The following is a 115,343-nucleotide window of genomic DNA, read 5'->3' as shown; positions in this document are numbered from 1 at the left end:
TGCGTGCTTTCTAACCTGTATTTAATTGCATCTTCTTGAGATGAATTAAAACGCTTCATATCTTCAACCACATCATTAGCAGCAGCAGTTGCTCCTTCTTCTTTAGCTACAGAAATCATTTGTTTTAATGATGTTGTGGCTAGTTTTAAACCGCGTAAAAGATTAGCAAACGTTTCTTTTCCTACTGCTTGAATGTGCTTTAACATTGAAGGAAAACCACTTTGACTAGCATCAAACAAATCTTCTAACTCGGTATTCACCGATTGATTTGCCTCTGCAAGCCTCAGAGTTGCAGCTTCATTTTCGGTTAATTGTTTGTTTTGCTCTTTAAAAGACTCATTTAATTGAAGTACAATTTCGCTAAATCCCCCAGCATCTTCACCTGCTCCTTTAAACACATCTGCAATTAATTGTTGCTTTTGTTGTAAGTTTAAACCTAAAGCATCAGCTTCTTTTATTATTCTAAAAATTGCTTCTTTAGTAGTAATTTCTCCAGTCTTTATTCCTTTAGCTAACTCTTGTGTAAATTTTTCACCAAAGGCATTTTGTAACGCTTCTGTTTGCGTTTTTGTCATTTCCTTAAGTGCTAAATCAGCTTCTTTTAAAGTATCTACTAACTTATCACTATAAACACCTCCCTTAACTTCCTGTGTAGCAATATCAATAAAATCTTGAGCAGAAAAACCAGCGTTTTTAAACTGAACAGGATATTCTTTAAGTTTATCTAAGAAATCACCATTTATATTTGCTCCTCTTGCTAATCCTTGCGTTATTAAATCTATCGCTTCTTTGTGCGATATTTTCATTTGTTTCGCTAAAGAGTTAGAAGATTTTAAAACATCGTTGTATTCTAAATCAAAAGTTTTTGCAGTACCAGAAACTTTATCTCTTAACTCCTCTAAAGCTTCACCAGACAAACCTGTTAAAGTTCTGGTTAATTCTGTTGTTTTATATAATTCAACATTATAACCAACCCACCTTTTAGTAATTGCAGCAATACCTCCTAAAGTAGCTAATGTTGCACCTAATGGTGTAGTTATAAAAGCCCAAGCAGCTTTGGTAATTCCTTTAATGTTAGTAGTTATTCCTTGTAAGCCTTTAGAAGCCATTTCATAATTACCACTTATTAAACCTCCAAGTAAATTATCCCAATGACCACGAGCTTCATCTAACACATCATTTGTGCCATTAATGGAGTTATTTAATTCATCATAACGTTCTCTAGCTTTTTGTAACTCCTTTTGTTTTTGTTCAAACTTCGGATCGTTTTCATTTAACTTTCTTAACTCTTTTTTAAGTGTACGAATTTCATTACCAACACCATTTAATGTATTAGCTACTTCTTTACCATTTATTTTTATGGTTAAATTAAATTTAGTGTCTTTAGCCATTTTGTAACTCTATTTTATGCACTAAATTTTGTAACATGATAGAAATCGCTCTGGTTCTGGTTTTACTTAAACCATCTTCTAACATTTTTAAAGCACCAGAATTTTCGTATATATCATCAAAAAAAGATTGACTTTTTAAACTACCTAAACTTCTTTGAAAAACTTTACCTGTTTTAGAGTGTGTTTGTAAAAACCTAGTATTATCTTTTATTGAACCAAAATGATGTACAAAACCATGGCGGTTAGACATGAATTTGAAACCTAACAAACGAAAATCTCCAATTTCAGGTTTTATACGTGTAGCTTTTAGTAGTGGTTTTTGCTCTTCTTTACTTTTTTTATAAGGAGATCCTTTGCCTTTTAATTGTAAAGAACTGCTTTGGATTTTATCACGAACATAAGTAGTTGCTACTTTAGCAACTTGCCTACCTAAAAGCTTTTCTTCTTCTAAAATTTGTTTTTGGTCGCTTGCCATTTGTTGTAATTTTAATGCAAATTACTACGAGCAAACACCTTAAAATAGGACACAAAAAAACCACCCGTTTTGGGTGGTTTTTGTTATTGTTTATATACAGTTATAGTTCTGTAAACTCTAAATATGTAGCGGTAAATTTATCAGCTTCATTTTTTATGGAATTATCAGGATATCTCCACATACAAATAGGATTATCATCTACCAATAAAGTATGTTCATAAGGTCTTGTTTGATGGTTAGATACAATTAAACACCTATCTGATTTTGCAAAAGCTTCAATCCCTGATTCTAGTTCAACTTCATACCCTTTATTAATTAAATCTTTTCTTACCAAATCATCTAAAGATGGAACAAAACTATTAAGAGTATTTAGCATCTCTATTTGTTGTTCTTTTAACTCTAAAATAAAAGGAGGAATACCATGCGGATCTATCGAAATATCTGCCAGAGCTTTTCCTTGAAACTCACCAGGTAGTTTAGGTAATTTTAATTCAAAACCGTTTTGCATTATAATTTTCTCCATACTCAAATATACTGCAACATTTTGAATATCACAATTAAAGTCTGCTACTGAAGCAGTAACTTCTTGAGGGTTTTCAGGAAAAATAATTTGTTCTGTGTCGTTAACAGAATTGCTAATTACCTTGTTTAATGCGTGGGTGTTGCAGACGAAGCCTACAAACAAAAACAATACTAATAGTTTTTTCATTTTTAAAATTTTAAAGTTATACATTTTGTTTTGAGTTACTAAAGTATAAGTAGCTTGATTTTTAAAATAGGACAGCTTATAAATCACTCCATTTTTCAGCATCAACTTCGGTGGTTACTTTATTTTTTATGGTAAGTTCACAACGGTAACCGTACAGTCCTTCAGAAAATAATGGTCCTACTTTAAAAAAGTGAAAACTATTTTTATCAATTAAACCATACAGCCAGTTTTTTTGTCCGTTAATTTTTGGTAACGAAGCATCGTGTAATATTCTTTTTTGAAAATCGAAACAAATACGCTGTGTATAATCTAACACTTCATTTTGAGCATCGTAATCGTCTAAATTTCCTGTTTTGGTATTTGGTTTACCCAACACCGTAAAAGCGGTTGTATTGATATGAATTAAAGGCGTGGTGTTTTTTCCACTACTTTGTGTTTCTGGTGCATCTATAAGTGTAATTGGTAAAGCCACTCCCGAGCGTAAAGCTCCGGAAACTTCATTTACATTCCAACGAAAACTGTCTTTTACATCTACATGGTTAGCAGATAAAGCCTCTAAATAATTTACAATAGTTAAAAAGGAAATATTAGCCATAAGGTTTACTTTTTAATTGTTCTTCAAAATCACTTAAAAACGTGTATAAATTGGTGTTTTTGGTTTCGTTGTGTGTACCAAATTTTTGTCCTGAAAAATGGAGTATTAATTTTCCAAATCCGCTACTATTTGGCAGTTTGTTCTTCTTGTTTTGTTTTTTAGGTGCAGCTGGAAATATTAACGGAAACTTTCTTGTAATGTATAACTTACAACCTTGGTAACTTAACGCAATAGCTAACAAAGTGCTTTTAGGTAGTTTTGAAAAGTTTGCTGCTCTTTTATCAAGTTCTGTTTTATCAAATTCTACACGTTTGCCCAAGTCATTATTTTCTCGATACAATACAGCAGCTAAATAATGTAAGGCTTCAAAATCTTTTGTTTTATGCCATGTTAAAAATAAATCTTCAGTATGCGAAAACTCTTCAACTGTAAAATTGGTTAATCTATCAGCAGGTGCTAAATATTCTTTTTTTAGTTTAGGTATAAATGTGGTTAACTGCAAATCGTTATACAACCAACTGTAATGTTTTTTCAATTCTTCAAAATGAGCACTTTTGGTAATTTTTAAAAGTTTTCGGTATTTAAAAAACTGCCACCAACGTACATTCATTAATATTTTTAACACCTGATAATCAAACACAACTCCTGATATTCCTTTATGAAGCAATAACGCTAGTTGTTTTTGCTGACGAACGGTTAAATCGTTCCAATTGGTTGGTATGGTTATGTTTATTTTCATTTACGTTTAAATAGTGCTAAGATGGACGTTGCTCCTTTTAACCCAGGAATAAAATTTGCTAGTATGGCAACCACTTTAGTATCGAGTAACAAAAAGTAAATTAGTAGCCATAAATACCACGGCATAGTGGTTATACGTTTATATACGTAACTATTTATTTGCTCTTCTAAAGTAGTTTCGCTAGTACTTTCGTTATTGGTTACTGTTTTTTGGCTAAGTGTTTGCGCTACTAAAAAATCTGTAATTAATTGCCTAGTTTCAGTATCGTAATACTGACGATAACTATTTGAACCGCTTTTTTTAGTAGTATTTAGTTTAGATAAAATTTCATCAATTTTTTTATCTGTTTCTTCATTTCCTGTTGAAGCAACTGGAGTAATTACTTTGTCTTGAATCGCTCCGTTTTTTTCAATAACATTGGAGCTGTCTTTTTTAACTTCCTTTATTTCAGTTTGCTTTTTAATAGTTGAATTCTCAGCTATTTTTTTTGACCCTAAACAAGAAGTGAAAAGAAGAACTACTAAAACAAGTGTTATACGTTTAAACATGAGCAAGGAATTATTAGTGGTTCTGGATCTGTTAATAAACCATGCTTCCAAATACTTACATGGCAATGCGGTTTCATTTTATTAGAACCATGAAATGTTGCAACATCTTGTAAAATACCTATAACATCACCCGCTTTAACCATCTGACCGTTTTTAACGGTTGGCTGCACATACATTTGCTTAACTTTATAGGTACTATTTTTAATTTCTACCAATTTCATTTTTGTAGAATAGGTATACACATTACCAATACGTACACGCCCATCAACACAAGCAAAAACTTTTTGCCCAGGAACACCCACAAAATCGACACCTTCATGTTTTCTATTGCCACGACTAGCTCCGTACCAACCGTTGCCAGTTTCATCTTCTCCTCTTGTTATTATTGGTTGTAGTGGTGATTTCATTATGGATGTAGTTTTTTATAATTATCAAAAGACTGTTTTAAAGAGTTATATCGTTTTTGCCAATAAGCTTCTACTTCATTTAACTTAGATCTTAAAGTTTCAATTTCTTTTGCGTGCTCTTCTTTTAAATATTTTATCTCTTTACGCATTTCCTCAAACTTCTTATCATAGTCTTCTACAAACTTATCGTAGGTAGATTGCATTCCTGATAGCGCATCTGTTTTTCTTCTTTTTCGTTGCAAATAAGAATCGAACATCCCACCAACACCAAATAAATAACCTAAAATTGTAGGTAGATTTTCAGCAATGTATTGTTTCATTTTTTTATAGTTTGAGGAGTTGGTTTTGTTTTATAATTGTTAATTAACTTAACAAACTCTCTATTTTTATTATTGGAAAAAATAATTTTTAACATTATTGAATTTCTGTACAGTTATATAATTTAACTCCTATTGTTGCGAATGGGTTTCCAACACTTACACAGTTAATTAAAATTATTGTGTCATCTCCTGTGCTATTAGTGTTCTGAATAGTGTTATTCTCAAAAAGGCAACTATTTGCTTGAATACTTGTGTTTAGGTAGCCATTTGGAGGGCTTCCCTGCGCTCCTAATCCAGCATCATTATTTCTAATAATAGCGTTGTAAACAGACATATTACCACCACTAGCAGCAGTTATAGCTGAACCATTAAACTCATACAATCCTCCATAAATTGAGCAGTTAGCATATTGGTGTAAACTATCTCCATCATCATAGTTGTCGTGTGCCCAACAATCGAAACTAGAGATTGATGTAATATTTGCGTGTAACGATGAAGGCGCACTATTTGTTCCGTTAAATCCATCCCCCCCGCTACCTGCGTTATAATTTATACCTCCCGCTCTACATCTTTTAAATGTTCCTCCTACGCAACTGCCATACTGCCAGCCATAGAAGTAAGTTGAGTACATAACAGAACAATCACTAACATCAAAAAGAGTATTACTTAAATTAACAGAAGAGTATAGAAAGTTAATATTGTTAAGATATACTTTCACTCCATTTGATCCATTACCATAAATCTTATTTTGTGGAATTACTATTGGATTTTGAGTTAAATCAGAATCAGCAACTAATGTAAAATATAAAGTGCCTGCATTCCAATAAAAATAACTTCTTGAACTATCTGAACTCTCTAATTCTGCAAGACTATTTTTCCATGTACATTTTGTTGATTGCAATCTATGAGTTAGACCTCGATGGAGTGGGTGTGAATCTATTACAGCAACTGATGTTGCCTCATCATTAACATCATGTTGCCATAACCACATTGAAGATGTTAAAGTATCTGAATGAGCAACCGAATAAACCTTTGTATATCCGCTTTCTAAACTTGCGGATGTAATATGTAAACCGTCAATAATTCTGACTTTATGCCCAATTTTGGCAGTTATATTAACTCCTGTTGATAGATTAAATGTTTCATTATAATAATCACCTTCTTCAACAATTATCTCATTAATTCCGTTGCTTTCTGAAACTGCTTTTGTTATTGTTAAAAAAGCATCATTACTCGAAGCTCCACTATTAGTATCGCTTCCGTTTTTTGACACATAATATGTTTTACTTAACTCATTGTTTGATGATTTTTGAACATTTAAAGTTAAATTACTCCACTCTGTTGAGCCTCTAAAACAAATGTGAACTTCTCCGCCAACATCGACATTATTAAATTCTTCTGACATTCTTGTTAGTGCAGAGAAAATTCCATTTACAGCAGTTCTTACATAAGAAGCACCTCCAATAAATTGAATTTCCACAATAACTTCATCTCCAATATTAAAAACCTCGCTTGAAGATATACTTGCGCCTGTTACAAATGAACTACTTGCGTATTGAAGCATTGATCGTGCGCCGTTAGACCCTCTATACATCATGCCTCCCCAATAACTCCCATTCTTTAAACCTATTCCAAAATAAGTGGTATTGTTAGCTTCGCAAACACCTTTTAAAGTGATTTTTTTAACTGTGTTATCAAATACTTTACCCGTTGCAATTTGTGTATCTCCTGTTATAATTAAATCCAATCCATTATCGCCATTATTCATTAATGCATCTCCATAAACAACATTATACAAAGGATAATCATAAAACGGAAAGTCACCGCTATTAATCATGTTATCTGAACTTGAAAGGTACTTAGACATTGGATACACCTTACCACCTGATAATGGCTTATCATTATTTCGTTTGATTTCTCCATCTAAATTTATTTGTTCAGATCTTATAGTTTTTTTGTAGGCCTCATAACGAGTAGACACTGTGTTTTGTTCAAGCTGAAAAACATCTTTATTAACACTGCTATGTATAGTAATTCTTGCGAAAGAAGCCCCATTAGGTACTGTTAAAATTGTTGTTGCACTTCCGTCGTTTGCAGATATAAAAACCTTACTGCTGTCATAATAAGCAATTTGATACATTGTATGACTACTTACATAATCTATTTCTGTTACTGGAATGAAGTCAGAAACATATCTTGTCGCTGAAACAACTAACTCACCATTTGTTAAGTTAATAGCATAACCTTCTGTAACTGAATTCTTATCAAACAAGTTTTTACCGATTATTAAATCTGCTTTATTTTTTAGGTCATCATAAACAGCTTGAACACTCTCTATTTTTTTGTAAAATTTTGTCCCGTTAGGCTCTGAAGATAGCCAAATATGATACTCCTGCTCTCCATTAACTGTAACCTCTGCTACAGTATAATCAGATGGAACAGGTGTTATAGCTTGCATCTGAGATAAGTTTTCAAATTTTTTCCCTCCTTCACCTGAAGATATATTCAAAATTTTATTTTCAATATTTTCAATCTCCTGCTTCAAAAAATTATCATTCTCAATAAGCTTACGCATATTTGTACGTAAGCCATCTCCTTGTCCGTCTCCTGGGGTTGTACCTGTATTTATTGTTTCGTTAAATGTTGCCATGTTAATCTATATCACAAGTTATATCGTCTCGGTCGCAAGTAATTTTTTCTGAGTCGCATTTAAAAAAAACGACTACATTGGTAACTCCTTGTTTTACTGCACTAAAAAACCGTATCATAATTCAAATATCTTATTGTTTAACTCTTTAAAATAGGACAGCTTTTTACAAGCTTATAATCGATTTAGTTTTAGTAATATTTATATAATCTGCCTGCTCTTTTTCGGTGTATTCGGTAAATTTTGTTGGATTTTCTTTTATAACATTTAACGCCATTTTTAAATACTCTTCTCCTTCTACTTGCTTATTGTCTTTTGTTCTTAATAAAAAGTCGTTGATTTTTAAATTTACGTTGGTTATGGTTTTTTCATAAGGTAATACATCAAAACGCATGTGCATTCCTTTGGCATCTAAAACAAACATTCCATTTTCAACCGTAAGCATTACCGTAAATGCAACTATTGATTGTTGTAAAAGTTTTTTTACTTCCTTACGATTTTCATCTGTTTGATTTTCTTTTAAAGCTTCTAGTAATTCTTTTCCTACGGATGCTTTTATAAACCTGTCTTCAGTAATTTGTAAATTAGGTTTTAAGGATGTGAACGTTTGCCTAGAATTAAAGATGTAATAGTATTTATTAAAAATATCCGTCTTGTTTACCAGTAAATCTTTGTAAACGGTATGTGTATCCGAATTAAACCACTCTATAAATTTATCGGCGCTTACTTCCATAAAAGCCAGTAATTCATCAAGGGCCTCATGTGCTGACTTTAAAAAGGAACGCTGTAACTCTTTAAATTGTTTATCGCTTGCTGATTTTGCGTGTTCATTTTCTGCTACTTGAATACCACTATCAGTAATTTGAACTGCGCCTATTGGTAAATAAAGAAAGTAAGCATAATTAGCAACTACTTCTTGCGCTAGTTCTTGAGCTTCTTTTATTATCTCATCTGTAACCTCAGTATCAAAAATTGCTAATTGTTCAGAGCCAATAGCAGGTTTTAAAAATGTGCGTTCGGCTTTTCTTAAATACGGTGCAATGTTATCATGATCTACTGAACCGTTAACAGACAAGTATTTTCTTAATGTAGCTGTATCTTTAATTATCATATCTGTGCTGCTTTTTGTGTTCCAGTTGGGTTTTTATCTAAGGTGGTTAACACCGTATTTTCAAAAGCACCAATTAAATTCGGGTCCCATCCGTTATACTGCTGAATAAATTCAAAAGGCTCAAGAGTTGTTTCTCGGTCGGTATGTTTCATTGCTGAAAGAATTAACCATCCTTCTCTTTTATCTGAACCACTTCCAGCTCCAAGTTTACCTCCTGGTATTCCTGCCCCAATAATAGAAGGATCTACAGATGCAGCAGTTAACGCTGCTTGTGTTCCTGCTAAAGTATCATCTAAGTATTTGCCGTCTGTGTTTTTTTGTCCTACATCAGTTATTTTTAAACCAGGTTGTGGTGTTCCTGTATCATCTTTATAAATAATTGACATTAAAGACGCGCCTCCTTTTTCAGCTCCTCTAAGAGCTGCATCTAATTCCTCAACAAATTCACTCTGAATTTGATTTCGCTTTTCAGGAGTGAAGCCTTCCCAGTCTTCTTTGTATTTCTTTTGAAAATATTCTTCGTAAACTTCTATATGGTAATTGATGTTTGCTCGTTCTTCTAAGAAGGCCTTTTTAAACTTTGGAATAGAATTAATGATGTCTAACCACCCGCTACTTTCTATTGAGTGAAGTTCTGGATCTGGATAATAACTTTCGTTGATTAACGGATAAAATGCAGGGCGTATAAAGTTTCTAATTTTTTTCTTCTTACAATACTCACGTACTTCTTCTGCCGACCAGTAACTATCAATTAAAGGAACTTTTGAAACAAATTTAGAAGCAGCATCTACACCTTCTGCCCACTTAGTTGATAGATATCCGTTTTCAATCAACCCTGTAGATTCATTCATTATTTCATATCGGAAATCAGCAGTTTTTTGGCGCTTTACTCTGTTAATTTTTTTAAAGTCGTTGGAAAGCACATACTCTGGTACTGCCAGAGCGAAATACTCTAAATCGGTAATAATTTCTTTATGAAACCTTTTCATTTGATTTCTAATAAAGAACTCATGTATTTCTGGATACTGGCGAATACTCTTCTGGGTAATAACTCGTTTACCTTCTTCAAAAGTTTCTTCTGCTAAAACAAAACCAGAACCATAATGAGCTTTTCTGTTGGTACGTAAACCTGAACGCAAAGCTCCTGCAGGTTTGATTTTCTTTAAAAATTGCTGCGGAAAATCATTATTTGCTCCCCATGCAGCAATCTTACCGTTTTCGTGTTCAGCGGTTAACGAAACACTTGTAACAGTAGCTTCGTTTTTATTTTTTGAAAAGGCAACGGCTGCTTTTACATTACCTCCTGTAATAGCAAAATCTCCATAAAATTGAGTACTCATTTAATAAATAACTTTTAAGCCATTAACGGTTATGATTAATCGTATATGTATTGTTTTTATATCACCATTTTGTAATTCGAGATTACGTGTGCGATTTAAAAAGTGATTAGGATTTCGTTTTCTTCTTTCAGGAGATTGCGCCTGCTTTAAATAATTAGGATTATCAGATTTCACCTTACGATGCTTTTTTACTTGATTGTAAGTGTAGAGTTTGCCTCCTGTTTTAGAATTTCGTTGTAACGTACGGAAAGTAATATCAAAAGGTAATGCATTGCCTTTTACATCAACTGCATCAATAATTGCTATAGCATCATTTAAAGATATTGCTTGTTCCATATTTCAAAATTCGCTCAACTACGAGTTTTAAAATAGGACAGCATTTTTTTGAGACAAAAACTATAATTACAACTCCTTTTTTATAAAAAAACTGCTGTAAGTACCTCTAAAACTATATGATTTATATCTGTTTTTAGTTAAAAATCTCATTTTTAAAAACTTAAAAAATTGATTTACAGTCTTTTAAACATGATTTTAAGCTTTTAAAATCTATTTTTCAAACGATTTGGCTCGCCGCATCCTTTCAAAAATGACAATTGCCATTATTGAAAGTTTAGGAAATATGAAATTTTGGTTTGAAAATTATCCAAGCACGGTTGGTAAGTCGAGCGACTCAGTGTCTTTCTTTAGTTTTGATTTGAATAACGAATACACAGGTATATCAAAGGCATCAGACAAGTGTGTAGTATGTTGCTGCTTCATGGATGCGTTTCGCTCGTCCTTCTTTACCTTTTGTATTCCGTTCTTACCTTCTGCTGCTTCTGCTCGCTCTAAACTAATAGTAAGATCAGGACAGTTCTGCTCATTTATTCTTATTGGTTTAAATCGAGAAGAGCTCTCTTTTAGCATCATATTAACCAGTATATACTTGTCGTTATGTGGTGCCACAGGTTTATGCTTACTCTTATCGTATACTGTCCATCCTTTTGCTCTCAGTATTCTCACAAGCTCATCACCATACGTTTCATTGGTACCTTTTCTTATAGTATTACCATCATGCCCATAATACAAATGAACTACCCTATTATGTAGAGGCTTGTAGTATTCGTCAAAGTCATTTATTAAATCTTCATGGTCCTGTGAACTCTCCGATTGAGTCGCCCAAAACTGTTTTAAAACTCTGTATTCGTTGGGTAAGTTCTGACTGACAACTGCTGAAATAAAGGTACCCCAGTCAATAGACAATATCAAAGGGCGATTTTTAACTATATCGTTATCTTGATTACAGTTAAAACTATTAACCGTATAATCCGCAGTTATACTCTCCAGATAATCATTATTGTAATTAATATAATAATGTCGCTCTGGCTTTAACTGTAGATAAAAACCATTTTGAATTTCCTTTGGTCTTATATTTAAAATCTCAGCATTATAGATTAATTCAGAAGGTGTTTCATCCTTCATCTCTTGAAACCATTCAGGTCTAATATTTAATTTATTTATTAATGCAGAAGCCTTAATAAAAGCATATTCTTTAGGTTTACGATTTGCTACAGCTTCCATATCGGTAAACCATTTCCCTTTTTTTGTTAACGGGGTTGACGATGCATACACCTGAATACCCAACATAGAGCATTTTTTAAATTGTTCTTCAACAGCTCTATTGGTAGTTTTTACATTATTATAAAGTTTTACAGGATCTAACAAAGCAGCTTCATCAGCAACAATACCAAAAGCATTTAAACCACGTCCACTATCTGGATTATCTAGAGAAACTAATTGAAAAATAGCGCCATTACTAAAATGAATTATATTATTCCATTTATCAGGCTGGTAAATAGGTTCTTTAAAACCTAAACTTTTACCATTTTTTCCAACTACATAATCTATTCCATGGTATAATCCCAATTTTTTTAATCCCAATTTTGTAGAAGGTAAAGTTCTCGCTAATATTTGTTGGTATGTAGAACCAACCAAAGCAAATGATGCCCCTGGCATTTGCTTTACCATTTCCTTAATAAAGAAAGCTAGTATAAAAGACTTCCCTGTTCCTCGACCCCATTCAAGGTAAATCTTTGTTTTTTTAAGAACAGTTACAGCAATAACAGCAGCTAATTGAGCCGCATTTAAAAATACTTTTAAAATCTTACTCATTACCTACTTCTTCATGCGAGATATCTTCCATCTCTAAATTATTAAAATCTAAAACACCTGCTTGTAACTGTTTTGCAATTGCAAGTTCTACTGCTTTATCTACATAAAATTTAACAGGCTTATTTTCTAATTTTTCAGGATTAAATTGTGGATTATCTTCAAACGGTAACGATTCTCTCATTTCACTTAAAAACCCTTTTGCTGCTTTATAATCTCCTGCTTTTAAAGCTTTTTTGTAAGCCTCTAACGCATATTCGTAGTGAATTGCCATTCTACCAACCCTATCAGCATTAATTACATTACCGTAAAGTTTTTCAGCGTTTTGAACATCTCTAAAAGCTTGAGCTCTTGAAAGCTTTTGTTCTTTGTATGTTTCTTGAAGTATTTGAGCAACTTTGGTAGGAGATTTTTTTTTAAGACGTAGTGTCCAAGCTGCTAACCAACGTTCTTTAATTTCTTCTTGTTTTGGTGTTAGCGTATACTTATCAGGATTCAAATAATAAGCGAAAATCTTATCAAACGAAGTATCTCTTCCTTTTTGTAATTCAATACCATTCTCCATACAACTAACCCTTATTTATCAAATTATTTAACTCATTTACATTTTGATCTAATACCAAAATTTTTGCCTCTGCTTTTTCTAAAGCAACTTCTTTTTTGGTTCGTTGACTTTTGGACAAATTTTGTCCTAATTCAACCATTAACTTTTTAACTCTTGCTTTTTGTTTACTTCGAGCCTCCCGCTTACTCTTTATTCTAAGTAATAACTGTGCAGGAGTTAAGTCAGAATAGTTTTGTTCGGTTATATCTAACACCACTTTGTGGTCCACATAATGCTTTAAGATTTTTTGAATTGAATCTATCTTATCAAAAGTATTTTCAATTTCAATACATAACGATAACGCTTTAGCTTCCTCAAGCTCATGAAGTTCATTTAACTGAAGTTTTAAAGAAATAGCCTTTTGAAATAAATCTCTTTGCTCTCTTGCTTTACCATGCAACGAAGTATGCAACTCGTTTAATCTATAAAAAAATTGTGTTTTTGATTGGTGAGTAACTGTAACAACATTATTAGATTCTGGTACAATCTCAGGAATAACTGATTCCTTGTCAACTTTATCCTCGATAGCACCTTCTTCTTTATACTTAGATAATTCGTACGCTAACTTTTCCTCATTAGCTTTCGACTGCTTTTTAAAAAACAAACGAACCAAATTAGGTTTAGCACCTGGTAAGGTGCTGTATAAAATAATTCCTTGTTGGTAATCTTGTACGTTTGTAAACCACTCATTAACTTTCATAGTGTAAAAGTGGCAATTGTCAAATTTTTAGAATAGGACACAAAAAAACCACCTATTCAGGTGGTTTTTTAGAATTAATCAAATAAAAACGATGAAATAATTAAGCAGCTGGTTGAACATCAACCGTACCAGTATAAATAGGGGCGTCATATTTCTGTTTGTCTTGAAACACTAATGTAGTAGTGTTTTCTCCTTCTAAAGCAGGTTCAATTTTACTGTTAGATTCTAACAATTTACCTGGGAACTTCGCAGAACCTATTTGTCGTAAATTACCACTTTCGTGTTCAGTAGCTAAAACAATTAAGTCCTTTCCTTTTGCCCAACGTTTAAAGCCTAGAATTTCTGCTTTTGACCCTAACATTTGAATAGTTAGCTTATTTTCTTGAACTGGTGATTTAGTAGGATCTCCAATTTGTGCTGTTTCTAAACCAACGGTTTCGCTAATGGCTTTAATTTTAGTAAATCCAAAACCAACATTAAACGTATGCGGGGTTGCAATGGTTACCAAATCTGCTAAAGTAGCAGCAGGAGTATCACCATCGCGCTCTGCAGGCTCGGTAAGTGAAGTGAAATGCTCTAATAAAGCAACATACACCTCAGTATGTGAAAAACCACCAGACACTTCGCTGGTAGCTCCTCCAATATTTTCAATTTTAATACTCATGTTACTTTACTTTTTTAAGTCCTGAGAATTTTGCTTCAATTAAAGCTTTCATTAAAGACTCATCTTTAACAGCTTCTACCGACTTATGCTTGTTTCCTTTAAATCTAAAAGAATCCACTAAAAACTGATATCCTTTATAAACAGGTTTATCACTTTCAGTTGGTTTTGCATTTGCTTCCTTCAATTGCTTTTCTAATCCTGCAATAGTTACATCCTTTGCTTTTAAAGCTTCATCTTTATTAGCTACTTGATCTTTTAAATCAGAAATTTCTGATTCAGTTTTTGAAACTTGTTCATTAACTGCATCTTCAATAGCAGCTTCCTTTTTTGCTACTTCTTCTTTTAATTCTGCAATGGTAGCATCTTTTGCTTCTAATAAAGCTTTGTTATCTGTAACTTCAGCGGTTTTATCCGCTGAAGCATTTGTTTGTGTGTTTGCCATTTTTAAAGTGTTGTTTTAAAAAAAATAAATTTTACTAATCCTAAACTGGTTTATACGCATAAACCAATTCATTAAATAAGAAACCAAGTCCTTCTCTCCAATCTCCCATAACAGACACCTCTCTTTTCGCACCTTCAATTCTAATAGGGTTCATTTTTTTCTTAGGAGTGATATGAACAAAATTCTTTTTAGTAGTACCAAAAATAATTCCTGTACCCTTTAACGAAGGCATTGGCGCTAACTCTACATTATCCATAAAATCAACTTTATAAGCTTTATTCTCTGTATAATTAGTGTCAGCTCCGTGAGTATTTCTTTTATCTCTTAAATACCACTTTAACAATGAAGGTTCTAAACCAATTATAATTGGTTCGTCTTCAATTTCAGTATCAAAATTATCTACGAACTCTTCAATCATATCAAATGCATTTGAAGAAGACACAGCAGCTGATAAAACAACAGGGTTCATTAAGCTATGTGGTGTTACAGTACCTGCAATACCATCATCAATTAATTTAACCAATCCATTCATACACGTAGAAGCTGCTCCAGCTGTTCCTGGTGTCGGCGCAACATAAACACCCTTACCGTAAGCTTGCGTTTCTAAGTCATGCTTTTTCTGCTCAAGAATATGAACTTCTAAGAACCATTTTACAAAAGGCCACTTAGCTCTATCAGCTTCAGCAACTTTAGTTAAGAAACCTAAATAAGTTTCTTCCAACTCATCAGGATAAAAACCTGTATCGATTTTCATCTTATATGTCGGAATATCATTTGGCTTAACTGTTAATTGCCCCTTATCTGTAAATTTAGATTGGAAAGGCTGAATAACTTCACTCATATAAGTTTGAGGAGCTCTATAAACAGTAGCATCCGAAACAATAGGAGTAGCATAACTAGGTGTTTTTGTTTGTTGTTTCTGTAAAGAAATCAACTGTTTTTCATTAGCACTACCAGGAATGTAGTAGGCACCGTATTCAGATACAATATCTGCAACTTGTAAAGTATTATCTGCCATTTTTATAGGTTTTCGATTGTTTCTTGTAATTTACTTGTAGCATCTCCAGTAAAATATTCATCCGTAGACGCTTGAGGAGTGGTTTGTTTAGCTCCATCTTTACCTCCATACTCAGCTACTAAGTCAGCTAAAGCTTGTATTCCTTCAACATTACTCATATCAGCAGCGTTTTCTACTCCTGCTTCGGTTAATGCTGTTTGAATCGCATTTGTTACGTTAGTTGCCTCAGTAGTTGCATTTGTTAATTCAGTTGCATTTTCAGTTGCATTTTCTAAAGCAGTTGCTTGTTCTTGCAATTGGTTTTCAATCGCATTTGCTTGATCATCGGTTAGCAATAAACCAGTTTCATTTTCTGCTTCTGAAAATTGCTCGCCAATAACAGCTTCTAGATTAGGTACATTTAATCTTGCCATGTTATTTGAATTGTTTTGATTGTTTGAATTATTGTTTGCTTTTGATAATTCAAATACCTTATCAATAGCAGTTTGAAGTGTTCCTATTTCGTCTATTAATCCTAGACTTAAAGATTTTTCAGCATCATAAGTTCCTCCTGTTAGAACTTCTTCAGAGATATTTTCTCTAGCTGATTTCATATCATTATGAAATGTTTCTGTTATAGGGTCTAAAACATTTTTTATATAGCCTTCAGGATTCCCTTTTAAAAGATCTTCAAAATCTTTGTTTTTATTTGTTGACTTTGTAGCATACTCAGTAATAACCTTAGCTCCTTTCTTCTCATAAAAACCAGTCATATCAACAAAATGAATCATAGTTCCAATGCTTCCAATTGCATCAGCTCTTTTATTTGCAACAATATGAGAAGAAGCACTCCCTATATAATAAGCAGCACTACACATTAAACCATCAGTATAAGCGACAACTGGTTTCGAATAATTTTTAATAAAATCGTGAAACTCTGGAGTACCTGAAACTTGACCTCCTCCACTATCAATATCTAAAACAACACCTTTACAATTTGGGTCATTTTCATAAATTGACATGATTTTTTGCTTCGACTTTGTACCTCGTGGTCCACATTCTTGATTGTACTTATAAATTGGGTTTTTTATAGAAACAACCAGAACATAGTTATCTTTATTTGTTTCGTTATTAAAACTAGAAGCAGCTATAAGAGACTTGTTATTTCCAAAAATAAAAGCTTCTGGTTTTGATTTATCAGAAGTTTTAAATGTAATTTTTCCATTTAAAATTGAATAAAGAGAAGGTAACAACGCTTGTCCGTAATCTTTTTCAATAAACCAACGACCTGTAATTAAAGAATGTAAATTATTAATACTCATTGTAATATGCTTTTTGCACATTACAAACTTAGCTTCACACTAAAACTTAAAATAGGACACGGTTTTAAAACTGTGCTTAATCGTTGATATACACAGGCTTTTGTGGTATTTTACCAAATACCGAAACTCGAATTAAAGAACCGTCTTGTAGTTTTTTTCCGTTTAAATTAGTGTAGGTAAACTCTAAAGGAAATAGTTTTGAACCATACATTTTTTGTTGCCCGTAATGTTTAATACCAATTAAAACAACATGCTTATGTATGTAATTATTAAAGTAAGAGTCAATATCTTTAGTTTGTATATTTAATTCAAACTGAGCTCTAATATCGTAATAGGTTCCGTGTTTGTTAGTTCTTGGAGTTTCTGTTATGGTTATATTTTCAGCAATCGGTAAAATATCTAAAGTATCATCAGAAGGTTCAATTACAATAGATGAAGCATTTGTATTTGTTAATACTTTTGGCGAGCTAATAATTTCTTCTGGAGTAACAATTTGAACATTAAACCAACCTCCTATTTGCTCAAAATTTGCAGTATTTTGTGTAGTCATAAATTTATAATTTTAGGACAAAAAAAAGATTCTGAAATTTTGTCCTAGTCTGTACCCATTATAAACAAAGGGCTTAAACATGTTGCTCTTTTAAGGCTTCTGCAACTTTGTCCTTTTTATACCTCGAATATTGACGGTAAACAGAGTCTGCACTTAGCTCATCTTCAGTTATATCAAAAAAACTTAAATACTGGCTAATAGCTCTAATTGCATTTTGTTTTATTATTGAGTTATACTCTTCGTTATATATTTTCAATTCATTATCTCTAGATATTTCAATGTAGCTATACAAATCATTATAAAATACCTTTCTAATCATAACTTCTAAACGCGATAACTTTACCTTACTTACAGAAAAGCCAACATCACATACTACAGAATAAGGAATAGCAACAGGAAAATAGTCTTCCTTCTTAATGCTTTCATTCGATTTCCGATACTCTTTGTCTAAAATATCAATAACGTAAGCTCCTAGCCATGAACTTCTGGAAGCATGATGTATTTTACCAAATTTTTTGTATAAATACTTTTTTAGATAGGGTTTAAGAGGGATGTTTAGAATTATACTTCCTGTCATTTCTTAATCAATTGAATTCAACTTAAATATAGCTAAAAAAGTAGTGAAACCGTTACATTTTCACTACTTTTTTTTCGTAATTTTTACCACCTAAAGACTTGCTATACTGAACCTTAACACCTTCGTCTTTATTTACTACTTCAAATCTATTCACTCCATTTTTTTGAAGGTTTTTAATAGTTTCTTCAGGGTTTTTTGTAGTTACTTTTTCCATAGTAGCTACCGATCTGTTTTTTTGAGTTTTAATAACCTCCTTAAAAATTTCAATTTGATTGCTTGTTGCCATGATTTTTAATTTTTACCAAATATAAAATGGTGAGCAGTGGTAAAATAGGACTTGTTTTATAGTAACCTGTTTTTTGTTGGAATTCCGTTCAACTTTTCCAACAAAACAACCAAAACACTAATAATCAATAGTTTAAATTTTTAAACACTGTTGGAAAAAGTTGAACGACTTGTAAAAATGTTGGAACGAAAAAAAACGCGTTCACCTTTTTCCAACATTTTAACACGCATAAAACAAGATAAAACAAATACTAACTTATTAAATATCAAATACTTACTATAAATAATATTTATAATGTTGGAATTGTTGAACTGTTGAACGAAATATCTCGCTCCTTTTTGCTCTAAATGTTTTTTACTTTGGGGGTTCGGGGGTTGGTTGAATTTTTAAAGTTTGAAAATTGATAATTTGTAAAAAATAATAGGTTTTATTGAATTGAGTTCAACTGTTCAACATTTGCGTAAACTTTACATAGTTGGCAATAGTAAAGTTGAACCTTTTGTAAATTTGTAAGATCATAACACTGGAGAAGATGAATATTTCTTTACTTGAAGAGCTTTGCAAAAAGCATGGTAGAATTGTTTTTGAGAACTTTAAAAGTTCGGTTGAGAATAATCCTTTCGGAAAAATAAACGAGGGTATTATTAGTGATTGTTTGCAATTTGAAGTTGACCAGGAGTTTGGAAGGAAAGTTTTAAAGGAATGGATAAAAACAAACAATCTGAACTCGAAAGCTCAGATTGATATGGTAAATGATATTGTTAATGGTTACAAAAAAACAATTGTTAATACTTCGTTAACTTGGGTGAAAAACAAATACGTATTATAATTAACTTAAATGATTGTAATTAAATACATACTCGTTGCACTATTACTTTTATTTGTGCTTCACATGCTTAGTGAAGGTTTTAAAGATTTTATGGATTAGCTTCATTTAGTTTTCAATTCGTTTTATCTACAGATTATTTACTAAATGATTAATCATTGATTTTTTTACTTTTTTAGCTCCCTCTTCTCCTAAAAGAGATTTAATATTATTTAGATACCTATCTAAAAAAATATTCTGTTCTTTGATTTCGTCTTGTATTTCCTGTTCTCTAGTCATTATTTCTACACTTTTTCTTTATTTTGTTTATTTGTATTATGTATAACTTCAGTTACCTTTTTAATAATCGTACTTATTATTTCAGAGTTATAAATGGACGTGTTTCATATCTAGATAAATACGAAATTCCAATGCATTTTGATTCAGCATATAACACCTATTTTATTGATGATGAATTATTAAATAGAAAATTTCATGGTGTAAAAAACTTATCATTTGAAGATGTTAATCATGTTTTTCAATTTTCTCCAATCTACACCCCAGTGATTATGTTTCCATTACTTGTGCATTTTAGCAAAAACAGAAACCGATTATTTCAAATAAATCAAAACAACTTTCTCATCTAAAAAATCTACAGTATTTTCTTTAAATCGTTAATAATATTGTTGCAACATTTTATCACGCCTTGATTGTACTCTCCTGAATTATCATTTGGTAATTCGTGTTGCTCTTTATAAAATTGATACCTATCAATTTCTTGCTGTATTTTTTCTTTATAGGTCATTTAACTACACTAATTTTATTTTTTGTTCTAACAAATACATTCGTTCTATTAGATCTGAATGTTCCTCTGGACTATTCGAAACATAATTTGGGCAATTGTCGTTTATCCACCAGAATAGCCTCCACCAATTTTTTGAATCTATCATACTACTGTTTTTTTCCGTTAATTGTTAAAATGGTACTGCCTTCTAAATTCGAATGAATAAGCCCTCCTTGTGCTATTGCGTAAATTCCTTTTTTATCCAAAACACTAGAATATCCATCCTTAACAGTCCAATCGAAATAATAACCGCTTATTGTGATTATATCTCCATCTTTTAAATTTTGTGTTGTATTCATTTTATTACACTAATTTTATTTTTTGTTCTAACAAATACATTCGTTCTATTAGATCTGAATGTTCCTCTGGACTATTCGAAACATAATTTGGGCAATTGTCGTTTATCCACCAGAATAGCCTCCACCAATTTTTTGAATCTATCATACTACTGTTTAAAAATTCTTACTTAATATTTCACCTAAATGAATGATATAAACTTTTTCTAAAGGCGCACCCCATTGAGCTAACCCTATTCCCTCAAAAACATACAAACATTTTACCACGATCTGCCTTCTATCTTTAGCATAACCATTTGAAAATGTTATCGTGTCGTAGTCTTGTGAATACAGTCTTTTTTCCCAATAAGGCTTTATAGTCCTGTATTCCTCTTTTTTTATTCCTGAAGCAATCATATCAAACCATTGCTTTTTTAAGTTTAAATGAAGTGTTCTCATAACTACAGTTTTTTTTAGGGTTGATAACTTTCTGTTTTTTATTCAATAGTTTCCACTATCTTTATATTATTAAAATTAAGTTCATGGATTTATTATTGATTTTTTTTCAAAATTGGTCTATAGAGGATTTAGAATTATTTATTTTAATTTTTGAATTTTCTTTAGAATTATTTATTTCAATTTTTGAATTTTTTAAAAAAATCTTTTTTTTACCACTTTGTGCCATTTAGTACCATAATAGCTACAATTTGTTTGTTATTTGTTTTTAATTAAAATACCTGACAACCTGAAGCACAATTTTCTTCTAAATCGAATAAATCGCTTTCATAAATGTACTCATCTGTTGCTCTTGTAAATGGTTGTTTAGCCATTCTTACTAAATCTTCAATGGTTCTGTAACCTCTATAAAAAGTTTGTAAACCATTGTTTTGTTCCATTAATTCATTATAACTTGGTTTCCCCTTAATAGGAACTTCTCCATAAGTTTTAATCATTTTATCCCACCAATCCCCCATATTAGGTTCTTCTTTTAAAATAGTCATTAACTTACGGTTTGATTTTGCAAAACACATATCGCAATTCCCTTTATATGCAGGTATTGAAATTTGGATCGGTTGGTTTTTCCAAAATCTGTTTCTTTCTTTACTATCAATTTTATAATCCATCAAAGGATAAAAAACATTGTTAGTTTTATAGTCTTTTCTAACTCTATCAATTTCATCAATTCGCAAACCAACAGCAACTGAATAGTTGTCTTTACCAAAAATACTATCTGCGTATTTGCGCAATACTTCAAGCTTCATATCTCTGTTACACCATTTATTCTCTTTATTTGGTATTCCAAATTTTCTTATCCCTGTTTCAAATATTTCGCCTTTACGCTTTAGGTTTTTATACTCAACTATTTTAGGAGTAACACCAATTTTTTTTTCGTGAAATTCTGCTTCAATCCAAGTCATATTTAGATTATAGTGCTTGTTACATTCATTCATAAAGTGTAAACTTTCATTTCTCTCTTTAGAAGTGTTTGCCATCGCATAAATTATTTTATGGTCTGGAAACCATACAGGCAACATTATAGCCATCATTACGCTACTATATCCAGCAGATACAGAACAAAATATATTTTTATTATTTTCTAATTTCATTGTTTTGCGTTTTGATTGCGTAGGTGAAAACCTACAATTATTTTGATGGAGCATTTTTCCAACATTCAGTGCATGGACCACCATAAGGGTCGTCAGTTAAATTTCCACATCCTATAGGGCAAAAGTCAAAATCTAACTCTTCATCTTTAATTTCACGCCCAAGGGTAATTCCATTTTTACTTCTTTTAATTTGTATTTTCATAATTCTTCAGTTTAATTTATACCTAATGCTCTTTGAATTTCAAATCTTTGTGCATCTTTTCCCTTTTGGAAAACATCTTTTAACACATCTGACCATCTAGAATATTTATCTACTTTAATTTTACCCCATCCATCTAGCTCATAGGTTGAAAAATATCTATGTTCAAAACCTAAATTTTTTAAGCTATCAACTATGTTTTTCTGAAAAACAGTTAATTTTTGATAGTTGCTTAATTCTTCTTTTGTCATTATTTCTACTGTTTAGTTATTATCTGTTTGTTTTTAAACATTAATCTTGACGTATTATGATCTATTTCTCTAATTATCAAAGAATGTATTATTAATCCAAAAAAAGTAATTGTGTAATTGAAATCAAAAACAGGAATACTCATATTACCAACACGTTTCCAATATTTTGCAATCACATATATTTTAATTTTTATCATCTTTACTACAGTTTTAAAATGTTAATGGATTGAACGTATATTTTAAAGGGATATAGTCTAAACGATTAAAATATATTTCTCCTTTTGAATCTTTACTCATCACTTTATGTCCTATTATTTGAATTATTGTAAAATTCTTTTTACCTCTGAATCTGTTACCCCTAGTTGTAAATTGTATAACATCATCTTTTTTAGCTTTGTTTATTATATCTTGAAGCGTCATATTTACTACTATTAATTTGTTGTTTGTCTGACAATGTCTTTATCCAATGTGATTTCAAAATCATCGTGCCAAGAATTAGTTTCTCCACAACTTAGCTCATATGAAATTCTACCTGATCTTATATTTATTGATGTAACTAATCTTAACTTTTGATCAGAATCAGTCTTTAAATAAACTTCTTGACCTATGTTGAATTCATTTTTTATAAACATCATTATCTACTATTATTTTTGTATTCATAAAACATGTTTTAAGTTTATAGTTATTTGTAATAGTTTCTTATAATTAGTTTAACCAAAGCTGTTTTTAGCAATCCAAACCATCTTAAGATCTAACCATTCTTTAAGCTCGTCTTGATTACAATATTCTGTTAATCTTCTAGGAGTTTGTTCTATAATTCCGGTAACGGATGATTGCAACCAATACACCATTCCTACTCTTAAAATATCTCTTTTATAAAAAGGGCTATACACTTTAAAATCTTCAGGTAATGCCTGTACTAATTCAATTTCTGCCACTTGCCTTGGTAACACATAAGGTCTTGGTTCAAATGCTGTTAAGGTTGCCATATCTTTTTTAATTAAATTGATACAATTGCTGGTTCGTTTTTAGAAACTTCAGAGTTTTCGATTTCTCCCTCTGGACTAAAAAATCCACTATTTGATACCTCTTCATCCAAATCTTCTTCTAGCGTTACCAATCCTTTTTCTACCATCATAGTGTAGTTAAAGGCGTAACAACTTTGAGTTCCTGCAGTACCAAATCGTTTTCCTTTTATTAAGCCGATAAAGTAAGGGCGAGATTTAAAGTAATTTCTTAGTGTAGTTTGGTTTAATACATCTACTCCTTCACGTGTAGTAGCTTCTTTATTGTAGAATTGATACACCGATTTTAAGCGTAAGTACAATATTTGATCTCGTTGCTGATTGTCGTAAGTAGTTTCACTTCTTTTTTCTCCAATAACTTTAACAGAAATATCTCGTTTAATAACAAAGTCTTGTTGATCTTTAATTCGTTTTTGCTCAAATAACCAGGTAAGAATATTCCAAAATTCATTTAATCCGCTACTATCAGATATTTGCTCGGTGTTAGAAATTATTAAGTCTTTACATAGTTCAAGTACCTTTTCAGAATCAAAAGAAAAATTGATTTTGTCTTTAAGTATCTCGAAAGTTGTAAATAACATCGAAGTGTTTTTAAATACACGCTCATCGTACTGCTCATTACCTAAAGAATCTTTTAAAGTACGTTCAGATTCTGCATAGGTTCTAGGTAATGATTTTTCAAAGTAATCTCTATGTTCAATAACTCTACATCCTAAACTACTTAGTCCTTCGTTGGTAACGTTTAACAAGTCGGTAAAGTTTCCTTTTTGCTCGCTTGTACGGTTTTCCTTTTTAAAATACAATCCGATAGTACGGTTACCTAAAGCTCCATCTTTAAAGGTTGGCATAAACTGTCCGCAGTAATAAACAGCAGATAGTATTTTCTCTACCGTGGTTCTTTTGCTTCCAACATCTTTACTCTTTACACGTCCGTTTCCGTTCCATGCTCCCATTATTAAGTTAGCTACATCTTCTTTAATGTTTTTGTCTTGAAACTCATCACAAAACACAACAGTATTGGTAGTTCTTGTTAAAGTTTTTGCTAAACCCGATGGTGTTACCTGGGTCAAATCGACCCCTGACATTCTGAAATAAAAAAAGTTTTGCAGTATTTCACCAAAGGCTGACTTTCCTGAACCTGTTTCGCCAAATCCACCTAATAACGGATACGAAGTATATCTTCGGATGTATAAATCTCTAAATAAAGCCCCGAAAGCGAATAAGATTCCTATAATTGCTTTATCATCAAAAACAGTAATCATTTTATCCATCCATTCATTTAAAGTAATTGGAGATTCTTTATACACAAAGTAGCGGTCGTTTTCGTATTCATCATCACCTTCTTGAGCATCTTTATACATTACGGAAAATGCAGGCGAATAAAAGTGTTCTATTTTTTGGTTATACTCACTGTCCTCTGTTTCAATGCCTTCTAAATGCATAATACCGTGTTTATTTACAGGTCTAAACTTTCCCTTCCAATCAACACCATTAGCAAATGCATAAAACCCTTTGCTATTCCAACCCATATTTAGCAACTCTAAGGCTGGTTGAAACTCTCGGTTAAACCTTCTCACGAACCTATCAAAATGCTCAGTTCTTACCCCATTATCTGTATAAAATAAGAATCCATTTTGACGAAACAAAAACCTTCTAAACTCGCTAAAACTTGCAAGCATTTCAGAGTCAAACTCAATTATTTTTTTCTGATTTGCTGTATTTGTTATTTCTGCAAGTCTTTTATTCTCTTTTTCTCCCATTATTTGAAATAATGGTTCAAACTTAAAATCACTACCTTCAATAAAATGACCATTTAAAGGAAAGAAAAACTGATTACCTATAGTTATAAATCCGTACTGTAAATACTCTTCTTTATCTCCTCCTTTTGGTAATTTTAAGTTTTGAGTTGAGTATAATTCTCCATCTTCTTCTTTTTTCTTCTTTGCTTCTTCCTGAGATTTTACTTCAAACTTTCCTATTTCGGCCTTTAATGCAGAAGCACTAATTTTTAACGTTTTTGCTATTAGCTTAACATACTCAGCACGTTTAATTTCATGTTTAATTTTAAAAAGAGTTTCAGCTATTTCAGTTACCGCAGCAGCTTTTTTGTAAGGATCTATTTTTTGAATTTCTTTTAACTCTTGAGTTCCTTGGCTTTTTACCAATTTTATTTCACTTAAAATGGCTTTATTTTCTGCTTTAGCATTAGCTAACTCTTCACCTTCTAAACCATCAATACTAATTATGGTTTCCTCCAACGTTTTAACTTGAAGCCTTGTAGACTCTTTTAACTCTTCGACATCTAAATCGTAACGATCTCTAATTACATCGAATTGAGAAACTTTGTACAAGATTGCATCTTGTTTATTATCATTTACCCAAGTATGCATATCTAATTGAGTTCGCGAGAAAGAATCAGGATCTTCACCATCAGGAAGCAAACAAATAGAAACATTTAGGCCATGTGATAAACAGATATCAATATCTCCATCTTTTTTAAGCATGGTTTTTATACCTGCTTTATCTCCATCACGTAATAAAATAACTTCTTCTGCATACTTTTTTAGCAATTGTGCATGCCTATCTGTTAATGCAGTACCACAAGAAGCAACTGTGTTTTCGCAACCGTTTTGGTGCATTGCAATTACGTCAGTATAACCTTCAGTAAGTATTACAGCTCCCTTTTTGTTGATTACATGCTTTGCTTGAAATAAGCCATACAACACAGCCGATTTATCATAAATCAAACTTTCTTTTGAGTTGATGTATTTATAGCCTTTATCAAGCTTCGGGTCGTTACTCTGTCTTCCACCAAAACCTACGACAGCTCCTTTTTCATTATGAATAGGAAACATAATTCGATTACGAAATACATCGTAACTTGTACTGTCTTTTGTTTTTGACAGTCCTAATTCTTTACTTACCGCAAGTGTTCCATTGTTTATGGTCCATTGAGTAAGCTTGTTATCATTTCCATTAAATCCTACTTGAAAAGCCAGTAAACTATCTTTATCAAAACCTCTGTCTTTAATTAGTTGTTTTGCCCAGTGAGTTTCTTCTAACTTATTAAACGCGGTAACAAAGTTCCTTGAAGCTTTTTCAGTTAAACTGTACATTTCTGCTTTTTGATCTAGCTTTCTTTGTACCTCTGGAGTAACTTCTTCTTTTTCTAAGTAAATGTTATGAATCTTAGCAATTATTTCAATTGCTTCTATAAAATCTACCGATTTAAATTGCATTACAAATTTTATAGCATCACCACCTAAACCTGTAGAAAAACATTTGAAAATTTGTTTTACTGGAGATACAGTAAAAGAAGCTGTTTTTTCACTAGAAAATGGCGATTTACATTTATATACACTTCCTGATTTTTCTAATGGTGAAAAAGAGTTAATTGTTTGAATTATATCGGCTTCTCTTACTCTATCTACAGATGTTTTTGTATATCTCATAAAATTACTTCGTGATAAAAGGTGAAAATTGCCACAGTGTTTCCTTCAGGATGCTTGTTACAGCTTACCTGTGGCATTTGTTTGTTTACTTGTATAGTTAAATCAGTAATTGAAAAGTTTTTAGGAACTGATACTATTAACCTGTTTTTCGCAATTCTTTTTTTGCATTCGGTGCAATTTTGAGTTACTGAGAGGTGTTTTAAGATGGTGTTCATAATAATCTTTTACTGTTTTTACTTCTTCATTGGTATTTTCATCGGGTATATTGCTTAAAATTTCCTGTAAATACCTATTGGCTTTTCGTTTAATTTCTGGATGAATTATATTGTAAACCCTACCCGCAAGAGACGTACTCAATTCCTTCTGTAATTGTAACCTCATTCGCTCTATCTGCATCGAATTTGGCAAGTGCTTCGGCATCTTGTTTTTCAACTCGAGTTCGTAGTTCTGGTATTTTTTCATCATAATAACCCATTAATCGATTATATACATCTTCTCTATATTCTGGTGAGTTTCTCTTTTTAAGTAATGCTTGTTTTTGATCGTAAACTCTTTGCAAGTAGGCTAATAATTGTAGTGTATTCATTTTTTCTCAGGCTTAATTAAATAGTAGATAAATAACACAAATGGTATTACTAACAGAGTTGTTACAAAAGATCTAATTCCTAATTCTGAAAAACCTAACCATATTGTTCTGGCAATAATTATGAAAATCACAAAAAAATCTATAATTAGTATAAGACCAAGAACACCACTCATATTATCATTTTTTTTCATTACGCTATAATTTTGTGTTTTAAACTTAGTTTTAGCAGCTCTCCTTTACAGTCAATATTTAATAGTTTGAAAAGCTTTTGCTTGTGAGAATCAAGGGTTTTTATTGAGATATTTAAAACCGATGCTATGGCTTTATCTGGTAAGTTTTCGCCAATTAAATCAACAATAGTTAGTTGACGTGGCGTAAGAACTACATCGCCAATATTTATGTTTTTAGAGTTCCATAATAAACTTGGGCAGTTTGCTTTGTCTCTAAAGTTTTCTGATAACGATAACTGTCCGTTTTCAATATCTGGTGTACAATCTAATTCACCATACATATAGTAGGTAAATAACTCTACTTGAACACGTAAATGAGGGGTTACTTCTTGTAAAAACTCTACTGCTTTGGCATCAGCTAAATATGCTGCTTTTAAAAGATTGTAATACCTAAGTGGTAAATCTTTAAAGTAACGTGTAGATCCGTTTTGAATCCATAAAACTTGTTTTGTTTTTCGTACTCCGACAAACTCTATGTTGTTGTCTCCTGGTAACACACCTGCTATTTGTGGTATGTTCGAAAATTTTGTAGTTTTGCCTGTGTTAATCATGACGATTTCTATTTATTAATGATTAATATTCCTATCCGTAGTTACCGCTACGGATTTTTTTATTCTTATTGCTTTTTCAATGGCTTTTTCAACTGCTATTCTTCCTGGGTTATCTATTGCAGCTTTACTAACACTAACCTTGTAGTGTGCAGTTGTAATTGCTAGTAATTCATTGTAACTATCCATTAAATCACGTAATAAAACGATGTTATTACTCATGTTAAAAAGATGAAGTTTCAGAAATACACTCTTGTTCAACCATATTTGCAAGCATACTGTATGCATCTTCTGATTCCTCTATGGTTTCTGTAGGTGCTGATAATTGATAATAAATCTTACCGTTTTGGTTAGATACTTCTATTCCTAACTCGCAACATTGGATTTTTTCTCCATTAGACCCGTGGTTTTCGTATTCAAAATCCATCCCGTAATCCATTAAAATTCCTGCTATTTTTTTCATTTGTTATTTATTTATAAGGTTTAATAATTCTTCATTTGTTATTAATAAATCAGATTTTGTAGTGTTACATTTAAAACAAAGCACTTGACCGTTTGAATTACAATCTTTTCCTCCTTTAGATAATGGTATAATATGGTCAAATGTTAAATCGGATTTACGCTCACATACTGCACATTCTCTTTTATGACCATTATCAACAAGTACTGAAGCTCTTTTAGAAATAAGTGGGCTATTCGCTTTTCTATATTTTCTGTTATTCACATTTTTTGGATAAAACCCAACTGCAACCAAATCTTCATATAAACAACATCTACTATTAAAACATAGTGGTTCAGTACACTTATTCTTCTTTATACATTTCATTATTGATTTGGTTAAAACCGCCTCACCTAGAGCGACGAGGCGGAAAAATTGCTTAATATGAAAAAATACGTGTTTGCTTACTCGCCAGTAACTGAGAACGTGGTTAACTATTTACTTTTTAATAAATCTTTACGCTTTTTGGCTGCTTCCTTTTTTCGTGCTGCTAATTCATAAATGGCAGTTTCAATTTCTTCATGTGATTGGCCATTCATTACATTGTGTATCATAGAAGCCGAATATTCTTCACCATCTTTATTTTTTATCCCCCTACTACGAAGACAGTTCAGAACATCGGCTACATATCTGTGTCCTAATATTTTTTTAAGCTTATTTTTTTCGCTCTTGGTTATCATAGAAATACCCTATTTGTTTATTTAAAGTTTTGTGATACTTTAGTGATAGTTTAGTGATACAAATATTAGAATGTTTTCTAACATATCCTAATATTTTCTAATTTATTTTATGACACACAAAGAAAAAATATTGGAATTCGTAGGTACAACGGGGCTTAACAAGACTCAATTTTGCAAAAAATGTGGGTTAAGTAATGGGTATCTGGATACAAAAGGAGCAATTACGACCGATAAACTAGTATCTATATTAGAAAATTTTAGGATGTTGAATTTAAAATGGTTGCTTTTTGATGAAGGAGAAATGATACTTTCCTCTGAAAAAAAAGATATGGTTAACGAAGAACCGTCTACCTATAAACTTGAAAAAACTAAAAATGACCTTGAAATATTTGCGCTTAACGCTAAGCTTGAAGCTTTAAAAAAAGAGTTTGACCTACTAAAAGACAATATGTTTCAAATTGTTGAAGACAAGCTTAATGAAGCTATAAACAATAAAGAGATATAAACTAAAATAAATTACTATGAAAAAACAACTTTCAATTCTATTTATCCTTGTAAGCACAGTGTGTTTTTCGCAAGAATTTGCCTTTTCAAAAATTTTACATAAAGAGCAAATAAAAAAAATGAAAGGAATAATAAAAATTGATGAAAACAAACTAACCTTTTTCATAAATGATTTAGAAGATACTTACGAAATTAGAAAAGTTTACGAAGACGAAACTTACACACAATTTAAAGGGAAAAAAGGGGAAGACACTTTAGTAAGGTTTACAATTAACAAAACTGAAAAGACAAAAACTATTCTTTATGAGGTTAAAGATACATTTGCCAACACTTACAGTAAAGTACTTTACTATTTAGATTAAAATTAATTCAATCCAAAAAACATATTATACCCAGGTTTGCTCTGGGTATTTTTTTTTGTTTTAAGTTCTTCTAATTCATTTTTAAGTATTAGTAACTCATAGTATTTTTCAAAATCAGATAATTCTGGGTTTAATTCAATATCTCGGATAGCTTTATTTATTTCTAAAATTTTAGAAACATCCATAGTAAAGTAAAATTATGTTATGAAAATAGTACTTGAATTTAAAGGGAATGTACTTATTTGTTTTGAGCAATTTTTTTAATCATATCTAGCATTTCTTCTCTCTTTTCTGGCTTAGTGTTTTTGAAGGTGAATTTGGCTACTTCCATAAAATCAGAATTTAACTTTTCAATAGTATCCTTTTTTTGCTTCGTTAAAATATAAACTATTGCTAAAGCACATATTGCAGTTAATATTGTAGCTAAATAATAAGAGAAACTGCTTAAATCTTGAAATGGTTGAAATATCCAATAAAAATAAAACAATGGTCCTAACAAAACTGTAACGTGTAATAAAACAAGACCCCTGTTTACTTTTTTTGATTTTAATGAGCTAAACATCATAAATAGTATATACACAAAAAAACAGATCATAGGACCTAATTCTGCCAAGAATATTTTTTTGTTTTTAAAACCAAAAAGTTCTTCTTCTTTTTTAATTTTAAAATATTCTTTTTTTGCTAAATCTTTATGGTTTTTTGCTAATACGTAATTATTGAATAAATCGGTGTTTTTCGAATAATCTTTTATAGGGTCAAGAGTTTTATTAACACTATCAATTGCTACTTGATATTGATTTTTGGCAATAAAAAATCCTTCACTATAATCATTAACAAATTCAAATGAAAATAATGAGGTAAGGCAAATAAATGCAATAATATATGTAGCTATGTTTTTAGTTTTCTGTGTCTTCAGGGTCTTCTGCACCTCCACCTCCTGGATTAGTGACATCTCCTTTGTTGATTCCGAATAATTCTTGTTCATGTAATTGTTGTTCTTTTTCTGTTGGTACCACTTCGTTTTCATCTGTACAAGAAGCAAAACCAATAACTAAAACCAAAGCAACTACTTTAAATAAATTTTTCATGATGTATTTTTAAAAATTAAGTTTTAAAAATACAATATTTTAGTTGCTAAGTGTTTAAATTGTTACTTCTTTGGCATGAAAAGCCTTGTTTTATGTTTTATAGCTACAGTAGCTAGTTGAAAATCTCCTATTACTCCTATTTTTTTTCGAATACGTTCTTTGTAACTTCTAAATGTAGAGGGTTTTAACTCCATTTTACTACAAATATCATCGTTATCAAACCCTTCTACTAATAGCTTTAAAACTTCTGTTTCTCTTTTTGATAAAACATCTGTAATTAAAACTTCTTCTTTAGTTTCAAGCTGCATATCAATAATTGCATCTCGCGCCAACTCTGAAAAATATGTTTTACCATTGTAAACTGCTTTAATTGCATCAACTATACAATTGGCAGATTCCTCTTTTAAAACATATCCCTTAGCACCATATTCAATAACTTTTTGAATAATTGTTGCTTCACAATAACTGGTTACCATGATAGGTTTTACTTTACTTTCAGTTTTTTGAAGATGCTTTAAAACGTCCAATCCATTAAAATAAGGCATTGATATATCGAGTAATAAAACATCGCAATAATTATTTTCTAACCAGTCAAGTAAACCATGTCCGTCAGTAGAAAAACCAACAACATTAATTCCACTAGCCTTTAACAACACTTTATATCCCTCAATAACGACTGGATGATCATCTACTAAAAAAACCTTCATTAATTTTTGATTTTAGCAAATGTAACCTTATGTATTTGATTAATTTGTAGACGATTGTCGCAAATGATAAAAAAGTGATACTTTTGTGAGAGTTTAGTGATAATAATTTATTTATTGTTTAAACCAACATGTAAATTATACAAGAAAAAGCATAAAATAAAAAAACTGAATTTAGCAAAATTAATGAAAACATTAGCTGTACAGGAGATTGACGCGTGTCAAATTCGTGTCAAATGAATGTAAATAAAAACAAAAACAAGATTGTAATTAACTGATTATCAATATCAAAAAAAACACATAAAAAGACAATAAAATCCCGTCTTCGCTACAAAACCCAAATCATTCGATTTGGGTTTTTATTTTTACTTAATTTTCAAACTTTTATAGATTGCTTCTTTAATTTTATCTTCCGTTATCCAGCCATTATAACCTTTATACTTTTCAGTTATTTTAGCATTATTCTTTACATCTTTTAAACTCGCCCCTTTTTCAATTTCTTTAAATATTTGCGTTTTTAAATCTTCCAACATTTCTAAATACTCTTTTAACTCTTCTTTTGTAGTCACTTTTCCATGACCAGGAATGATTTTAGTAGTAGTATCAGTAATTCTCATTATCGTTTTTATTCCTTTTATGTAACCATCAATACTTCCTCCTGAATCTATATCTATATACGGAAACTTTCCTTGAAAATAAGCATCACCTACATGCAACACATTGCTATTAACAAAATATACTAAAACATCTCCATCCGTATGCGCATTATGAATGTGTGTAATCAAAATAGGCTCTTCATTCATGTAAAACTGCATATCTTCTGAAAAAGTAATAACAGGCAATGCTTCTTCTGGAGAAGCTAGTCTTTTCTCTCCCCTAACAATTTGATCTACACTCATACGTTTTCGTACATTTTCATGAGAAACAATAATAGCTCCTTCTTTTTGAAAATTGGCATTTCCTCCTGTATGATCTCCATGCCAATGTGTATTTATTAAATAAGTTACTGGCTTATCCGTTATCGTTTTTATAGCTGCTTGTATTTTCTTACTTAAAGGTGCGAATTGATCATCAATCATAAAAACACAATCATCTCCAATAAAGAGACCTATATTACCTCCTTGACCTTTTAAAACATAAACACGGTCTGTTAGCTTTTCTGTAGTTATTTTCACTTCTTTTTCTTGTGATATTAAGTTCAATGAACTAAAAAAGAAGATTATAAATATTAATTGTAATGCTTTCATATTCTTATTGTTTTCACCTAGGTTACTATTTAAATAAACATCTAGCTTACAATATAATACATTTTAAAATGAGCTCCTACTTTTGAGACTTCAAATTCTTCTCCTGTAATTTTAAAACCTAAGTTTTCATAAAAACCAACTGCTTCTTTTCTAGCATTACACCATAAAGCGGTAATACTCTTCTCCTTTAAAATACTTTTTGCTTCTTCAATCAACATTTTTCCTGCTCCCATTCCTCTTACTTCAGGTAGCGTTGCCATTCCTCTTAATTGATATTGCTGTCCTTTAACAACATCAATTCTATTTCGCATAAAAGATGTTATACCTACTAACTTTTCTTCATAAAAAGCCCCTAAATGAAAGGTCCTTTTGTCTTCATCTCCCTCAAATTTAAATGGTAAATCGATATTATTTCTTAGTACCGATAATCGTATTTCGTACGTTTCTTGAGCCGATATATTTTTTATTTTTATCATCTTAATTTCTTTTAACTCAAAAATACAGAATGAATATACATTTCAAACCAATTAACAAAAAAGATATCCTCGATATTCTTCCACTTTTACAAAAGTTAAACACTACAACTCCTCAAGACATTTTAAAAACAAGAGTTTTAGAAATGATTACCTGTTCTAACTATGAATGCGTAGGTGCTTTTGACCAAAATAAGCTTATAGGTATTTCTGGTCTTTGGTATAGTATTAGACATTATGTAGGAAAAAGTGTAGAACCAGACCATGTTGTTATTGATGAAACTTACAGAGGGAACAATATTGGAAAACATTTTTTTAACTGGATATACGAGTACACCAAACAAAAAGGATGTGAAGCTATTGAGTTAAATACTTACACAGGTAATAGAAAATCACACAAATTTTATTACAATGAAGGTTTTGAAATCTATGGATTTCATTTTGTAAAAGTTTTACGAGACGACAAGAACTTTTATTAGAGCTGCAAAAATTATACTTTGTTTTTAATTTGTTTTTAATTTGTTTTCTAAAATTATGACAATAAAAAAGAGCTTCGGTTTGAAGCTCTTGAAGCAAGAAAAAGGAAAATTAATTCCTAAAACGATTAGCATAGTCTCTACAGAGTAAAGAATATTTATCCATAAAAGACTCTGATTCATGAACTGGTAAGTACTTAATCACCAAATAGTCTTCATCCGGCCAATAGTCTTCATCCAAGTTGTTTTCCATATCATAATCAAAATCACGTTTAAACTTTTCTAGAAAATACTTAATTTTTTCCTCCTTTGTCATTTTATTATAAGCTTTCATTATTTATTTTTTTAAAAATAAAACAATAAATTTTAGTTGCAAAAAATGTTAATTTGAAAGAAATATTTTTGTTTTTTTACTTCAAAAATTGTCAAAGAGCGTTTCAGTTTTAAGGTTCTAAAAACCTACAGTTTAAAAATCAGTAATATATAATCGATACTCCATTTATTACTCTAACTCAAAAGAGTATTTTAAAATGTTATAATTATCTTTTTGTATTTGTAGTATTTTCATAAATTCCTTGCTTTAATTTTTAGTTATTTGAAGCAGTTTTGTGAAATTCGTTTATCCAGAACAGTCTTTAATTATTCATTTTATTTTGAAAAACGACTCCTTTAAAATTTAAGCATAAAAAAAGACTATCTTTTCAGATAGCCTCTTTTGTATAGTTAGGTTTAGGTTATAAAACAACCACAACGTTAATCTACAATTTCTACATTAAAAGCGTTTAAGCCTTTTCTACCTTGTTCGGTATCGTAACGTACTTTATCATTCTCTCTAACATCGTCAATCAATCCTGAATTGTGTACAAAAATATCTTCTCCTGATTCTGATGATGTAATAAACCCAAATCCTTTTGAGCTGTTAAAAAATTTTACTGTGCCTTCTTGCATCTTACTTAAATTTTAAATTATTATATATGTTTTGTAAAAGAAGAACCTTTATATAACCCTTTATAATGTTATTACACACTTATAAAAGCTTTTATGCTTATAAACACTTAAAAAAAATAAAGGAATAATGAAATAAAAAAGGCAAGAAGAGAATAAACTCAAAAAAACTAATTACTATATACTACCTTGAAATGATTAAGGTGTTCAACTTGAACATGACAAAGGTAGTCTTTTTTAATTGATTATTTGGGAATTAGCTTCTTTTTAATTTTTAATACCATAATTCATGACTCTCTACAAGAAGAATAGAACTAGTTTCACTACTTTTTTACAGTAAATATTAAACTTAACACTCAAATTTATAAAACACTCTTACTTTTTGTAAAATCTTTTAAAAACTTATTGCATTCACTTTCTGAAAGTTATACACAAACAGTAAATTTTTATCTAATTTTTCTCAAAAAAGTCTTTGCAGATATTAGAAACAGTCTTATATTTGCAACCGCTTTACTGCGGGAGTAGCTCAGTTGGTAGAGCGTCAGCCTTCCAAGCTGAATGTCGCCGGTTCGAACCCGGTCTCCCGCTCAAATTTACATAGTGTAAGTAATTACACAGAAAAGCAAAAGCTTTACCGCGGGAGTAGCTCAGTTGGTAGAGCGTCAGCCTTCCAAGCTGAATGTCGCCGGTTCGAACCCGGTCTCCCGCTCAAAAAAACCGAAATATTTGTTTCGGTTTTTTTATTCTTAAAATTCACTTTACCTATTCAGCTTTAATTTATCTCCAAAGAAAAACAACCCTGCAATAATTAACGCCATTACTCCTACCATTACCGTGTGGTTTGCTATAACACTTGGTCGTAGCACTAAAGTAATTAAATATCCTCCTATAGCTCCTCCTAAATGTGCCGAATGTCCAATATTACCTACTTGGTTTTTCATACCGTAAATCGAGTATAATAAATACCCTATACCTAATACATAAGCAGGAAAACTTACAAAAGGAAAAAACATAAAACTATATGTTTTATCAGGATACAATATAATAGCAGAAAACATAATACCCGACACTGCACCCGAAGCTCCTACTGCACTATAATACGGCTCTCTTTTATGCTGATACAACGAATACATACTTCCTGCTAATAAACTAGCTAAGTAAATTAATAAAAAGTTAATTGTGCTAAAATTTCTCATAGCCAACTCTCCAAACAGATACAAAGCATACATATTAAACCCTAAATGCAACCAATCTACATGTAAAAAACCTGACGATACCATTCTTATCTTCTCTCCTCCTAACACTCTTTGCACCTGAAATTTGTATCGATCGAAAAAAGCAGGATCACCAAACCCTTTAATCGACATTAACACATTTGCTATAATTATTCCTATAATAATTTGACTCATATCTCTAATATATACCCACAAACATAAACAAAAGTTTATAAAGTAAAGATTGATAATTTAATGCGATATTTGCACTTTAATTTTTCTAAAATGAATTTCTTAACTTTTATAATAACTTACCCTTTCATCTGGTTTCTTTCAAGACTACCAATGAGAATTCTATATATTTTTTCTGATTTTTTCTTTTTGATATTATACTATATTATTGGCTATAGAAAAAAAGTAGCTACTAAAAATCTTAAAACAGCTTTCCCTAACAAAAAAGAAACCGAAATAAACAGAATATCAAAAAAATTCTTTAAACATTTTGTAGATATACTTTTCGAAAGCGTTAAATCTTTTGCTATAAGTAAAAATGAATTACAAAAACGCTACAAATATGTAAACCCCGAACTTATAAACGAATATGCTAGACAAGGAAGAAGTATTGCTTTAGTTGGTTCACACCAAGCAAATTGGGAATGGGCTGTAGGCATGCCTCTTTCTGTAGATATTAACTGTTTCGGTGCCTACAAAAAAATTAAAAACCCTTATTTTGATAAACTAATAAAAGGATCAAGAACAAAATTTGGCTTTGAAGCAGTACCTACAAGTTTATTCAATAGAAGTCTTTACGAAAAACATTCCAACAAAATTCAGTACTTATATCTTTTACTTAGCGATCAATCTCCTCAAATAAGAAAAACCAGATATTGGGCTACTTTTTTAAACGAAAAAGTACCTGTACACACAGGAGCCGAAGTGCTAGCAAAAAAATACAACTCAGTAGTTGTTAACATGAAGACAACTAAAATTAAAAGAGGATATTTTGAAATTGAGTTTGAACTAATTACTGACTCTCCTAATGATTTTGACAATTTTGAAATTACTGATAAATATCTAGCGATTACAGAAAAAAACATAAAAGCTCAACCCGAGTATTACCTATGGACTCATAATCGTTTTAAACACAAAAACAAATATGAGCAATGGCTGGAAATAAAAAAAGCTTCTCAAAAATAACTGAGAAGCTTTTTTTATTGTTTATATACACAAATTTTTTCCACAAAAAAAGCCTTTCTATTAAGAAAGGCTTTTGTTTTTTGGGTGAAAGACCGGGTTCGAACCGGCGACCTCCGGAACCACAATCCGGCGCTCTAACCAGCTGAGCTACAATCACCATGTAACTTGCGGGTGCAAATATACAAGCTTTTTACATTGTGACAAAACTTTTTTTTAAATTAATTTACTAAAATTTTCTATTGCCACATAACGTTCTGAGGTAAAGCCTTCTGCATAATCAGCCCCTATTAATCTTCCTAAGTCTTTAGCTCTATACTCTATACTATCAGTAAAATTTTTGCTGGTTATAGGCGTTTCTGGTTCGGAACTTTTTGGATCAAAAAACTGTGATGAATATGCCATAACTGAGCTTATTTTTTTATCCATAAAGCCAGTAACATCTATTACAAAATCAGGTTCAATGTTTTTCCATTGTATGTAATGATATACTTGTTTTGGCCTCCACTTTTCTTGCTGAGCTCCATCTAGTTCAGTTGCTATTTTAAGTAAACCGCTTAAAAAGCAAGCATCTGACACTAACTGACTTCCTTTAGGGTGATCAATATGACGGTCATCAATAGCGTTACACAGTACTATTTCTGGTTGATACTTACGTATCATTTTAATAACTTCCAACTGATGTTCTTTATCGTTTTTAAAAAAGCCATCTGCAAAACCTAGGTTTTCACGTACCGTAACCCCAAGAATTCCAGCAGCATTTGCAGCTTCTTTATCTCTTAATTCAGCAGAACCTCTTGTTCCTAATTCTCCTCGAGTTAAATCAACGATTCCTACTTTTTTTCCTAACGAAATTTCTTTGGCTATGGTGGCTGCACATCCTAATTCAACATCATCTGGATGTGCTCCAAAAGCTAATATATCTAGTTTCATTTATTTACTGTTTTCTATAAATTCTTTTATAATTATTTCCTTTAAAATAATTACAGCTAATTTACTAAATGAAAATTTACACTTGAACTGTTTTCCATTTTCCTTTTTTAAATAGCCAAATTCCTACAACAGCTATTAAAATTTCTGCTAATGTTATTGCTAAAAAGACTCCAATAGGGCCAAAATCTAATGTAATTGCCATTACATATGCAAATGGTAATTGAAATAGCCAAAAACATACAAAATTGATATAAGTTGGTGTTTTGGTATCTCCCGAACCATTGAAAGATTGAATAACCACCATTCCGTAAGCATAAGCTATATATCCTGCCGCCATAATTTGTAAACACAAAGCTCCATTTTCAACAACTTCAATATTCTCTGAAAACCACCCTAAAAAGGTTGGAGCAAAAACTATATAAATCAATGAGACTGCTCCCATAAAAATTGCACAATATTTACTCGTTATCCAAACGGATTTTTCGGCTCTCTCTGGTTGTTCCGCCCCTAAATTTTGACCTACTAATGTTGCTGCAGCATTACTCATTCCCCAAGCAGGCATTAAGGTAAACATCATTATTCGAATAGCAATTGTATATCCAGCAAGTACTTCACTTCCAAATTCAGACATAATTCGCATTAAAAATACCCAGCTTGAAGTTCCGATAATAAATTGTCCTATTCCACCTAATGACACCTTGATTAAGTTTATCATTACTGAAACTCTCACTACTAAATCTTTAATAGCTAACTTAACTTTACCTGCTCCAAAAAATAAAACTGCTAATTGAGCGACTACTGCCGTACCTCTACCAATTGTCGTTGCTATAGCTGCCCCTTCTACTCCGTATGCCGGTACAGGACCTAAACCGAAGATAAAAATAGGATCGAGAATAATATTTAATCCGTTTGATAAAATCAACGTCCACATTGCGATAGAAGCATTTCCTGCTCCTCTAAAAATTGCATTGATTAAAAAGAGTAGCATCACAGTAATGTTTCCTCCTAACAATACTTGGGTATACCCAAAGCCTTCGGCTATTAAGTCTGGTTTCCCTCCCATTAATGCTAGTATTTCTTTTGGATATAAAATTCCAACAACACTAATAAGAATTGAAATAAATACTCCTAAAAAAATAACTTGTACTGCTGTTTGATTTGCTCCTTCAGAATCTTTTTCTCCTGTTCTTCTGGCCACTAAAGCAGTTGCCGCCATACTTAACCCTATCGCTACTGCGTATACTAAAGTTAGTACTGACTCTGTTAACCCTACAGTAGCTACTGCGTTTACACTTACTCGCGATACATAAATAATATCTACCAGAGCAAAAATAGATTCCATTAGCATTTCTAAAATCATCGGAATTGCTAATAAAAAAATAGCTTTACGAATACTTCCTGTCGTAAAATCTTGCTGTCTTCCTAAAACAGCATCTTTAAAAAGTGAGAATATGGTTTGTTTTGATATTTGATTGTTATCAGTCATTATAAAGTTTTATAAATACATAAAATTGTCTTAAAAAGAGTAAGACATAACTATTTGCTGCTCAGGCAACACTTCTATTTTAGGCGACTTATACAATCATAATGGAACAAATATGCGAAAATATTTTTAATTAATTTCAATATCTTCGTGCTATGATTAAAGTTGCCATTATAGGAGGCGGTAATGTAGCTACACATTTAGCCAATGCTTTTAGTAAAACAGACGAAGTATCGTTGGTGCAAGTATATGCTCGAAATATAGAGCAAGTAGAGCATTTAAAAGAAGTTACTTCTATTACAAATAGCATAGAGCTTTTAACAAAAGCTGATGTATATATCATTGCTGTTTCTGATGATGCCATTGGTGATGTTTCTCGTAAAATTGAACAAAAAAATGGTTTGGTGGTACACACTTCTGGTAGTGTCGCTATGCAGTCGTTACAAAACACTGGACGTAAAGGTATTTTTTACTTATTACAAAGCTTTTCTAAAGACAAAGAGGTTAACTTCAATGAAATTCCATTTTGTTTAGAAGCTGAAAATGAAGAAGATTTACAGTTGTTGGAAACGCTTGCTAAAACTATTGGAAAAAAGATATACCGTATCAACTCAGAACAACGTAAACGATTACACGTAGCTGCCGTTTTTGTAAACAATTTTACCAATCACATGTATAAAATTGGTGCTGATATTTGTAATGAACACCAAGTTCCTTTTGAAGTACTACTACCATTAATTCAAGAAACAGCTCAAAAAATAACCGAGTTGAGTCCTGATGCAGCACAAACAGGCCCTGCTAAAAGAAACGATCAAAAAACTATTCAAGATCATTTAGCATTATTAAATGCCGAACAACAAGAAATTTATAAACTTATTACAAAATCAATCCAACAAAATGGAAAAGAGTTATAAAGAATACTTACCTCAAATAGACACTTTTATTTTTGATGTAGACGGAGTATTAACTAACGGAATTGTAACCGTTTTTCCTGACGGACAATTGGTACGTCAAATGAATATTAAAGATGGATATGCCTTAAAATCTGCTGTAAAAGCTGGTTACAGGGTTTGTATTATCTCTGGTGGAAAAAACGAAGGTGTACGCACACGTTTAGAAGGTTTAGGTATTACCGATATTTATTTAGGAGCTCATAATAAAATTCAACAGTTTAATGAATTGGTTGAAAAATACAAATTGAATCCTGAAAATGTAGTGTATATGGGAGATGATATTCCTGATTATCCTGTAATGAAACTTGTAGGTATGCCATCTTGCCCTAACGACGCAGCACGTGAAATACAACAAATTTCAAAATACATTTCTGATAAAACAGGTGGTAACGGTTGTGCTCGTGATATTATAGAACAAGTATTACGTGTGCAAGGAAATTGGGACAGCAACTTTGACGCACAATACGATTAATTGGAATACTTTTTGAAAACGATATACTATTAAAACTTTTAAATTATGAAAAAAATACTTTTTGCTTTATTATTTACAACCGTTAGCTTATCTATGAGTGCACAAACTATTTTCGGAAAATGGGAAAACCGAGATGAAGAAACCAATAAGGTTGATTCTGTAATTGAAGTATATAAAAAAGACGGAAAGGCATACGCTAAAATTGTAGAAATTACTGACAAGAACCGTCAAGAAGCTGTTTGTGATAAATGTAGCGGAAAACGTAAAAACAACCCTATTTTAGGAATGAACATTTTAACAGGATTAAAAAAAGATGGTGATGAATGGAGTGGCGGGAAAATCTTAGACCCTAAAAACGGTAAAGAATATAAATGTTATATTAAACTAGACGGCAAAGACAAACTAAAAATTAGAGGTTATGTTGGTTTTTCTGCCTTTGGTAGAACGGCTTACTGGCATAGAAAACAATAAAAATATTCTCTTTATAAAAAAAGCTCTAGCAAATTTGCCAGAGCTTTTTTTTATTATTACAAATGTTTACTTCTACCCTATTTTTAAGGAAGTCATACTTAAAGAGCCCGCTAATAACTTGTCATTAAAAAGCTGAATTTCTTCATTTTTTTGCTGCAAGCCTAAACTATAAATCAACGGTAAATAATGGTCAGGTGTTGGAATTGCTAACTGAAATGCTTTTGACTGTTTTGTATAGTCAATCAATGGTTTAAAATTCCCTTCTAGTAAATGTTTATTAACCGTTTCTCTTGTTTCAATAGCCCAATCATATCCATAATCATCCTTATCAAAATTCTTCCAATCAACTAATCTTAGATTATGAACAATGTTTCCACTTCCAATAATTAATATGCTTTTTTGCCTTAAAGAAGCTAGCTGTTTAGCCAATTCAAAATGATAATTGGCATCTTTTGTATAATCTATACTCAATTGAATTATAGGTATATCAGCTTTTGGAAATAAATGTTTTAATACAGTCCAAGCACCATGATCTAATCCCCAATGCTCGTCTAATGCTACAAAATTAGGATGCAATAATTGTTTTGTTTCTTTAGCTAATTCAGGACTTCCACTAGCTGGATATTGTTGTTCAAATAATTCTTGGGGAAAACCGCCAAAATCGTGAATTGTTTTAGGCATTTCCATCGCAGTTACTTTTGTTCCTTTTGTAAACCAGTGTGCCGAAACACAAATAATCGCCTTGGGCTTGGGTAGTGTTTTTGAAATATTTTTAAAGCCTTTAGTAAACTCGTTTTCTTCAATAGCATTCATAGGACTCCCATGTCCCAAGAACAATACTGGCATTGTTTGAGAAACCGGCAAACTATCTGATAACTTTTTTAAACCATTAAGTGTTCCCATACTCAAATTTACTGATGCTAACCCTAATAACTGTAAAAACGTTGTTCGTTTCATAGAGGGATTATTGATTACTTATATAATTAAAAACATACCCCAAACCAACGTTTGAGGTATGCATACAATCTTAGTTGGGTTTTAAAAAACCAAATCAACTACCAAATCAAACTCGTCATAAATTGCTTTATCTTTTAAACCATCAAAAAAGCTTGTAGAACCGTATTTTACATCATATTTAGCTCTATCTACTTTTAACGCTGCTGTTGCTTTTTTTCCATATACTGAAATTTCAAAAGTTACAGGATTGGTTTTATTCTTAACTGTTAAATCTGCTGTTACTTCATATGAATTCTTTCCTTTTGCTTTCACTTTAGTAAAAACTAGTTTTGCTATTGGATGATTATTCACACCAAAAAAATCGTCTGATTTTAAATGTCCTTCTAATTTTTTTTGGTAATCTCCTGATAAATCTGTTACTGCAATAGAAGTCATATCTATAACAAACTCTCCTCCTACTAATTTTTCTTCATCAAAGTGTAAGGCTCCTGATTGTAAACTAACTGTTCCTTCATGAGAGCCAGTTACTTTATAACCTTTCCATACTACTTTACTCTCTTTAGTATTTACTTTCTTTATTTCTTTTGTAATGGTAGTAAACGATAGTGTTGCAAATGCTATTAATACTAACACTAAAGGATTTTTAAAATTTTTCATTGTTTATAGGTTTTAATTAATTTAAGATTAAATCTGCGTATTGTTTTGAGTTTACTTTAATATCTTCAAGCTTTGGGTTGTCATTTGCTCCGTAAAACACATGCGATGGCAAAACTTCTGATCCGCAAAACTGAAACGAAACGGTTACCGATTTTAATAAGTCTTCTAAAGATACAAAACTATTATAGGTTTGCTCTGTACCTCCTGTTGATATAGATAAACGGAATTTCTTTCCTTTTAACTTATCTCCTCCTGGACCAAAAGCCCAACCATATGTTAGTACCTCATCCATCCATTTTTTTAATAAAAAGGGAGTGTTAAACCAATGCAACGGAAATTGAATAACGATACTATCATGATTCAATAACAACTCTTGCTCTTTTGCTACATCAATATTTAAATCTGGATATTCTTTATATAATTGATGAATTGTTACTTTATCATCGTGCTGTTGCAGCTCATTTATCCAAGACTTATTTACGTTTGATTCCTCTATATTGGGATGTGTTACAATTACTAAGTGTTTCATTATTTTATATTTACTTGTTTTAACACTACAAAAATATGTATATTTGCTATATAAAAGTAACTACTATACTTTAGTATACCAGTATACAAAAGTATACCGACCTAAACTTAAGATGGAAACAAGTACTAAAATAGAAGAGCTTAAAAGGTGCTCTGTTCAATATGTATTAGCTTTAAGAGATACTTTAAATGTAATAAGTGGTAAGTGGAAACTATCTATTATTGGAAGTCTTTTGTACAGAAAGATGCGTTTTAAAGAACTTCAACGAAATATTGGAAAAATCTCTCCAAGAATGTTATCTAAAGAACTAAAAGATTTAGAAGCTAACGGAATTATTAAACGTACCATTTACGACACAACTCCTGTTACTGTAGAATACGAACTTACTGAATCAGGAATGCGTTTACATACCGCTTTAGACGTTATGGTTACCTGGGGTATTGAACATCGTGAAATGACATTGAAATAAATAAAAAGGAAGAACATTATAATGTTCTTCCTTGAATGATCTCTTTAACGCTTATCATAAACCCTAACATCTTCAGATTGTAATTTTAATAAGTCGTCTTTTACTCTAACCCTTATTAGATGCATTCCATTTGAAAAATTTTCAGGCATTTTAAGCCTCCATAAGTGTTTACTTTTTGTAGTTGGCTTAGGCATTTTTGATAATTTTTGTCCTTTATACCTTCCTAATTCTTGAAGTAAATAAAATCTTTTTAACTCTGGTGCTACTCCTTGATAATACTCCATAGATTGCCAAATTTTATTATCAAAAGAAACCTCAACTTTTGTAGATTCTCCTCCTGCAAACACATTTACATACACGTAAGGTTCGTTCAAAATATTCATCTCGGTATCCCATTCTTTACTTTCAGGAATCCAAACATTCATTTGCTTTTCTACAGGTGCTCCTGAAACCTTGTAACTAAGTTGATAATCTTTATCTTCAGTTTCTAAGAACCAATACCCTTTTGGAGTACCATCATACATCATAGCAAAAGGAACTCCATTAATATCGTGCGCCCCTTGCCACCAAGCGCCACAAACCGCTCCTCCTACTAACTGATGAACTGCTAGTTTTTGATTTCTTTCAAAAAAAGTATGATATTGTGTATGTGTATGTCCTGCAACAACCAAAACCTTTTCGAAAGGATTCATCAACTCTATAAGCTCTTCTTTATTTCTTGTATACTCTAAAGGAATGTGCGTGAAAATTTTTATTGAATTATATTTCGTTCCAAACTTCTTAGTTATATGAGATACAAATGTTAATTGATCTTCATCAAACTTACCTATATACTCACGGTTATTTATTGGAAAATTATTGTTGAGCACCAAAAACAGGTTATCTCCATATTCAAAAGCATAATATGAAGGTCCAAATGAAGCTTCGAAAGTTTTGTCTCTATTAGAAAATTCTTGCTCTTCAAAGTTTAAATCGTGATTTCCTATTACATAAAATACAGGAGCTCCAACCAACCCTAACGATTCAGATAGAGGTTTAAATATGTTTAAATTATCAAAAGAAAGATCGCCTAAAGGAATAATAATGTCTGGTTTATTTTTGACTAATTCTTCAGTCACTAACTTACTAACATGATGAATATCGTCAATTACATCTGATTGAGGGTCTCCTAGCAACGCTATTTTCACCTTGCCTTTTTCCTTATTAGCATAAAGCGGAAAATCAACCGATTTTTTATTGGTTAACTCTTGAAACAAATAGTAAAACTTCAAGTTGTTTTGTGGGGTACGTGGTGAAACATACCCCTTTGGTTTAATAACAAATAGTGGATTATTCTGTAAAGGTTTTATTTTATAAATTCCTTTAGAATTGGTTACTACAACATCTTTTCCGTTACTTACAAGTACATTTTTAAGAGCTTTATCTCCTTTATCATAAATTCCGTTTTGATTCTTATCATGATAAGCTCTTCCTGAAATTTTATGAGATTGTCCTAAAGTTACTTGCATAGTAAACACCAATAATCCGAAAAGATATTTTGATTTATTCATCAGTCTTTATCTTTAAGATTTCTAGAATCTTACCCAAAAGATCACTGTTTTCATAAACTCCTTGTAATTTATCTGATTGCGGGCCGTAAGCAAACAAAGGTACCATTGCTCCTGTATGGTCGTGAGTAGTAAAATCTCCTTCAATCATATGGTTTTCTATGTTTCCTTGTGGAATAGAAAATCCTGAAGTTTCATGATCTGCTGTAACAATTACCAAGGTATTTTTATTGGCATCTGCAAATTTTATCGCTTCGGTTACTGCTTTATCAAAATCAATTCCTTCTGCAATAATACCATGAGTATCGTTAAAGTGTCCGTAACTATCTATTTGAGCTCCTTCTACCATTAACAAAAATGGTTCTTTTTTCGACTTAAAAAAAGACAAACTACGTTGAGTTGCTTCTGCTAAAAAGTTACCTCTTCCTTGTGTGATTCCTGGCATACCTCCTTCAGCTGTAAAAACTCCTACTCTTTCTTCACCCATAGTGATGTCTTCCACAGATTCTTTTATACTGAATGGTAATTCTTTTTTATTCGTAAAATGTTTTGCTCCTCCACCTATAAATAATGAAATTTCACTCTTTATAAGGTCTGAAGCTATTTGTTGCATATGTGATCTATCTTTTTGATGTGCGTAAAAAGCAGAAGGGGTTGCTCCTGTAATTTCATCATTAGTAATTAAACCAACCTTATAATTATGTTCAATTAGTAATTCACTAATATTTTTTACTGGCTTTCCGTCAGGTCCTACACCAATTGCTCTGTTGTATGTCTTCGTCCCAGTTGCTAGAGCTGTACCACCAGCAGCAGAATCTGTTGTAAAATCGTCTGACGATTGAGTTTTTAAAAATCCAACACTTCTTAATTGGGTTAATGTTAAATCTCCTCCGTTAGCCAAAGCAGCTGCTGAAATTTGAGATACTCCATTTCCATCACCAATTAATAAAATGATATTTTCTACTTTTTTGTTTTTTTGGTCATAAGCAAATGTAGGTTTGTAAACTTCTGATTTTTCTTTATTGAAGCTCACCCTTTTTGATAAACTTTTAAGGTATTTAGTAGCTTCAAAAGGTTGATCGGTATTTATGAAATCTACTTTTAAATCTGTAAAAACTTTCCAAGCTGACTCTGAATCTGGTGCTCCCCAAAAACGGAAAGGCTTATTTAATCCGTGAGCAATTTCAATTACTTTTTTCACTTTATCAAGTTCATCAGCAACCATTCTTCCTTTACCATTCCATACAGAATAGTTTTTATAGTCAACACTAATTAACCCAACCTTATTCCAAGCTTCTTGGTTTAAAATTTTCGTTAGTTTTTGATGGTCGAATTGTATATAATCTGGATAATTCACATAGTCTTTAACCTGTGGTTTTCCACCTGAAATAACAAACTGTATATTTTCATTTTTAGTTAAATCAGGATACTGCTTTAATATTTTTACTAAATGATTTAACGTACTATAAGGCTCTGATTTTACATCTATTAACAACTGTATTTTATGTGTAAGTTGAAGATTATTTTTTAAAGTAGTTCGTAAAGGCTCTAAATAAAGTGACTCAATAGTGTGCTTATTAATAATTTCAGCTGTTTCATGCGCTACAAATAGGGTGTTATTTTTTAATATTACATCTATTTCTAAAGAATGAACTCCCGCTGCATAGGCTTTCCAAAAAGGAACAGATTGTTTATAATCGTTGTGAGAATGTACTTTATAAGTATAATTTGAGGTTTGTGCTTGTATAGCCCCAACACCTAATATTAGGTATAAAAATATCTTTTGAATAAATTTCATTTCATGCATTTATAAAAAAGATGCCGCCTTAACGACATCTTTTTGTTAAACTTAAATTAAACTAAAAAATGACTAAATTACCATCCAGTATTTTGCTTGATTCCTGAAGAGATAATTGCTTCGTTTGGAATTGGCCATACATGCATATAACTAGGGTCAAAATTTCTTGCCTGCCACACTTGTTCAACAATGTAGTCTGAATCTGGGTTTGATCTATCTGAGTGAATTCTTCCGTATAAAGGTTTACTATATACCTCAGCAGCGTCTCCCCAACGTACTAAGTCGTAATGTCTGTTAGCAAATTCACCTGCAAACTCAACACGTCTTTCGTGCTTTATATCTTCTAATGTAGCATTAGCAACTGGAGCTAATCCTGCTCTTTCTCTTACTCTGTTTAAATCAGCATCTCCGTTTCCTCCTTGTTGAATTAATGCTTCAGATTTCATTAATAAAACCTCTGCATAACGCATTACAGGTACATTATAAAGCGTTGTTGGCGCATTACCATTTGAGTTGATAGAACTTCCTACTGGATTTTCCATTCCATATTCATACATATACTTGTTAAACTGGAATCCTGAAAGTGAGTTTTCTGATTGGTATTTTCTGGTTTCACCAAAGAACTGGAACTCATCACCAAATTTTAAGATAGTTACTTCTCTTCTTGCATCATTTGTTTCAAACTCATTGTATAAGTCTTGTGTTGGTGTGTAATATCCCCAACCATTATAAAGCCCCCAGCCTTTGTTTTCTAACATTACTCCTGGTAAGATACTACCTCCTTCAACACCAGAATCTACAGACCAGATATATTCACTTGTCCAGTTATTTAGGTGACTGTGTAACAATCTGAAATCTTTTTTAGGGTTATCTGTATCAATAAGCGCTCTACCCGATCCTGAATTTGTTACTGCATCACAATAGGTAACCACATCAGCATATTTAGAACTGTCATATTGTGCCCAATACAAATAGGTTTTTGCAATGTAAGCTAAAGCTGCATCTTTATGTGCACGTCCGTAATCACCTTCTCCCATTTCAGTAAAAAGAGGCAATAAATCTGCTGCTCTTTTTAAGTCTTCAACAACAAATTCATAATTTTCTATTACACTTTGTGGTCTCTCGTAGCTTCCTGCTTCATTATTCATATTCTCTTCGGTAACGATAGGAATTCCTCCATTAGTACCGTTATCTCCGTAAGTATGAGCTAACCAGAAATAATGAAATCCTCTCATAAAATAAGCTTCACCTAACAAACGGTTTTTAGTTGATTGACTAATATTCATTTGAGGAACATTTAAAATAACATCGTTCGCTCTTCTTATTACTTTATAACCTTGCTTGTACATTTTTGATGTATATCCCTCATCACCAGTTACATTAAAGTTTTTAATATTATCTGCCGTAGCATTCAATCTTCCTGTAACCATATCGTCAGACGCATTGATGTACCAAAAGAATCCACGAGCAAACATTTCTTCTGCACGCATATACTCGTACATACTATTTGTTGCTTCTAAAGCGTCTTGTTCTGTTTTCCAGAAGTTTTCATACGAAGTACTTCCTAATGGATCTAGATTTGTGAAATCATCTGAACAGGAAACAATTCCCATTTGAATACTCACAATAAATGCAATTAGTTTTATATATGTATTTTTCATCTTCTTGTTTTGTTTTTTATAATGACAATGATATTCCTGCAGATATAGTTCTTGCTGAAGGATATCTACCTACATCCAATCCTTTACCTCCTACTTCAGGATCCATTCCACTATAATTTGTGATTGTAAATAAATTTTCTCCTGAAACATATACTCTTAATGATGATTGACTTAATACAGAACTCATTTTACTTGTTGGTACTGTATAACCAAGTGTTACATTTTTAAGTCGTAAGTAAGAAGCATCTTCTAAGTACCAACTAGATGTAGTTCCATAAGTTTGATTATTATCTTGTGTTGATAATCTTGGAATATTTGTATTTGTATTTTCAGGAGTCCAAGCATTTAACACTCCGCTGTCTAAATTATATCCTTGTTGTGAAGCATTAAAAGCCGTAAACTTATATCCATTAAACACCTTAACTCCACCTACTCCTTGGAAGTTCATGTTTAAATCAAATCCTTTATAATCTAAGTTTAACCCTAAGTTATAAGTTACTTCTGGCAAATAGCTATCCATAAAAACACGGTCTTTATTATCTATCTTACCATCGTTGTTAGTATCTTGGAATTTAAAGTCTCCAGGTACTGCGTTAGGCTGTATTAACTGTCCGTCTTTACTATGTGCATTAATTTCTTCTTGTGATTGGAAAATCCCTAAGTAAGGCACTAGATAAGTAGAATATAATTCTTTTCCTACTACAGACCTGTACGGATACAATGTACTCCTAACATTATCTGAATGAGCGATATAATCAATACCACTACTGTTATATCCGTTAAGATTAATCAATTCATTGTCTAAGAAACTAGCATTTGCACTAATACTATAATTTAAGTCACCTACGTAATCTTTATACGAAACTGCAAACTCATATCCTGTATTTTTAACTTCCCCTCCATTTACATCAGCAGCTGACGTTCCTTGATGAATATCTTCCAATCCAGGAATAATCATTCCTTTAGTTGTTTTTTCAAAATAATCAGCAACGATTGAAAGTCGGTTATTGAATAAATTCATATCAATTCCAAAATCTAAAGATTCTGACATTTCCCATTTAAGATTTGGGTTTGACTGTCTTCCAACATATGTACCTTTATCATCTAAAGAACCTCCTTCTCCTAAAATTACATTTGTTGTATTTAAAGGAACATCAAAAGAGTAATATCCTACAGAGTTAATGTTTCCTATTTGTCCCCAAGAAGCTCTTACTTTTAAGTTATTAATTGCTTCAACATTAAAGAAATCTTCTCCTGATATTTTCCAAGCCGCTGAAGCTGATGGGAAATAGTCTGCTTGATTTTCTTTTGCTAAACGTGATGTTTCATCTCTACGAATACTTCCTGATAGGTAATACTTTCCTTTATAATTATACATTACCCTTCCTATTGCAGAAGTTAAAGCATCTTCGTACACATCTGTTTCTGGAGTTCTAATTACTGAAGCATTAGACATGAATTGATTGAAAGGTTCTTCACTACTAAATCCTTCTCCTTGCTGAAAATAGTATTCGTAATCAGTAAACTGTGACGAGTAAACAGCAGTAAGGTCTAAATTATGATCTCCAAAACTCTTTTTATAGCTTAATTGATTATCCCAAACCCAACGCTTGGTATCTGAATAGCTCTGATATAAATAGTTGTTTAAGTTCGTTCTACCTAGCTCTGGAATTCTAGGAGAGAATTTTTTATATTTTGTATCAGTAGTACTATAACTATAACTCGTTTTAAACTTTAATCCGTCCGTTATATCATAATTAAGATATGTATTCACATTTAAGTAATTAACTGGATTACTAATATCTGGACGTAATAATAATGCTACAGGATTGTATACATCTCCGTAAGCACCTGCATAATTTGATAAGTTTTCTGGTACTACTCCACTAAAGTTTCCGTTTGCATCACGAATAGGTGCAGATGATGGCATATATAATGCATTTACAATACTACCTGCATAAGAGCTTGTAGAGTTTGTACCCACAGCTTCACTTCTTGAGTAGTACACATTTTCACCAACTGTAAGATTATCTGTAAGATGTATATCTGTTTTCACTCTAAAAGAAAAACGCTCTGAATATGTGTTTAACAACAATCCTTCTTTTTTGTTATACCCGAAAGACGTCATATAATTCATCTTGTCTGTAGCACCACTTATATTCATATTGGTATTGTAGATAGCTCCTGTTCTAAAAATAGCATCCATCCAATTAGTACGTGTTACTTGCCCCCAAGGGTTTTGTTCTGCATTGTGAGCTGATTGCCTTGGCGCACCTGCATTATCTGCTGCCATATTGTACACAGTTGCTTGCTGCTGCGCATTTAAAGGAGTAGGTAATTTAGCTGCTGATTGCATACCGCTATAAAAGTCAAAACTAATTCTTGGTTTTCCTTTTTTTCCTTTTTTAGTTTCAATTACGATAACTCCAGAAGCTGCTTGTGCTCCGTAGATTGCAGCAGCTGCTGCATCCTTTAAAATTGATACCGATGCTATATCGTTAGGGTTAATTGCTGGTCCATAATACGGTACACCATCTACTACCGTAAGAGGCTCTTCATTCGCAAAAGAACCGTACCCTCTAATTACTACTTTACCATCTTCTGAAGGATCTCCTCCTTGCTGCAAAACAGTTACACCCGATACACTTCCTTGTAAAAAGTCATTTAACGTAGATACGGGTCTACTTGACATAGATTTTATATTTTCTACTGTTGAAATAGCTGAAGTTAGATCTCCTTTTTTTGCACTACCATATCCTATTAATACTACCTCATCTAGAATATTTGACTCTTCATTAAGTGCTATATTAAACTCTTGATTTCCTGAGAAAGGAAGCTCTAATGTTTGAAACCCTATAAAAGAAACGACTAAGGTTCCTTGATCTTTATTTACACTAAGGGTAAACTTACCATCAAAATCGGTAGCTGTTCCATTCTCTTGTTGTTCTTTTACAAGAACAGTTGCTCCAGGAATGGGAGCTCCGTCGATTTTAGATACAACAGTACCTTTTAAAATAGTTTGTGCTATTGCGTTGGAGGCTGCTCCGAAACATAATAGCAACATAAATAAATAGTGTTTTTTCATTTGATAAATAGGTTTTGATTCTGAGACGAATCTATTTTAAGGAGATATTTAGAAGGGGTCTAATCGTTTCAAAAAAGGGGTGCATATGTTTCAAAAAACCTCATAAAAAAGCCTAAATAATTACACTTTTGTTTCAGTAACTTTTTACTAACATTAGCCTAATCTGAAGCTAACTTTTAAGCTACTATTTTTTGATCCTTATAAGCTTTAGGACTCATATTAAAATGCTTTTTAAACTGCCTACTAAAATATTTTGGGTTTGCAAAGCCGCATTCAAAACTAATTTCTGAAATGTTCAATATATTTTGGTTTAACAGATGTTGTGCTTTTTGGAGTCTTAGGTTAATCAACACATCTGACGGAGATTGTTTTAATATTTCTTTAAAAACACGATAACACTTCACTCTTGATATTTCTAGCTTCTCTTGAAGGCTTTCTATATTGAAAGTATGATCATGTAAACACTCATGCATATAGGTAAGCGCTTTTTTTACTAATTTTTCATTTGGTGAAAGTAATTGCTCGTCTTTATGCTTTTCTATCCAAGTATTACTAATCGATTTTGTAGTAAATAAAGGTTTTCTACTATTTAAAAGGTTTTCTAATTTTGCTTGTAAAAATGTTTTACTTACTGGTAACTGAACGGTTACATCTAATCCTAATTTTGTAACCTGCTCTATTTGAGAATGTCCTATTTCGTCAGAAAGATAGAGTATTGGACAATGAGGTGTTTTTTTATTTTCTTTACGATTTTCTAAGAACTGTACAACTTCATTTGTAAGTTTTACATCATAAAAAATTATAGAATCTATGTTAAGATTTGAAAGTGCAGAAAATAGTTTATCAACATTACTTTCAAAAATTAAATGATAAGCTTCATTTCCTAATAACGATTGTAATATTCCATAATTCACCTCACTACTCAGCACTAATACTTTATGTTTATCAGTTGGTAATTCATCTATCATTCCTAAATGATTCCATTGTATCATAGAGGCCTTTTCTGAGCTTGTTTTCTGAAACGGTACCTCTACCTCTATAGACACTCTTCCTCCATCTGGATTTACAGTTATTTTTCCTTTTAATTGTAGTAACAGCTCTTTTGCTGCATTGTAATAAGGACTATATCGTTGTAAACTTTCAATATTATTTAATAAAACACTACTGTCAGAATCTACTTTTAATTCAAGACTTGTATCTTTTAAAATATAAACTACCTCTATAGTACTACCTTGATTACTATATTTTATAAGGTCGTTAAAAACATATTTAAATAAAAGTTTGAATTGTAATAGGTTTATTGTTATCCATTCTTTTTTTCCAGGTATTTGGTAACTAAGATTTATACCAGATTGTATAAGTTTTCTTTCTAAGTTTTTAGTTAGCTCATGTAAAACATCATTAATCTCTATTGCTGATGCTTCTGTAGTTTTTACATGGTGTACTTGTTCTAAAAAATCCCATTCCATTAACGCATCAACCATAGTTTGTGTTTGACGAATTAATCTAGTTTGTATTTCTTCTGGTATACTTATGTCTTGGCTTTCTTGTAATAATTGCATTAAAGGCTTCTTAAATTCAGCCAAAACAAACGTTTTGAATTTATCTATTTCAAAGTCTTCATTTTTTAATTTGTGATGTAAAGCCAGTACTTCTTCTTTTTGTTGAAAGATTTCACGGTTCTTATCTTCTAGCTTTACATTTGCTTTTATCAAGTCTTTTTTCTGCCTTTCAATTATAGCTGTTCGTTCGCTAATTTTTTGTTTTAATTTTTCTTTATAAATCTTATCCTTACGTACTTTATAACCAAATCCAAAAATTATTAAACCAATTCCTCCAGAAACCAATATCCATAAAAACCAAGAGGTTTTATAAAATGGGGGTTTAATTATTACAGGAATAGAAGTCAACTCCTCCTCTGAAGTACTTAAACTATTTTTTACTTCCAAAGTATATTCTCCTGGCTGTAGTTTTTTGTATGAAACAGGACCTGCTCCATACACCCTCCAGTCTTTATCTAAGCCTTTCAACCTATATAAAATTACATTTTCATGATTTTTTCGATATGCTACAGGTGTTATATCTAAACTGATATTATTTTCTGAAAATGTTTTTTCTATTATACCCCCTCTACTTTCTATACCATCTATTTCAACAACTAATTCAGGTGTTTTTTTATTGAAAGTTATTAGTTCTGGAGCGAAATAATTAACCCCATTAATTCCTCCAAAATACAATACTCCTTTAGAGTCCTGATAGTACGCCCCTTCTGAAAATTCTGGTGCTTGCCAACCTTCTTCCGGATGTGACACATTAACTTTATAATCCTCTTTATTTATTGAAGCAATCCCCTTAGTAGTACTTACCCATATGTAGTTTCCTTTAGGAATTACACTATATACCATATGGCTAGGTAACCCTTCATTTTCAGAAATAGTTGCTACAACTCCTTTTTCTCGATCATAAACTGTTACCCCTCCTAAGGTTGCCACCCAATACATTTCTGTAGATTTGTCTTTAGCAATACTATATACACTATTACCTGTTAAGCCTTCAGCTGTAGTAACACTATGTTTACTTCCATCAGCAATAGAAAACAACACCATTCCATAGTTTTCAGTTGCCAATGCTAATTCATTACCACTTGCAACAACATCTCGAATATGGTATTGTTTTAATGAGCTTACTCCAGGAACTTCTTCAAACTTATTTTCTTTTAGATTAAATACCGCTAATCCTCCCCAACAAGCAAACCAAATTCTATTATCATCTGTCTCTGTCATTGCATAAATTCTGTTTGCTGGTAACAATGAAAATTCATCGGCACTGTAATAAGATATTTCCGATTCTTTTACCCGAATAAGTCCCGCATAGGTTCCTACCCATATAGAACCATCTTTAGCAGTGTATAAACTACGTATCCTTTCCCATTCTTGATTTTCTTTTGCTTTTTCTAATTGTTTCTTAACAAAACATTTCTCAGACTTGCTATACTTATACAATCCTTCCGTGTAATAACCTAACCAAAGGTTATTATCTTTATCCTTCGTAATAGCTCTTACTGTTTCATTAGGTAAATGTTTATAGTTAATCGGATGTGGAGCAATCGTATTTATATACTCTGAACCAATATAAGCCATACTAAGACCTCCATCTTTGTGTCCTAACCAAATATTCTCAAAATTATCTTCGTAAATTTTTTCTATTTCATTACTTGTAAAACTATATGGATTGTATAAATCGTATGTATAATGTTCTATTTGTGTATCGTGAATATTTATCTGATTGTTTCTGATAACATAAAGTCCATTTTTTCTAGTAGCATACCAAATATTACCTTTTCTATCTTGGTAAGATTCATTGATAACAACTTCAGGATATTCATTTAACAATAATTGTTCATGAACTAATGGCTCTTTATTAAAGACTTGATTGGCTTCTATTTCTGTAAACTTAGTACCATCAAACTCATAATATTTGCTGTTTTTAGTTTCAACAACAAGATTTTTCTTTTTTGAAAACCTAAAGTTTACAGGAGTATCTTTGAATGAAAAGTTTTGAAATATTGATTCTTTATGCAGCTTACTTACCGAGTTATTATCGGTTAAACACCACAACGATCCGTTTGTATCTTTTTGTAAAGCATAAATGACATTACCAGGAAGAGAAGTAGTATCATTATCTACATGTTTAAAAATTTTAAAGTTATTCCCATCATAACGATTAAGTCCGTCCCAAGTAGCAACCCATAACCTTCCTTTGTCATCACTTATGATATCATTTACAGAATTGTTTGATAGCCCTTCTTTTGTAGTTAATGTTTTAAATTTTAAAGATTGCCCTAAACTGTTAGCCACAACAATAAAAAACAAAAAAAATAACTTCGTTCTCATACTTCCATCTTTTATAACTAACAAAAATAATTTTGTTGAAATTCAGAGATGTCATTCTGTAATTAAGTTTAAATTATGTAAACGTTAATATTAATTTATTCCCTTTTTATATAAACTAACTCGATACTAAAACGTTTTTTGAAGATCTAAAAAACAAAAAAGCCTCACTATTTCTAGTAAGGCTTATTGTGATCGCGACAGGATTCGAACCTGTGAGTTAATTATTAGTTTTTATAGTACTTTAATTACATTTTTGATTTCTTGATACCTAAAACAACACCCTTTATTTTGTCCTGTCCTTATGTAAAATATTGTCCAGAGGACAATATTAATACTATATAATTATTATTTCATTTGAACTTAAATTAAAATACTTCAAGGAAAACTTTAATTTATTAGACAAGTCTTCAAGTGACTGAAAATTGTTAAAATCATTAGGAAGCAATAAAAATAAATATAAATTTTCTATCCTTTTCTCCAAGATATAATTTAAGATAGACTTGACAATATTTTTTTGGCTTACTATAAAATCAGATGAATAAAACTTGACAAACAATAAGTTAGTATCATTAACAACTACTAACGATACTTTTTTGAGTTTTAAATATTTCATTTTTATTATTTTTTAGTTAATTTTAGAGATTGCTTTTGAACTCATGACCAAACTTACTTTTAAAGACATATCCTTTCCCTGCACATATAAATATAGTTCAGATTCAGACAATATTCCTTTAGAGTTTTATGAAGATACTTTTCCTATTAGTAAAACCATAGACTTGTTATTAGGTTATTTCAGCTCAAATGCAATAAAGGTTTTATCTAAAAGCTTTGCTGAATTCATCTATAATGGAGGAAAAATGAGATTAGTTACTAATCATTTTTATAGTAATTCTGACTATAATCATCTACTAAACAACACAAAAATTAATAATGAAGATAAAATCATCAATATTTTTGAAGATATAGTAGAACTTGAGAAAAATTTAAGTCAGGAGGGACAACATTTTTTTGACTGTTTAAAATACTTACTCAATAATAAGAGACTCGAACTAATACCTGTAAAGTTTAACAAATTTGATCTTGCACATTGTAAAAAGATGATTTTATTTGATGGTAATGATTATATATCAACAGATGGTAGTATTAATTTTACTTTATCTGCTTTAATCAAAAATTCTGAAAGTTTACAGGTAGATGCACCTTGGGTTAGTGATGTAAGTAAAATTAGAATTGAAGAGGAAAAAAATAACTTCCAAAAAATCTATGAGAATAAACACCCTAACTATGAGCATATAGACAAGAGTGAAATTATTCGAGTAGTAAATCAATTAGGACAGAATAAGAACTTACAAGATTTACTAGATGATTCTTTACAGCTAGGTTTAGATTTATACAGTAATAAAGTAATTAAAATAAAAAAACTTAAAAAAGAGAGGTTTGAAGCCTTAATAGATAAAATAGAAAGAACTCCTAAATTTCCCTTTCCGCAAGGTCCAAGAGAATATCAAAAAGATGCTTATATAGCTTGGAAAAAAAACAACTATTCTGGTGTTTTTGCAATGGCTACAGGTACTGGAAAAACAATAACTTCACTAAATTGTTTATTGAACACATATAATAATGAAGGAAATTATAGAGCTATAATTCTTGTGCCTTCTATATCTCTTTTAAACCAATGGGAAAAAGAAGTAAAATCCTTTAATTTTCAAAATATATTAAAAGTTGGAGGAGGAAATAATTGGGAAAAAGATTTTGCTAACTACTGTAGTAATTACTCCTGGGGGTTAAAAGAAAACCTAGTTATAATTTCTACTTATGGTAGTTTCACATTAGATAGATTCCAAAACCTTTATAAAAAAATTCAATCAGAATTTCTTCTAATTGCAGATGAAGCTCACAATATGGGAGCTAAAAACATTAAGAGTAATTTATCAAATCTTAACATTACTAGAAAAATTGGCTTATCAGCCACACCTAAAAGAATTTATGATCCTGAAGGAACTACTGCTATAGACCAATTCTTTAATGACACTCCTCCATACACCTATAACTTCAGTATGGAAAAAGCTATGGAGTTTGGCTTCCTTACTGGATACAAATATTTCCCATTAATTGTTGAATTAACTGAGGAAGAATTTGAAGAATACTCTGTTATTTCTAAGCGCCTTTTAAAATATTTTGACTTTAAAAATGGTATTTTTAAAGATGATCCAATGGTAGAAATTCTTTTGTTAAAAAGAAAAAACATCATTCATAAAGCTCAAAATAAAATAGACTTATTTAGTTCTATTGTTGAAGAATTAAAAAAGACTAATAAAGATAAATATGTCTTTGCCTACATTCCTGAAGGATACACAAATAATGACGAAGGTGAATCTACTAAAATTTTAAATGAGTATTTGAAAAGAACCCATAAAGATTTTCCAGAAATAAAAATGAACTCTTACACTTCTGAAGACCAAGATTTAAATGATATTCTTAAAGGTTTTGGAGAAGGAAAAATAGAAATACTGTTTGCAATGAAAATGTTAGATGAAGGTGTTGATGTACCTAGAGCAGAAGTAGGAATATTTGCAAGTAGTACAGGTAACCCTAGACAGTTTATTCAAAGAAGAGGTAGACTTTTAAGAAAGCATAAAGACAAGGCTTATTCAACAATATATGATATGGTAGTCATACCAAAATTAGAATCATTTACAGATGAATTTTTTAATATAGAAAAGAGCCTAGTTCGTAATGAATTAAATAGAGTTGCTTATTTTTCAAGCCTATCAATGAATTTTTATGATTCAAAAGATACATTATTAAGTGTTTGTAAAAAATATAATCTAGATTTAGATACCATAATTAACGATTTATAATATGAAAAGAAATGACATACTAAAAGAAATTCTATCAGACCCAGATTTGATGGAAAAATATGATATCAAGGAGAGAGATCTTAAAGAATTAACAACAAGTGCACCTTATAATAAGAAAATTATTGAAGTGCTATCTATTATTATTAATGAGAATGACAATCATTTAAATAGCTCAATGATTTATAAAAAGATTAAAAAAGCACATAATATAGGATAGTATGGCATCAATTATAAATAGTATTTCATTTAAAAACTTTTTCAACTATTATGGAGACTATGACACTACAAGATATGACTTTGAAGAAGGTGTCAATATTGTTGTAGCTGACAATGGAGCTGGTAAATCAAAATTTTTCAATGCCTTCTTATGGTTATTTTACGATACTGTACTTAATTCAGATGATAAAAAAACATATCCTGTAAAAGATTTTGCTGTTAAGATTATATCAGATAAGGCTAAAAATGAAACATCAATAGGTGACTCTGTTGAAACGGGTATTAAAATAGAGTATTCTACCAATAGACATAAATTTCAAATTATCAAATCATTTGTAGCAACTAGAATTGGAGAAAAGCTATCTGATTTTGATAATTGGCAAATAACTCTAAATGATGTTGAAGTTGATAAAACTGACCATATATTACCAAAATATAAACCCATCTATGATGCAGAAGAAAAGCATAGGGTAATTAATCAACTTATACTACCTACTTTAAGGCAGTACTCTTTTTTCCAAGGTGAAGAGGTTGATAAAATGATAGATTTTACAAAGAAGTCTAGCATTGAAGATGCTGTAAGAACTCTTACTAACATTAGTAAATATGAAGATATTGCTAAAATTGTTCAGGACATTTCCAATAAAGCCTATAATGATTTAAATAAACAAACTAAATCTACTAGTGATCATAATGACAGACTTGATAGTGCTATAGAGTTAAAAAAATCTCTTGAAACCCAGTTAGAGCAAGAGGTTGAAAAACTGAATATTCAGAAAGAACTTTATGAAACAGCAGAACAAGAAAAAAATAACCTAGAACAGAACTTTGCTAATGCTGAAAAAAGGAAAGAATTAGATGACAAAATTTCTGATAAAAGTAAAGTTTTAAAAAGAGTCAAAGAAGATTATGACAATTTCCTAGAGGGTATTAATAGTAGATTTTTTGATGGTAGTTTCTCTTGGATTTCTTTAGGATTTGAGCAATCTGTAGTTGACTTTAAAGACAAAATAAAGGACTTTAGACAAAAAAGGTATGAGAAAAGGGCATTATTAAATGCTACTGAAAACCCAAATGATTACTTCACTATACTTCCATCAGATTCACCAGATGCAGTGACATTGCAACAAATGATAGAAAGTGAACACTGTCATGTTTGTGATAGACCTGCTGAAAGAGGTTCTGATGCGCATAATTATCTTTTAAAATTAAAGAATAGACCTAATGAAGCTGACTCTAAAAAGGATTTTGTCAAGAATGATTTAGAAGATTTTTTTGGTAACCTACAAATTAATGCATCACCATTTCTAAACAAGTTTGAGGCAATACCTCAAAGTGTTTTAAGGACACGAGAAAAAGAACTAGAATTAAAAAAGAGGTTAGATAAGCTCAATTCAGAATTAAAAGCTCTAAAAGCACGTAGAAAGGATATTCTTATTGCTGGGACAGAATCTGAAGGTGCAGATAATGCTTCAGATATTATCAACCAATACAAAGGTTCTATAAGAAGAATAGAACAGGCTTCTGGTAGGATTGAAAGATTACAAAATAATATTAGTGAGCTTAAAACAAAAATCACTAATACTGATAAAGAGATAACTAATTTAAGACCAAAAGATATTCCAGAAGGCTACACATTAAATTATGAAATAAGTCAAGATTTAGTTGAAGCAACTAATAAGGCTCAAGCTAGAGTATTTGACAAAATGGTAAGTCTGTTAGAGAGTCATGCTAATGAACACTTCGAAAGCCTTATTAAGTATAATGACATAAAAGGAGGTGTTTTAAGCTTTGAAAAGACACCTTCTGGCGGTATTTCATTAGACTATATAGATGAGTTAGGAAATGAAGTTTCTGGAGCTTCAGAAGGCTTTCAGAGAATGAAAAAATTTGCAGTAGTTATGGCTATTATTTCTGCTAATACTTCTCAATACAACTACCCTCTATTAGCCGATGCACCATTATCTGCATTTGGAAAAGCTTTTAATAAAGGATTCTTTGAAGCTATACCAGATGTATTCCCACAAAGCATAATTCTTGTTAAAGATTTATATGACAAAGACCTAGATGGTAAACTCACAGATTTGGGACAAAAGCTATTGGAAAGTAGCACTATAAAAACATTATACCTTAATGAGGTAGATGAGGAATTACCACAGATAGAAAGAACCACTAAAATTGAAAGAAGAAAATAATGAATAGTCAAGAATTTAGAAATAATTTACTTCTTAAAAGACCTAGATACGCAGTAAGTAGAATACCTGTGTTAGATGCCTTTTCAGAGAAAGGTAGTAAAAGTGCTGATTATAGCAGATTTGGTCCTTACTATGAAATTTATATCTATGCCATGATGCTTGGTATCAAGAAGAAACAAAGATTACCATTACCTCCTAGAGACCTTACAAAAGACTTTATAGAGATGGGGAAATGGAAAAGAGACTCTTCTCTTATAGACTTTCTCTTAATGGTGATTTTTACTCAAACAGATGACTTACAAATTGACTGGAATGAGCTTGAAGATATGGAGCAGGAAGACCTAAATAAAGTAATTTCTAGAGTAGTAACTTTAATTGAAGAATATGCAAATGGTGGTTTAGCATACCTTGAGGAATTATGGGAGAATGGAAAACTTGATAACTCACATTATATGTTTATAGATTTATATAATGGTTTGTAAGAGATTAAAAAAATTACAAGAACATTGTTATGACCTTTCAATAATACTTGGTCAATCTAACTGCACCATTACTTCTGACTGGTTGATGATTGCTAGTGGTATTGATGGAATTGATTTTACATGGAATAAACATGATAAATTCTCTTCTTGGTACTGTAGACCTGCTATTGAATATGATACTTCTAAGACAAGTATTATCTCAGATTATATTTTTAATTTGACTATTTTTAACTACATATGGGGTGCATTTGAGTCTTTAACAAGTAATATTTTTACAAAAAATCAAATTAAAAAGAATGGAAAAGTTAATTGTGTAACAAATTTTCTAATTAACAAAAAACTGCCAATTTTATTTTATGAAGATATTTTAGATGAGTTCATTAAATATTTGAAATTTATAATGATGGGTGACTATTTTGATTTAAAAAAAAATATAAAAAGTGAAATTGATTTAATTTATAATATTAGAAATAAATTCGCACATGGTGCATTAAATTTCCCAGAACCTGAGGACTATACTTATTTTAACCCTAAGATGATGATTACATTTTTAGAAACTTGTTCAAGAATAGTTTTACTTCACATACAAGCTCTATTGATTTTATCTGAAAATATTATTAAAAAAGGATATTGTTTACCAATGTGTTTTTTTGAAAACACATGTGAAATTGATGATTTTGATTTATTAGCATCAGAAGGTTATTTTTTAAGTAGATTGCATTTAAAAAGCATACCCGAAGCAGATAAAAATATGACCCTGTTCGGAGACTATTATTATAAACTATAAATAATTATATATACCATCTAATATATCTTTAGCGTATTTTCTAGCATAGACCCAATCCTTATTGGGAATTCTCTTGGGGCAAGTTCTAGATGTATCTGAAATAATCTCAAAATAATCAGTATACGGATAATACTTTTCATAATAGTTCTGTATCATTCCTGATTTAAAACATAACAACTCTTCATGGATTGCGTGTTCCACTGCTTGCGTTATTACTCTCCATCTATTTTGAGTATAGTCAATTCTTACTTTAGTTAATTCAACTGAAATTAAATTTAAATCAGCAAGATATTCATCTACATCTAACCCTCTCTTTTTAATTTTTTTATAAAAAGTTCCTTTTTGATAAAAGTGTTGAATCCATCTAGAAAAAGTAATTCTCTGTGTTTCTCCAATATAGATTAACTCTTTAGAAAAAATTAAATAAACAAAAGACCCCTCTAATTCTTCTTTAATTGAACTTTTAATCTTCATTCTCAAATAAATCCCAGTTATTATTTACCCAATTATCTAATTGTTGAGAAGTTGCTCTTAAAAATTTTTTAAATATTTCTAAAACTAGATCTCCATCTACTGCATAAAATTTTTCTACGGTTTGATTTTGACCTACTGCTAATGAATGAAAAATGGCTTCTATGGTTTGTCTGTAAGGAGAATCAGGCTCATTCCTGCTAATTGCTAAATCATAATAAGGATGATTTTTATCTATCAAAACATATGATCCTTCTATATTATCATATCCAGCCTCCCATAAGGTTCTATTTCTGTTACCATTCCAATACCTAACTCTTCTAAATGTATCTTGTTTTTCCTCATCCTCATATTTCGGAAGAGTCTCTTGCTCAAATTCTTTTGAATTTTCCTCTAAAATTTCCTTTCTTTTTTTAGTTTCTTCTAAGTTTATAGGAATAGATTCATCTCCATCTTCTTCAAGAGCTGTATTACTATTATTGAATTCAGATCCTTCACTTTCATGCTTTTTCGAATTTTTTACTTTTATATCACATAATTCAAAAACTTCTTTGGCTTGATTTCTTGGAACTGCAACTAATTGCTTAAGTATACTTTCAACTTCTTCAGAAATTGTCAAATGTTGTTTTGAAACATCAACATCAAATAATTCATCATGCTCTGTCTTAAAAGAAACTTTTATTCTAATACCAAATTCTCTATTTAAAAAAACTTTTTCACCCCATTTAATTAACCTTCCATTTCTATAAAAGTAAAAACCACTATTCTTAAGAGACACGTCATACTCTTTAATTCTTTTCCTTTCATCTTCATTGAATTTTGCAAAATTTTTCATACTATCTTTGGGGAAAATAGTTGCTTGAATTTTAATTCTCTCTCCAGTTGGATTAATTGGGTTTTCAAATTCTTTATCTAAAACCTTACATGGTTTTTTACAATCATAATCTTCTTTAATGAAAGCATCTAAAGAATCTGACCAAAAAAGTAAATCTCTAGATTTAATTTCTTTAACTCTAATTTCATTACTCTTTGAATCAAAAATCTGAACTTTAAAACTAACATCTTCTTTATCTAAAAATTCGGAATAAAAAACCCCCATCTTTTTTGATAAATCTTCACTCAATTTCTGAGCACTAATTCTACTAGTGTAAATCAAATTATGAAAAGAGACAACTGTTCCTGTTTTATAATCATTTAGAAAATCTTCTACTAATTGGTCTTTTTCCTCTATACAATAACCAAACTTACCTGTGGACTTTATTATATCTCTATCTAGAAAGTATTTATCTGAAATGCCAACATCAGTTGTTTTACTAACAACTTCAATTCTTCTTCCAAGAGAAAAACCAGCTGATTTAAGTCCCAAACCATACTTTGACAAACTATTATTTCCATATTCAACATCAGAACCTAACTCTAAGGCTTTAGTTATCCCTTCATCATTCATTCCTTTCCCATCATCAATAACATAAATTTTTTCAATATTTTTTATATTATTAATGTTCATTCCTTCTTTAAGGTAAATCTTAATTGAAATATTTTTTGCCCCAGCCATAAAAGAATTATCAATAATATCCATTATAGCTGAACTTGGGTTATAACCAATTTTAGAAATTGCTTCACAAATCCTATCCGCATTAATAGGTAGACTATTTATTATATTCTTTTTCATTTATATAAGGTTAATTGTTTTTTCTATTTTTTCAACTAAAAAATCAAATCCATCTAAATTTGAATTTGAATTTACTTCTTCATTTAAGAGTTTTAATCCATCATCAATATGCATTTTTACATATTTAGCTAAATCTTTATCAGATATGTGCAAATTATAATGTAGAGCTACCATGCCTGTATAGTAATCTATATAATCTCCAAATAACACTTTACTTGAATACTCTTTACCACTAGAGTTTTGAATATCATTAATATCTAACCTTCTATCTAATGATAAAGAGTATGTTAAAGCAATTCTTGATATTATATTTTCTGTACCTAAATTTAGCTTCCTTGTTAGTTGAGCTACTACATCTCTATTTTCTTTACTAGTCCTAATGTGCGTAAACATCTTTCTCTTTTTTAAATTCTCTAAATAAATTATTCACACGGGTAGAAGTAATTTCCGAACTATTATTCTTATTCCGAATCAAGAATGTCTTATTCAAATTAGGCTTTAAAAGTTCATATTCAACCTCTGAAAGCTCTTTTTCTAACAGAGGGAATAGTACTACTTGCTCAGATATGGAAGGATAAAATTCTTTAATAATATTTTTTGAATGGTATTTATCAAACTTCTGTAAAGGGCTATCAATAAAAACAGGAAATTTAATTCCAGATTCATCAACAAGTGCCTTCAACAAAGCTGTAGCATACAATTGTTGCTCACCCTTTGATAATGAATCTTTATCTATTACCTCACCATTAACATCTAATAAATCAATATCCATAACATCATCAACAATATTAACTTTTACATTAGATATAAAATCTACTTTATGCATTAACTTTTTAAGCCCTAGTGAAACAGATTTCTGTAAAGAGTATTTTTTATCTTGTTTAACTCTTTTTATTAATTCATTAATTTTAATTAAAAGATTGCTTGTTACTTCATACTTCTTCTTGTCTCTTTCAACTAAATTAAACTTTTTCTCATACTCTGATCTAACTTTCTTGTGTGAATTCAATTTAGTTTTTAGAGCTCCTAATTCCTCAGTTATTTTGTACTTATCCTCTTGTAAACTCTTAATTTTTGTATCAACATCAATTTTTTCTTTCCTAAATTGTTTAGCTAAATGATTATCCTTTCTTGCTTCTCCCTGTTTAATTTTTTTTATCACATTATTTAACAAGGTTTTATTTACATTCTCCTCTTTAACAATTACCTTAAACTGACTTAAAAAAGTAGTCTTAATATTATTATAGATAGCCTCAAACTCTCTAAAAGATTCTTCACTAAATTCTAAATACACCTTACCTACTTTTGAGCCTTTTTTTTCTTTATTAAATCTTGATTTAATTGAAAAATTAATAGCTTCTTCTAATTTAATTCTTATTGAAGATTCAATATTAACCAATTCTTTACTAGCCAGTAACTTTTCAGAAAAAGAGTTTAATTCTTTTTCCAATATCTTTTCAGACAAGGCTCCATACAACTCATCATTTTCTAAAACTAATTGATTATATAATTTACTAAGATGTTTACCCGCTATTACAAGAGGTACAAGGTCTAAAAGTTTTTTTAATTTTTGTTTTATCTGTTTAGACTCTTCTTTTAATTCATCACGCTTTAATTTTAATTCTTTTAATTCTTCTAGTGTTATTGAATTTCCCTCTCTAATTAATTTTTCTTGCAGTGAGTCACTTTCAGAATTTAAAATAGAAACATGCTTATCAATTTCCTCGAGCTTATCTTGATTATGATTAATTATCTTAACTAACTGTTCTTCTTCTGATAATAACTTTTTTAACTCTGATTCCTCTAATTCTGATACTCCATTTCGCCTTAACTTTGTTAATAAAGACTCTAGGTTGTTTTTTAATTCCTCATACTTTTTAATCCCTAAAACTTCAGAATAAGCTTTGCTCAAACTTCTTAACTCTGATTTAGACTTTGCTTCTGCAAGAGATACTATTTTTTCAGCATCAAAGAAGAAGAATTTAGCTATCTCTCTAGGTAAAATAAAATCATTTATAAACACCTCAAAACCTACATCTTTGGTTAATTCATTTTCATCTCCATCAATAAGTATTTGTAACTTTTCTTGTTTTGTATTTAGATTATACGTTCTTTTTATACTGACAGTTCTACAAGGTATAGAAGGTATTAATAAATCTTCTAGTTCAACTTCCACTGAAAAAAATGGTTCTAGTGATTCTTTTTTAATCTCTCTATTAACTAATGATAATAAATAATTATCATAGCCTCCTATATTTTTCACATCTTTCTTATACTTATCTTCTACTTGAACCATAAGTTTTCCATAAAAGCACCATATTAAAGATGTTAAAAAAGTAGTTTTTCCAAAACCATTTTTACCCGCTATAATACTAATATTTTTATCTCCATTACTTCTGAGATTAAGCTCATTTTCTCCTTTATATATTCTAAAATTATTAAGCTTTATTCTACTAATTATCATAATTCATTTTCTTTTACAAAAGACTCTATTCTTTTTTCTACATCATTATGTAATCCATACTTAGAAATCATTAGTGTCTTTGTTTCTTGTAAAGTTATCAGATTATCTATTAAGTGATAATAAGATGTATCTTCTTTACAAATATCTTTTAAAATTCTTCTTTCAGTATCATCTAATGATTTGATATTATTAGTGCTTATCTCTTTGTTATAAACCTTTTTATAAATATCTCCAACATTATAATCAAATTCGAGATCCCTATTCCAAGTAACCTGAATAGCAATTAACTCTTGATTTGTTATTAAAGTTACGTGAGGTCTATCTAATTGAATTTGTTTCTGAATTTCTAATAGTTCTCTTAACATTGTAGCTCTATAATGAGCTTCGTAATTACCAGATCTATGACCATCTTCACTAATTGCTGGCATCCCATTTCTTCTAGTTGTAGATCTATTTTTACTAATGTTCCTGTTCTCTACTAATCTATTTCTATAATCTAAAAGAGGTTGCATCCAATGTTGACCATTCTCTATTAATGCTGTCATAGATTTATCCTTTTTAACTACAGTACATGTCCAACAACCAAACCTACTTTGCCCACATGATGAATGAGCCTTATTTGTAACTACAGTAGGACACTCATAATCATCAGCACTTGCATCAGCATATATTTGAAATAATATTGAATTATCAAATCCCCAAGGAGAAGGAACAGTATTAATTATATACCATACTTCTTCTAACATTAATTCTTTTATTGGAGCATAGACATAAGTATTAGCATTAGTGTTATGTTTTGAAAGTCTTTTTCCTTTAATCTCATGTTTTTTCATAGATCTTTCACGAGTAGCACTTTCTTCATACCTAGTTCCTAACAAAACAATTGCTTCCCCTTTTTCATCTATTTGCTCTAACAAAAAATTAGAAGTTGGTCTAATTTTAAGCTTATCTGTACACCATCTAAAAGTGTTATTCGGAACAGGGTATCCTTTACCTATTACATTAATCCAAAAAGACTCCTCTAACTTAGGTACTGTTTTTTTTACTATTATAGGAATACCTTGATCTCTAGCCCCTTCTTCTATTTTTACTAAAACATCATCTATGTAACTTGAAATTATTGGATTTTCAACCATTGTATCATTACAAACAACATAAACAGGTCTTCTCAGCTGATATGGAAAAGGCAAATCTCTTTTTATCCTTTGGAGAGCTATCCACACCAAGGTTAATAACACTGTAGAATCTTTACCTCCACTAAACCCTATAATCCAAGGTCTCTCAGTCTTATCTGCATAAGCATATTGATCTATTATTTCAGATATAATACCCTCAATTTTCTTGCTTTTAATTTTAATCATAGTTTAATATAAAATCTTTCAAAATTAACTTAAATTGGTTCAATATTCAACCTAAGTTCTACTTATGTATATAGTATTTATTAACATGTAAGTTTATCTAAAAAACTCGTCTAACCTAACATGACAAGTAAAAAATGGATAACAAGTAAAGAAGCTATCAAACTAGCTAAAATTAAAAGTTGTGATTTAATGCACTATCGTTTAGAAGGTAAATTACAATTTAAGAAAAAAGGTAATGCATATTATTACTCTAAAGAAAGCGTAACTTCATTAAAAAAATAAAATAATTATCTTGTCCTGTCCTTATATATATAATAAAAATGGACACATTTTTTATATGAAGAAGAATAAATCAGAAATAATAGTTTCATCTCAAGCTCCAAACAAAGAATTACAAAAAATAACTGATGATATACATAACTTAAGTGAACATAATATGTTGCTTAATGAAATAGCCTCAAGTGATCCTTCTCAAAAAATGATGGAAGACTCCATCTCCAAAGAAATGGATGCTATAAGGGTTTCAAAAGCTGATTTATCAATGTTTGGTGTAGATATAAATACTTTAAATGAATCTTCAAGTGAGATTAAAAACGTTAAGAAACAGATTTCTGATATCAATGATAAAGCTATTTTTTCTGCTCTTGATTTATTCAATTTAAATATTAAAAAAGTACCTAAATTAGTTGAACCCTTTTTTCAAAAGACTGGATTAGCATCATTAGTTGGAACATCTGACACAGGTAAATCTACGTTTTTAAGACAATTGGCATTATCAATTGCATTAAAAAAAGATGATTTTTTAGGTTTCAAAATTAAAGCCCAACATAATAAAGTAATCTATGTTAGTACTGAAGATTCTCCTTTTAGTGTGAGTTCTTCTATAAGAAAACAAGTTAAAAACATTTGTAATAAAGAAGATGATATAAGCCTTATACAAAACTTGAAGTTTATTTTTGATTCAGAAAATCTATATAAATCTTTAGAAGATTCTTTATCGGAGACACCTGTCGATTTAATTATTATAGATGCTTTCACCGATGTATTTACAGGAGAAATTAATGCTAACACACAAGTTCGAAAATTCCTTAACAAATATGACACACTAGCTAAAAAGAATGATTGTTTAATAGTTTTTTTACATCATACAGGTAAAAAAACACAGTATAATAAACCATCGAAAGATAGCATAATAGGATCTCAAGCGTTTGAAGCAAAAATGAGAGCTGTTATAGAAATAAGAAACAATTTAAAAATAAAAAACCAAAAAGAGTTATGGGTGTTGAAAGCAAACTTTCTTGAAAAGAAAGAAAAAGTAAAATCTCATGTTTTAAACTTTGATGATAATTTAGTTTTTTCAAACACAGGACAAAGAAGTTATATTTCAGAAAATAAATCCAATAACAATAAAATAAAAAATAAAATAATAGAATTGCGTGAAAAAGGTTATTCTTTCAGAAAGATAGAAAATGAACTTAAAGATACAGAATTTCAAATTAGTAAATCTGTAGCACAAAAAATTTACAAAGAGTATGAATTAAGTAAAAAAGGAGGTAAATAAATACCTCCTTTACTTTTAATACACCCATAAGTAATTACCACACTTATTACGTTCTCCTCTACACACTTTTGCTATACTAGTTTTATTAAAACCTGTTTGCCTTGATGCCTCAGCTACAGAAAGATATTCTGCGACATACTCACCATTTAAAGCATATTGATAAACTACCTTTTTTCTATTATCTGTATCTGGCTTAAAAGGTTCTTTATAGATGTAACTCCAATAGAAATTATCATATAATTTATTTGTACTTAAACAAGCTCTACTAATACTTTGTTTAGAAGTATTAACAGTCTCTGAAGCTTTTGTAAGTGAATTATAACTTTTAACTAAATTTCCCTTTAAATCGTATTGAAACACCTTCTTTTCAAATCCTCCACCCCTATCCGAATTAAAACCACCTTCTTTAGAATTATACTTTAAAATATAGTTTTTCTCTTTTTCTGCCAATTCATTGAAACTAACTGCCATATCAATCTGTTCCCAAGTAAAAGCTTCAACCCCATAAGTAGATATTGCATTGTAAAATTTGACATTTTTAGCTGTGCTAGATTTTTGAATATGGTCTTTTTTCCTTTCTTCTATTGTTTTTGTCGTTGCACCAATGTAAACCATATCATTCTCTTTATTGGATACTTTGTAAATTATCCCTTTCATTGCTCTTCTTCATTTTTAATTTGTAAATCCCTTTTTCTTCTTTTTCAATCAAATCTTCTGACTCTAACTTATTTAAACAAGTATATAAAGTTTGCTTAGACATTGTACTTGTTTTAACAAATTGGTTTTGTAAGATTGAAGCTGAAATAGTTAGACTACCTTGACTATCTAGACTTTGAATAAAATCATAAACCCTTTCTTTATTTTTACTATCTGTCCTTCCATCTACTTTAACATCGTTATATAAGTTAAACACATTTTCAGACCCTATATTTTCAACCCAACTATCTTGATTAAAACGATATAAATACGCTTTAGTATTATCCTTTATAGCATCTTTATTATATATCATTGTACAATAATTCCCTCCCCTAGCTGTTGGAATATTACCCAACCCCAAAGCAAAATCAAACTCTTGTGTAATTATTCTACTACCAGATATACTATCCTGACTCATAGGCTTATCATTTCCCTTAGTGTTGTGATGAATTGTAAAAAATGTTATGCCATCAATAGATAAAAAGTACTTTTTAAACATTTGTGTGAATTTTTGAGCTACTGCACTTTTTTCAACTTCGCCAATACACATGTGTGTTAAACTATCTAAGAAAACTATTTCTGGTTTTATTTGTAAAATATAGTTTCTAATTGCTGACCAGTCTTTTTCTTCTAAAAGATATTCTGGAAAATCTTCTCTACCTATATAATAGTTATTTGCATAGTTTTTAAATTGTTCCTTTGATAAGGAATTTATCATTTTTTTATTTCTTCTTACTATTCTAAAAGGTTTCTCTTCAAGATTTATAAATAAAACTTTTCTAGGTTTTCCATCTAATTCAAACCCAAAAAACTCTTTTTTACCAGAGGCAAAAGCGATAGCTAAATTTTCTGCAAATGTGGTTTTCCCTGTTTTTCCTACACCTGTTATTAACCCTGATGCTCCTTCAATTATTCCATTCCATAAAACTTTAGGTTCTGGGATGTTTTTATACTTTTTAATTAAATCAATTCCTCTAGTGGGTACTGTCTTCTTCATTGTTATCATCTTTATTTGATTATAGACTATTAAAACAAGCTTTTAGTCAAGCTGGTCAACACAGTCAAATTAAAATTTATGTAAAATGAAGAGGAAGAGAGTAAGTTTAGATAGGTGTCTAAATGCTAGTATATTTTTAGGCTTTTTAAGATTTTCATCACTTCTTGATACTTCTTCCACATTCATCTCAAAAACAATTGCAAATATACGAAAAATAAATGACAATAACAAGAAAAAATAATTAATAATTTAACATTATTGTTAAAAAATTATAAATACAATAATTTTAAAGATAAAAGAAGTCTTGTAACAAAACTTCTTTTATATAATAGCTACATGTTTTTCAGTGGCATTTTTTTTAATGCTGATGCCGTCTCAAAAACCCCATAAAATGGATAAAAATTCAGTATAACAGCATTAATTGTCAATCAATATATCAAAATGGTAATAGTAAAAAGCCTTGTCATCAATTAAAAAAACAGCTATTAAGTCTGGTGTCACTTTTACTTTTGTAACAAATACTTTATCTCCCTTATTTAAATGCCCTATATCATCAATCACCTTAACTCTAAAAGGACACTTTAAAACGATTAATTCATTAAACCATGACACAACCATTAATTCATTAGGGTTAATAAATTCTAACTGTTTAGTTAAATCATCTTCATTCATAAATTGTCAAAAAAAGCTATATAATATGTTGCAAGTACCAATTAACATCGTTATTTTGTATAGAATCTGCTAGGTTTTGAATAAACTCGTGCGCATTAACATTCCTTTCCAAATGATTATCTATATAGGAAGATTTGTTTGCTCCTGTGAATAAGTTGTATAGATTCCATAGGCTCAAATCAAAGTTGTCTGAATACTTAAAGTTTAAGTCATTATAAAACCCTTTTACTACTGAGGTAATTTGCGAATCAGTAAGTAACATAGGAAACTTCCCTTTTTTACTATTGCTTTCTAAAAAATGATACATCTTCATTTTACCAATTAAATGTGCAAACTCAAATTCATTAATTTTATACTTACTAACTCTTTCTAGGTTACCAAGATGACTATTTTCATCATAATTCATTATAAGGTTCTGCACAACCTCTTGTAACTCTATAAGACTACTTACCCTTATTTCTGATTTCAAACCATCTGTACTAATACATAGGTTTGTACAAACAGTGTTTTTGAACCCTATAAAAACTTTAAACTTTTCAATAGATTTTTTAGAAAACAAGTTTTCCTGATTATAGGCTCTAACCCCACCAATCGTAAGATTTAGAATTTGATTGTTTACAACTACCTGTCTGTTTGGAACCTCCATCATAAAAGCCATTCTTTCATAATAAATAGTCTTTTCATGCTCTTTTAGCTCCTTTACAGGCTTACCTATAGCGCTTGGAGTTCTACCCTTTATTTGATGAGAAACTCTAATTGCTGGCTCTGAAATTGTGTTTGACATTAATGATTGTACTACTTCCTTTGTAGCTTCTATAAATTCATAATGTGAAATAGTAGTTTCATTGTCTTTTGCAAAAACAGGAATAATACAATCGTTTTTAAGATGTTCTAATGTAACTTCTGTGGTATTTGCTTCAATAAATTTACTTGATGGTTTTTGAATGATTTCTGATACATTTTGTATCATTTGACTTGGGTTATTATTTGATATTAATTCCATTTTCTGATGATTTTACAATTTGATTATCTTTTACTACTTGGCTACTTACATTTTCAATAGTTTCTTTACGTTCAACTATTGTTTGATGTAGTTGCCTTTGCAATCCACTATATTTTTGATACAAATGTCTTAAGCCCTCTACTGTAGTGCATTCTTCAATTTCTTGTTTGGCTTGTTCAATAGATATTCCTTGATTACACCATTGAATTAATTTCCTTCCTGTTCCTTTTCCAATTATAAATTCAGGGTTATTCATGAATAATCCCGTTCTATCTTTAGAAGCCTTAGCTAGATGTTTATCATTAATAAGCTCAAAATTTACTGTGAGTTCATACTCAAACCCCTCACGTGTAATTTCTTTTGTACCATGCTTAATAACTTTAGTTCTACCGTTATTTCCTTGGTCTAAGGAATAATCTATTTTTCTCCTAGTGGTAGTTATTATATGGCATTTAGATTGAAGAATAGCATCTATAAATGCGTTATGACGAGGTGTTATTCTTGCCCAATCTTGAAACCTACCTCCTAGTTGTTCGTGTAATTGTAAACATCCATTTTTACCACTCCATTCATGAGTAATACTATCAATTATTATCACTTCTATATTAGCATTTTCACAAATTTTAATTGCTTCTATATACCTCTCTGGACTGTAAGAGTTACTTAAATTAACAACATTAAAGTCACCTAAATGAGAATATAAACTCGCACTATTATTTTCAGTATCAATAACAGCGATTTTACTCCAATCCTCTGTTATCCCATGCGCTAACAATAAAGCTGAGTAAGTTTTTCCAAAACCTGAAGCTCCTGACAACCCTAATCGCAACTTAACTTGATATCTATGTGCTTTTTTTAATTTCATAATACTTTTTAATTATATTTTATATTTTTTTTATGTTATAACACCTACTATGATGCATAAAAAAAGAGTTCCATTTCTGAAACTCTTCTTATCAATTTAATTTTGAAAACTCAATTACAACACCTCTTCTAGAGTAACGTTATCCTTTAGAAGCTCTTGATCTTTTGTCAAATACTCATACCTATGAGTGAGATTCAAAATATCTCCTGTTTTTTCGTCAACATATTCATATGGTTCAACTTCAACCTTTTTCACAGTTCCTTCTAGCTCTGAACCTATTAGAGCTTTACATGTTTCTACATCAAAAGTAGAAGAGACTCTTGCTTTTCTTGCTGTTAAATACATACTTCCTGTTTCTTTACTCTTAACAGCTTCAATACCACCTTGAACAATTAATACACAAAACTCAGTTTCGTCTTCGCGTTTGTACGTTTTAAAATCCACAATTCTAACCATGGTTTCTTAAATTTTTAGATTAATATTATTTTAAACAGGGTGTAATACCCCAAAACAAAAAAAGGGTGGGGGAGTTTGTTGGGTTATTATGTACTCTCCTTAATAAAAGCTTTCAAAAAAAATAAAATTTATTTTTTTTTTAATATCAACGATATTAAATATATGATAACCATAAATATACCCAATGGAAGTAGTAACTTTATTAATTTGTATAATACAACAGGTAAAACTAACACATTTTTAAAAAGCTGAAAAACGAGACTAATTCCAACAACTAATATTAACACAACCTTAATTACTTCTTTTGCCTTTTCCATATATATTATTTATAATCCCATTCTTTATTATGGTAGAATTTCAGTTTTTCAGCATCATACAAATAGTATTTTAACCAAGTACTTTTGCCTGAGGCTAAAGGAATAGCAAAATCTAAATAACCGTCTGAATTGTAATCATAAAACCTAAAAACTATTTCATTTAACCCCGTAACATCTTCGATATTTAAAAAACTGTTTATAGTCTTATTTGAATTATAAATTATTAGTTTTTTTATTCCCCCGTAGTAACCAATATTTTTAGAATAACTAAGTTTTGAATCCCATTGAACTTTGAATTTAAAGCTCGATAAAACAAAGCTTGTATCCCCTTTTATTTCCTTAAATATTATACTTGTATTTTCATTTTTACTATCTTGAGTATAAACTATGGAAAATATAGATAAAACTAATAATAACAGAAATTTCCTCATAAACTAAATAAAAGTACTTTCAGATTCTTCAACTATACCATACACAATATTTTTCAATGTAAATTCATTAGCAATTTGAGAGTGAACATTTACCTTTTCACGCCATAGTTCTAATGCCAAAATTGCTCCTAATGATTGTGTTTGTCCTGATGAAAAAATAAAGAAAGGGATTGTATTAATACAATATAAGTAGTCCTTTTGATTTGGCACAACATTTTGTTTAGAAGCTTCCTCTATTAATTTAGACACTTTATTTGAAGATTGTATTTTACTTAATATTTTTAAAAATTTTCTTTCTCCATATTCTTTTTTAAATAACTCAACGATTAAATCAATCATTTCATCATACGGTAATTCAAAAACATCTAACTTATTCATAACTATGTTTTATAAATTTTATTTAATCTAGTAACCTTTCTCTAATATCAAAATGAATCTCATTTAACACTTTTTCTACTTCATATTCATTTCCAAGCACACTTAAAGTGTGCTCTTTCTTTATTAATTTAACCTTAAATCTCTCTATTACGTCTCCCAATATCTTTAAATACATTAGTCCTTCCATCGGAGTACCACTCATTGGGTTCTCAATAGCTAAAACAGTCTGAATAACTTGATTTTTTATACTTTCTTTCAACTCTAACTTGTATTTTAAATTCATTTTCTATGAAATCTTAGCTCTATGGAGAAGCAAACAGAACTGTTAGTATAAAAAAGGTGTGCTCTCCTACTTATTTAGCAGCATAGAGGCTCCGCCAAGAACCTTAACCAAACTAAACAGTACAGAGATAACACACCCGAATTGAGTGTGCATCTACTTATTGTACTGCCCCTATCCCTATGGTTATTATTGAAATTTGGCAGATTCCTGATTAAGGAGCTTGTTATAAGTAAACACCTATATTTTTATGTTTCAATTGTAAAAAAATAAACTATTTGAGTTTTAAATTATAAATTTATTGATATTTGATAGTTCTATATTACGGAATTCCTCAATCACAATTTATCCTGTAGTATTTTAATTTCATTACTAATTTTATTCCTAACTACTTTAGCATAATGCTCTTGTGTTACTTGTAACCTTGAATGCCCTAATAATTCTGACACTACTTCCATTGAAATTCCATTATAAATTAACACAGTAGTAGCAAATGTTTTTCTAGCTACATGATGAGTTAACTTTTTGTCAATCCCAACAATATCTGCTATTTCCTTTAGATAAGAATTAAACTTTTGATTTGATATTTTTGGCAGGCTATTTCCATATTTTTCAAGCAACAGTTTAGCTTTAGGCAATAATGGTATTGCAATTTTAGAGCTAGTCTTTTGTCTATACATTTCAATCCAATAATCATTATCAAAACCTTTAACTAAATGCTCAACTCTCAATGATGACATTTCTTGATATGCTAACCCCGTATAACAGCAAAACACAAATAAATCTCTTATTTGAGCTAGTCTTACTTGAGTAAAATTAAACTCTTCTAAATCTTTTAATTCTTCTGTTGTTAAATAGATTAACTCAATCTTATGTTTAGTAGATTTATACAAGGAAAAAGGGTTCTTCTCTAAGTAATTCTCGTCTATTCCAAATTGCACTATCTTTTTTACTCTTTGTAAACTCCTATTTATTGTGGCTTGACTTAATTTAAGTTCTGTTTTAAAATAATATTCTAAGTCATTAATAAATTTTAAATTCAGCTTATTAAGTTTTATATCATTCCTTTTATATTTAAATTTTATAAATTTCTCCATCTTTCTCTTATTCTCTACATACCTATTCCAAGAAACCTCTTTAAAGTCGATTCCTATAAGTTTTTTGGTTTGTTCATTATGAATATCATACAGCTCCAATAAAGTCTTCTCTACTCTTGTATTTTCTCCCTTATATTGACTGTATATATCATCAACATTAAAATCATTTTGTTGAAGTTGCAATAATAAAAAAGCCTCATTAATCTTCTGACTAATAAGGCTCAATTGTGTGTTTACAATTTTATAATTCTCTGCTTTATTTAAAAGCTTCTGTTTTTTACTATCCCAATAATTGGGGTTTATAAATAATCCTGTAGAGAAATCTTTTCTCTGTTTATTATAAGTTATCCTACACCGCATAGGAGTACCTCCTCTTTTATTAATCTTATTCCTTTGAATAAGAAAGAGTATATGTATTGTACTAATATTCATCGTTTTATTTTTTTGAAAATGGGTACCTCAGAAAATAAAATGGGTACCTTAATGTATACCTCAAAAGGTTACAAAAGGGATAATTATTGAAAAAATAATGAGTGAAGTGTAAATAGTCAAAACAACCTACAAGTACTATAAAACCTACAAAAACAAAAAAGCCTTACTAAAACTAGTAAGGCTTATTGTGATCGCGACAGGATTCGAACCTGTGACCGTCTGCTTAGAAGGCAGATGCTCTATCCAGCTGAGCTACGCGACCATTGTTTGTCGGGGTGGCAGGATTCGAACCTGCGACCTCCTGCTCCCAAAGCAGGCGCGATGACCGGGCTACGCTACACCCCGATTAGTGTCATCTTCAATTTTTGTGCGGAGAGACCGGGATTCGAACCCGGGCATCCCGAAGGATGACAGCTTAGCAGGCTGCTGCATTACCACTCTGCCACCTCTCCTTAATTCTTGCCGAAGCGTGAATTAAAAATTGCGAGTGCAAATGTATAACTATATATACGTTTTCACAAACTTTTTATCGAAAAAAATTCACTATTCTGGATACTCAACACGTAAGTGATAGATATTCATCAACTTATTCTTAATAATTTTTTTTATTTTTTCTATCTCTCTAAATGTAATATCTGAATTTATGAACTGATTATCGTTTTTTTGCTTGTCAACTATCCTATCTATTAATTGATCTATAGATTGCGCTGTTGGATTTTTCAAACTCTTAGAAGCAGCCTCAGCTGCATCACACATCATTAATATAGCTGTTTCTTTAGAAAAAGGAATAGGTCCTTGATATTGAAATTTCTTAATATCAACATCAGGATTGTTCTCCAACTCCATTTTATAAAAATAATACGTAACACTTGTTCCGTGATGTGTTCTAATAAAATCGATAATTCTATCTGGTAATTTATTTTTTTTAGCTATTTCTATTCCGTTAATCACATGATCTAAAATAATACGAGCGCTATCTATAGGCAACAAATCATTATGAGGATTCACTCCTGTCGATTGATTTTCGGTAAAGTACATTGGGTTTGCCATTTTACCAATATCATGATACAAAGCTCCAGTACGAACTAACATAGAGTTTGCTCCTATTTCATTCGCCGCTGCTTCTGCTAAATTTGCCACTTGCATAGAATGCTGAAAAGTTCCTGGAGCTTTTTCATTTAAATCTCTCAACAACTTAGAGTTTGTATTTGATAATTCTAACAGTGTAACATCAGAAACCAATCCAAATAATTTTTCGTAAAAATAAATAAAGAATACAGCTAAAAAGGACAACAATCCATTAGCAGCAAATAACCCAAAGTATTCCCAGTTTATTTTATCTGCATTTCCTTCTTTTAAAATTGAAAATGCAAAATAGGTAAGCATATAAATCAACGTAATTTGCCCTATTGACATGAACAAACTTGCTCTTTTATACAACTCAGACACTGTTAAAATAGTTACAATTCCCGCGATAATATGAAGGTAAATAAACTCAAAACTATTCGGTACAATAAATCCTAACAATAACACTGTAAGCACATGTGTAAATAATCCTAAACGCGCATCAAAAAAGGCTTTTAAAACAATTGGCAAAATACTTAACGGAACTACATACAAATAATCTGAATTATACTTAACCACCATAGTTTGCACCAAAATCATTAAAAATACGTTGAAGAAGATAAATGTTACTTTGTTATTATCATTAAATATTTCAAGTCTGTATTTTTCTAAAAAAAGTAATAACATTAAAAGCGCAAATGCCACTAAAATTGTATAACCGAAAACAATCCAGTTGTAATTAGATTTTGTCCAAATGAGAGAACTAGAAGCTACTTCGTACGATTTTAAAACATTGTATTTTCTTCCTTCAACAATATCTCCTTTTAAAATGATTAATTCTCCTTTTGATACTTTTCCTTTTGCATAAGAAATACTTTTTAAGAGTTCATCAAGCTCTTTCTCACTATACTTATAATCATACGTTACGTTAGGTTTTAAGTTACTTGATAAGTAGTTTATAAGTATTCTTTGTTTGTAGTAAGAAAACGTTTCTGTATTTACCCGTAAAAACTTTAATATTTCTTTGGATTGTGTCAATTTTGAGAATGGAACATCATCTATAGAGTTTCCTTTTCTTAAAACTACTATATCTCCTCTATTAGCCTTATCAATACTTGCGTCATCCAAAAAACCATAGTTATAAACTTTATCGATAATCGCTTCTCCTTCTTTAACTAAATCTCTTTTAGTATAAGTCGATAAAGAATCTAAAGAGTTAATATCTTTTGAAAAAGAATTCAGTACGTCATTTTTCACAGAAGTATCTACTTCGAAATATTTTCTCGAATTGGATTCAATTTCCTTTTTCTCTGTTTCAATTTCTTCAGGAGTTTTTTGAATAGCAAAATCAAAAGGAGCATATAAGTTATCATACTGCCAAGGTTTTCCTTGCGGAAAATCATACTTAAATTGTCCTCCTTTCGGAAACAAATACACAATAGCTATCACTGTTATTAAAAACAATAACACTTTGTAAATTATCGTGTTGTTTTTATACAGTCTATTGATTAAATCGTTCATTTTAGATGTTTATAAAATGTAAATATAACCTTTCTCTATTATTTGAGTACTTATTATAAAATGGTTATTTTCGCAAAACAAATCTTAATACAACATATTCAATACAATAAACCTATCCTTTAAAAGGTTTATCAAAAAGAATAAAATTAACAATATAACAAATGAAAGAAGTAGTAATAGTATCAGTAGCTAGAACTCCAATTGGTAGTTTTTTAGGATCTTTATCAACTATACCTGCACCAAAATTAGGTGCTGTAGCTATCAAAGGAGCTTTAGATAAAATTAACTTAAAACCAGAAATGGTTGAAGAAGTTTTTATGGGAAATGTAGTTTCAGCAGGTTTAGGTCAAGCACCAGCGCGTCAAGCTGCAATTTTTGCAGGAATTCCTGATACGGTACCTTGTACTACTGTTAACAAAGTTTGTTCTTCAGGAATGAAGTCTATCATGTTAGCTGCGCAAACTATTGCTTTAGGTGATGCTGAAATTGTTATAGCTGGAGGTATGGAAAACATGAGTATGATTCCACATTATCAACATGCTAGAACAGGTTCTAAATTTGGACCTATTAAAATGGAAGATGGAATGCAAAAAGACGGATTAGTTGATGCTTACGAGCAAGTAGCTATGGGAGTTTGTGCTGATGAATGTGCTGTTGAATATGAATTTTCAAGAGAAGATCAAGATGCTTTTGCTGTTGAATCATACAATCGTTCTGCTAAAGCTTGGAGTGAAGGTAAATTTGCAGATGAAATTGTTCCTGTAGAAATACCTCAACGTCGTGGTGAACCTATCATTTTTTCTGAAGACGAAGAATATAAAAATGTAAAAATGGATAAAATTCCTGCTTTACGTCCTGCTTTTACAAAAGAAGGTACAGTAACTGCTGCCAATGCTTCTACTATTAATGATGGTGGTGCTGCATTAGTATTAATGTCTGCTGAAAAAGCTGCTGAATTAGGGTTAACTCCACTAGCAAAAATTAAAGGTTATGCTGATGCTGCTCACGAACCAAAATGGTTTACAACTGCCCCTGCTAAAGCTTTACCAAAAGCCTTAGCTAAAGCTGGTGTTGCTATTGAAGATGTTGATTATTTCGAATTAAACGAAGCGTTCTCAGTTGTAGGTTTAGCTAATATGAAAATCTTAGGTTTATCAGCTGATAAAGTAAACGTAAATGGTGGAGCTGTTTCCTTAGGACACCCATTAGGTGTTTCTGGAGCTAGAATTATTATTGCTTTAACTTCTATTTTAAAACAAAACAACGCTAAAATTGGTGCTGCTGGTATTTGTAACGGTGGTGGTGGTGCTAGTGCAATGGTAATTGAAAGAGTTTAATTGTTTTAAAACCCCCAACTAAGTAGATGTCTTTCGGAATTTGTAATTTAAGTATTGTTCCTCTTCGATTAGAGCCTTCTGATGCTTCAGAAATGGTAAATCAGGTTCTTTTTGGCGAACACTTTCAAGTTATAGAAAAATCAAAAAAATGGAGTAAAATTCGTTTAGATTTTGATAGCTACGAAGGATATATCGACAATAAGCAATACGAAGAAATTTCAGAAGAAATTCATACGCTTTTATCAAAAGAGAAAAAGCATTATGCTGGTGAGTTAATAGACTTTATTACTGACAATAACAGTAACCTAACAACAATTTCAATGGGAGCTCGTCTTCCACTATTTAAGGACAATACAATTAACATAAACAATACTTCGTTTTTTTATGACGGTAAAGTTTGTGGTAATAAATTAGATAAATCTACTATAGTAGAAACCGCTTTTTTATTTTTAAATGTTCCTTATTTATGGGGTGGTAAATCTCCTTTCGGAATTGACTGTTCTGGCTTTACACAAACCGTATACAAACTATGTGGATATAACCTTCTGAGAGACGCTAAACAACAAGCTACTCAAGGTGAGGTACTAAGTTTTATTGAAGAAAGCGAACCTGGTGATCTAGCCTTTTTTGATAACGAAGAAGGTGTTATTACCCATGTTGGAATTATCATGAATGATTACAACATTATTCATGCTCATGGAAAGGTACGTATCGATAAATTAGATCATAGTGGCATTTACAATGTTGACACACACCAACACACACATAAACTAAGAGTTATTAAACGTTTAATTGACTAAGGCGTTTAACTTTAATCATAAAAAAAAGCGGAACTAAGTTTAGTTCCGCTTTTTTTATACATTTCTACAATTATCTTATTGCATAGATTTATATAACTCTCTGTATTCAGAAGCTTTGTCACTCATCTCTAAAACCTCATATAAATTCATTAAAGTTTTAACAGTTTCAACGTTTCTATTTAAGCCATCTGCCTTTTCTAAAAAAGGTAAAGCTTCTTTATAAACTTCTTTTTGCTTTGCTGCTAACTCATCGTACTTTTTGAAATTATTTAAATTCTTATTCATTTCATCTACAATCGCTTTTTCTTGATTTAAAACAATTACAGCTAAGTTCATATAAGCATCTGCATAATCAGGTTTTAATTCTACAGCTTTTTCATAATACTTTTTGGCATCCTCCATTCTTCCTTGATTGAAGTTTACCACCCCTAAGTTATAGTATAAAGTTGGATTTTCTGGATCTAAAGCTACTGCTTCGTTCATTAACTCTCCAAACTTATCCATTTTTCCCATTTCAACATATAATTGCGCCTCATTTAAAATTAAATTAAGGTCTTTAGGATTAGAAGCACGAGCTTCTTTAAACGCTTCAATAGCTTCATCCGTTTTTCCTTGCTCTTTTAAGATTAAGGCTACGTTTTTAACTATTGTTGCTGTTTTAGATTCTGTTGATTTAGTATCTGGTTTTAAATACCCTCCTGACTTTACCATTAAATCTCTTCGAGCTTTATCTTTTCCGAAACTTTCTACTTTTCCTGTAGCTTTATCTGTAGCAACAAACTCTTTTTCTATACCTGTATAACCTATTTTCTGTAATTCTTTATAATACTCAACAGCTTTATCGTAATCTTTAGCTTGCGTAGCAGAAACTGCTGCGTTATAAGCAAAAGCAGTATCTGCAGGACTTAAAAGGTATGTTAAATAAAAGTTTTCAGCTGCATTTTTAAAATCTTTCTTGTTGTTATATAAATCAACTGCTTTTTTTGACACCTCTTGAATCATTTGATTTAAGATAGGGCGAGCTTCATCACCATATTTGCTTTCATTCATTGCAAATAAAGCGTTCAAAGATTCTGCTGCTCCTTTATAATCTTTTTGTGCTGCTAATGCTTTACCTTTTAAAAAGTAGAATTTAGACTTATACTTATCTTCACCATTCATCATTAAAGACCCTTCAATAGTTTTAAGAGTACTTAATGCCGTCGTAAAATCTTGTTTTTTAATCGCTTTTTCAGCTTCTTTTAATTCTGATTTTTGAGCCACTGCCCCTAACGACATCAATCCTAAAGAAAGGGCTATAAATTGATTTTTCATTTTTAGTTATGATTTATTTATTGTTGTTCTTGATTTTCGTTTGATTCATTTTCAATTTCTATGCCATTTTCTTCTTCGTCTTTTTCATGCATCACTTTTGCAACCGCTGCAATATCATCATTATCTTTAATGTTAATTAACTTAACTCCTTGAGTTGCACGTCCCATAACACGCAAATCTTCTACCGCCATACGAATGGTTAACCCGGATCTGTTAATAATCATTAAATCATTAGAATCATCTACATTCTTGATTGCTACTAAATTACCTGTTTTATCTGAGATATTCAATGTTTTCACACCTTTACCTCCACGGTTGGTAATACGATAATCTTCTAATTTAGAACGTTTTCCATATCCTTTTTCAGAAACCACTAAGATATCACTTTCAGCATCATCTACAGCAACCATACCGATTACCTCATCGTTATCATGCGCTAAGGTAATACCACGAACTCCAGATGCTGTTCTACCCATCGGGCGCGTTTTCTCTTCCTCGAAACGAATTGCTTTTCCTGACTGTAACGCTAACATTACTTGACTATCTCCAGTAGTTAACTTTGCTTCTAATAACTCATCTCCTTCCTTAATAGTAATAGCGTTGATACCATTAGCTCTTGGACGAGAGTATTGCTCTAATGGAGTTTTCTTAACCTGACCACGTTTTGTAGCCATAATAACATAATGATTGTTAATGTAGTCTTCATCTTTTAAATCACCTGTTACTAAAAATGCTTTTACTTTATCGTCTTGCTCAATATTGATTAAGTTCTGAATCGCTCTACCTTTGGTACTCTTACCTCCTTCTGGTACTTCATATACACGCATCCAGAATACTTTTCCCTTTTGAGTAAAGAACAACATATACTGGTGGTTTGTACCAACAAATAAGTGCTCTAAGAAATCTTCATTTCTAGTAGTTGCTCCTTTTTGTCCACGCCCTCCTCTATTCTGAACTTTATATTCATCTAAGTTTGTACGCTTCACATAACCAGCATGCGAAATAGTTACTACTACCTTAGAGTTAGGAATCATATCTTCAATACGCATATCTCCTCCAGCATATTCAATTACTGAACGACGATCGTCACCATACTTTTCTTTGATGTGTAATAATTCATCTTTAATAATTTGGTAACGTCTTGGTTCATTAGCAAGAATATCTTTTAAATCTGCAATAGTCTTAATTATTTCATCATATTCAGAACGTAGTTTGTCTTGTTCTAGTCCTGTTAACTGACGTAAACGCATTTCAACAATGGCACGTGCTTGAATTTCTGTTAATTCAAAACGCTCCATTAATTTTTCACGTGCTTGATCAGCATTTGAAGAACCTCTAATAATTGCAATTACCTCATCAATATTATCCGAAGCAATGATTAATCCTTCTAAAATATGAGCACGAGCTTCTGCTTTCTTTAATTCAAATTCTGTTCTACGAACAATTACTTCGTGTCTGTGTTCTACAAAATAGTGAATTAACTGCTTTAAGTTTAGCTGTTCTGGACGACCTTTTACTAAAGCAATATTATTTACACTAAACGATGTTTGTAACTGAGTGTATTTAAACAGTTTGTTTAATACTATGTTAGGAATTGCATCACGCTTTAATATATAAACGATACGCATTCCTTTACGGTCAGATTCATCACGAATACTTGCTATTCCTTCTAATTTCTTTTCATTTACCAGGTCAGCAGTTTTCTTAATCATTTCTGCTTTATTAACTTGGTAAGGAATCTCAGTTACAACGATACACTCGCGTCCTTTTACCTCTTCAATAGTAGCTTTGGCACGCATAACAATACGACCACGTCCTGTATGAAAAGCATCTCTTACACCGTCATATCCGTAGATAATTCCTCCTGTAGGGAAATCTGGTGCTTTGATGTGTTGCATTAACTCATCAATCTCAATATCTCTATTATCAATATAAGCAACGGTACCATTAATAACTTCTGTTAAGTTATGCGGCGCCATGTTTGTTGCCATACCTACTGCAATACCTGATGCTCCATTAACTAATAAGTTAGGAATACGTGTTGGTAATACCGTTGGCTCTTGTAAAGTATCATCGAAGTTTAACTTATGATCTACCGTTTCTTTTTCAATATCAGACAACATTTCTTCTGATATTTTTTGCATACGCACCTCTGTATAACGCATTGCTGCAGGACTGTCACCATCAACTGAACCAAAGTTCCCTTGTCCATCAACCATCATGTAACGCACACTCCAGTCTTGTGCCATACGCACCATAGAATCGTATACCGAAGTATCTCCATGTGGGTGATACTTACCTAACACCTCTCCTACAACTCTTGCAGATTTCTTATATGCTCCTGTAGCTTTAATTCCTAATTCATGCATTCCAAACAACACTCTTCTGTGTACTGGTTTTAAACCATCTCTTACATCTGGTAATGCTCTAGATACTATCACCGACATTGAGTAATCGATGTATGCCGACTTCATTTGCTCTTCAATGTTGATAGGGATCAACTTTTCGCCATCTGCCATATATTTTCTTTTAAAATATTAGTATTTATTTTCGTTAAAAAAGTGAATTTTACACTCGATAAAACTCACTTTTAAAATGCAATTTTATTTGTCGCATTTTCTAAAACATTGCAAGATACTACAACCCTCAGTTTTACACAAAAAATATCCCTATTCTTTTAAGATACTTATTAACAATTTTACGTGGTTTTAAACATTAAAAATGCTTATTTTACTCGTCATAATGTCAGTTAAAAACTATTGGCACCTTTTTTGTAATTTTTAAGAAAAAAACTTACTAACTTTACAGAGACAGAAAATAAATTTATGGACGATAATTTTTCACCACAAGTAAGAGATGTAATTACTTTTAGTAAAGAAGAGGCCTTACGTTTAGGTCATGACTTTATTGGAACAGAGCATCTATTGTTAGGTTTGATTAGGAAAGGTGACGGGAAAGCCATCGAAATATTAACTACTTTCGATGTAGACTTAGATTTAGTTCGCAATAAATTAGAAAAGTTAAACCCTACAACCCCATCTATAGCAAACTCACAAAGAAAGAGCTTACACCTTACAAGACAAGCAGAAAAAGCAATAAAAACAACGTTTTTAGAAGCTAGATTATATCAAAGCAATGCTATTGACACGGCTCATTTATTGTTGTGTATTTTACGCAACGAGAATGATCCTACAACAAAACTACTTCAAAAGTATGATGTAGATTATGAGCAAGCAAAAAGCCTATACAAAGAGTTACATGTTGATGACGATACATATATCTCTCCTATAAGTGAAACACCTTCCGAAGATGATTTTGCTGACGATAAAACAAATCCTTACGGTCAACAACCTCAAAAAGGGAAACAAGTAAAGAAATCTAAAACACCTGTTTTAGACAATTTCGGACGTGATTTAACAGCTTTAGCTATTGCAGGTAAGTTAGACCCTGTAGTTGGTCGTTTAAAAGAAATAGAACGCGTTTCTCAAATCTTAAGTAGAAGAAAAAAGAACAACCCAATGCTAATTGGTGAACCAGGTGTTGGTAAATCTGCCATTGCAGAAGGATTAGCGCTACGTATTGTAGACAGAAAAGTATCAAGAATTTTATTCGATAAGCGTATTGTTTCTTTAGACTTAGCCAGCTTAGTTGCAGGAACAAAGTACCGTGGTCAGTTTGAAGAGCGTATGAAAGCGTTAATGAATGAACTTGAAAAGAATGATGATATTATTCTTTTTATTGACGAAATTCACACGATTGTTGGTGCTGGTGGCGCAACAGGTTCGTTAGATGCTTCTAACATGTTAAAACCTGCTTTAGCAAGAGGAGAAATTCAATGTATTGGTGCTACTACACTTGATGAGTACAGAACAAATATTGAAAAAGATGGAGCTTTAGAACGTCGTTTTCAAAAGGTAATTGTTGACCCTACCACAGTAGAAGAAACTATTCAGATTTTACATAACATCAAAGGAAAATACGAAGCACATCACAATGTTACGTTTACCGATGAAGCTATAGAAGCTTGCGTAAAGTTAACCAATCGTTATATGACCGATCGTTTCTTACCAGACAAGGCTATTGATGCGTTAGATGAAGCAGGATCGAGAATTCATATCACAAATATCGTAGTACCTCAACAAATTTTAGAATTAGAATCTAAACTTGAAGAAATTCGTAATCGTAAAACCAAAGCAGTAAGCGGACAAAAATACGAAGAAGCAGCTAAGCTTCGTGACGATGAAAAAAATATTGAAACTGCGTTAGAGTCTGCACAACACCAATGGGAGGAAGATTCTAAAATGCACCGTGAAACGGTTACCGAAGACAATGTTGCCGAAGTAGTATCGATGATGACAGGAATTCCTGTTAACCGTGTTGCCGAAGCAGAAAGCAGTCGTTTAGCAGAATTACCTCAATTAATTAAAGGTAAGGTAATTGGTCAAGAAGAAGCAGTTACTAAAGTGGTAAAAGCAATTCAAAGAAACCGTGTAGGGTTAAAAGATCCTAACAAACCTATTGGTTCTTTTATCTTCTTAGGTTCTACTGGTGTTGGTAAAACACAATTAGCAAAAGTATTGGCTCGTGAGTTATTCGACTCTGAAGATTCTCTTATCAGAATTGACATGAGTGAATACATGGAAAAATTTGCAATTTCTCGTTTAATTGGTGCACCTCCAGGATACGTAGGTTACGAAGAAGGTGGGCAGTTAACCGAAAAAGTGCGTCGTAAGCCTTACTCGGTAATCTTACTAGATGAGATTGAAAAAGCGCATCCTGATGTATTTAACATGTTATTACAAGTGTTAGATGACGGACATATTACTGACAGCTTAGGTCGTAAAATCGATTTTAGAAATACCGTGATTATCATGACTTCTAACATCGGAGTTCGCAAGTTAAAAGACTTTGGTGGCGGTGTTGGATTTGGCACTGCTTCTAAAAAAGAGCAAGAAGATGCTAATGCAAGAAGCATTATCGAAGGTGCCTTAAAAAAGTCGTTTGCACCTGAATTTTTAAACCGTATTGATGATGTTATTGTATTCAACTCATTAGAGCGTGAAGACATTCATAAAATTATAGATATTGAATTAGATAAACTGTTAAAACGTATTGATGATTTAGGCTACAAACTTACCTTAAGTGAAAAAGCAAAAGATTACATTGCCGATAAAGGTTTTGATAAACAATATGGTGCTCGACCATTAAAAAGAGCAATTCAAAAATATATTGAAGATGCTTTAGCTGAAGAGATTGTAAACTCCAAACTAAATGAAGGCGACACCATTTTTATGGATTTAGATGAGAAAGACCAAAAACTACTCATTAAAATAGAAAAAGGTGAAAAACCTAAAGAGTCTAGAACAGAAATAGACGAAGACAATTAAAAAATAAAAATCCCGAGCACTAAAGTACTTGGGATTTTTTTATTCCCTTGATTTTCCCTCATTCATAAAACAGTTTGATTTATCCCTAATAATTGAACTTAACAAAATCGAAAGATTAATTATTAACCATAATAACCAGACTATGAACTCTACTACTGAAAATCAAATTACACCCTCTAGAATTATGGAAGTAGGCATGGGATTTTGGGCCTCCAAAACCTTACTTACTGCTGTTAAAATGGGATTGTTTACACATTTAGCCAATGGTAAACTATCAGGAAAAGAAATTCAAGAAAAACTCAATCTTCACGACAGATCCCTTTTCGACTTTCTTGACACCTTGGTTGCTCTAGGCTTTTTAAACCGTTCTGGATTAAAAGAAAATGCAACTTATAGCAATTCTGAAGACTCTAACTTATTTTTAGACAAAAACAAACCCAGTTATATAGGCGGTATTTTAGAAATGTCTAACAACCGATTATATCCTTTCTGGAATAACCTAGAGGAAGCTTTAACAACAGGAAAACCTCAAAACGAAACAAAAAACGGTGGTAAACCACTTTTTGAAGCGATCTATGCTGATGAAAATAGGCTCCGAGAATTTATAAATGGAATGTCTGGTGTTCAGATAGGAAATTTCATGAAGTTAGCTCGTGATATAGATTTTTCTAAATACGACACACTTTGTGATGTTGGTGGTTCTGGTGCAACGCTATCTATACTTATCGCAAAAAACAACCCACATATAAAATGTATTTCTTTCGATCTTCCTGCTGTAGAACCTATAGCCAAAGAAAATGTAACCCATTTTGGATTAAACGACCAAATAGAAACTCGCTCAGGTGATTTTTTTGCTGATGAATTACCTAAAGCAGACGTTATTACTATGGGAAACATTTTACATGATTGGGGAACAAAAGATAAATTGATGCTTATAAAAAAAGCCTACAACGCCCTACCTGAAGGAGGATCACTTATTATTATTGAAAACATTATTGATGATGAACGAAATAAAAATGCTTTTGGTTTAATGATGTCGTTAAACATGGCAATTGAAACCGATGAAGGTTACGATTTTACGCTCTCAGATTTTAAGCAGTGGGCACAAGAGACTGGTTTTAACAACACCAGAATGATGCATTTAACAGGACCTGCAAGCGCCATTATTGCCGTTAAATAATTTAAAAACTAAAGAGTCATATACCAAAGCAGCATAAAAACACTGAGAATGAAAAACCTAAGCAACTACTTAGGTTTTTTTAGTATATTGAACCCTCAAAAATTGAAAAAGAATAAAAATGCTAATAATTCCACATATACCCACAAACGAATTGTATCATAATAATTTCATTTTGTCAAAAAATTAATTATACATAATATACCAATAATGGATTTAGACTTTGATTTTTTAAAACCTTACATTCATTATTTAGTCTTTGCTTTTATTGGACTAGTTATACTTTATATTAAAACTTACACTCAAGAAAGAGCTAAAAGAAAAGTTTTGATTCAAACAAACAAAAAACTAATAGAGGAAACAGAATCCATAAAAAAAGAACACCAATTAGACATTAGTAAAAGACGTTATCAATACGAAAGTAAAAAAGAACAATATTTAAATTTTTATAAATTAATTGACTCTTTCACCTCTGAAGCTAATCTAAAAATGCAAGAAAAGTTAATTTCAATCTTGAATAATTTTTACGAGGATTTTCTTAACGCTTCTACTAATGAGGATAAAACTGCTGAAAATACAGCTATAATAAAAATGTCTAAAGAAATGCAAAAAATTTCTTTAGATTCAGTAGCGGAATTAACGAAATTAAGACAAGAAACGAATACAATTCGGATTATAGCTAGTGATGAAATATTAAAAAAATTAAATTTACTAGAATTGTCGTATGATGAACTATTTGAAAAATCAAATAAAATGATGAGCGCTTTACCACGATTAATAATTAAGAATAAACAAGATAAGATTAATGAGCTTCAAAAAGAAATAGAACTTTCTAGCAATGTAGGCAAATCAATAAATAATGACATTATCAAACTAATGAGAAAAGAATTAAATGAAATTTAAAGTACTATGCAGAACAATGTATAACTACAATTGATAGTAGATTTAACTACATCCGAATTCATTATGAATTACCAACTTCGATGTCTACAAAAAAACATTATCTTTAATTCCATAACTGATGATTATACTAAACCATCCCTAACATTTGCACGAAAAGCTAAACATAAAAATTGGAAACGATATAAAATTCACAAGTAATATTGGGTTTTACATTATGATTATAGGAACTTTAGGTTTTATAATTACTGGAATACTTTTATACTCTGGAACTTACCTTCCTTTTGAAATGAAACTTATTTATTACACGGAGATAATTCCTTTAAAATTTTATTTGGCTTTTATTATTTCTACACTATTATTATACGTTGGTCTAAAAATCGGAAATCTTGAAAAGTATCAAAATTCAGAATTAATTATTGACGAGTATAAACTAAAATTTGATTTGGGAAATGAAATCAAATTAGCAAGATTTAATCAAATATCCAGTTTTTATCAAGTTGAATCTAAAAAAGGAATAGAATTACGAATTGAAACTAATAAGTTCCAAAAATTTAAATTACAAATGGACAAAACAACATTTGATAAACTAAATGAATACTGTCCAATACAAATAAAAACATTGAGTAACAAATGTAAAAACAAGGCTTAGTTCAGTACTTAATCTAAAGTTTATATATTTTTATTATATCTAATTTCTCTACAAAAATCCTCATACACAAAACCCTAACTTTTCTTATAAAATAAAAAAACTCCAACTGTAAATTACAGTTGGAGTTTTTTTTATGTTATTTATTGTTTCTTAAAACAACTCTTCTACTTCAATAGTTAAGTTGTTAATAAAGCTTTCTGCGTTTTTAATATCGTTATGCAATACTCTATCATCATTTACTACAGGTACATCTTGTCTAAACATTCCTACAAAAGAAGCTAAGAATTCAGAAGTATTGTGTTCTCTAAAAGACAATCCTTGTGAAGCATTCATTAACTCAATAGCTAATACCGAGCACACATTGTCAATTACTTTTTTAGCTTTTACAGCTGCATTTGCACCCATACTTACGTGATCTTCTTGTCCGTTACTCGATACAATAGAATCAATACTCGATGGTGTACAGAATTGCTTATTCGCACTTACTATACTTGCAGCGGTATATTGCGGAATCATAAACCCACTATTCAAACCTGGATTAGAAACCAAGAACGCTGGTAGTCTACGTAAACCAGAAACTAACTGATAGGTTCTTCTTTCCGAAATATTTCCTAATTCAGCAATAGCAATTGCTAAATAATCTAACGCTAACGCTAACGGTTGTCCGTGAAAATTTCCTCCAGAAACTACTATATCTTCATCTACAAACACATTTGGATTATCTGTTACCGAATTGATTTCAGTCACAAATGTTTTCTTTACAAATTCTAAGGTATCTTTTGTTGCTCCGTGAACTTGTGGCATACATCTAAACGAATACGGGTCTTGCACATGCTCTTTAGGTTGCGCTATCAACTCACTCCCTTCTAATAATTCAGAAATACGTTTTGCAGTAGCTAACTGTCCGTTGTGCGGACGTACTAAATGAATCAATTCATTAAAAGGCTCTATTCTTCCATCAAAAGCTTCTAAAGAAACCGCACCAATAACATCTGATAAGTATGATAATTTATAGGCTTTTAATAAATTATGTACTCCATAAGCACTCATAAATTGAGTTCCGTTTAACAATGCTAATCCTTCTTTAGATTGTAAGTTGATTTTCTCCCATCCAAATTTTGCTAACAAGGCTTCACCAGAAATTCGCTCTCCTTCTACATACACTTCTCCTAAACCAATTAATGGTAACGATAAATGTGCTAACGGAGCTAAATCTCCTGAAGCTCCTAACGATCCTTGTGTATAAACTACTGGAAGAATATCATTGTTGTAAAAATCTATTAAACGATCAACCGTTGCTAATTGCACACCTGAATGTCCGTAGCTTAACGATTGTATTTTTAGTAACAACATTAATTTTACAATCTCTTGCGGTACTTCATCCCCTGTTCCACAAGCATGACTCATTACTAAGTTTTCTTGTAATTGCTGTAAATTATCTCCGCTAATCTTTACGTTACACAACGAGCCAAATCCTGTATTAATTCCGTAAATAGGATCGCTATGTGTTTTCATTTTCTCATCAAGATAAGTACGACATTTTTGTATCTTCTGTCTTGATTCTTCTGATAATGAAAGTTTTTTATTTAGTAATACAATACTATGAATATCTTCTAAACCTACTGGTTGTGAACTTATTATATGTGTAGTATCCATTTTTATATTTTTGAGGTGTACAAAGAACCTAAAAAAAGATAAATTTTCAAGATCTTTTCTTATAAAAAAGTGGTAGTATTTAAATTATATGTTAATTTCTTTGATTAAAACGTTAAAAAAACTAACTTCGGCGCCTTAAACACCTTATTTTCACTAAATATTATAGAATGAAAAAACTAGTACTTTTAGCCCTCATAGGAGTTACCATAATTTCATGTAAAAAAGAGGAACAAGCACCTGTAAAAGACTATCTGATTTTATCTGGTAAAGTTGAAAACTTTAAGCGAAGAGATATTACTTTATCTGGCTTTAAATTTGAGAAAAAAATAAAGTTTGATCGAGAAACTGGTTCTTTTGTTGATACCCTTAAAATTGACATAGATGGTTACTACACTTTATTTTTCAATAAAACACCTATTAATTTATATCTAACAAAAACAGAAGATGCTGGTCTTGTATTTGATTATAAAAATGCAGACATTGTTAACTTTGAAGGTTCGCATGCAAACATTAATAGTTATTTATTAGAAAAGAGAAAAACTTGGTTTGAGGTATTAGAAAATGCGAATAAATACTTTGTTTTAGATGAAGAAAAATTCTTAGAGAAAACTGACGAGTATAAAGATGCAGTTACTGAACTTTCTATCTCTAAGCAGTTACCTGCTGATTTCTTAAAGCAAGAAGTTAAAAACATTGATTATGAATGTTTAAGAAACTTATATAATTACTCTGATTACCATATTACATTAACTGGTAACAAAGATTTTAAAATTTCTGAAAACTTCCCTAATCCTTTAGAGAACTTTAACTATAGTAATGGCAACGATTACGTACATTCTTACTTTTACAGAACCATGTTAGAAGACGAGCTTAATAAAATAGCTAAAGAAAAAAACAAAGAAGGCGAAGATTTATATTTAACTTATTTAGAAACTGTTCAAACAGAAGTAACTGATACAGTTGCTAAAAACGATTTATTATATAAAAGTGCTCAAAATAGTATTACCTATACTAGTGATTTGAAAGAATTTTACAGAAAATTTATGGCTTACTCTACTAATGAAGCTCATAAAAAAGAAATTACCAAAGACTATGATCTTCTAAAAACTACCGCAAAAGGACAACCTGCACCTAAATTTAAGGATTACGTTAATTATAACGGTGGTACAACTTCAATGGACGATTTATTAGGTAAAGGTAAGTATCTGTACATTGATGTTTGGGCTACATGGTGTGCTTTTTGTAAAAGAGAAATCCCTTTATTAAAAAGATTGGAGCAAGAATACCATGGTAAAAACATTGAATTTGTAAGTATTAATGTTGACGAAAAAGACAACGAGGAAAAATGGAAAGAAACTATTCAAGATAGAGAAATGACAGGAATACAGTTAATGGCTGGTGATAGTCACTTACGCTTAGACTGGGCTCAAAACTTCTTAATCAAAGGATTGCCTAGATTTATTATAGTTGATCCTGATGGGAATATTGTAAGCCCTAATGCTCCTGCTCCTTCTGAAGGAGAAAAACTAATCAACATGTTTGATGAATTAGGAATATAAACAAACTATATACATAAAAAAAAGCCGCTAAAATTAGCGGCTTTTTTTATGTATATTTTTTCTAAAATCGATTATCTCCGTCTAAAAGATTACCTAAGCCTCCTAAAACACTTCCTTCTCCTCTATCTCCTTTCCCTGTTTGAGGCGCCATAGCTAACACTCTTCCTGCTAATCTACTAAACGGTAACGATTGAATGTATACTATACCAGGACCTTTAAGTGTCGCAAAGAACAATCCTTCACCTCCAAAAATGGTGTTTTTTATACCACCTACAAATTCAATATCATAATCAACATCTTGTGTAAACCCTACAATACAACCTGTATCAACTTTTAAAACTTCACCAGGTTGTAATACTTTTTTAGCCATCGTACCTCCTGCATGCACAAAACCAATACCATCACCTTCCATTTTTTGCATAATAAATCCTTCACCACCAAATAATCCTCTTCCTAAGCGTCTAGAAAACTCAATTCCTATAGACACACCTTTCGCTGCACATAAAAAAGCATCTTTCTGACAAATAAACTTTCCTCCAAACTCAGTTAAGTCAATCGGAATTATTTTTCCTGGGTATGGTGAAGCAAAAGAAACTTGTTTTTTCCCTTGACCTTCATTTGTAAACACCGTCATAAATAAACTTTCCCCTGTTAAGATTCGTTTTCCTGCGGAAAAAATCTTTCCTAATAATCCTTTTTCTTGATTGGAACCATCTCCAAAAATGGTATTCATTCCTATACCTGAATCCATCATCATAAAGCTACCACTCTCGGCAACTACTCCTTCTTGTGGATCTAATTCTATTTCTACATACTGCATTTCTTCTCCAAAAATGCGATAATCTATTTCGTGAGCATTCATAATTTTTTGTTTTTATACTTATAAGAAGAGTTTTTTACTATTTTGTTACAAACGATTCATTTTCTCCTAATACTTTTAGTTCATCTAAAGCTTTAAAAGTTACTTCTTTTCTTTCTTTACTGAAGAACTTCATATCGAAACTCTTTTTTGGAACTACATTTGTTGCAAAGAAATAAGCATTATTTTGAATTAAGACATAACCTACAAACCATCCATTGTTTTCTTCACCTCTAACTGACCAACCAGTTTTACCTCTTAATACATACTTATTGTTTTCAGACATTACCATTATCCTTTTTACAATACTATCGGTTCGATTAGAAATTGGTAATTCAGAATTATGCAATCTTTTTAAAAAATCAATTTGTTCAAACTGATTAATCTTCGATTTTCCTTCTAACCAAAAATCATCTAAAGTCGTTTCATTCACATCCATTGAACCAAAATTCAATTTTGCCAAACTGGATTTCATTCTTTCTACTCCAATTCTTCTAGCTACTTCTTGGTAACAAGGAACGCAAGAATACTGAAAAGCCTCTTTAAATGTTAAATCTTGCTCCCAAGCTTTTAGATATCTAGGTTCTCCATTCCATTTAAAAATTACACTATCATTCTTTACTACTCCAGTTTCTAAAGCAATGATAGAATTCGGAATTTTAAATGTTGATGCTGGTAAATTTCCTACTTTACACCAATCAAAATTATTAGAATAATACACATCTTTATGCAAATCATAAACTAGTATGGCTCCTTCTAGTTTTGTAACATCAAGTATTTCTTTAAACTGATTATTGACTACAAACTTTGCTTCAACTTTCTCTTTTTTGCTCTTTTCTTCGCTCTTACAAGAAAACAGTAGCACTATAATTATAAAAAAATAATTAAATTTCATTCACAAACTAATTTTTAACCTTCAAACTCCATTCATATTCAAACTTCGATACCGAAATACCTTCCTTATTAAAACCTTCTGCAGTAACAATCACTGTTTGTCCTTCACTTGTTTCAATTGCTTTTTGAATCGTTTCTCTTATTAATTGTCCTTGATTACATTCAAAGCGTATTTTTCCTGTTGCCTTTTTTGTAAAAGTTCCGTTCATGTTAGTAACTAACATTGAAATTTTTCTGTTTGATGCAGCGATTTCTTTCATTACCAAAACTCCTGTTGCTAATTCAGATGCCATTCCTTGTACCGCCCAAAACATCGACTTAAACGGATTTTGATTTACCCATTTGTAGGTAACTTTTACTTCAGCAGTATCATCAGTAAGTGATTTTAAACGTACCCCAGTAAAAAAAGCTGAGGGTAATTTAAAAAATAAAAAAGCATTAACTTTCCTAGGTGTAAACTTCATTTTTTCAGTATTTACAGGCAATGTACGGCTTTTTATCCAATTATTTCTCTTTAAATAAATGTTAAATTTTGTTAATTTTTAGTACTATGTATTGCATAATACCTTTTAAAAGATATATATTTGTATTGTAAAGTATTATATAATTCGTTTTATTATGCAACACAATAACCAAAATACCAATGCCTTTTTAATACATATATCTGCTTTTGCAGGATATTTATTCCCACTAGGAAGTATTATTACTCCTTTAATCTTATGGCAAACCTTAAAAGAGAGAGGTGCTTTTTTAGATGATCACGGTAAAGAAGCTGTAAACTTTAATATTAGTTTCGGGTTGTACATCTTTATTGTTAGCGCCTCTTTTATTCCATTCTTTTTCAGAAATGTAATGCACGGATTTAATGGAATTGACATTGACTTTGGAGGGCACCATGGATATGGAGGCCTATTCGGTTTTCTAGGTTTTGCTTCTTTAGCAGGACTTATATCAATTATAAAAATAGCATTGATAATTATCGCTGCTATGAATGCTAATAAAGGTGAACGATACCATTACCCTTTTACAATAAAATTTATAAAATAACCCATAAACCGCATTACATGAAGATAGAAAACACAAAAGCACAAATGCGTAAGGGTGTTTTAGAATATTGCATCTTATCCATTTTACAAAAAGGAGATGCTTATACCTCTGAGATACTCTCTAGCCTTAAAAGTGCAGAAATGATTGTGGTTGAAGGAACCATATATCCGTTGCTTACCCGCTTAAAAAACGCAGGATTACTAAGCTACAGATGGGAAGAATCAACCTCTGGACCTCCTAGAAAATATTACGTACTCACCGAAAATGGCGGAATGTTTTTAAAAGAATTAGACAAAACATGGCATAATTTAGTAAACGCAGTAAACCAAGTAACAAGTACAAAATCAACTAAAGATGAATAAGACAATAAATATAAACCTGGGCGGATTTTTCTTCCATATAGATGAAACTGCCTATCAGAAATTAAAACGATACTTAGACGCTATCGCTCGCTCGTTAAGTGATGATCCGCAAGGAAAAAATGAAATTATAGCAGATATTGAAGCACGTATTAGTGAATTATTATCAGAAAGAATCACCGACGCTCGTCAGGTAGTAAATGAAAGCGATATTGAAGAAATCATCGCTATTATGGGACAACCAGAAGATTATGCTGAAGCTGAAGAAGCGTATAACGAAAACACTTCATACAACTATAAAAGAAACACTGCTAACAAAAAAATGTTTAGAGATGGTGACGATAAGTTTTTAGGAGGAGTTTGTTCTGGACTTGGGCACTATTTTAACATAGATGTTGTTTGGATTCGTTTAGCTTTTCTTATTCTAACCTTAGCTGGTTTCGGTTTTGGAATTATAGGGTACATCATCTTATGGGTATTATTACCAGAAGCTAAAACTACTTCTGAAAAATTACAAATGGAAGGTGAAGCTGTAAACATTGACAATATTGAAAAAAAAATTCGTAACGAATTTGATAACTTATCATCAAAGGTAAAGGAAGGCGCCCATGATTTATCGGATAAAATTTCGAATGCTGATTATCAAAAACTACGTAACCAAACTAAATCAGGATTACAAGATTTTTTAGACACAATGGGTAAAATATTACTAACATTATTCAAAGTGTTCGGTAAATTCATGGGCGTTTTATTAATTTTCATTGCAGGTATTACTATTATTTCATTATTGCTAGGTTTATTCTCTGTAGGAAGCTTAGAAATTTTAAACTTCGATGGAGATATAGTTCAATATCCACCATTCTTCTACGATTCAGTAATACCTAAATGGTTATTAATGACCTTTTTGTTTTTCTTAATCGGTATTCCTTTTATGGTCTTATTTATTTTGGGATTACGAATTTTATCTCCGAATATTAAAAAGTTAAGTACGGCTACTATTCTAACCTTATTCGGCTTATGGTTAATCTCATTATTAGCAATAGGTTTTACAGGTATAGAGTTTGCTACATCTCATGCTTATGATGGTACACATGTTACTAAACATAGTATTACCTACAACCAGCAAGAACCTTTAAAGATTCGAGTTGTTAACGATGATAATATTCATTACCTACATAATTTACGAAATCGTGATAACGCGATGTTGGTGAATATTGATGATAAAGAACTAAAGTATTCTAACAATATTAATATTGATGTTCGTAAAAGTGAAACTGATAGCGCATATATTGAAATTAAAAAAACATCTGAAGGAAAAAAGCGTAATGATGCAAACAATAATGCAGAAGCTATAAAATATGCTTATAAAAGCGATAACAATACTATTGTTTTTGACGCCTTCTTTTTAAGTGCTTTTAAAAACATTTGGAAAGATGAAGAGATAAATGCAGTAATATACATTCCTGAAGGAACAACTATATATTTTGAAGGATCGTCTCGTAACTTTTTAGATGATGTAAAAAACGTTCAAAACGTATACGATCGTGACATGGCTAACCACCATTTCAAAATGACATCTAAAGGTTTTGATTGTTTAGATTGTGATGAGGAAGACATTAATAATGAAGATTCTGATGATTGGGATTCTGATAATGATGATGAAGTAAGTTTCTTATTTGATAGTACAATTAATAATGTAAAAGCTGAATTTATCATTTCAAAAAACACTACTGAAGATGAACTTAACAAATTAATTGACTGGTTTAAAGATCGTAAAAACATAGATATTGATATTGTTGATTCAAAATTTAATAGTGATAAAACAATTAATAACCTTGTTTTAGAAATTGATTGTAACGATGGCTATGTAGGTAGTATAAAAATTTCAAACGGTACATTAAATGATATATCAAAAGGTTTCCGTAGGCTGTATAATGAAGAAGGAGCTTTGAGCTTTAAAACTTGGTAAACGCATAAACTGAAAAACTATGAACGATTTATTTGACTTCTTCTTTAAGGGTAACTTTTTTATGAAAATAGTTACCCTGCTATACACACTCTTACTATCATGGGTAATGAATGGACAAGTACAAGAAATTCCAAACTATAAACCTGTTGACATTGACTTGCACAAGCAAATTGTAAAAATGGATAGTATATTCTTTAACGCTTACAATACTTGTGACATGAAAGCACAAGCAGATATTTTAAGTGATGATATTGAGTTCTTTCATGACAAAGGAGGCTTATCTACTTCAAAAAGTGAAATTATAGCCGCTACTGAAAGAAATATTTGTGGTAAGGTTACTCGTACATTAATAGAAGGAAGTATTGAAGTATATCCTATTAATAAATATGGGGCAGTGCAAATAGGTTATCATAAGTTTTTTAATAATAGAGAACCTAACGCTAAATCTATCCCTAGTAAATTTATTGCTATCTGGAAAAAAGAAAACGCAAAGTGGTTAATAACAAAAGTTATTAGCCTGCATTAACATATAATTGATTTTAAAAACATTAGTTCATTGGTTAGCTAACTCCGATGACACTAATACTTGGTTTTATTAGTTAAGCCAAAGCTGTACAGCTTTGGCTTTTTCTTTATATAAACTCAATAATAAAAATGCTAAAACACATATCTTTGTTTAAAACATTTCTTGCATGAATTTAACCATTGAAAATATTTTATTAATAGGATCTGTTTTACTTTTAATAAGTATTATAGTTGGAAAAACATCCTATAAATTTGGGGTTCCAACTCTTTTGCTGTTTTTAAGCATTGGAATGCTTGCTGGATCTGATGGTGTTGGTGGTATTATTTTTGACGATCCAAAAGCTGCACAATTTATAGGAATTGTTTCTTTAAATTTTATTCTATTTTCTGGTGGTTTAGACACTAATTGGAAAGCTGTCAAACCTATACTCAAAGAAGGATTAGTACTTTCTACTTTAGGAGTATTGCTTACTGCTGTTTCTTTGGGCCTCTTCGTATGGAATGTTACCAATTTTACAATTTACGAAAGCTTACTACTAGGTGCTATTGTTTCTTCTACCGATGCAGCTGCTGTATTCTCTATTTTACGCTCTAAAAACTTAGCATTAAGAGAAAACTTACGCCCCACTTTAGAGTTAGAAAGTGGTAGTAACGACCCCATGGCTTACGTATTAACTATCGCTTTTTTAACGTTGGTAACCCATCAAGATCAAAGTTTAGCATCTATAATACCTTTATTTTTACAACAAATGGTATTTGGTGCTATTGCTGGTTTTTTATTTGGTATACTTAGTAAAAAAATAATAAACTCAATTAAACTTGACTTTGAAGGATTGTATCCTGTTTTGGTTATTGCTCTTATGTTTATTACTTTTTCATTTACAGATTTTATAGGTGGTAATGGCTTTTTAGCTATTTATATTTGTGCTGTTTACTTAGGAAATCAAAACTTAATTCATAAAAAAACTATTTTAAAAATGTTTGATGGATTAGCTTGGTTAATGCAAATTGTACTATTCTTAACCTTAGGATTACTTGTTTTTCCTTCACAAATTGTTCCTTACATTGGTATTGGACTTATCATTTCTCTCTTCTTAATTTTTATAGCTCGCCCTGTGGGAGTTTTTATTAGTTTACTTTTTTTTAAAATGAAGTTAAGAAGACGTTTTTATATTTCGTGGGTTGGTTTACGTGGCGCTGTTCCTATAGTGTTTGCTACCTATCCTCTTTTAGCTGGTATAGATAAAGCTAATATTATTTTTAATATTGTATTTTTTATATCGGTTACTTCTATTTTAATACAAGGTACAACGCTAAGTATTGTTGCAAAATGGTTAAACGTTGCTTTGCCTGAAGAAACAAAAAGATTGAGTGCCACCGATATGCTATTAGAAGAAAACCCGAAAGCTCTAATGCAAGAAATTACAATTACAGAATCATGCAAATCGGCAAATAAAAAAATTGTAGAATTAGATTTTCCTAAAAACGCTATTATAGCCTTGATAAAAAGAGAGGGTAATTATATAACTCCTAATGGTTCAACCACGATAAATGCTGCTGACACTTTGATTGTTCTTGCTGATAAACCTAGCATTTTTAAAGAAATTAACGAGAGCCTTAAAAATTAACTAATAATTAGTTTTAATTTTAATTATTAAAGTAATTTTGTAGCATGAAAAAAATGTTGCGATTTTTGAGCGTCCTTTTTATTACAATGGTATATTTTTCTACCATTGGTTATACTCAAAAAGATCAATCTTTTTCTAGTAAGTTTAGCGACCCAAATCCTTCGCATAAAGAATACAAACAAAAACTTTCTTCTAAGGGCGTAGAACATACCTCAGAGTCAGAAAACTTCACTAATTACTTTAATAACCTTCCTTCAAATAATGTAAAAAATACATTTTCTGAAATTGGTATTAATTTAAAATCTATTGAATTATTTTTCAACAGAAAATATCTTCAATATGTTTCTTTTTCAAGAAATATTTTAATAGCCTATAAAAAATCTGATTTAATATTTCCTTTCCATTATCATTGGTGAGATCTTCATTAAGTTTTAACAAACAACTAATCAATCTTACTAAGAAAACACACTCTTTATAAATTAAAGAGTAAAACTTAATGTAATTAATTTAAAAATAAATGGATTTAGGAACCACAATCGTTGGTGCTGTACTATTAATTATATGTATAGCCCCTTTTATATTAGTACGTAAAAGACAATTAACAAAGAAGAATGAAAAACTTCAAATACTAAATAATCTTTCTCAAGAACACAATTGCTTTATACAAGAGTATGAATCTTGTAATGATTTTATTTTAGGAATTGATAAGTCAAAAAATTTTCTTTTCTTTCATAAACATTCCGAAGAAACCACACATAGTCAAGTTATTAATTTACAAGAAATTGATGAATGTGTTGTTATAAAAAAAACACGAAGTATAAACGATAAAACAATTGCATTAATAGAGCTCAATTTCATTAAAAAAAATGAGGTTACTTCTATTATTATTTATGATGAAAAAACAGATTTATTAATTAGTAACGAACTGTTAGTTGCCAACAAATGGTCTCTTATAATTAATAGTAGTCTATAAAGAATAGTAAATTTCACCCCACGATCTAAACCTTAAATATTTTAAGGTTTAGATTTTTTTAAAATAACTTTTTACTTTTACCTTATATTTTTAAACTAAAAAAAGAGGTAAGTACTTTGATTAAAGGCGATTTACTTTTCTTATTCCTTATAAATTACTATGAAAACACTTTTTAAAATAAATCTAAAACACTTGCCTTTATTATTATCTTCATTTTTAATAATTAGTTGTTTTAACAAAGAAAAAACAGACGAAGAACTACTTGAAAAAGACAAAATAGAATTAGAAGAAAACTTAGATTCCTATAAAATAGCAACTTATAAATTTGGTAAAATTCTAATCAGATCTTCAGCAGAAAAAGATACTATTTCTACAGAATTTCAGTCTTTTAAAAAAGATCTTGATAGGATTTTTAATAAAGTGGTAAAATATGATGTTGAAAACCCAGAAAGTTTATCACTCATAGATTACATTTTAATATATCGTGATTATAAAAAAATGGAAGACTTCATTATGAAAACTGATGAAGATATTTTTCCAACATTAGTAGACTCTTTTAATCTAATTTACGGAGACTCTACTAGCAAAAAAAGAGAGTATTATAAAGGAGAAGAAAAAGAATATGTTCAAAATATAGAGCACGCTATTTTAAGTGCAATTGTAATATTAAGTAAAGATTTAGGTAAGGAAGTATCGCTTTATGAATGCACAAAAACAAATCCTGAATTACTACCTGATTCTGAAATAAAAACTCTACTACAATACTTTAGAGGCTTCTTGTTTTTTGAAAAAGGTCTTTATTATTTATCTGAAGATGAAATTTCAAGAAATATTAACTGGTTAAACAACAATAAAGATGTGGATTTACCCTATACAAGAGCTTTCTTTCAATGGGGAAACCTTGATAATAAAAGTACTCATTTAGGGCTTCATTCTTTAAATCATTTGTTTAGAGGTTTTGACCGATTAATGATGGAAAGAGAAATTGATGAAAAACGTGCTCTTGAAGATTTTGAAGCATTTTTAAAAGATGCTAATAAAATTGGATTAAATAATGAAATTACTTGGTCAATAGAAACCTATTTATATTTAAAAAACGAAGAAAATGAAAAAGCAATTACTTCTTTAACCAAACTTAAAACAAGTACCCTACTCTCTTCAAAAGATAAAGAAAGAATAGATGAATCTATTGAATATGTTAAGAACAGAGAGTCAGGTAAGGTCTTAAATGGTTTTTATGATAAATTCTTTTTAAGTAAAATCGCCACAAAATACATGTACTCAATTTTATCAAAAGTAGATTGGGAAAAAGTAATGAAAGAACAAAATGTACCACATACAAATGAAATATTTAAAACTATTGATAATCTAAAAAGTTTTATTGACAACCTAAAAGAGTATGCCAGTACAGAAGACTTAAAGAATAAAGGAAAGAGCCTTTGGAACAAAACAAAAGAATTAGTTAAATAATACTAACAAATAGTTCTGTAAAAAAGAAACACACAATACATTAAACAACTTAAAAATTAAATGGGAAAAATTAAAATTGAAAGCACAGTTGGTGCTAAAATTTATGCTAACGAAAAAGAACTAGGTTTAATAAAAAGAGAAGATAAAGAATATGAGTTAGAAAATGGTGAATATGAAATTTACGCCAAAGCCTCTTGGTGTGGTAGTCAAAAAATCAACATAAATGTTACTGATGATAAAACCGTAACTTTAACTCTTAACAGTTTTAAGTATGAAGGAGTTATAAGAGCTGTTATGATGGTATTTATTGCTCTATTTATGCTTTCTAAAAGTCTTATTTTTCTGGTTCTTGCTGGAATTATCATTCTATACCCTTTGTATTATATATCATTCGGAAAAGATAATTACTTAGAATTTACTGAAAAGATAAGTTAAGTATAACAAAACTAAATACCTCCATACATGTTTAACTTACCTTTACAAAAACTAACTATTAATTTATGTTAAAAAATAAAGTATATTTTGCTGGACCTCTTTTTAATGAAGCTGAAAGAGCTTTTAATAAAAACCTTACATCTAAAATAGAAAATATTGGTTTTACAGTTTTTTTTACCTCAACGAGACGGTGCTGAATTAAACAAACCTCCTTTCGATGGAATAACTCAAACCGAAAGAAATAAAGCAGTACTAAGCCTAAACATAAAGCCCTATTACTCTTAGTATATACAAAAAACATTAACCACAAGCTGAAAAAACAACTATGATCAAACCAAAAAAATTACAAAAAGGAGATAAAATAGCTACAATCTCTTTGTCTTGGGGAGGTGCTGGAGAAATTCCTAGTAGATATGAAATTGGTAAAAAACAGATACAAGATAACTTTGGGTTAAAAGTTGTTGAAACTAAAAATGCTTTGAAACCTGCTAAATGGATTTATGAAAACCCAAAAGCAAGAGCAGAAGATTTAATGGAAGCTCTCGAAGACACCTCTATAAAAGCGATTATTTCCAATATAGGAGGTGATGATAGCATACGAATGTTACCCTTTATAGACTTTGATGTTATTAAAAGAAATCCCAAAATTTTTATTGGTTTTTCTGACTCTACAATAACACATTTTTGTTTCTATAAAGCAGGAGTAACCTCTTTTTATGGGACGTCAACACTTGTAGGGTTTGCTGAAAATAACGGAATTCATCAATATCAAATAGCCGATATTAAACAAACCTTATTTTCTAATAAAATAATAGGTGAAATTCAACCTAATATGGAAGGTTGGACATCTGAACGCTTAGAATGGAGCAATCCAGAAAATCAAACTATTTCAAGACAATTAACAAAATCTAATGGGTGGAATTTTTTACAAGGTACTAAAACTGTTTCAGGAGAATTGTTAGGAGGTTGTTTTGATGTTTTGGAAACTTTAAAAGACACAAAACTGTGGGTAAGCCCTTCCGATTGGAAAGGTAAAATAATGTTTTTTGAAACATCGGAAGCAATGATGCCACCTCATTATTTTCTTTGGATTTTAAGAAATTATGTTGCTTCAGGAATCATGCATAACATTAATGGACTAATTGTAGGTAGACCCTATAATAATCAATATACAAAGGAATATGAAGATGCTTTAGTACAAGTAATTAGAAACGAAGCTGGTTTAACAGACTTACCAATCATTACTGAAATGGATTTTGGGCACACCTGTCCTATTTTCACAATTCCTTATGGAATCAAAGCGGAAATAAACCCTACAAATAAAACTTTTTCGATAATTGAAAATGCTTTAGAAAAGTAAATCCTTTTGGTGATTTTCAATAATTATATGTTAATTAAAACAAATTGAATGACAAAATTTGCTAAAATTTCTAAATTCTTTGAAACTGAGTTTCCTTTAAATCAACACGGACTCGATGAACTGTTTAGTCTATTTAAAATAGAAAAATACACTAAAGGAACTATTTTACTTCAAGAAAATTCTAAAGAAAAAAAGTTGCGTTTTTTAAATAATGGAATTGTAAGAGAATATTATGCAAATGAAGACAAGGAAATCAATATTAACTTTTATGTAAAACCTCAGTTTATCTCCGATTTACTAACTTTTAGTCAAAATACCGCTACCAAGAAAAACCAAGAGACCTTAACTTCTGTAGAAATTTTAAGTATTGAAAGGCAACTCTTTTTTGATTTATTAGAAAAATATCAATGTGGTAAAACCTTTGTTGATGCCTCTTTTCAAAAACTTTTAAAACAAAAAGAGAGATTAGAGTTTAATCGTATTACAAAATCTCCTGAAGAATTATACAACGAGTTATTCATTTACAAACCTGAATGGATACAAAATATACCTCAATACCATTTAGCATCGTACTTAAACGTAACACCAGAAACACTAAGCAGAATTAAAAAGCGTATTTCTTGATTTGAATCAATGAAAACAAATAGAGTATAAAAGACATTTGCAGAACTAAAATGTTATACAATGTTACATATTCACCAAATAAGAAACGCTACTATAATTATTGAAACTGAAAAAGAGGTTATTCTTGTTGATCCAATGCTCGGTAACCAAGGAATAATACCTCCTTTTACACTCTTTAGACATAAAGCTAGAAAAAACCCAACTGTACCACTTCCTAAAAACACACAATCGCTACTAAATAAAGTAACACATTGCTTAATAACACATCAGCATCCAGATCATATTGATAGTACTGCTATAAAATTTTTAATCAAACATAATATTCCGGTTACCTGCAGTATCAAAGATGAGAATGCTTTTAAACAACGAGGACTAAATGTTGTTCAAAGCTTAAAATACTGGGAAAAACAACCATTCTTAGGAGGAGAAATAGAAGGTATTCCTGCAAAACATGGTTACGGATTTGTAGCTAAACTTATGGGAAATGTACTTGGTTTTCACATAAAATTACCAAATCAAAAATCCATTTATCTTAGCTCTGACACCATATATACAGATGCTGTTCATAAAGTATTAGAAGAATACAAACCTGAAATTAGTGTGTTAGCTAGTGGCGCTGCTCAATTTGATTTATTTAAAAACCTGATCATGAACACAGATGACATTATCAAATTTGTTAAAAACTCTCCTGGCTTAGTTATAGCAAATCACATGGAGGCTATAAATCACTGCCCTTTAACCCGAAAAAAACTAAAAGAAATATTAATTCTAAACAACCTAGAAAAAAAAGTTGCTATCCCAAAAGATGGAGAACAAATAACCATAAAGTAAAAAGCATATCGTTTTTTTGTTTTACCTAAAAAAAACTTTTTAAACCATAAAAAAAACCTGTGAAAATTATTTTCACAGGTTTTTTTATAAAGAATTAACTTCATTAATTAGTCATCTAATAACTCTGCTACAGCTTTAAGTTTTTCTTTTAATTGATCAGCTAAATCTTTGTTTCCATCTAGGTCTTCTGGACTAATTTCAATAGTACCATCTTCATTACCATCAATAGCTAAAGATAAATCTACTTGACTTAACATAGCATTCAAATCAAAATTAATAGTAACATCTGTTAAACTCTCAGAAACTACAATATCAGTCACTGCATTTTCAAAATCTACTTCAATTTCTTCTTCAAAGTCGTGCCAAAAGATAAAAGGAATAGCATTTATAGTACCTTTAATAACAACAGTTTTGTTAAACATATCGCTAGATGCATCTGTATTTTTATCAAATTCAAACTCAATTTCTTCGTAACTAGCCTTTGGTAACTCTAAAGAAGTAATATTTGTTGTTCCAGTTAACAAATCTAACTCAAACGGTCCTCTTAATTCAATTTCATCATCAGAATCTATAAAGTTATCATTCGTAGTTTCGTAGTAGCTATCATCAAACTCTAATTCAATTTCTGAGATATTTAGTTTAAATTCAGAAATAGTAACTTCAGCATTATTTACAGTTCTTGCAGCAGTTTTACTTTGACTAAATGTATTAGTTGAAGACGCTTTAATTCTTAAATTTTCACTAGTTCCTTCGTCGCTAGTACAAGAAGTTCCTAATAACATTAATGAGGTTGCGCTTAATAGTAATACTGTTCTTTGTAATGTTTTCATGATTTTATTTATTTTGTTTATATCCTTAAGACAACCCTATCTTTAAATTACCTACCCTTAAAATTTATTTTTTCAAAATAAAAACATTAACATTCTGACAATAAATACATTACGGAGTTAATTTTAACAAAAAAAATATAATTACAAAACAAAACTTATAGTTATCAACACATAATTGAAGCGAAAAAGCTTTGAATTGTTTGGCTAAGACTTATAATTAGAACAAAGTCAAATTGACTTTTAAAAACACTTTTTTAGTAAAAATTATTTTTTTGATTAAAAAAAACACCTCTAAAGAATTAAATTAACCCAAAATAAATATTAATAAAACAAAATTTACTTTTATACGGAGTCAAAAAAATTAAATTCATTTAATTTGCTGTAAATTTTAATAAACTATGTCCTCAAAAAATAAACTAGAATATACAGCTGAAGAATTTGTTTCTCCAGAATACATTCGTAACCGCTTTTCTAAAATTATGTCTGATATGTATAAGAAAGAGGTACCTCTTTATGGTGAGCTTCTTGATTTGGTTCATGGCATAAATGAAAATGTTCTTTCAGAGTCTAAAGAAATTGAAGAACAGTTAGAACATACTGGTGAATTAACTCGACTAAATATGGAACGCCACGGAGCAATTCGTTTAGGTAAACCCTACGAGTTATTTACGATGAGGCGTTTGTTTAAGGTCATGGGAATGTATTCTGTTGGATATTATGATTTAGCTCCAGCTGGTGTTCCTGTTCATTCTACAGCGTTTAGAGCTATTGAAAGCACCGCTCTTAATCAAGCTCCATTTAGAGTTTTTACCTCTTTATTACGTATAGATTTAATTGATGATGCTCAGCTTCGCAACAATGTTGAAACTATTTTAGAAAAACGTCAAATTTTTACAGAAAAAGTTTTACAACTCATTGATAAATCTGAAAAAGAAGGAGGTTTAAATAAAGAAGATGCCGAAACCTTTGTTCAAGAAGCATTAGAAACTTTTCGTTGGCACGATACTGCTACTGTAGATTATGAAATGTACGAAGCTTTACTAAATCAACACAGATTAATTGCTGATGTAGTTGCTTTCAAAGGACCTCACATCAACCACCTAACCCCTAGAACTTTAGATATAGATAAGGTACAAGTAAGTATGGAGGCTCGTAATATTCCTCCAAAAGACAATATAGAAGGACCTCCTGCAAGAAAATGCCCTATTTTACTACGCCAAACAAGTTTTAAAGCATTGACTGAAAAAGTAACTTTTAAAAACAATGTTGAAAAAGAAGAAACAGGTGAACACAAAGCTCGTTTTGGTGAGATTGAACAGCGTGGTGCTGCATTAACTCAAAAAGGACTTGACTTATATCACGAGTTGTTAAATAAAACACGTAAAGCTATTGGTGGATCACCAACTGCCGAAAACGCTTCAGAATACAATGAATTATTAGCAGAAAATTTTAAAGTTTTCCCTGATAACTATGAAGATTTACGTTCTGAAGAATTAGCTTATTTCCATTATTTTACTAATGATAAAGTAAAAACTTTATCTAAAGATAAAGTGTACACAAAAGTAGATGTAAACCAATTATTAGAGGATGGTTATTTAAGCATTGAACCTATGGTTTACGAAGATTTCTTACCTGTAAGTGCAGCAGGAATTTTTGCTTCAAACTTAGGAACAGATGATGCTAAGCGTGAATATGAAGGTACTTCTAATCAAGATTTATTTGAAAAAGATTTAGGTGAACCTGTTTATCAGTTAACAAAATGGTATGAAGATATGCAAGATGAAAGCATACAAAACTGCTTGGCAGAAATAAATGCTTAATCATAAAATCAAATATTTTAAAAAAGTGTGTAGCCGTATATTTGCATTATCGGCTACACTTTTTTCGTTAAAAACGATTGTTTATCTTGTAGCTTATATTAAGTTTATTCTAACAAAATTATTCTTTTGGAAAATCAATTTGATTATATAGACAAACAAATACTTTCAAAATTACGTTTAGACGCTCGTAAAGCCTATTCACAAATTGCGGAAGAATTAAAAGTTTCCAACTCCTTAATTCATCAGCGCATTAAAAAGCTAACCGCTGAAGGTGTTATTAAAAATGCTGAGTTTGTTTTAGAAGAAAAGAACTTAGGTTATAAAACCAAATCATACACAGGTATTCGTTTGCGTGAAGCGCGTTTTGCCAAAGATGTAATGCGTGAATTAGAAAAAATCCCTGAAATAACTGAATGTAATTTTGTGTCAGGAAACTACGCCATTTTCATCTTGATTTATGCTAAAGACAATCAGCATTTACAAAAAATACTTTATGACAAAGTGCATTTGATAAACGGAGTAGCCGGTACGGATACTTTTATTTGTTTCGATACCTGTTTTAAAAGAAATATTCCCATAGAGTAAACACTAATTAAGCACTTTTACAAAATTTAATTATAGATATTTGTAACGATAAAGTAATACTTTACACAATCAATAAAATACCTTTTTTGGGTGATTTAGATAATGATACAAACAACACAATTACAGGTCTTAGAAAAATCGTTAACAGGAGAATTGTTTTTTGACGATTTGCATAAAAACATTTATGCTACTGACGCTTCAGTGTACCGTAAAATTCCTTTAGCGGTAGCCTATCCTAAGAACACAAAAGATATTCAGCTATTAATTGATTTTGCTACGAAAAACAATATCACTTTGATTCCTCGTACCGCAGGAACTTCTTTAGCAGGGCAATGTGTTGGAGACGGAATTGTAGTTGACGTATCTAAACATTTTACCAATGTGTTGGCTTTTGATGAAATTAACAAAACAATTACCGTTGAACCAGGGATTATTCGTGACGATTTAAACCGATTTTTAAAACCTTTCGGGTTATTTTTTGGTCCAAATACCTCAACCTCTAACCGTTGTATGATTGGTGGAATGGTTGGTAATAATTCCTCTGGAAGTACTTCTATCCGTTACGGTGTTACTCGCGACAAAGTTATTGCCATTAAAGGATTGTTGAGTGATGGTAGTGAAGTAACTTTTTCTGAAATAACTTCGGCAGAATTCAATCAGAAGAAAATAGAAAACTCTCTAGAAGGAAACATCTATCGAGCAATTTATACTGAACTTGTTTCAGAAGCAACTCAACAAGAAATAAAAAAAGAATTCCCAAAAGAAAGTATTCATCGAAGAAATACAGGATATGCTGTTGATGAATTTTTATCATCTGATATGTTTGGAGGTAATGAGCCAACTATCAATCCTGCAAAATTCTTATCAGGAAGTGAAGGAACATTGGTGTTTTCAACTGCAATTACTATTCAGTTAGACGACTTACCTCCTACGCAAAGTATTATGGTTTGTCCACACTTTACAAGTATTAATGAAAGTTTAAAAGCTACAGTAACTGCCATGAATCACAAATTATATGCTTGTGAATTGATGGACAAGGTTATTTTAGATTGTACCAAAAACAACAGAGAACAAGCCAAAAATCGTTTCTTTTTACAAGGAGATCCAGAAGCTGTATTAATGTTAGAAGTATCTGCAGATACTATTGAAGAAGCTGAAGTGTTAGCCAATAAACTAATTGAAGATTTAAAAACGAATAACTTCGGATATCATTATCCAAAAGTATACGGAAACGATATTGCTAAAGTGCATGAGTTACGTAAAGCTGGTTTAGGATTGTTAGGAAATATTGTAGGTGATATGAAAGCGGTTGCTTGTATTGAAGATACCGCAGTAGCACTTGAAGATTTACCTGAATATATTGAGGAGTTTACCCAGATAATGGATAAATACCAACAGAATGCTGTGTATTATGCCCATGCAGGAGCAGGTGAATTACACTTACGCCCTATTTTAAACTTAAAGAAATCTGCAGATGTTACTTTATTTAGAAAGATAACTACTGAAACTGCTGAGTTGGTAAAAAAATACCAGGGGTCGTTTAGTGGTGAACATGGTGATGGTATTGTACGTGCAGAGTTTATTCCATTGATGATTGGTGATAAAAACTATCAATTATTAAGACGAATTAAAAAAGCATTCGACCCTAATAATGTATTCAACAAAGGAAAAATTACAGATGCTTTTCCGATGGATCAAAGTTTACGTTATGAAATTGACAGAAACGAACCTGTTATTGAAACCATTCAAGATTTTTCGGATAGTGAAGGCATTTTAAAACTAGCTGAAAAATGTAACGGTTCAGGTGACTGTCGTAAATCTCCTGAAGCTGGTGGAACACTTTGCCCTAGTTACCGAGCAACCCGAAACGAAAAAGAGACCACACGTGCTAGAGCTAATACCTTACGTGAAGTTTTAACAAATAACGCTGCTAAAAACAAATTTGATTCTAAAGAATTAAAAGAAATTCTCGACCTATGTTTAAGCTGTAAAGCTTGTGCTAGTGAATGTCCGAGTAATGTAGATATTGCTTCTATGAAAGCAGAGTTTTTATATCAATATCAAGAAACAAACGGGTATTCTTTCCGCAGTAAATTGTTTGCTAACAATGCTAAATACAACAAGCTAGGAAGTAAATTCCCTGCATTAACCAACTTTTTTACCAATACAACTTTAGCTAAAAAAGTAATGGGAGTTGCCACTGAGCGTTCAGTTCCTAAATTAGCAAAACAAACTTTTGAAAACTGGATACATAGTAAAAATGTCACTTTAAATAGAGCTCAAAAAGCTTTAAAAAAGATTTACTTATTTAATGATGAGTTTACCAACTATTATGATGCTGAAATAGGAAAAGATGCCGTTATAGTATTAGAAAAACTAGGATACGAAGTAATGACTGTTAATCACGAAGAAAGTGGGCGTAGTTATATTTCAAAAGGATTTTTAAAAGAAGCTAAAGAGATTGCAAATAAAAATGTAACTATTTTCAAAAACTTAATTTCTGAAGAAACACCACTTATCGGACTTGAACCTTCAGCTATTTTAACGTTTAGAGACGAGTATATTCGTTTAGCAGATGACAAAACTTCCGCAGAACAAATTGCCAAAAATGTTTTTACTATTGAAGAATTTTTAGCCGCTGAAAATACCAAAGGAAATATTGATACTAACGTCTTTACTAAAGAGATTAAAACATTGAAAATTCACGGGCACTGTCATCAAAAGGCTTTATCGAGTACACATGCTTCTTTTTCAATATTAAACATTCCTGAGAATTATAAAGTTACCATTATGAATACCGGTTGTTGTGGAATGGCAGGTTCTTTTGGGTATGAAAAAGAACATTATAAAGTAAGCATGCAAGTAGGTGAAGATACCTTGTTCCCAAAAGTTAGAAACTGTTCAAACGATACCGAAATTGTGGCTGCTGGTACAAGTTGTCGTCATCAAATTTATGATGGAACCAAACGTATAGCAAAACACCCAGTAACAATTTTAAGAGAAGCTTTACTATAAAACATTGATTTTCATCCGATTATTTTGTACTTTTAAGACTACTAAATCTTAAAAAGTATATTATGGCGAGCAATAGAATTATATTCAGTAATGCTTTGCTAATTTTTGCAGGCATTGCTGGTTACTTTTTAGTTATGAAAATTTTTGGGTTAGAGGATGTTGCTGAACTGCGTTTTTTAAACTTTGCATTTGTTTTGTATGGTATTAACAGAGCTATTAAAACAAACATTATTAGAAATCATGAGTCAGTATACTTCAGCAATTTTTTATTGGGAATAGGAACTTCTATTGTTGCTGTAGCATTAACTATTGTAAGTTTGATTATTTATGTAGACTTTATTGACCCAAGCTTTATGAATGTTCTTGAAA

At 30.8% G+C, this 115,343-nt stretch carries 123 protein-coding genes and 6 tRNA genes (2 of these 129 cut by a window edge); 42 read left to right on the top strand and 87 right to left on the bottom strand.

Going from position 1 to position 115,343, the window contains the following annotated elements; all coding sequences use genetic code 11:
- The 22 genes from N534_RS0102060 to N534_RS0101950 all read right to left on the bottom strand — a co-directional run.
- Positions 1–1,391, bottom strand: partial view of a phage tail tape measure protein gene (locus N534_RS0102060; RefSeq protein WP_028890882.1) — the 5' portion only. The gene continues 1,330 nt to the left of window position 1, outside the view; 1,391 of the gene's 2,721 nt are visible here — the first part of the coding sequence; the start codon lies at positions 1,389–1,391; its stop codon lies off the left edge, out of view.
- A complete protein-coding gene (locus N534_RS0102055; protein ID WP_028890881.1) occupies positions 1,384–1,866 on the bottom strand; it encodes a hypothetical protein in 483 nt (160 codons plus the stop codon). Before N534_RS0102055 ends, N534_RS0102060 begins: the two co-directional genes overlap by 8 nt.
- A 100-nt stretch (positions 1,867–1,966) precedes the next feature.
- Positions 1,967–2,575 (bottom strand): hypothetical protein, encoded by a 609-nt coding sequence (locus N534_RS0102050; RefSeq protein ID WP_156025530.1) that lies wholly within the window; start codon positions 2,573–2,575, stop codon positions 1,967–1,969.
- A gap of 76 nt (positions 2,576–2,651) precedes the next feature.
- Positions 2,652–3,170, bottom strand: a complete 519-nt coding sequence (locus N534_RS0102045) for a hypothetical protein (RefSeq protein WP_028890879.1) — start codon at positions 3,168–3,170, stop codon at positions 2,652–2,654.
- The gene (locus N534_RS0102040; protein ID WP_028890878.1) at positions 3,163–3,909 is read right to left on the bottom strand and encodes a hypothetical protein; all 747 of its coding nucleotides are present in this window, start codon (positions 3,907–3,909) and stop codon (positions 3,163–3,165) included. Before N534_RS0102040 ends, N534_RS0102045 begins: the two co-directional genes overlap by 8 nt.
- Complete coding sequence (locus tag N534_RS0102035; protein ID WP_028890877.1) at positions 3,906–4,457, bottom strand: hypothetical protein; 552 nt, start codon at positions 4,455–4,457, stop codon at positions 3,906–3,908. The genes N534_RS0102040 and N534_RS0102035 overlap by 4 nt, the downstream gene beginning before the upstream one ends.
- The gene (locus N534_RS0102030) at positions 4,442–4,864 is read right to left on the bottom strand and encodes a M23 family metallopeptidase (protein WP_028890876.1); all 423 of its coding nucleotides are present in this window, start codon (positions 4,862–4,864) and stop codon (positions 4,442–4,444) included. The genes N534_RS0102035 and N534_RS0102030 overlap by 16 nt, the downstream gene beginning before the upstream one ends.
- Positions 4,864–5,184 (bottom strand): hypothetical protein, encoded by a 321-nt coding sequence (locus N534_RS0102025; protein ID WP_028890875.1) that lies wholly within the window; start codon positions 5,182–5,184, stop codon positions 4,864–4,866. The genes N534_RS0102030 and N534_RS0102025 overlap by 1 nt, the downstream gene beginning before the upstream one ends.
- A gap of 94 nt (positions 5,185–5,278) precedes the next feature.
- On the bottom strand, positions 5,279–7,834 hold the full coding sequence (locus N534_RS0102015; RefSeq protein WP_028890874.1) for a hypothetical protein: 2,556 nt from the start codon (positions 7,832–7,834) through the stop codon (positions 5,279–5,281).
- A 163-nt stretch (positions 7,835–7,997) separates the two neighbouring features.
- Entirely contained in the window at positions 7,998–8,942 is a 945-nt protein-coding gene (locus N534_RS0102010; RefSeq protein WP_028890873.1) for a DUF6712 family protein, read from the bottom strand.
- On the bottom strand, positions 8,939–10,282 hold the full coding sequence (locus tag N534_RS0102005; RefSeq protein WP_028890872.1) for a hypothetical protein: 1,344 nt from the start codon (positions 10,280–10,282) through the stop codon (positions 8,939–8,941). Before N534_RS0102005 ends, N534_RS0102010 begins: the two co-directional genes overlap by 4 nt.
- Positions 10,283–10,618, bottom strand: a complete 336-nt coding sequence (locus N534_RS0102000) for a hypothetical protein (protein WP_028890871.1) — start codon at positions 10,616–10,618, stop codon at positions 10,283–10,285.
- A gap of 303 nt (positions 10,619–10,921) precedes the next feature.
- Positions 10,922–12,433 (bottom strand): hypothetical protein, encoded by a 1,512-nt coding sequence (locus tag N534_RS14285; protein ID WP_051435817.1) that lies wholly within the window; start codon positions 12,431–12,433, stop codon positions 10,922–10,924.
- Positions 12,426–12,995 carry a hypothetical protein gene (locus N534_RS0101990; RefSeq protein ID WP_028890870.1) on the bottom strand — a complete coding sequence of 190 codons (570 nt, stop codon included), beginning with the start codon at positions 12,993–12,995 and terminating at the stop codon, positions 12,426–12,428. Before N534_RS0101990 ends, N534_RS14285 begins: the two co-directional genes overlap by 8 nt.
- Before the next feature lie 4 nt (positions 12,996–12,999).
- On the bottom strand, positions 13,000–13,734 hold the full coding sequence (locus tag N534_RS0101985; protein ID WP_028890869.1) for a hypothetical protein: 735 nt from the start codon (positions 13,732–13,734) through the stop codon (positions 13,000–13,002).
- Positions 13,735–13,834: 100 nt separating this feature from the next.
- Complete coding sequence (locus N534_RS0101980; protein WP_028890868.1) at positions 13,835–14,398, bottom strand: hypothetical protein; 564 nt, start codon at positions 14,396–14,398, stop codon at positions 13,835–13,837.
- 1 nt (position 14,399) lies between these two features.
- Positions 14,400–14,840: a hypothetical protein gene (locus N534_RS0101975; RefSeq protein ID WP_028890867.1), complete on the bottom strand. Its 441-nt coding sequence runs from the start codon at positions 14,838–14,840 to the stop codon at positions 14,400–14,402.
- Between the two features lie 40 nt (positions 14,841–14,880).
- The gene (locus N534_RS0101970) at positions 14,881–15,858 is read right to left on the bottom strand and encodes a hypothetical protein (protein WP_028890866.1); all 978 of its coding nucleotides are present in this window, start codon (positions 15,856–15,858) and stop codon (positions 14,881–14,883) included.
- Positions 15,859–15,860: 2 nt separating this feature from the next.
- Positions 15,861–17,159, bottom strand: a complete 1,299-nt coding sequence (locus tag N534_RS14945) for a S49 family peptidase (RefSeq protein ID WP_051435816.1) — start codon at positions 17,157–17,159, stop codon at positions 15,861–15,863.
- 76 nt (positions 17,160–17,235) lie between these two features.
- Positions 17,236–17,709 carry a hypothetical protein gene (locus N534_RS0101960; protein WP_028890865.1) on the bottom strand — a complete coding sequence of 158 codons (474 nt, stop codon included), beginning with the start codon at positions 17,707–17,709 and terminating at the stop codon, positions 17,236–17,238.
- A 73-nt stretch (positions 17,710–17,782) separates the two neighbouring features.
- Positions 17,783–18,286, bottom strand: coding sequence for a hypothetical protein (locus tag N534_RS0101955; protein ID WP_028890864.1), 504 nt, complete (start codon positions 18,284–18,286; stop codon positions 17,783–17,785).
- A gap of 52 nt (positions 18,287–18,338) precedes the next feature.
- Positions 18,339–18,572: a hypothetical protein gene (locus tag N534_RS0101950; RefSeq protein ID WP_028890863.1), complete on the bottom strand. Its 234-nt coding sequence runs from the start codon at positions 18,570–18,572 to the stop codon at positions 18,339–18,341.
- 532 nt (positions 18,573–19,104) lie between these two features.
- On the opposite strand from N534_RS0101950, the gene N534_RS0101945 reads away from it, so the two are divergent.
- Positions 19,105–19,401, top strand: a complete 297-nt coding sequence (locus tag N534_RS0101945) for a hypothetical protein (RefSeq protein ID WP_028890862.1) — start codon at positions 19,105–19,107, stop codon at positions 19,399–19,401.
- A 126-nt stretch (positions 19,402–19,527) separates the two neighbouring features.
- Here the strand turns inward: N534_RS0101945 and N534_RS15265 are convergent, their stop codons facing one another.
- On the bottom strand, positions 19,528–19,677 hold the full coding sequence (locus N534_RS15265; RefSeq protein WP_156025528.1) for a hypothetical protein: 150 nt from the start codon (positions 19,675–19,677) through the stop codon (positions 19,528–19,530).
- A 38-nt stretch (positions 19,678–19,715) separates the two neighbouring features.
- Here N534_RS15265 and N534_RS0101935 point away from each other — a divergent pair, with 38 nt between their 5' ends.
- Positions 19,716–20,024: a hypothetical protein gene (locus tag N534_RS0101935; protein ID WP_028890861.1), complete on the top strand. Its 309-nt coding sequence runs from the start codon at positions 19,716–19,718 to the stop codon at positions 20,022–20,024.
- 5 nt (positions 20,025–20,029) lie between these two features.
- Here N534_RS0101935 and N534_RS15260 read toward each other — a convergent pair whose 3' ends face one another.
- The 18 genes from N534_RS15260 to N534_RS0101835 form a co-directional block, all read right to left on the bottom strand.
- Positions 20,030–20,182 (bottom strand): hypothetical protein, encoded by a 153-nt coding sequence (locus N534_RS15260; protein WP_156025527.1) that lies wholly within the window; start codon positions 20,180–20,182, stop codon positions 20,030–20,032.
- 4 nt (positions 20,183–20,186) lie between these two features.
- Positions 20,187–20,327, bottom strand: coding sequence for a hypothetical protein (locus N534_RS15255; RefSeq protein WP_156025525.1), 141 nt, complete (start codon positions 20,325–20,327; stop codon positions 20,187–20,189).
- A 1-nt stretch (position 20,328) separates the two neighbouring features.
- Positions 20,329–20,520 (bottom strand): hypothetical protein, encoded by a 192-nt coding sequence (locus tag N534_RS0101925; protein WP_028890860.1) that lies wholly within the window; start codon positions 20,518–20,520, stop codon positions 20,329–20,331.
- A 4-nt stretch (positions 20,521–20,524) separates the two neighbouring features.
- Positions 20,525–20,665: a hypothetical protein gene (locus N534_RS15250; RefSeq protein ID WP_156025525.1), complete on the bottom strand. Its 141-nt coding sequence runs from the start codon at positions 20,663–20,665 to the stop codon at positions 20,525–20,527.
- An 8-nt stretch (positions 20,666–20,673) separates the two neighbouring features.
- The gene (locus N534_RS0101920; RefSeq protein WP_028890859.1) at positions 20,674–20,955 is read right to left on the bottom strand and encodes a hypothetical protein; all 282 of its coding nucleotides are present in this window, start codon (positions 20,953–20,955) and stop codon (positions 20,674–20,676) included.
- A 269-nt stretch (positions 20,956–21,224) separates the two neighbouring features.
- Positions 21,225–22,103, bottom strand: coding sequence for a hypothetical protein (locus N534_RS0101910; RefSeq protein WP_028890858.1), 879 nt, complete (start codon positions 22,101–22,103; stop codon positions 21,225–21,227).
- A gap of 37 nt (positions 22,104–22,140) precedes the next feature.
- Positions 22,141–22,305: a hypothetical protein gene (locus N534_RS15245; protein WP_156025524.1), complete on the bottom strand. Its 165-nt coding sequence runs from the start codon at positions 22,303–22,305 to the stop codon at positions 22,141–22,143.
- A gap of 11 nt (positions 22,306–22,316) precedes the next feature.
- Positions 22,317–22,553 carry a hypothetical protein gene (locus tag N534_RS0101900; protein WP_028890857.1) on the bottom strand — a complete coding sequence of 79 codons (237 nt, stop codon included), beginning with the start codon at positions 22,551–22,553 and terminating at the stop codon, positions 22,317–22,319.
- A 210-nt stretch (positions 22,554–22,763) separates the two neighbouring features.
- A complete protein-coding gene (locus N534_RS0101890) occupies positions 22,764–22,973 on the bottom strand; it encodes a hypothetical protein (RefSeq protein WP_028890855.1) in 210 nt (69 codons plus the stop codon).
- A gap of 290 nt (positions 22,974–23,263) precedes the next feature.
- The gene (locus tag N534_RS0101880) at positions 23,264–23,542 is read right to left on the bottom strand and encodes a hypothetical protein (protein WP_028890853.1); all 279 of its coding nucleotides are present in this window, start codon (positions 23,540–23,542) and stop codon (positions 23,264–23,266) included.
- A gap of 11 nt (positions 23,543–23,553) precedes the next feature.
- Positions 23,554–27,030, bottom strand: coding sequence for a DNA primase (gene dnaG / locus N534_RS14940; protein WP_028890852.1), 3,477 nt, complete (start codon positions 27,028–27,030; stop codon positions 23,554–23,556).
- Positions 27,027–27,245: a hypothetical protein gene (locus N534_RS0101870; RefSeq protein WP_028890851.1), complete on the bottom strand. Its 219-nt coding sequence runs from the start codon at positions 27,243–27,245 to the stop codon at positions 27,027–27,029. The genes dnaG and N534_RS0101870 overlap by 4 nt, the downstream gene beginning before the upstream one ends.
- A 119-nt stretch (positions 27,246–27,364) precedes the next feature.
- Positions 27,365–27,616, bottom strand: coding sequence for a hypothetical protein (locus N534_RS0101865; RefSeq protein WP_028890850.1), 252 nt, complete (start codon positions 27,614–27,616; stop codon positions 27,365–27,367).
- A 190-nt stretch (positions 27,617–27,806) separates the two neighbouring features.
- A complete protein-coding gene (locus tag N534_RS0101855; protein ID WP_028890848.1) occupies positions 27,807–28,397 on the bottom strand; it encodes a LuxR C-terminal-related transcriptional regulator in 591 nt (196 codons plus the stop codon).
- A 15-nt stretch (positions 28,398–28,412) separates the two neighbouring features.
- Positions 28,413–28,616 (bottom strand): hypothetical protein, encoded by a 204-nt coding sequence (locus N534_RS0101850; RefSeq protein ID WP_028890847.1) that lies wholly within the window; start codon positions 28,614–28,616, stop codon positions 28,413–28,415.
- Between the two features lies 1 nt (position 28,617).
- Entirely contained in the window at positions 28,618–28,857 is a 240-nt protein-coding gene (locus N534_RS0101845; RefSeq protein WP_028890846.1) for a hypothetical protein, read from the bottom strand.
- 3 nt (positions 28,858–28,860) lie between these two features.
- Entirely contained in the window at positions 28,861–29,220 is a 360-nt protein-coding gene (locus N534_RS14270) for an HNH endonuclease (RefSeq protein ID WP_038005206.1), read from the bottom strand.
- A 107-nt stretch (positions 29,221–29,327) separates the two neighbouring features.
- Positions 29,328–29,573 (bottom strand): hypothetical protein, encoded by a 246-nt coding sequence (locus tag N534_RS0101835; protein ID WP_028890845.1) that lies wholly within the window; start codon positions 29,571–29,573, stop codon positions 29,328–29,330.
- Positions 29,574–29,682: 109 nt separating this feature from the next.
- Here N534_RS0101835 and N534_RS14935 point away from each other — a divergent pair, with 109 nt between their 5' ends.
- On the top strand, positions 29,683–30,078 hold the full coding sequence (locus tag N534_RS14935) for a hypothetical protein (RefSeq protein ID WP_051435815.1): 396 nt from the start codon (positions 29,683–29,685) through the stop codon (positions 30,076–30,078).
- Positions 30,079–30,196: 118 nt separating this feature from the next.
- The gene (locus tag N534_RS0101825; RefSeq protein WP_156025522.1) at positions 30,197–30,439 is read left to right on the top strand and encodes a hypothetical protein; all 243 of its coding nucleotides are present in this window, start codon (positions 30,197–30,199) and stop codon (positions 30,437–30,439) included.
- A 2-nt stretch (positions 30,440–30,441) separates the two neighbouring features.
- On the opposite strand, the gene N534_RS0101820 is transcribed toward N534_RS0101825, so the two are convergent.
- From N534_RS0101820 to N534_RS0101795, 6 genes are all read right to left on the bottom strand, one after another.
- The gene (locus N534_RS0101820) at positions 30,442–30,624 is read right to left on the bottom strand and encodes a hypothetical protein (RefSeq protein ID WP_028890843.1); all 183 of its coding nucleotides are present in this window, start codon (positions 30,622–30,624) and stop codon (positions 30,442–30,444) included.
- A 53-nt stretch (positions 30,625–30,677) separates the two neighbouring features.
- Entirely contained in the window at positions 30,678–31,367 is a 690-nt protein-coding gene (locus tag N534_RS0101815) for a hypothetical protein (RefSeq protein WP_028890842.1), read from the bottom strand.
- Complete coding sequence (locus tag N534_RS0101810; RefSeq protein ID WP_028890841.1) at positions 31,336–31,527, bottom strand: hypothetical protein; 192 nt, start codon at positions 31,525–31,527, stop codon at positions 31,336–31,338. Before N534_RS0101810 ends, N534_RS0101815 begins: the two co-directional genes overlap by 32 nt.
- Positions 31,528–31,589: 62 nt before the next feature.
- Positions 31,590–32,234: a response regulator transcription factor gene (locus N534_RS0101805; protein ID WP_028890840.1), complete on the bottom strand. Its 645-nt coding sequence runs from the start codon at positions 32,232–32,234 to the stop codon at positions 31,590–31,592.
- 362 nt (positions 32,235–32,596) lie between these two features.
- Entirely contained in the window at positions 32,597–33,478 is an 882-nt protein-coding gene (locus tag N534_RS0101800; RefSeq protein ID WP_028890839.1) for an MBL fold metallo-hydrolase, read from the bottom strand.
- Positions 33,479–33,519: 41 nt separating this feature from the next.
- Positions 33,520–33,954 (bottom strand): GNAT family N-acetyltransferase, encoded by a 435-nt coding sequence (locus N534_RS0101795; protein WP_028890838.1) that lies wholly within the window; start codon positions 33,952–33,954, stop codon positions 33,520–33,522.
- A 29-nt stretch (positions 33,955–33,983) separates the two neighbouring features.
- On the opposite strand from N534_RS0101795, the gene N534_RS0101790 reads away from it, so the two are divergent.
- Complete coding sequence (locus tag N534_RS0101790; protein WP_028890837.1) at positions 33,984–34,430, top strand: GNAT family N-acetyltransferase; 447 nt, start codon at positions 33,984–33,986, stop codon at positions 34,428–34,430.
- A gap of 109 nt (positions 34,431–34,539) precedes the next feature.
- Here the strand turns inward: N534_RS0101790 and N534_RS0101785 are convergent, their stop codons facing one another.
- Entirely contained in the window at positions 34,540–34,743 is a 204-nt protein-coding gene (locus N534_RS0101785) for a hypothetical protein (RefSeq protein WP_156025521.1), read from the bottom strand.
- Between the two features lie 437 nt (positions 34,744–35,180).
- Entirely contained in the window at positions 35,181–35,375 is a 195-nt protein-coding gene (locus N534_RS0101780; RefSeq protein WP_028890835.1) for a cold-shock protein, read from the bottom strand.
- A gap of 512 nt (positions 35,376–35,887) precedes the next feature.
- Between N534_RS0101780 and N534_RS0101775 the strand changes: the two genes are divergently transcribed.
- Positions 35,888–35,960, top strand: a tRNA-Gly gene (locus N534_RS0101775).
- 48 nt (positions 35,961–36,008) lie between these two features.
- Positions 36,009–36,081, top strand: a tRNA-Gly gene (locus N534_RS0101770).
- 49 nt (positions 36,082–36,130) lie between these two features.
- On the opposite strand, the gene N534_RS0101765 is transcribed toward N534_RS0101770, so the two are convergent.
- A complete protein-coding gene (locus N534_RS0101765) occupies positions 36,131–36,781 on the bottom strand; it encodes a rhomboid family intramembrane serine protease (RefSeq protein WP_038005202.1) in 651 nt (216 codons plus the stop codon).
- A gap of 60 nt (positions 36,782–36,841) precedes the next feature.
- Between N534_RS0101765 and N534_RS0101760 the strand changes: the two genes are divergently transcribed.
- Complete coding sequence (locus N534_RS0101760) at positions 36,842–37,783, top strand: lysophospholipid acyltransferase family protein (RefSeq protein ID WP_369791951.1); 942 nt, start codon at positions 36,842–36,844, stop codon at positions 37,781–37,783.
- 82 nt (positions 37,784–37,865) lie between these two features.
- Here the strand turns inward: N534_RS0101760 and N534_RS0101755 are convergent.
- From N534_RS0101755 to N534_RS0101745, 3 genes are all read right to left on the bottom strand, one after another.
- Positions 37,866–37,941: transfer RNA gene (locus N534_RS0101755), tRNA-His, on the bottom strand.
- Positions 37,942–37,996: 55 nt separating this feature from the next.
- Positions 37,997–38,713: a bacillithiol biosynthesis deacetylase BshB1 gene (gene bshB1 / locus N534_RS0101750; RefSeq protein WP_028890832.1), complete on the bottom strand. Its 717-nt coding sequence runs from the start codon at positions 38,711–38,713 to the stop codon at positions 37,997–37,999.
- A 76-nt stretch (positions 38,714–38,789) separates the two neighbouring features.
- Positions 38,790–40,199: an MATE family efflux transporter gene (locus N534_RS0101745; RefSeq protein WP_028890831.1), complete on the bottom strand. Its 1,410-nt coding sequence runs from the start codon at positions 40,197–40,199 to the stop codon at positions 38,790–38,792.
- Between the two features lie 152 nt (positions 40,200–40,351).
- Between N534_RS0101745 and N534_RS0101740 the strand changes: the two genes are divergently transcribed.
- From N534_RS0101740 to N534_RS0101730, 3 genes are read left to right on the top strand one after another with little or no spacing between them, the layout of a single operon-like run.
- On the top strand, positions 40,352–41,110 hold the full coding sequence (locus tag N534_RS0101740) for a Rossmann-like and DUF2520 domain-containing protein (protein ID WP_028890830.1): 759 nt from the start codon (positions 40,352–40,354) through the stop codon (positions 41,108–41,110).
- A complete protein-coding gene (locus N534_RS0101735; RefSeq protein WP_028890829.1) occupies positions 41,094–41,621 on the top strand; it encodes an HAD family hydrolase in 528 nt (175 codons plus the stop codon). The genes N534_RS0101740 and N534_RS0101735 overlap by 17 nt, the downstream gene beginning before the upstream one ends.
- A 45-nt stretch (positions 41,622–41,666) precedes the next feature.
- Entirely contained in the window at positions 41,667–42,092 is a 426-nt protein-coding gene (locus tag N534_RS0101730) for a DUF2147 domain-containing protein (protein ID WP_028890828.1), read from the top strand.
- A gap of 72 nt (positions 42,093–42,164) precedes the next feature.
- Here the strand turns inward: N534_RS0101730 and ygiD are convergent, their stop codons facing one another.
- The 3 genes from ygiD to N534_RS0101715 form a co-directional block, all read right to left on the bottom strand.
- The gene (ygiD, locus tag N534_RS0101725) at positions 42,165–42,995 is read right to left on the bottom strand and encodes a 4,5-DOPA dioxygenase extradiol (RefSeq protein WP_028890827.1); all 831 of its coding nucleotides are present in this window, start codon (positions 42,993–42,995) and stop codon (positions 42,165–42,167) included.
- Between the two features lie 135 nt (positions 42,996–43,130).
- Positions 43,131–43,706 carry a YceI family protein gene (locus N534_RS0101720; RefSeq protein ID WP_028890826.1) on the bottom strand — a complete coding sequence of 192 codons (576 nt, stop codon included), beginning with the start codon at positions 43,704–43,706 and terminating at the stop codon, positions 43,131–43,133.
- Positions 43,707–43,722: 16 nt separating this feature from the next.
- Complete coding sequence (locus N534_RS0101715; RefSeq protein ID WP_038005201.1) at positions 43,723–44,235, bottom strand: NAD(P)H-dependent oxidoreductase; 513 nt, start codon at positions 44,233–44,235, stop codon at positions 43,723–43,725.
- A gap of 112 nt (positions 44,236–44,347) precedes the next feature.
- On the opposite strand from N534_RS0101715, the gene N534_RS0101710 reads away from it, so the two are divergent.
- Positions 44,348–44,704, top strand: a complete 357-nt coding sequence (locus tag N534_RS0101710; protein ID WP_028890824.1) for a helix-turn-helix domain-containing protein — start codon at positions 44,348–44,350, stop codon at positions 44,702–44,704.
- A 44-nt stretch (positions 44,705–44,748) separates the two neighbouring features.
- On the opposite strand, the gene N534_RS14260 is transcribed toward N534_RS0101710, so the two are convergent.
- The 5 genes from N534_RS14260 to N534_RS0101685 all read right to left on the bottom strand — a co-directional run bounded on the left by N534_RS14260 (position 44,749) and on the right by N534_RS0101685 (position 56,688).
- On the bottom strand, positions 44,749–46,254 hold the full coding sequence (locus tag N534_RS14260) for a calcineurin-like phosphoesterase C-terminal domain-containing protein (protein ID WP_051435814.1): 1,506 nt from the start codon (positions 46,252–46,254) through the stop codon (positions 44,749–44,751).
- Positions 46,247–48,049, bottom strand: a complete 1,803-nt coding sequence (locus tag N534_RS0101700) for an alkaline phosphatase (protein WP_081728275.1) — start codon at positions 48,047–48,049, stop codon at positions 46,247–46,249. Before N534_RS0101700 ends, N534_RS14260 begins: the two co-directional genes overlap by 8 nt.
- A gap of 77 nt (positions 48,050–48,126) precedes the next feature.
- Complete coding sequence (locus N534_RS0101695) at positions 48,127–49,710, bottom strand: RagB/SusD family nutrient uptake outer membrane protein (RefSeq protein WP_028890822.1); 1,584 nt, start codon at positions 49,708–49,710, stop codon at positions 48,127–48,129.
- Between the two features lie 16 nt (positions 49,711–49,726).
- Positions 49,727–52,795: a TonB-dependent receptor gene (locus tag N534_RS0101690; RefSeq protein ID WP_028890821.1), complete on the bottom strand. Its 3,069-nt coding sequence runs from the start codon at positions 52,793–52,795 to the stop codon at positions 49,727–49,729.
- 176 nt (positions 52,796–52,971) lie between these two features.
- Complete coding sequence (locus N534_RS0101685; protein WP_028890820.1) at positions 52,972–56,688, bottom strand: two-component regulator propeller domain-containing protein; 3,717 nt, start codon at positions 56,686–56,688, stop codon at positions 52,972–52,974.
- A 656-nt stretch (positions 56,689–57,344) separates the two neighbouring features.
- Between N534_RS0101685 and N534_RS0101680 the strand changes: the two genes are divergently transcribed.
- Genes N534_RS0101680 through N534_RS0101660 form a run of 5 tightly spaced genes read left to right on the top strand, consistent with a single transcriptional unit; the run spans position 57,345 to position 63,229 of the window.
- Positions 57,345–59,549 (top strand): DEAD/DEAH box helicase family protein, encoded by a 2,205-nt coding sequence (locus N534_RS0101680; RefSeq protein WP_038005199.1) that lies wholly within the window; start codon positions 57,345–57,347, stop codon positions 59,547–59,549.
- A gap of 1 nt (position 59,550) precedes the next feature.
- Positions 59,551–59,766: a hypothetical protein gene (locus N534_RS0101675; RefSeq protein WP_028890818.1), complete on the top strand. Its 216-nt coding sequence runs from the start codon at positions 59,551–59,553 to the stop codon at positions 59,764–59,766.
- Position 59,767: 1 nt separating this feature from the next.
- Entirely contained in the window at positions 59,768–61,960 is a 2,193-nt protein-coding gene (locus tag N534_RS0101670; protein WP_028890817.1) for a hypothetical protein, read from the top strand.
- Positions 61,960–62,442, top strand: a complete 483-nt coding sequence (locus N534_RS0101665) for a hypothetical protein (protein WP_028890816.1) — start codon at positions 61,960–61,962, stop codon at positions 62,440–62,442. The genes N534_RS0101670 and N534_RS0101665 overlap by 1 nt, the downstream gene beginning before the upstream one ends.
- Positions 62,432–63,229, top strand: a complete 798-nt coding sequence (locus N534_RS0101660; RefSeq protein WP_028890815.1) for a hypothetical protein — start codon at positions 62,432–62,434, stop codon at positions 63,227–63,229. Before N534_RS0101665 ends, N534_RS0101660 begins: the two co-directional genes overlap by 11 nt.
- Here the strand turns inward: N534_RS0101660 and N534_RS0101655 are convergent.
- Genes N534_RS0101655 through dndC form a run of 5 tightly spaced genes read right to left on the bottom strand, consistent with a single transcriptional unit; the run spans position 63,224 to position 69,197 of the window.
- Positions 63,224–63,703, bottom strand: a complete 480-nt coding sequence (locus N534_RS0101655) for a hypothetical protein (protein ID WP_028890814.1) — start codon at positions 63,701–63,703, stop codon at positions 63,224–63,226. The genes N534_RS0101660 and N534_RS0101655 overlap by 6 nt on opposite strands.
- Positions 63,693–65,372 (bottom strand): ATP-binding protein, encoded by a 1,680-nt coding sequence (locus tag N534_RS0101650; RefSeq protein ID WP_028890813.1) that lies wholly within the window; start codon positions 65,370–65,372, stop codon positions 63,693–63,695. Before N534_RS0101650 ends, N534_RS0101655 begins: the two co-directional genes overlap by 11 nt.
- Positions 65,373–65,765, bottom strand: coding sequence for a DndE family protein (locus N534_RS0101645; RefSeq protein WP_028890812.1), 393 nt, complete (start codon positions 65,763–65,765; stop codon positions 65,373–65,375).
- Complete coding sequence (gene dndD, locus N534_RS0101640) at positions 65,749–67,836, bottom strand: DNA sulfur modification protein DndD (protein ID WP_028890811.1); 2,088 nt, start codon at positions 67,834–67,836, stop codon at positions 65,749–65,751. The genes N534_RS0101645 and dndD overlap by 17 nt, the downstream gene beginning before the upstream one ends.
- Positions 67,833–69,197, bottom strand: a complete 1,365-nt coding sequence (dndC, locus tag N534_RS0101635) for a DNA phosphorothioation system sulfurtransferase DndC (protein WP_197017689.1) — start codon at positions 69,195–69,197, stop codon at positions 67,833–67,835. The genes dndD and dndC overlap by 4 nt, the downstream gene beginning before the upstream one ends.
- 120 nt (positions 69,198–69,317) lie before the next feature.
- On the opposite strand from dndC, the gene N534_RS15410 reads away from it, so the two are divergent.
- Both N534_RS15410 and N534_RS0101625 read left to right on the top strand, forming a co-directional pair.
- Positions 69,318–69,479, top strand: coding sequence for a MerR family transcriptional regulator (locus N534_RS15410; RefSeq protein ID WP_197017688.1), 162 nt, complete (start codon positions 69,318–69,320; stop codon positions 69,477–69,479).
- Between the two features lie 55 nt (positions 69,480–69,534).
- Positions 69,535–70,758 carry an AAA family ATPase gene (locus N534_RS0101625; protein WP_028890809.1) on the top strand — a complete coding sequence of 408 codons (1,224 nt, stop codon included), beginning with the start codon at positions 69,535–69,537 and terminating at the stop codon, positions 70,756–70,758.
- Positions 70,759–70,773: 15 nt separating this feature from the next.
- Here the strand turns inward: N534_RS0101625 and N534_RS0101620 are convergent, their stop codons facing one another.
- From N534_RS0101620 to N534_RS0101550, 14 genes are all read right to left on the bottom strand, one after another.
- On the bottom strand, positions 70,774–71,415 hold the full coding sequence (locus N534_RS0101620) for an NUMOD1 domain-containing DNA-binding protein (RefSeq protein ID WP_028890808.1): 642 nt from the start codon (positions 71,413–71,415) through the stop codon (positions 70,774–70,776).
- Positions 71,384–72,451, bottom strand: coding sequence for an AAA family ATPase (locus tag N534_RS0101615; RefSeq protein WP_028890807.1), 1,068 nt, complete (start codon positions 72,449–72,451; stop codon positions 71,384–71,386). The genes N534_RS0101620 and N534_RS0101615 overlap by 32 nt, the downstream gene beginning before the upstream one ends.
- A gap of 417 nt (positions 72,452–72,868) precedes the next feature.
- The gene (locus tag N534_RS0101610; protein ID WP_028890806.1) at positions 72,869–73,123 is read right to left on the bottom strand and encodes a hypothetical protein; all 255 of its coding nucleotides are present in this window, start codon (positions 73,121–73,123) and stop codon (positions 72,869–72,871) included.
- Between the two features lie 16 nt (positions 73,124–73,139).
- Entirely contained in the window at positions 73,140–74,126 is a 987-nt protein-coding gene (locus N534_RS0101605; protein ID WP_028890805.1) for a DUF3871 family protein, read from the bottom strand.
- Positions 74,107–74,991 (bottom strand): AAA family ATPase, encoded by an 885-nt coding sequence (locus N534_RS14255; RefSeq protein ID WP_051435813.1) that lies wholly within the window; start codon positions 74,989–74,991, stop codon positions 74,107–74,109. The genes N534_RS0101605 and N534_RS14255 overlap by 20 nt, the downstream gene beginning before the upstream one ends.
- A 114-nt stretch (positions 74,992–75,105) precedes the next feature.
- Positions 75,106–75,447 carry a hypothetical protein gene (locus tag N534_RS14250; protein WP_038005196.1) on the bottom strand — a complete coding sequence of 114 codons (342 nt, stop codon included), beginning with the start codon at positions 75,445–75,447 and terminating at the stop codon, positions 75,106–75,108.
- Between the two features lie 322 nt (positions 75,448–75,769).
- The gene (locus N534_RS0101590) at positions 75,770–76,195 is read right to left on the bottom strand and encodes a hypothetical protein (RefSeq protein WP_028890804.1); all 426 of its coding nucleotides are present in this window, start codon (positions 76,193–76,195) and stop codon (positions 75,770–75,772) included.
- A gap of 3 nt (positions 76,196–76,198) precedes the next feature.
- Positions 76,199–76,573: a hypothetical protein gene (locus N534_RS0101585; protein ID WP_028890803.1), complete on the bottom strand. Its 375-nt coding sequence runs from the start codon at positions 76,571–76,573 to the stop codon at positions 76,199–76,201.
- 22 nt (positions 76,574–76,595) lie between these two features.
- A complete protein-coding gene (locus N534_RS0101580) occupies positions 76,596–76,856 on the bottom strand; it encodes a hypothetical protein (RefSeq protein WP_028890802.1) in 261 nt (86 codons plus the stop codon).
- Positions 76,857–77,191: 335 nt separating this feature from the next.
- Complete coding sequence (locus N534_RS0101575; protein ID WP_028890801.1) at positions 77,192–78,382, bottom strand: site-specific integrase; 1,191 nt, start codon at positions 78,380–78,382, stop codon at positions 77,192–77,194.
- 188 nt (positions 78,383–78,570) lie between these two features.
- A tRNA-Arg gene (locus tag N534_RS0101565) sits at positions 78,571–78,644 on the bottom strand.
- Positions 78,645–78,652: 8 nt separating this feature from the next.
- Positions 78,653–78,727, bottom strand: a tRNA-Pro gene (locus N534_RS0101560).
- Between the two features lie 25 nt (positions 78,728–78,752).
- Positions 78,753–78,834 (bottom strand) — tRNA-Ser (locus N534_RS0101555).
- A gap of 91 nt (positions 78,835–78,925) precedes the next feature.
- The gene (locus N534_RS0101550) at positions 78,926–80,968 is read right to left on the bottom strand and encodes an HD family phosphohydrolase (RefSeq protein WP_028890800.1); all 2,043 of its coding nucleotides are present in this window, start codon (positions 80,966–80,968) and stop codon (positions 78,926–78,928) included.
- A 161-nt stretch (positions 80,969–81,129) separates the two neighbouring features.
- On the opposite strand from N534_RS0101550, the gene N534_RS0101545 reads away from it, so the two are divergent.
- Together N534_RS0101545 and N534_RS0101540 are read left to right on the top strand one after the other, a co-directional pair.
- Positions 81,130–82,305, top strand: coding sequence for an acetyl-CoA C-acyltransferase (locus N534_RS0101545; protein ID WP_028890799.1), 1,176 nt, complete (start codon positions 81,130–81,132; stop codon positions 82,303–82,305).
- Between the two features lie 26 nt (positions 82,306–82,331).
- Positions 82,332–83,105, top strand: a complete 774-nt coding sequence (locus N534_RS0101540; protein ID WP_028890798.1) for a C40 family peptidase — start codon at positions 82,332–82,334, stop codon at positions 83,103–83,105.
- A 75-nt stretch (positions 83,106–83,180) separates the two neighbouring features.
- On the opposite strand, the gene N534_RS0101535 is transcribed toward N534_RS0101540, so the two are convergent.
- Positions 83,181–84,419, bottom strand: a complete 1,239-nt coding sequence (locus tag N534_RS0101535) for a tetratricopeptide repeat protein (RefSeq protein WP_028890797.1) — start codon at positions 84,417–84,419, stop codon at positions 83,181–83,183.
- Positions 84,420–84,436: 17 nt separating this feature from the next.
- Positions 84,437–86,938, bottom strand: a complete 2,502-nt coding sequence (gene gyrA / locus N534_RS0101530; protein WP_028890796.1) for a DNA gyrase subunit A — start codon at positions 86,936–86,938, stop codon at positions 84,437–84,439.
- 306 nt (positions 86,939–87,244) lie between these two features.
- Between gyrA and N534_RS0101525 the strand changes: the two genes are divergently transcribed.
- The 4 genes from N534_RS0101525 to N534_RS0101510 all read left to right on the top strand — a co-directional run bounded on the left by N534_RS0101525 (position 87,245) and on the right by N534_RS0101510 (position 92,535).
- A complete protein-coding gene (locus N534_RS0101525; protein WP_028890795.1) occupies positions 87,245–89,806 on the top strand; it encodes an ATP-dependent Clp protease ATP-binding subunit in 2,562 nt (853 codons plus the stop codon).
- Positions 89,807–89,948: 142 nt separating this feature from the next.
- Positions 89,949–90,986, top strand: coding sequence for a methyltransferase (locus N534_RS0101520; RefSeq protein WP_028890794.1), 1,038 nt, complete (start codon positions 89,949–89,951; stop codon positions 90,984–90,986).
- Between the two features lie 207 nt (positions 90,987–91,193).
- A complete protein-coding gene (locus N534_RS0101515) occupies positions 91,194–91,886 on the top strand; it encodes a hypothetical protein (protein WP_028890793.1) in 693 nt (230 codons plus the stop codon).
- A 214-nt stretch (positions 91,887–92,100) separates the two neighbouring features.
- Positions 92,101–92,535, top strand: coding sequence for a hypothetical protein (locus N534_RS0101510; protein ID WP_028890792.1), 435 nt, complete (start codon positions 92,101–92,103; stop codon positions 92,533–92,535).
- A 150-nt stretch (positions 92,536–92,685) separates the two neighbouring features.
- On the opposite strand, the gene hutH is transcribed toward N534_RS0101510, so the two are convergent.
- On the bottom strand, positions 92,686–94,191 hold the full coding sequence (gene hutH, locus N534_RS0101505; protein ID WP_028890791.1) for a histidine ammonia-lyase: 1,506 nt from the start codon (positions 94,189–94,191) through the stop codon (positions 92,686–92,688).
- Between the two features lie 167 nt (positions 94,192–94,358).
- Here hutH and N534_RS0101500 point away from each other — a divergent pair, with 167 nt between their 5' ends.
- Positions 94,359–95,750 (top strand): TlpA disulfide reductase family protein, encoded by a 1,392-nt coding sequence (locus N534_RS0101500; protein WP_028890790.1) that lies wholly within the window; start codon positions 94,359–94,361, stop codon positions 95,748–95,750.
- A gap of 61 nt (positions 95,751–95,811) precedes the next feature.
- Here N534_RS0101500 and N534_RS0101495 read toward each other — a convergent pair whose 3' ends face one another.
- From N534_RS0101495 to N534_RS0101485, 3 genes are read right to left on the bottom strand one after another with little or no spacing between them, the layout of a single operon-like run.
- Positions 95,812–96,612, bottom strand: coding sequence for a TIGR00266 family protein (locus tag N534_RS0101495; protein ID WP_028890789.1), 801 nt, complete (start codon positions 96,610–96,612; stop codon positions 95,812–95,814).
- Positions 96,613–96,649: 37 nt separating this feature from the next.
- Positions 96,650–97,504 (bottom strand): class D beta-lactamase, encoded by an 855-nt coding sequence (blaOXA, locus tag N534_RS0101490; RefSeq protein WP_028890788.1) that lies wholly within the window; start codon positions 97,502–97,504, stop codon positions 96,650–96,652.
- Between the two features lie 7 nt (positions 97,505–97,511).
- On the bottom strand, positions 97,512–97,967 hold the full coding sequence (locus N534_RS0101485; protein ID WP_028890787.1) for a DUF4442 domain-containing protein: 456 nt from the start codon (positions 97,965–97,967) through the stop codon (positions 97,512–97,514).
- A 154-nt stretch (positions 97,968–98,121) separates the two neighbouring features.
- Between N534_RS0101485 and N534_RS0101480 the strand changes: the two genes are divergently transcribed.
- The 12 genes from N534_RS0101480 to N534_RS0101420 all read left to right on the top strand — a co-directional run bounded on the left by N534_RS0101480 (position 98,122) and on the right by N534_RS0101420 (position 108,724).
- Complete coding sequence (locus N534_RS0101480; RefSeq protein ID WP_028890786.1) at positions 98,122–98,550, top strand: DUF4870 domain-containing protein; 429 nt, start codon at positions 98,122–98,124, stop codon at positions 98,548–98,550.
- A gap of 17 nt (positions 98,551–98,567) precedes the next feature.
- Positions 98,568–98,912, top strand: coding sequence for a PadR family transcriptional regulator (locus tag N534_RS0101475; RefSeq protein WP_028890785.1), 345 nt, complete (start codon positions 98,568–98,570; stop codon positions 98,910–98,912).
- Positions 98,905–100,878 carry a PspC domain-containing protein gene (locus N534_RS14240; RefSeq protein WP_081728257.1) on the top strand — a complete coding sequence of 658 codons (1,974 nt, stop codon included), beginning with the start codon at positions 98,905–98,907 and terminating at the stop codon, positions 100,876–100,878. Before N534_RS0101475 ends, N534_RS14240 begins: the two co-directional genes overlap by 8 nt.
- A gap of 19 nt (positions 100,879–100,897) precedes the next feature.
- Complete coding sequence (locus N534_RS0101465) at positions 100,898–101,404, top strand: nuclear transport factor 2 family protein (protein ID WP_231517292.1); 507 nt, start codon at positions 100,898–100,900, stop codon at positions 101,402–101,404.
- A 166-nt stretch (positions 101,405–101,570) separates the two neighbouring features.
- Entirely contained in the window at positions 101,571–103,031 is a 1,461-nt protein-coding gene (locus N534_RS0101460) for a potassium/proton antiporter (protein ID WP_028890783.1), read from the top strand.
- A 65-nt stretch (positions 103,032–103,096) separates the two neighbouring features.
- A complete protein-coding gene (locus N534_RS0101455; RefSeq protein WP_156025518.1) occupies positions 103,097–103,447 on the top strand; it encodes a hypothetical protein in 351 nt (116 codons plus the stop codon).
- Between the two features lie 101 nt (positions 103,448–103,548).
- A complete protein-coding gene (locus N534_RS0101450) occupies positions 103,549–104,004 on the top strand; it encodes a hypothetical protein (RefSeq protein WP_028890781.1) in 456 nt (151 codons plus the stop codon).
- Positions 104,005–104,163: 159 nt separating this feature from the next.
- On the top strand, positions 104,164–105,474 hold the full coding sequence (locus N534_RS0101445) for a hypothetical protein (protein ID WP_038005189.1): 1,311 nt from the start codon (positions 104,164–104,166) through the stop codon (positions 105,472–105,474).
- A 60-nt stretch (positions 105,475–105,534) separates the two neighbouring features.
- Positions 105,535–105,909 carry a hypothetical protein gene (locus N534_RS0101440; protein ID WP_028890779.1) on the top strand — a complete coding sequence of 125 codons (375 nt, stop codon included), beginning with the start codon at positions 105,535–105,537 and terminating at the stop codon, positions 105,907–105,909.
- A 325-nt stretch (positions 105,910–106,234) separates the two neighbouring features.
- Positions 106,235–107,269, top strand: a complete 1,035-nt coding sequence (locus N534_RS0101430) for a S66 peptidase family protein (protein ID WP_028890778.1) — start codon at positions 106,235–106,237, stop codon at positions 107,267–107,269.
- Positions 107,270–107,317: 48 nt separating this feature from the next.
- Entirely contained in the window at positions 107,318–107,893 is a 576-nt protein-coding gene (locus N534_RS0101425; RefSeq protein WP_028890777.1) for a Crp/Fnr family transcriptional regulator, read from the top strand.
- A 60-nt stretch (positions 107,894–107,953) separates the two neighbouring features.
- Positions 107,954–108,724, top strand: a complete 771-nt coding sequence (locus N534_RS0101420) for an MBL fold metallo-hydrolase (RefSeq protein WP_028890776.1) — start codon at positions 107,954–107,956, stop codon at positions 108,722–108,724.
- Between the two features lie 107 nt (positions 108,725–108,831).
- Here N534_RS0101420 and N534_RS14930 read toward each other — a convergent pair whose 3' ends face one another.
- Positions 108,832–109,554, bottom strand: a complete 723-nt coding sequence (locus tag N534_RS14930) for a hypothetical protein (RefSeq protein WP_028890775.1) — start codon at positions 109,552–109,554, stop codon at positions 108,832–108,834.
- A 398-nt stretch (positions 109,555–109,952) separates the two neighbouring features.
- Between N534_RS14930 and N534_RS0101410 the strand changes: the two genes are divergently transcribed.
- The 4 genes from N534_RS0101410 to N534_RS0101395 form a co-directional block, all read left to right on the top strand.
- On the top strand, positions 109,953–111,374 hold the full coding sequence (locus N534_RS0101410) for a VOC family protein (protein ID WP_051435812.1): 1,422 nt from the start codon (positions 109,953–109,955) through the stop codon (positions 111,372–111,374).
- Positions 111,375–111,500: 126 nt separating this feature from the next.
- Positions 111,501–111,959 (top strand): Lrp/AsnC family transcriptional regulator, encoded by a 459-nt coding sequence (locus tag N534_RS0101405; protein WP_028890773.1) that lies wholly within the window; start codon positions 111,501–111,503, stop codon positions 111,957–111,959.
- 102 nt (positions 111,960–112,061) lie between these two features.
- Positions 112,062–114,974, top strand: a complete 2,913-nt coding sequence (locus tag N534_RS0101400; RefSeq protein ID WP_028890772.1) for an FAD-binding and (Fe-S)-binding domain-containing protein — start codon at positions 112,062–112,064, stop codon at positions 114,972–114,974.
- Between the two features lie 62 nt (positions 114,975–115,036).
- Positions 115,037–115,343 carry the 5' portion of a hypothetical protein gene (locus N534_RS0101395; protein ID WP_028890771.1) on the top strand. It continues 149 nt past the right edge of the window, so only the first 307 of its 456 coding nucleotides appear in the window; the start codon lies at positions 115,037–115,039; its stop codon lies off the right edge, out of view.

It is taken from the genome of Tenacibaculum sp. 47A_GOM-205m, assembly GCF_000518405.1.
Lineage (GTDB): Bacteria > Bacteroidota > Bacteroidia > Flavobacteriales > Flavobacteriaceae > Polaribacter > Polaribacter lutimaris.
The sequence above is the reverse complement of the archived record's forward strand: the minus strand, read 5'-3'. Positions and strand labels throughout refer to the sequence as shown.

Excerpts from the sequence above, each read along its gene's own strand:
- N534_RS0101760 (WP_369791951.1), top strand. The coding sequence starts at position 36,842 with ATGCGATATTTGCACTTTAATTTTTCTAAAATGAATTTCTTAACTTTT.
- N534_RS15410 (WP_197017688.1), top strand. The coding sequence starts at position 69,318 with ATGACAAGTAAAAAATGGATAACAAGTAAAGAAGCTATCAAACTAGCT.
- N534_RS0101430 (WP_028890778.1), top strand. The coding sequence starts at position 106,235 with ATGATCAAACCAAAAAAATTACAAAAAGGAGATAAAATAGCTACAATC.
- N534_RS0101970 (WP_028890866.1), bottom strand. The coding sequence starts at position 15,858 with ATGGCAGATAATACTTTACAAGTTGCAGATATTGTATCTGAATACGGT.
- N534_RS0101660 (WP_028890815.1), top strand. The coding sequence starts at position 62,432 with ATGGTTTGTAAGAGATTAAAAAAATTACAAGAACATTGTTATGACCTT.
- gyrA (WP_028890796.1), bottom strand. The coding sequence starts at position 86,938 with ATGGCAGATGGCGAAAAGTTGATCCCTATCAACATTGAAGAGCAAATG.
- N534_RS0101685 (WP_028890820.1), bottom strand. The coding sequence starts at position 56,688 with ATGAGAACGAAGTTATTTTTTTTGTTTTTTATTGTTGTGGCTAACAGT.
- N534_RS15255 (WP_156025525.1), bottom strand. The coding sequence starts at position 20,327 with ATGATAGATTCAAAAAATTGGTGGAGGCTATTCTGGTGGATAAACGAC.
- N534_RS0101855 (WP_028890848.1), bottom strand. The coding sequence starts at position 28,397 with ATGATTAACACAGGCAAAACTACAAAATTTTCGAACATACCACAAATA.
- N534_RS0101585 (WP_028890803.1), bottom strand. The coding sequence starts at position 76,573 with ATGAATAAGTTAGATGTTTTTGAATTACCGTATGATGAAATGATTGAT.
- N534_RS0101665 (WP_028890816.1), top strand. The coding sequence starts at position 61,960 with ATGAATAGTCAAGAATTTAGAAATAATTTACTTCTTAAAAGACCTAGA.
- bshB1 (WP_028890832.1), bottom strand. The coding sequence starts at position 38,713 with ATGAAACTAGATATATTAGCTTTTGGAGCACATCCAGATGATGTTGAA.
- N534_RS0101590 (WP_028890804.1), bottom strand. The coding sequence starts at position 76,195 with ATGAGGAAATTTCTGTTATTATTAGTTTTATCTATATTTTCCATAGTT.
- N534_RS0101985 (WP_028890869.1), bottom strand. The coding sequence starts at position 13,734 with ATGAAAGTTAATGAGTGGTTTACAAACGTACAAGATTACCAACAAGGA.
- N534_RS0101730 (WP_028890828.1), top strand. The coding sequence starts at position 41,667 with ATGAAAAAAATACTTTTTGCTTTATTATTTACAACCGTTAGCTTATCT.
- N534_RS0101675 (WP_028890818.1), top strand. The coding sequence starts at position 59,551 with ATGAAAAGAAATGACATACTAAAAGAAATTCTATCAGACCCAGATTTG.
- N534_RS0101790 (WP_028890837.1), top strand. The coding sequence starts at position 33,984 with ATGAATATACATTTCAAACCAATTAACAAAAAAGATATCCTCGATATT.
- N534_RS0102050 (WP_156025530.1), bottom strand. The coding sequence starts at position 2,575 with ATGAAAAAACTATTAGTATTGTTTTTGTTTGTAGGCTTCGTCTGCAAC.
- N534_RS0102010 (WP_028890873.1), bottom strand. The coding sequence starts at position 8,942 with ATGATAATTAAAGATACAGCTACATTAAGAAAATACTTGTCTGTTAAC.
- N534_RS0101700 (WP_081728275.1), bottom strand. The coding sequence starts at position 48,049 with ATGAAATTTATTCAAAAGATATTTTTATACCTAATATTAGGTGTTGGG.
- N534_RS0102045 (WP_028890879.1), bottom strand. The coding sequence starts at position 3,170 with ATGGCTAATATTTCCTTTTTAACTATTGTAAATTATTTAGAGGCTTTA.
- N534_RS15260 (WP_156025527.1), bottom strand. The coding sequence starts at position 20,182 with ATGACCTATAAAGAAAAAATACAGCAAGAAATTGATAGGTATCAATTT.
- N534_RS0101410 (WP_051435812.1), top strand. The coding sequence starts at position 109,953 with ATGTCCTCAAAAAATAAACTAGAATATACAGCTGAAGAATTTGTTTCT.
- N534_RS0101475 (WP_028890785.1), top strand. The coding sequence starts at position 98,568 with ATGAAGATAGAAAACACAAAAGCACAAATGCGTAAGGGTGTTTTAGAA.
- N534_RS0101465 (WP_231517292.1), top strand. The coding sequence starts at position 100,898 with ATGAACGATTTATTTGACTTCTTCTTTAAGGGTAACTTTTTTATGAAA.
- N534_RS0101910 (WP_028890858.1), bottom strand. The coding sequence starts at position 22,103 with ATGAAATTAGAAAATAATAAAAATATATTTTGTTCTGTATCTGCTGGA.
- N534_RS0101495 (WP_028890789.1), bottom strand. The coding sequence starts at position 96,612 with ATGAATGCTCACGAAATAGATTATCGCATTTTTGGAGAAGAAATGCAG.
- N534_RS0101485 (WP_028890787.1), bottom strand. The coding sequence starts at position 97,967 with ATGAAGTTTACACCTAGGAAAGTTAATGCTTTTTTATTTTTTAAATTA.
- N534_RS0101420 (WP_028890776.1), top strand. The coding sequence starts at position 107,954 with ATGTTACATATTCACCAAATAAGAAACGCTACTATAATTATTGAAACT.
- N534_RS0101765 (WP_038005202.1), bottom strand. The coding sequence starts at position 36,781 with ATGAGTCAAATTATTATAGGAATAATTATAGCAAATGTGTTAATGTCG.
- N534_RS0101545 (WP_028890799.1), top strand. The coding sequence starts at position 81,130 with ATGAAAGAAGTAGTAATAGTATCAGTAGCTAGAACTCCAATTGGTAGT.
- N534_RS14270 (WP_038005206.1), bottom strand. The coding sequence starts at position 29,220 with ATGAAATGTATAAAGAAGAATAAGTGTACTGAACCACTATGTTTTAAT.
- N534_RS0101610 (WP_028890806.1), bottom strand. The coding sequence starts at position 73,123 with ATGAATGAAGATGATTTAACTAAACAGTTAGAATTTATTAACCCTAAT.
- N534_RS0101480 (WP_028890786.1), top strand. The coding sequence starts at position 98,122 with ATGCAACACAATAACCAAAATACCAATGCCTTTTTAATACATATATCT.
- N534_RS0101925 (WP_028890860.1), bottom strand. The coding sequence starts at position 20,520 with ATGAATACAACACAAAATTTAAAAGATGGAGATATAATCACAATAAGC.
- N534_RS0102035 (WP_028890877.1), bottom strand. The coding sequence starts at position 4,457 with ATGTTTAAACGTATAACACTTGTTTTAGTAGTTCTTCTTTTCACTTCT.
- hutH (WP_028890791.1), bottom strand. The coding sequence starts at position 94,191 with ATGGATACTACACATATAATAAGTTCACAACCAGTAGGTTTAGAAGAT.
- N534_RS0101720 (WP_028890826.1), bottom strand. The coding sequence starts at position 43,706 with ATGAAAAATTTTAAAAATCCTTTAGTGTTAGTATTAATAGCATTTGCA.
- N534_RS0101735 (WP_028890829.1), top strand. The coding sequence starts at position 41,094 with ATGGAAAAGAGTTATAAAGAATACTTACCTCAAATAGACACTTTTATT.
- N534_RS14250 (WP_038005196.1), bottom strand. The coding sequence starts at position 75,447 with ATGGTTAGAATTGTGGATTTTAAAACGTACAAACGCGAAGACGAAACT.
- N534_RS0101460 (WP_028890783.1), top strand. The coding sequence starts at position 101,571 with ATGAATTTAACCATTGAAAATATTTTATTAATAGGATCTGTTTTACTT.
- N534_RS0101920 (WP_028890859.1), bottom strand. The coding sequence starts at position 20,955 with ATGAGAACACTTCATTTAAACTTAAAAAAGCAATGGTTTGATATGATT.
- dndD (WP_028890811.1), bottom strand. The coding sequence starts at position 67,836 with ATGATAATTAGTAGAATAAAGCTTAATAATTTTAGAATATATAAAGGA.
- N534_RS0101960 (WP_028890865.1), bottom strand. The coding sequence starts at position 17,709 with ATGACTACACAAAATACTGCAAATTTTGAGCAAATAGGAGGTTGGTTT.
- blaOXA (WP_028890788.1), bottom strand. The coding sequence starts at position 97,504 with ATGAAATTTAATTATTTTTTTATAATTATAGTGCTACTGTTTTCTTGT.
- N534_RS14930 (WP_028890775.1), bottom strand. The coding sequence starts at position 109,554 with ATGAAAACATTACAAAGAACAGTATTACTATTAAGCGCAACCTCATTA.
- N534_RS0101440 (WP_028890779.1), top strand. The coding sequence starts at position 105,535 with ATGGGAAAAATTAAAATTGAAAGCACAGTTGGTGCTAAAATTTATGCT.
- N534_RS15245 (WP_156025524.1), bottom strand. The coding sequence starts at position 22,305 with ATGAAAATACAAATTAAAAGAAGTAAAAATGGAATTACCCTTGGGCGT.
- N534_RS15265 (WP_156025528.1), bottom strand. The coding sequence starts at position 19,677 with ATGACTAGAGAACAGGAAATACAAGACGAAATCAAAGAACAGAATATT.
- N534_RS0101520 (WP_028890794.1), top strand. The coding sequence starts at position 89,949 with ATGAACTCTACTACTGAAAATCAAATTACACCCTCTAGAATTATGGAA.
- N534_RS0101955 (WP_028890864.1), bottom strand. The coding sequence starts at position 18,286 with ATGACAGGAAGTATAATTCTAAACATCCCTCTTAAACCCTATCTAAAA.
- N534_RS0101810 (WP_028890841.1), bottom strand. The coding sequence starts at position 31,527 with ATGAAAAATTTATTTAAAGTAGTTGCTTTGGTTTTAGTTATTGGTTTT.
- N534_RS0101945 (WP_028890862.1), top strand. The coding sequence starts at position 19,105 with ATGAATATTTCTTTACTTGAAGAGCTTTGCAAAAAGCATGGTAGAATT.
- N534_RS0101975 (WP_028890867.1), bottom strand. The coding sequence starts at position 14,840 with ATGGCAAACACACAAACAAATGCTTCAGCGGATAAAACCGCTGAAGTT.
- N534_RS0101695 (WP_028890822.1), bottom strand. The coding sequence starts at position 49,710 with ATGAAAAATACATATATAAAACTAATTGCATTTATTGTGAGTATTCAA.
- N534_RS0102040 (WP_028890878.1), bottom strand. The coding sequence starts at position 3,909 with ATGAAAATAAACATAACCATACCAACCAATTGGAACGATTTAACCGTT.
- N534_RS0102055 (WP_028890881.1), bottom strand. The coding sequence starts at position 1,866 with ATGGCAAGCGACCAAAAACAAATTTTAGAAGAAGAAAAGCTTTTAGGT.
- N534_RS0101655 (WP_028890814.1), bottom strand. The coding sequence starts at position 63,703 with ATGAAGATTAAAAGTTCAATTAAAGAAGAATTAGAGGGGTCTTTTGTT.
- N534_RS14255 (WP_051435813.1), bottom strand. The coding sequence starts at position 74,991 with ATGAAATTAAAAAAAGCACATAGATATCAAGTTAAGTTGCGATTAGGG.
- N534_RS0101805 (WP_028890840.1), bottom strand. The coding sequence starts at position 32,234 with ATGAAGGTTTTTTTAGTAGATGATCATCCAGTCGTTATTGAGGGATAT.
- N534_RS0101850 (WP_028890847.1), bottom strand. The coding sequence starts at position 28,616 with ATGAGTAATAACATCGTTTTATTACGTGATTTAATGGATAGTTACAAT.
- N534_RS14945 (WP_051435816.1), bottom strand. The coding sequence starts at position 17,159 with ATGAGTATTAATAATTTACATTCTTTAATTACAGGTCGTTGGTTTATT.
- N534_RS0101500 (WP_028890790.1), top strand. The coding sequence starts at position 94,359 with ATGAAAAAACTAGTACTTTTAGCCCTCATAGGAGTTACCATAATTTCA.
- N534_RS0101535 (WP_028890797.1), bottom strand. The coding sequence starts at position 84,419 with ATGAAAAATCAATTTATAGCCCTTTCTTTAGGATTGATGTCGTTAGGG.
- N534_RS0101575 (WP_028890801.1), bottom strand. The coding sequence starts at position 78,382 with ATGAATATTAGTACAATACATATACTCTTTCTTATTCAAAGGAATAAG.
- N534_RS14260 (WP_051435814.1), bottom strand. The coding sequence starts at position 46,254 with ATGAATAAATCAAAATATCTTTTCGGATTATTGGTGTTTACTATGCAA.
- N534_RS0101845 (WP_028890846.1), bottom strand. The coding sequence starts at position 28,857 with ATGAAAAAAATAGCAGGAATTTTAATGGATTACGGGATGGATTTTGAA.
- N534_RS0101785 (WP_156025521.1), bottom strand. The coding sequence starts at position 34,743 with ATGACAAAGGAGGAAAAAATTAAGTATTTTCTAGAAAAGTTTAAACGT.
- N534_RS0101510 (WP_028890792.1), top strand. The coding sequence starts at position 92,101 with ATGATTATAGGAACTTTAGGTTTTATAATTACTGGAATACTTTTATAC.
- N534_RS0101625 (WP_028890809.1), top strand. The coding sequence starts at position 69,535 with ATGAAGAAGAATAAATCAGAAATAATAGTTTCATCTCAAGCTCCAAAC.
- N534_RS0101615 (WP_028890807.1), bottom strand. The coding sequence starts at position 72,451 with ATGAAGAAGACAGTACCCACTAGAGGAATTGATTTAATTAAAAAGTAT.
- N534_RS14935 (WP_051435815.1), top strand. The coding sequence starts at position 29,683 with ATGACACACAAAGAAAAAATATTGGAATTCGTAGGTACAACGGGGCTT.
- N534_RS0101825 (WP_156025522.1), top strand. The coding sequence starts at position 30,197 with ATGAAAGGAATAATAAAAATTGATGAAAACAAACTAACCTTTTTCATA.
- N534_RS0101980 (WP_028890868.1), bottom strand. The coding sequence starts at position 14,398 with ATGAGTATTAAAATTGAAAATATTGGAGGAGCTACCAGCGAAGTGTCT.
- N534_RS0101670 (WP_028890817.1), top strand. The coding sequence starts at position 59,768 with ATGGCATCAATTATAAATAGTATTTCATTTAAAAACTTTTTCAACTAT.
- N534_RS0101400 (WP_028890772.1), top strand. The coding sequence starts at position 112,062 with ATGATACAAACAACACAATTACAGGTCTTAGAAAAATCGTTAACAGGA.
- N534_RS0101865 (WP_028890850.1), bottom strand. The coding sequence starts at position 27,616 with ATGAATACACTACAATTATTAGCCTACTTGCAAAGAGTTTACGATCAA.
- N534_RS0101900 (WP_028890857.1), bottom strand. The coding sequence starts at position 22,553 with ATGACAAAAGAAGAATTAAGCAACTATCAAAAATTAACTGTTTTTCAG.
- N534_RS14285 (WP_051435817.1), bottom strand. The coding sequence starts at position 12,433 with ATGAGTAAGATTTTAAAAGTATTTTTAAATGCGGCTCAATTAGCTGCT.
- N534_RS0101990 (WP_028890870.1), bottom strand. The coding sequence starts at position 12,995 with ATGGAGAATGGTATTGAATTACAAAAAGGAAGAGATACTTCGTTTGAT.
- N534_RS0101715 (WP_038005201.1), bottom strand. The coding sequence starts at position 44,235 with ATGAAACACTTAGTAATTGTAACACATCCCAATATAGAGGAATCAAAC.
- N534_RS0101745 (WP_028890831.1), bottom strand. The coding sequence starts at position 40,199 with ATGACTGATAACAATCAAATATCAAAACAAACCATATTCTCACTTTTT.
- N534_RS0102030 (WP_028890876.1), bottom strand. The coding sequence starts at position 4,864 with ATGAAATCACCACTACAACCAATAATAACAAGAGGAGAAGATGAAACT.
- dnaG (WP_028890852.1), bottom strand. The coding sequence starts at position 27,030 with ATGAGATATACAAAAACATCTGTAGATAGAGTAAGAGAAGCCGATATA.
- N534_RS0101540 (WP_028890798.1), top strand. The coding sequence starts at position 82,332 with ATGTCTTTCGGAATTTGTAATTTAAGTATTGTTCCTCTTCGATTAGAG.
- N534_RS0102015 (WP_028890874.1), bottom strand. The coding sequence starts at position 7,834 with ATGGCAACATTTAACGAAACAATAAATACAGGTACAACCCCAGGAGAC.
- N534_RS0101445 (WP_038005189.1), top strand. The coding sequence starts at position 104,164 with ATGAAAACACTTTTTAAAATAAATCTAAAACACTTGCCTTTATTATTA.
- N534_RS0101740 (WP_028890830.1), top strand. The coding sequence starts at position 40,352 with ATGATTAAAGTTGCCATTATAGGAGGCGGTAATGTAGCTACACATTTA.
- N534_RS0101515 (WP_028890793.1), top strand. The coding sequence starts at position 91,194 with ATGGATTTAGACTTTGATTTTTTAAAACCTTACATTCATTATTTAGTC.
- N534_RS0101690 (WP_028890821.1), bottom strand. The coding sequence starts at position 52,795 with ATGAAAAAACACTATTTATTTATGTTGCTATTATGTTTCGGAGCAGCC.
- N534_RS0101650 (WP_028890813.1), bottom strand. The coding sequence starts at position 65,372 with ATGAAAAAGAATATAATAAATAGTCTACCTATTAATGCGGATAGGATT.
- N534_RS0101880 (WP_028890853.1), bottom strand. The coding sequence starts at position 23,542 with ATGGCAACCTTAACAGCATTTGAACCAAGACCTTATGTGTTACCAAGG.
- N534_RS0102005 (WP_028890872.1), bottom strand. The coding sequence starts at position 10,282 with ATGAGTACTCAATTTTATGGAGATTTTGCTATTACAGGAGGTAATGTA.
- N534_RS0101605 (WP_028890805.1), bottom strand. The coding sequence starts at position 74,126 with ATGGAATTAATATCAAATAATAACCCAAGTCAAATGATACAAAATGTA.
- dndC (WP_197017689.1), bottom strand. The coding sequence starts at position 69,197 with ATGATTAAAATTAAAAGCAAGAAAATTGAGGGTATTATATCTGAAATA.
- N534_RS0101950 (WP_028890863.1), bottom strand. The coding sequence starts at position 18,572 with ATGGCAACAAGCAATCAAATTGAAATTTTTAAGGAGGTTATTAAAACT.
- N534_RS0101580 (WP_028890802.1), bottom strand. The coding sequence starts at position 76,856 with ATGAATTTAAAATACAAGTTAGAGTTGAAAGAAAGTATAAAAAATCAA.
- N534_RS0101835 (WP_028890845.1), bottom strand. The coding sequence starts at position 29,573 with ATGATAACCAAGAGCGAAAAAAATAAGCTTAAAAAAATATTAGGACAC.
- N534_RS0101800 (WP_028890839.1), bottom strand. The coding sequence starts at position 33,478 with ATGAAAGCATTACAATTAATATTTATAATCTTCTTTTTTAGTTCATTG.
- N534_RS0101780 (WP_028890835.1), bottom strand. The coding sequence starts at position 35,375 with ATGCAAGAAGGCACAGTAAAATTTTTTAACAGCTCAAAAGGATTTGGG.
- N534_RS15250 (WP_156025525.1), bottom strand. The coding sequence starts at position 20,665 with ATGATAGATTCAAAAAATTGGTGGAGGCTATTCTGGTGGATAAACGAC.
- N534_RS0101550 (WP_028890800.1), bottom strand. The coding sequence starts at position 80,968 with ATGAACGATTTAATCAATAGACTGTATAAAAACAACACGATAATTTAC.
- N534_RS0101680 (WP_038005199.1), top strand. The coding sequence starts at position 57,345 with ATGACCAAACTTACTTTTAAAGACATATCCTTTCCCTGCACATATAAA.
- N534_RS0101525 (WP_028890795.1), top strand. The coding sequence starts at position 87,245 with ATGGACGATAATTTTTCACCACAAGTAAGAGATGTAATTACTTTTAGT.
- ygiD (WP_028890827.1), bottom strand. The coding sequence starts at position 42,995 with ATGGGAACACTTAATGGTTTAAAAAAGTTATCAGATAGTTTGCCGGTT.
- N534_RS0101795 (WP_028890838.1), bottom strand. The coding sequence starts at position 33,954 with ATGATAAAAATAAAAAATATATCGGCTCAAGAAACGTACGAAATACGA.
- N534_RS0101620 (WP_028890808.1), bottom strand. The coding sequence starts at position 71,415 with ATGAAAGGGATAATTTACAAAGTATCCAATAAAGAGAATGATATGGTT.
- N534_RS0101890 (WP_028890855.1), bottom strand. The coding sequence starts at position 22,973 with ATGACGCTTCAAGATATAATAAACAAAGCTAAAAAAGATGATGTTATA.
- N534_RS0101645 (WP_028890812.1), bottom strand. The coding sequence starts at position 65,765 with ATGTTTACGCACATTAGGACTAGTAAAGAAAATAGAGATGTAGTAGCT.
- N534_RS0102000 (WP_028890871.1), bottom strand. The coding sequence starts at position 10,618 with ATGGAACAAGCAATATCTTTAAATGATGCTATAGCAATTATTGATGCA.
- N534_RS0101870 (WP_028890851.1), bottom strand. The coding sequence starts at position 27,245 with ATGAACACCATCTTAAAACACCTCTCAGTAACTCAAAATTGCACCGAA.
- N534_RS0101710 (WP_028890824.1), top strand. The coding sequence starts at position 44,348 with ATGGAAACAAGTACTAAAATAGAAGAGCTTAAAAGGTGCTCTGTTCAA.
- N534_RS0102025 (WP_028890875.1), bottom strand. The coding sequence starts at position 5,184 with ATGAAACAATACATTGCTGAAAATCTACCTACAATTTTAGGTTATTTA.
- N534_RS0101450 (WP_028890781.1), top strand. The coding sequence starts at position 103,549 with ATGGATTTAGGAACCACAATCGTTGGTGCTGTACTATTAATTATATGT.
- N534_RS0101935 (WP_028890861.1), top strand. The coding sequence starts at position 19,716 with ATGTATAACTTCAGTTACCTTTTTAATAATCGTACTTATTATTTCAGA.
- N534_RS0101820 (WP_028890843.1), bottom strand. The coding sequence starts at position 30,624 with ATGGATGTTTCTAAAATTTTAGAAATAAATAAAGCTATCCGAGATATT.
- N534_RS0101425 (WP_028890777.1), top strand. The coding sequence starts at position 107,318 with ATGACAAAATTTGCTAAAATTTCTAAATTCTTTGAAACTGAGTTTCCT.
- N534_RS14240 (WP_081728257.1), top strand. The coding sequence starts at position 98,905 with ATGAATAAGACAATAAATATAAACCTGGGCGGATTTTTCTTCCATATA.